The organism is Bradyrhizobium sp. JR4.1 (assembly GCF_040548605.1).
GTDB classification, from domain to species: domain Bacteria; phylum Pseudomonadota; class Alphaproteobacteria; order Rhizobiales; family Xanthobacteraceae; genus Bradyrhizobium; species Bradyrhizobium canariense.
On sequence record NZ_JBEPRY010000019.1, the window covers coordinates 1 to 109,410 of the forward strand.

General features: G+C 64.4%; 117 protein-coding genes, 1 tRNA gene and 3 pseudogenes (1 of these 121 only partly in view). 68 read left to right on the top strand and 53 right to left on the bottom strand.

Annotation, left to right across the window (positions count from 1 at the left end; genetic code table 11):
• Window positions 1-799: 799 nt before the first annotated feature.
• From ABIB90_RS29285 to ABIB90_RS29300, 4 genes are read right to left on the bottom strand one after another with little or no spacing between them, the layout of a single operon-like run.
• On the bottom strand, window positions 800-1,117 hold the full coding sequence (locus ABIB90_RS29285) for a response regulator transcription factor (protein ID WP_035994724.1): 318 nt from the start codon (window positions 1,115-1,117) through the stop codon (window positions 800-802).
• Window positions 1,118-1,165: 48 nt separating this feature from the next.
• On the bottom strand, window positions 1,166-2,389 hold the full coding sequence (locus ABIB90_RS29290) for an ABC transporter permease (RefSeq protein WP_106944263.1): 1,224 nt from the start codon (window positions 2,387-2,389) through the stop codon (window positions 1,166-1,168).
• On the bottom strand, window positions 2,386-3,111 hold the full coding sequence (locus ABIB90_RS29295; RefSeq protein ID WP_354201841.1) for an ABC transporter ATP-binding protein: 726 nt from the start codon (window positions 3,109-3,111) through the stop codon (window positions 2,386-2,388). The genes ABIB90_RS29290 and ABIB90_RS29295 overlap by 4 nt, the downstream gene beginning before the upstream one ends.
• On the bottom strand, window positions 3,108-4,535 hold the full coding sequence (locus ABIB90_RS29300; RefSeq protein WP_007603121.1) for an efflux RND transporter periplasmic adaptor subunit: 1,428 nt from the start codon (window positions 4,533-4,535) through the stop codon (window positions 3,108-3,110). Before ABIB90_RS29300 ends, ABIB90_RS29295 begins: the two co-directional genes overlap by 4 nt.
• Before the next feature lie 644 nt (window positions 4,536-5,179).
• On the opposite strand from ABIB90_RS29300, the gene ABIB90_RS29305 reads away from it, so the two are divergent.
• The 6 genes from ABIB90_RS29305 to ABIB90_RS29330 all read left to right on the top strand — a co-directional run bounded on the left by ABIB90_RS29305 (window position 5,180) and on the right by ABIB90_RS29330 (window position 8,127).
• The gene (locus ABIB90_RS29305; RefSeq protein ID WP_354201842.1) at window positions 5,180-5,839 is read left to right on the top strand and encodes a response regulator transcription factor; all 660 of its coding nucleotides are present in this window, start codon (window positions 5,180-5,182) and stop codon (window positions 5,837-5,839) included.
• 165 nt (window positions 5,840-6,004) lie between these two features.
• Window positions 6,005-6,406 (top strand): hypothetical protein, encoded by a 402-nt coding sequence (locus ABIB90_RS29310; protein ID WP_007603123.1) that lies wholly within the window; start codon window positions 6,005-6,007, stop codon window positions 6,404-6,406.
• A gap of 119 nt (window positions 6,407-6,525) precedes the next feature.
• Window positions 6,526-6,918, top strand: a complete 393-nt coding sequence (locus ABIB90_RS29315; protein WP_035994727.1) for a curlin — start codon at window positions 6,526-6,528, stop codon at window positions 6,916-6,918.
• A 31-nt stretch (window positions 6,919-6,949) separates the two neighbouring features.
• Window positions 6,950-7,327, top strand: a complete 378-nt coding sequence (locus ABIB90_RS29320) for a curlin (protein ID WP_354201843.1) — start codon at window positions 6,950-6,952, stop codon at window positions 7,325-7,327.
• Window positions 7,328-7,396: 69 nt separating this feature from the next.
• Entirely contained in the window at window positions 7,397-7,816 is a 420-nt protein-coding gene (locus tag ABIB90_RS29325; RefSeq protein WP_283843468.1) for a curlin, read from the top strand.
• Window positions 7,817-7,836: 20 nt separating this feature from the next.
• Window positions 7,837-8,127, top strand: a complete 291-nt coding sequence (locus ABIB90_RS29330; protein WP_007603124.1) for a hypothetical protein — start codon at window positions 7,837-7,839, stop codon at window positions 8,125-8,127.
• A gap of 53 nt (window positions 8,128-8,180) precedes the next feature.
• Here ABIB90_RS29330 and ABIB90_RS29335 read toward each other — a convergent pair whose 3' ends face one another.
• On the bottom strand, window positions 8,181-8,465 hold the full coding sequence (locus ABIB90_RS29335) for a hypothetical protein (RefSeq protein WP_007603125.1): 285 nt from the start codon (window positions 8,463-8,465) through the stop codon (window positions 8,181-8,183).
• A gap of 281 nt (window positions 8,466-8,746) precedes the next feature.
• On the opposite strand from ABIB90_RS29335, the gene ABIB90_RS29340 reads away from it, so the two are divergent.
• Entirely contained in the window at window positions 8,747-9,187 is a 441-nt protein-coding gene (locus ABIB90_RS29340) for a hypothetical protein (protein ID WP_007603127.1), read from the top strand.
• Window position 9,188: 1 nt separating this feature from the next.
• Here ABIB90_RS29340 and ABIB90_RS29345 read toward each other — a convergent pair whose 3' ends face one another.
• On the bottom strand, window positions 9,189-10,031 hold the full coding sequence (locus tag ABIB90_RS29345) for a GNAT family N-acetyltransferase (RefSeq protein WP_354201844.1): 843 nt from the start codon (window positions 10,029-10,031) through the stop codon (window positions 9,189-9,191).
• A 122-nt stretch (window positions 10,032-10,153) separates the two neighbouring features.
• Between ABIB90_RS29345 and ABIB90_RS29350 the strand changes: the two genes are divergently transcribed.
• On the top strand, window positions 10,154-10,858 hold the full coding sequence (locus tag ABIB90_RS29350; protein ID WP_354201892.1) for an SDR family oxidoreductase: 705 nt from the start codon (window positions 10,154-10,156) through the stop codon (window positions 10,856-10,858).
• 272 nt (window positions 10,859-11,130) lie between these two features.
• The gene (locus ABIB90_RS29355; protein ID WP_354201845.1) at window positions 11,131-11,952 is read left to right on the top strand and encodes an outer membrane protein; all 822 of its coding nucleotides are present in this window, start codon (window positions 11,131-11,133) and stop codon (window positions 11,950-11,952) included.
• A 67-nt stretch (window positions 11,953-12,019) separates the two neighbouring features.
• On the opposite strand, the gene ABIB90_RS29360 is transcribed toward ABIB90_RS29355, so the two are convergent.
• Window positions 12,020-13,075, bottom strand: a complete 1,056-nt coding sequence (locus ABIB90_RS29360) for a serine hydrolase (RefSeq protein WP_354201846.1) — start codon at window positions 13,073-13,075, stop codon at window positions 12,020-12,022.
• Window positions 13,076-13,448: 373 nt separating this feature from the next.
• Here ABIB90_RS29360 and ABIB90_RS29365 point away from each other — a divergent pair, with 373 nt between their 5' ends.
• From ABIB90_RS29365 to ABIB90_RS29375, 3 genes are all read left to right on the top strand, one after another.
• A complete protein-coding gene (locus ABIB90_RS29365; protein WP_007603136.1) occupies window positions 13,449-13,841 on the top strand; it encodes an ArsR/SmtB family transcription factor in 393 nt (130 codons plus the stop codon).
• Between the two features lie 2 nt (window positions 13,842-13,843).
• The gene (locus tag ABIB90_RS29370) at window positions 13,844-14,335 is read left to right on the top strand and encodes an SRPBCC family protein (protein ID WP_354201893.1); all 492 of its coding nucleotides are present in this window, start codon (window positions 13,844-13,846) and stop codon (window positions 14,333-14,335) included.
• A 177-nt stretch (window positions 14,336-14,512) separates the two neighbouring features.
• Window positions 14,513-15,355, top strand: coding sequence for a hypothetical protein (locus tag ABIB90_RS29375; RefSeq protein WP_354201847.1), 843 nt, complete (start codon window positions 14,513-14,515; stop codon window positions 15,353-15,355).
• A 4-nt stretch (window positions 15,356-15,359) separates the two neighbouring features.
• Here ABIB90_RS29375 and ABIB90_RS29380 read toward each other — a convergent pair whose 3' ends face one another.
• Window positions 15,360-16,022, bottom strand: coding sequence for a response regulator (locus ABIB90_RS29380; RefSeq protein WP_007603140.1), 663 nt, complete (start codon window positions 16,020-16,022; stop codon window positions 15,360-15,362).
• Entirely contained in the window at window positions 16,019-17,404 is a 1,386-nt protein-coding gene (locus ABIB90_RS29385) for a HAMP domain-containing sensor histidine kinase (protein WP_354128530.1), read from the bottom strand. The genes ABIB90_RS29380 and ABIB90_RS29385 overlap by 4 nt, the downstream gene beginning before the upstream one ends.
• A 192-nt stretch (window positions 17,405-17,596) precedes the next feature.
• On the opposite strand from ABIB90_RS29385, the gene ABIB90_RS29390 reads away from it, so the two are divergent.
• Complete coding sequence (locus tag ABIB90_RS29390; protein ID WP_354201848.1) at window positions 17,597-18,472, top strand: DUF3280 domain-containing protein; 876 nt, start codon at window positions 17,597-17,599, stop codon at window positions 18,470-18,472.
• A gap of 3 nt (window positions 18,473-18,475) precedes the next feature.
• Here ABIB90_RS29390 and ABIB90_RS29395 read toward each other — a convergent pair whose 3' ends face one another.
• Genes ABIB90_RS29395 through ABIB90_RS29405 form a run of 3 tightly spaced genes read right to left on the bottom strand, consistent with a single transcriptional unit; the run spans window position 18,476 to window position 21,514 of the window.
• On the bottom strand, window positions 18,476-19,507 hold the full coding sequence (locus ABIB90_RS29395; RefSeq protein ID WP_354201849.1) for an L-idonate 5-dehydrogenase: 1,032 nt from the start codon (window positions 19,505-19,507) through the stop codon (window positions 18,476-18,478).
• 27 nt (window positions 19,508-19,534) lie between these two features.
• Entirely contained in the window at window positions 19,535-20,302 is a 768-nt protein-coding gene (locus tag ABIB90_RS29400; RefSeq protein ID WP_354201850.1) for an SDR family oxidoreductase, read from the bottom strand.
• Window positions 20,303-20,314: 12 nt separating this feature from the next.
• Window positions 20,315-21,514 carry a mandelate racemase/muconate lactonizing enzyme family protein gene (locus tag ABIB90_RS29405; RefSeq protein ID WP_354201851.1) on the bottom strand — a complete coding sequence of 400 codons (1,200 nt, stop codon included), beginning with the start codon at window positions 21,512-21,514 and terminating at the stop codon, window positions 20,315-20,317.
• 178 nt (window positions 21,515-21,692) lie between these two features.
• Here ABIB90_RS29405 and ABIB90_RS29410 point away from each other — a divergent pair, with 178 nt between their 5' ends.
• Both ABIB90_RS29410 and ABIB90_RS29415 read left to right on the top strand, forming a co-directional pair.
• Window positions 21,693-22,457 (top strand): GntR family transcriptional regulator, encoded by a 765-nt coding sequence (locus ABIB90_RS29410; protein WP_219684005.1) that lies wholly within the window; start codon window positions 21,693-21,695, stop codon window positions 22,455-22,457.
• A 115-nt stretch (window positions 22,458-22,572) separates the two neighbouring features.
• The gene (locus ABIB90_RS29415) at window positions 22,573-23,937 is read left to right on the top strand and encodes an MFS transporter (RefSeq protein WP_354201852.1); all 1,365 of its coding nucleotides are present in this window, start codon (window positions 22,573-22,575) and stop codon (window positions 23,935-23,937) included.
• A gap of 9 nt (window positions 23,938-23,946) precedes the next feature.
• On the opposite strand, the gene ABIB90_RS29420 is transcribed toward ABIB90_RS29415, so the two are convergent.
• Both ABIB90_RS29420 and ABIB90_RS29425 read right to left on the bottom strand, forming a co-directional pair.
• The gene (locus ABIB90_RS29420; protein WP_354201853.1) at window positions 23,947-25,197 is read right to left on the bottom strand and encodes an arsenic transporter; all 1,251 of its coding nucleotides are present in this window, start codon (window positions 25,195-25,197) and stop codon (window positions 23,947-23,949) included.
• 289 nt (window positions 25,198-25,486) lie between these two features.
• Window positions 25,487-27,964, bottom strand: a complete 2,478-nt coding sequence (locus tag ABIB90_RS29425; protein ID WP_354201855.1) for a PAS domain-containing hybrid sensor histidine kinase/response regulator — start codon at window positions 27,962-27,964, stop codon at window positions 25,487-25,489.
• 33 nt (window positions 27,965-27,997) lie between these two features.
• On the opposite strand from ABIB90_RS29425, the gene ABIB90_RS29430 reads away from it, so the two are divergent.
• The 5 genes from ABIB90_RS29430 to ABIB90_RS29450 all read left to right on the top strand — a co-directional run bounded on the left by ABIB90_RS29430 (window position 27,998) and on the right by ABIB90_RS29450 (window position 32,771).
• Window positions 27,998-28,183 carry a hypothetical protein gene (locus ABIB90_RS29430; RefSeq protein WP_354201856.1) on the top strand — a complete coding sequence of 62 codons (186 nt, stop codon included), beginning with the start codon at window positions 27,998-28,000 and terminating at the stop codon, window positions 28,181-28,183.
• On the top strand, window positions 28,180-29,250 hold the full coding sequence (locus ABIB90_RS29435) for a zinc-binding metallopeptidase family protein (protein ID WP_354201857.1): 1,071 nt from the start codon (window positions 28,180-28,182) through the stop codon (window positions 29,248-29,250). Before ABIB90_RS29430 ends, ABIB90_RS29435 begins: the two co-directional genes overlap by 4 nt.
• 184 nt (window positions 29,251-29,434) lie before the next feature.
• A complete protein-coding gene (locus ABIB90_RS29440; RefSeq protein ID WP_354201858.1) occupies window positions 29,435-31,450 on the top strand; it encodes an acetyl-CoA carboxylase biotin carboxylase subunit in 2,016 nt (671 codons plus the stop codon).
• A gap of 158 nt (window positions 31,451-31,608) precedes the next feature.
• Window positions 31,609-32,475, top strand: a complete 867-nt coding sequence (locus ABIB90_RS29445; RefSeq protein ID WP_354201859.1) for an isocitrate lyase/PEP mutase family protein — start codon at window positions 31,609-31,611, stop codon at window positions 32,473-32,475.
• The gene (locus ABIB90_RS29450) at window positions 32,472-32,771 is read left to right on the top strand and encodes an acylphosphatase (protein WP_007603158.1); all 300 of its coding nucleotides are present in this window, start codon (window positions 32,472-32,474) and stop codon (window positions 32,769-32,771) included. The genes ABIB90_RS29445 and ABIB90_RS29450 overlap by 4 nt, the downstream gene beginning before the upstream one ends.
• 8 nt (window positions 32,772-32,779) lie before the next feature.
• Here ABIB90_RS29450 and ABIB90_RS29455 read toward each other — a convergent pair whose 3' ends face one another.
• Together ABIB90_RS29455 and ABIB90_RS29460 are read right to left on the bottom strand one after the other, a co-directional pair.
• Window positions 32,780-34,300 (bottom strand): PAS domain-containing hybrid sensor histidine kinase/response regulator family protein, encoded by a 1,521-nt coding sequence (locus ABIB90_RS29455; protein WP_354201860.1) that lies wholly within the window; start codon window positions 34,298-34,300, stop codon window positions 32,780-32,782.
• Between the two features lie 148 nt (window positions 34,301-34,448).
• Window positions 34,449-35,303 (bottom strand): LysR family transcriptional regulator, encoded by an 855-nt coding sequence (locus ABIB90_RS29460; RefSeq protein ID WP_354201861.1) that lies wholly within the window; start codon window positions 35,301-35,303, stop codon window positions 34,449-34,451.
• A gap of 112 nt (window positions 35,304-35,415) precedes the next feature.
• Here ABIB90_RS29460 and ABIB90_RS29465 point away from each other — a divergent pair, with 112 nt between their 5' ends.
• Window positions 35,416-35,838 (top strand): tautomerase family protein, encoded by a 423-nt coding sequence (locus tag ABIB90_RS29465; RefSeq protein WP_354201862.1) that lies wholly within the window; start codon window positions 35,416-35,418, stop codon window positions 35,836-35,838.
• A gap of 58 nt (window positions 35,839-35,896) precedes the next feature.
• Here ABIB90_RS29465 and ABIB90_RS29470 read toward each other — a convergent pair whose 3' ends face one another.
• Together ABIB90_RS29470 and lipB are read right to left on the bottom strand one after the other, a co-directional pair.
• The gene (locus ABIB90_RS29470) at window positions 35,897-36,610 is read right to left on the bottom strand and encodes a DNA helicase (protein ID WP_354201863.1); all 714 of its coding nucleotides are present in this window, start codon (window positions 36,608-36,610) and stop codon (window positions 35,897-35,899) included.
• A 197-nt stretch (window positions 36,611-36,807) separates the two neighbouring features.
• On the bottom strand, window positions 36,808-37,554 hold the full coding sequence (gene lipB / locus ABIB90_RS29475) for a lipoyl(octanoyl) transferase LipB (protein WP_354201864.1): 747 nt from the start codon (window positions 37,552-37,554) through the stop codon (window positions 36,808-36,810).
• An 80-nt stretch (window positions 37,555-37,634) separates the two neighbouring features.
• Between lipB and ABIB90_RS29480 the strand changes: the two genes are divergently transcribed.
• Window positions 37,635-37,877 (top strand): FliM/FliN family flagellar motor switch protein, encoded by a 243-nt coding sequence (locus ABIB90_RS29480; RefSeq protein WP_007603171.1) that lies wholly within the window; start codon window positions 37,635-37,637, stop codon window positions 37,875-37,877.
• A 185-nt stretch (window positions 37,878-38,062) separates the two neighbouring features.
• Window positions 38,063-38,147 (top strand) — tRNA-Leu (locus tag ABIB90_RS29485).
• Between the two features lie 153 nt (window positions 38,148-38,300).
• On the opposite strand, the gene ABIB90_RS29490 is transcribed toward ABIB90_RS29485, so the two are convergent.
• A complete protein-coding gene (locus tag ABIB90_RS29490; protein WP_035994739.1) occupies window positions 38,301-39,122 on the bottom strand; it encodes a DUF2182 domain-containing protein in 822 nt (273 codons plus the stop codon).
• A 64-nt stretch (window positions 39,123-39,186) separates the two neighbouring features.
• Window positions 39,187-39,816 carry a DUF1326 domain-containing protein gene (locus ABIB90_RS29495; protein ID WP_354201865.1) on the bottom strand — a complete coding sequence of 210 codons (630 nt, stop codon included), beginning with the start codon at window positions 39,814-39,816 and terminating at the stop codon, window positions 39,187-39,189.
• Between the two features lie 257 nt (window positions 39,817-40,073).
• Between ABIB90_RS29495 and ABIB90_RS29500 the strand changes: the two genes are divergently transcribed.
• A complete protein-coding gene (locus ABIB90_RS29500; protein WP_354201866.1) occupies window positions 40,074-40,682 on the top strand; it encodes a cysteine hydrolase family protein in 609 nt (202 codons plus the stop codon).
• Window positions 40,683-40,694: 12 nt separating this feature from the next.
• Here ABIB90_RS29500 and ABIB90_RS29505 read toward each other — a convergent pair whose 3' ends face one another.
• The 5 genes from ABIB90_RS29505 to ABIB90_RS29525 all read right to left on the bottom strand — a co-directional run bounded on the left by ABIB90_RS29505 (window position 40,695) and on the right by ABIB90_RS29525 (window position 45,539).
• Window positions 40,695-41,855 carry a DUF305 domain-containing protein gene (locus tag ABIB90_RS29505; RefSeq protein ID WP_354201867.1) on the bottom strand — a complete coding sequence of 387 codons (1,161 nt, stop codon included), beginning with the start codon at window positions 41,853-41,855 and terminating at the stop codon, window positions 40,695-40,697.
• A complete protein-coding gene (locus tag ABIB90_RS29510) occupies window positions 41,852-42,031 on the bottom strand; it encodes a CsbD family protein (protein ID WP_007603181.1) in 180 nt (59 codons plus the stop codon). The genes ABIB90_RS29505 and ABIB90_RS29510 overlap by 4 nt, the downstream gene beginning before the upstream one ends.
• Window positions 42,032-42,176: 145 nt before the next feature.
• A complete protein-coding gene (locus ABIB90_RS29515) occupies window positions 42,177-43,781 on the bottom strand; it encodes an alpha-amylase family glycosyl hydrolase (protein WP_354201868.1) in 1,605 nt (534 codons plus the stop codon).
• A 27-nt stretch (window positions 43,782-43,808) separates the two neighbouring features.
• Window positions 43,809-44,351, bottom strand: a complete 543-nt coding sequence (locus tag ABIB90_RS29520) for a hypothetical protein (RefSeq protein WP_354158466.1) — start codon at window positions 44,349-44,351, stop codon at window positions 43,809-43,811.
• Window positions 44,352-44,363: 12 nt separating this feature from the next.
• Entirely contained in the window at window positions 44,364-45,539 is a 1,176-nt protein-coding gene (locus tag ABIB90_RS29525) for a zinc-dependent alcohol dehydrogenase (RefSeq protein WP_219683989.1), read from the bottom strand.
• A gap of 201 nt (window positions 45,540-45,740) precedes the next feature.
• Here ABIB90_RS29525 and ABIB90_RS29530 point away from each other — a divergent pair, with 201 nt between their 5' ends.
• Entirely contained in the window at window positions 45,741-46,523 is a 783-nt protein-coding gene (locus tag ABIB90_RS29530) for an SDR family NAD(P)-dependent oxidoreductase (RefSeq protein WP_007603189.1), read from the top strand.
• A gap of 346 nt (window positions 46,524-46,869) precedes the next feature.
• On the opposite strand, the gene ABIB90_RS29535 is transcribed toward ABIB90_RS29530, so the two are convergent.
• Window positions 46,870-47,274, bottom strand: coding sequence for a response regulator (locus ABIB90_RS29535; protein WP_354159278.1), 405 nt, complete (start codon window positions 47,272-47,274; stop codon window positions 46,870-46,872).
• A gap of 82 nt (window positions 47,275-47,356) precedes the next feature.
• Here ABIB90_RS29535 and ABIB90_RS29540 point away from each other — a divergent pair, with 82 nt between their 5' ends.
• The 12 genes from ABIB90_RS29540 to ABIB90_RS29595 all read left to right on the top strand — a co-directional run bounded on the left by ABIB90_RS29540 (window position 47,357) and on the right by ABIB90_RS29595 (window position 57,491).
• Window positions 47,357-48,364 (top strand): chemotaxis protein CheB, encoded by a 1,008-nt coding sequence (locus ABIB90_RS29540; RefSeq protein ID WP_354201869.1) that lies wholly within the window; start codon window positions 47,357-47,359, stop codon window positions 48,362-48,364.
• Window positions 48,365-48,374: 10 nt separating this feature from the next.
• Window positions 48,375-48,641 (top strand): hypothetical protein, encoded by a 267-nt coding sequence (locus tag ABIB90_RS29545; protein ID WP_354201870.1) that lies wholly within the window; start codon window positions 48,375-48,377, stop codon window positions 48,639-48,641.
• A 169-nt stretch (window positions 48,642-48,810) separates the two neighbouring features.
• Window positions 48,811-51,978 carry a CheR family methyltransferase gene (locus ABIB90_RS29550; RefSeq protein ID WP_354201871.1) on the top strand — a complete coding sequence of 1,056 codons (3,168 nt, stop codon included), beginning with the start codon at window positions 48,811-48,813 and terminating at the stop codon, window positions 51,976-51,978.
• Window positions 51,978-52,724, top strand: a complete 747-nt coding sequence (locus ABIB90_RS29555; protein ID WP_007603201.1) for a Crp/Fnr family transcriptional regulator — start codon at window positions 51,978-51,980, stop codon at window positions 52,722-52,724. Before ABIB90_RS29550 ends, ABIB90_RS29555 begins: the two co-directional genes overlap by 1 nt.
• Window positions 52,725-52,820: 96 nt before the next feature.
• Complete coding sequence (locus tag ABIB90_RS29560; protein WP_354201872.1) at window positions 52,821-53,072, top strand: hypothetical protein; 252 nt, start codon at window positions 52,821-52,823, stop codon at window positions 53,070-53,072.
• 357 nt (window positions 53,073-53,429) lie between these two features.
• Entirely contained in the window at window positions 53,430-53,636 is a 207-nt protein-coding gene (locus tag ABIB90_RS29565) for a hypothetical protein (RefSeq protein ID WP_007603205.1), read from the top strand.
• Between the two features lie 2 nt (window positions 53,637-53,638).
• Complete coding sequence (locus ABIB90_RS29570; protein WP_007603207.1) at window positions 53,639-53,839, top strand: hypothetical protein; 201 nt, start codon at window positions 53,639-53,641, stop codon at window positions 53,837-53,839.
• A gap of 80 nt (window positions 53,840-53,919) precedes the next feature.
• The gene (locus ABIB90_RS29575; protein WP_354201873.1) at window positions 53,920-54,996 is read left to right on the top strand and encodes a flavodoxin family protein; all 1,077 of its coding nucleotides are present in this window, start codon (window positions 53,920-53,922) and stop codon (window positions 54,994-54,996) included.
• Complete coding sequence (locus tag ABIB90_RS29580) at window positions 54,993-55,898, top strand: NAD(P)/FAD-dependent oxidoreductase (protein WP_354201874.1); 906 nt, start codon at window positions 54,993-54,995, stop codon at window positions 55,896-55,898. The genes ABIB90_RS29575 and ABIB90_RS29580 overlap by 4 nt, the downstream gene beginning before the upstream one ends.
• Window positions 55,899-55,916: 18 nt before the next feature.
• On the top strand, window positions 55,917-56,861 hold the full coding sequence (locus tag ABIB90_RS29585) for a cation diffusion facilitator family transporter (RefSeq protein ID WP_219685667.1): 945 nt from the start codon (window positions 55,917-55,919) through the stop codon (window positions 56,859-56,861).
• 101 nt (window positions 56,862-56,962) lie between these two features.
• Window positions 56,963-57,292, top strand: coding sequence for a four-helix bundle copper-binding protein (locus ABIB90_RS29590; protein WP_007611368.1), 330 nt, complete (start codon window positions 56,963-56,965; stop codon window positions 57,290-57,292).
• Between the two features lie 10 nt (window positions 57,293-57,302).
• A complete protein-coding gene (locus ABIB90_RS29595) occupies window positions 57,303-57,491 on the top strand; it encodes a hypothetical protein (protein WP_219685666.1) in 189 nt (62 codons plus the stop codon).
• A gap of 20 nt (window positions 57,492-57,511) precedes the next feature.
• On the opposite strand, the gene ABIB90_RS29600 is transcribed toward ABIB90_RS29595, so the two are convergent.
• Window positions 57,512-57,769, bottom strand: coding sequence for a hypothetical protein (locus ABIB90_RS29600; RefSeq protein ID WP_007603214.1), 258 nt, complete (start codon window positions 57,767-57,769; stop codon window positions 57,512-57,514).
• Window positions 57,770-58,054: 285 nt separating this feature from the next.
• Here ABIB90_RS29600 and ABIB90_RS29605 point away from each other — a divergent pair, with 285 nt between their 5' ends.
• Window positions 58,055-58,429 (top strand): hypothetical protein, encoded by a 375-nt coding sequence (locus ABIB90_RS29605; RefSeq protein WP_007603215.1) that lies wholly within the window; start codon window positions 58,055-58,057, stop codon window positions 58,427-58,429.
• 3 nt (window positions 58,430-58,432) lie between these two features.
• Here the strand turns inward: ABIB90_RS29605 and ABIB90_RS29610 are convergent, their stop codons facing one another.
• Window positions 58,433-59,752: a polysaccharide deacetylase family protein gene (locus ABIB90_RS29610; RefSeq protein WP_354201876.1), complete on the bottom strand. Its 1,320-nt coding sequence runs from the start codon at window positions 59,750-59,752 to the stop codon at window positions 58,433-58,435.
• Window positions 59,753-59,943: 191 nt separating this feature from the next.
• A complete protein-coding gene (locus tag ABIB90_RS29615) occupies window positions 59,944-60,717 on the bottom strand; it encodes a polysaccharide deacetylase family protein (protein WP_354201877.1) in 774 nt (257 codons plus the stop codon).
• Between the two features lie 116 nt (window positions 60,718-60,833).
• Between ABIB90_RS29615 and mgtE the strand changes: the two genes are divergently transcribed.
• The 4 genes from mgtE to tolA all read left to right on the top strand — a co-directional run bounded on the left by mgtE (window position 60,834) and on the right by tolA (window position 64,799).
• A complete protein-coding gene (mgtE, locus tag ABIB90_RS29620) occupies window positions 60,834-62,255 on the top strand; it encodes a magnesium transporter (RefSeq protein WP_007603218.1) in 1,422 nt (473 codons plus the stop codon).
• Window positions 62,256-62,417: 162 nt separating this feature from the next.
• Window positions 62,418-62,735 carry a helix-turn-helix domain-containing protein gene (locus tag ABIB90_RS29625; RefSeq protein WP_354201878.1) on the top strand — a complete coding sequence of 106 codons (318 nt, stop codon included), beginning with the start codon at window positions 62,418-62,420 and terminating at the stop codon, window positions 62,733-62,735.
• Between the two features lie 185 nt (window positions 62,736-62,920).
• Window positions 62,921-63,739, top strand: coding sequence for an aldo/keto reductase (locus tag ABIB90_RS29630; protein WP_354201879.1), 819 nt, complete (start codon window positions 62,921-62,923; stop codon window positions 63,737-63,739).
• Window positions 63,740-63,788: 49 nt separating this feature from the next.
• Window positions 63,789-64,799 carry a cell envelope integrity protein TolA gene (tolA, locus tag ABIB90_RS29635; protein WP_007603222.1) on the top strand — a complete coding sequence of 337 codons (1,011 nt, stop codon included), beginning with the start codon at window positions 63,789-63,791 and terminating at the stop codon, window positions 64,797-64,799.
• A gap of 929 nt (window positions 64,800-65,728) precedes the next feature.
• Here tolA and ABIB90_RS29640 read toward each other — a convergent pair.
• Window positions 65,729-66,442, bottom strand: a complete 714-nt coding sequence (locus ABIB90_RS29640) for a DUF599 domain-containing protein (protein WP_007603224.1) — start codon at window positions 66,440-66,442, stop codon at window positions 65,729-65,731.
• A 124-nt stretch (window positions 66,443-66,566) separates the two neighbouring features.
• Between ABIB90_RS29640 and ABIB90_RS29645 the strand changes: the two genes are divergently transcribed.
• The 5 genes from ABIB90_RS29645 to ABIB90_RS29665 all read left to right on the top strand — a co-directional run bounded on the left by ABIB90_RS29645 (window position 66,567) and on the right by ABIB90_RS29665 (window position 69,675).
• Complete coding sequence (locus ABIB90_RS29645) at window positions 66,567-67,229, top strand: glutathione S-transferase family protein (protein ID WP_354201880.1); 663 nt, start codon at window positions 66,567-66,569, stop codon at window positions 67,227-67,229.
• Between the two features lie 87 nt (window positions 67,230-67,316).
• Complete coding sequence (locus tag ABIB90_RS29650; protein WP_354201881.1) at window positions 67,317-67,685, top strand: YidB family protein; 369 nt, start codon at window positions 67,317-67,319, stop codon at window positions 67,683-67,685.
• Window positions 67,686-67,863: 178 nt separating this feature from the next.
• Window positions 67,864-68,067, top strand: a complete 204-nt coding sequence (locus ABIB90_RS29655; protein ID WP_007603227.1) for a hypothetical protein — start codon at window positions 67,864-67,866, stop codon at window positions 68,065-68,067.
• Window positions 68,068-68,226: 159 nt separating this feature from the next.
• Window positions 68,227-69,192: a hypothetical protein gene (locus ABIB90_RS29660; protein ID WP_354201882.1), complete on the top strand. Its 966-nt coding sequence runs from the start codon at window positions 68,227-68,229 to the stop codon at window positions 69,190-69,192.
• A 42-nt stretch (window positions 69,193-69,234) separates the two neighbouring features.
• Entirely contained in the window at window positions 69,235-69,675 is a 441-nt protein-coding gene (locus ABIB90_RS29665; RefSeq protein WP_007603229.1) for a DUF1489 family protein, read from the top strand.
• On the opposite strand, the gene panC is transcribed toward ABIB90_RS29665, so the two are convergent.
• Window positions 69,672-70,523 (bottom strand): pantoate--beta-alanine ligase, encoded by an 852-nt coding sequence (gene panC / locus ABIB90_RS29670; RefSeq protein ID WP_354201883.1) that lies wholly within the window; start codon window positions 70,521-70,523, stop codon window positions 69,672-69,674. The two genes, ABIB90_RS29665 and panC, sit on opposite strands and share 4 nt — an antisense overlap.
• Before the next feature lie 282 nt (window positions 70,524-70,805).
• Between panC and ABIB90_RS29675 the strand changes: the two genes are divergently transcribed.
• From ABIB90_RS29675 to ABIB90_RS29690, 4 genes are all read left to right on the top strand, one after another.
• Complete coding sequence (locus tag ABIB90_RS29675; RefSeq protein WP_007603231.1) at window positions 70,806-71,729, top strand: division plane positioning ATPase MipZ; 924 nt, start codon at window positions 70,806-70,808, stop codon at window positions 71,727-71,729.
• 341 nt (window positions 71,730-72,070) lie between these two features.
• Complete coding sequence (locus ABIB90_RS29680) at window positions 72,071-72,931, top strand: alpha/beta fold hydrolase (protein WP_007603233.1); 861 nt, start codon at window positions 72,071-72,073, stop codon at window positions 72,929-72,931.
• Between the two features lie 120 nt (window positions 72,932-73,051).
• The gene (locus ABIB90_RS29685) at window positions 73,052-73,801 is read left to right on the top strand and encodes a vWA domain-containing protein (RefSeq protein WP_007603235.1); all 750 of its coding nucleotides are present in this window, start codon (window positions 73,052-73,054) and stop codon (window positions 73,799-73,801) included.
• Window positions 73,802-73,871: 70 nt separating this feature from the next.
• Window positions 73,872-74,597, top strand: coding sequence for a DnaJ domain-containing protein (locus tag ABIB90_RS29690; RefSeq protein ID WP_007603236.1), 726 nt, complete (start codon window positions 73,872-73,874; stop codon window positions 74,595-74,597).
• A 223-nt stretch (window positions 74,598-74,820) separates the two neighbouring features.
• On the opposite strand, the gene ABIB90_RS29695 is transcribed toward ABIB90_RS29690, so the two are convergent.
• Window positions 74,821-76,668, bottom strand: coding sequence for a serine hydrolase (locus ABIB90_RS29695; RefSeq protein WP_354201884.1), 1,848 nt, complete (start codon window positions 76,666-76,668; stop codon window positions 74,821-74,823).
• Between the two features lie 387 nt (window positions 76,669-77,055).
• Here ABIB90_RS29695 and ABIB90_RS29700 point away from each other — a divergent pair, with 387 nt between their 5' ends.
• Window positions 77,056-77,394, top strand: coding sequence for a phasin family protein (locus ABIB90_RS29700; protein ID WP_354201885.1), 339 nt, complete (start codon window positions 77,056-77,058; stop codon window positions 77,392-77,394).
• A gap of 73 nt (window positions 77,395-77,467) precedes the next feature.
• On the opposite strand, the pseudogene ABIB90_RS29705 reads toward ABIB90_RS29700, so the two are convergent.
• A pseudogene (locus ABIB90_RS29705) lies at window positions 77,468-78,768 on the bottom strand (vWA domain-containing protein).
• A 493-nt stretch (window positions 78,769-79,261) separates the two neighbouring features.
• Between ABIB90_RS29705 and clpS the strand changes: the two are divergent.
• Both clpS and clpA read left to right on the top strand, forming a co-directional pair.
• Window positions 79,262-79,594 carry an ATP-dependent Clp protease adapter ClpS gene (clpS, locus tag ABIB90_RS29710; protein WP_018455182.1) on the top strand — a complete coding sequence of 111 codons (333 nt, stop codon included), beginning with the start codon at window positions 79,262-79,264 and terminating at the stop codon, window positions 79,592-79,594.
• A 285-nt stretch (window positions 79,595-79,879) separates the two neighbouring features.
• Window positions 79,880-82,285, top strand: a complete 2,406-nt coding sequence (gene clpA / locus ABIB90_RS29715) for an ATP-dependent Clp protease ATP-binding subunit ClpA (protein WP_007603241.1) — start codon at window positions 79,880-79,882, stop codon at window positions 82,283-82,285.
• A gap of 123 nt (window positions 82,286-82,408) precedes the next feature.
• On the opposite strand, the pseudogene ABIB90_RS29720 reads toward clpA, so the two are convergent.
• From ABIB90_RS29720 to ABIB90_RS29735, 4 genes and pseudogenes are all read right to left on the bottom strand, one after another.
• A pseudogene (locus ABIB90_RS29720) lies at window positions 82,409-82,857 on the bottom strand (PEGA domain-containing protein).
• A 129-nt stretch (window positions 82,858-82,986) separates the two neighbouring features.
• Window positions 82,987-84,408, bottom strand: a complete 1,422-nt coding sequence (locus ABIB90_RS29725) for an MFS transporter (RefSeq protein WP_051058504.1) — start codon at window positions 84,406-84,408, stop codon at window positions 82,987-82,989.
• Between the two features lie 155 nt (window positions 84,409-84,563).
• Window positions 84,564-85,073: pseudogene (locus ABIB90_RS29730) on the bottom strand (aldo/keto reductase); the annotation flags it as partial.
• A 117-nt stretch (window positions 85,074-85,190) separates the two neighbouring features.
• On the bottom strand, window positions 85,191-86,096 hold the full coding sequence (locus ABIB90_RS29735) for a LysR substrate-binding domain-containing protein (RefSeq protein ID WP_354201886.1): 906 nt from the start codon (window positions 86,094-86,096) through the stop codon (window positions 85,191-85,193).
• A 221-nt stretch (window positions 86,097-86,317) separates the two neighbouring features.
• Here ABIB90_RS29735 and ABIB90_RS29740 point away from each other — a divergent pair, with 221 nt between their 5' ends.
• A complete protein-coding gene (locus ABIB90_RS29740) occupies window positions 86,318-87,640 on the top strand; it encodes an aspartate aminotransferase family protein (protein WP_354201887.1) in 1,323 nt (440 codons plus the stop codon).
• 19 nt (window positions 87,641-87,659) lie between these two features.
• Window positions 87,660-88,562: an amino acid ABC transporter substrate-binding protein gene (locus ABIB90_RS29745; RefSeq protein ID WP_354158417.1), complete on the top strand. Its 903-nt coding sequence runs from the start codon at window positions 87,660-87,662 to the stop codon at window positions 88,560-88,562.
• Window positions 88,563-88,586: 24 nt separating this feature from the next.
• Here ABIB90_RS29745 and ABIB90_RS29750 read toward each other — a convergent pair whose 3' ends face one another.
• Window positions 88,587-89,543, bottom strand: a complete 957-nt coding sequence (locus ABIB90_RS29750) for an AraC-like ligand-binding domain-containing protein (RefSeq protein WP_354158415.1) — start codon at window positions 89,541-89,543, stop codon at window positions 88,587-88,589.
• A 199-nt stretch (window positions 89,544-89,742) separates the two neighbouring features.
• Between ABIB90_RS29750 and ABIB90_RS29755 the strand changes: the two genes are divergently transcribed.
• Window positions 89,743-90,759, top strand: a complete 1,017-nt coding sequence (locus ABIB90_RS29755) for a carbon-nitrogen hydrolase family protein (RefSeq protein WP_354158413.1) — start codon at window positions 89,743-89,745, stop codon at window positions 90,757-90,759.
• 26 nt (window positions 90,760-90,785) lie between these two features.
• Window positions 90,786-91,826, top strand: coding sequence for a phenylacetaldoxime dehydratase family protein (locus ABIB90_RS29760; RefSeq protein WP_354158411.1), 1,041 nt, complete (start codon window positions 90,786-90,788; stop codon window positions 91,824-91,826).
• A gap of 5 nt (window positions 91,827-91,831) precedes the next feature.
• On the opposite strand, the gene ABIB90_RS29765 is transcribed toward ABIB90_RS29760, so the two are convergent.
• The gene (locus tag ABIB90_RS29765; RefSeq protein ID WP_354158409.1) at window positions 91,832-92,470 is read right to left on the bottom strand and encodes an HAD family hydrolase; all 639 of its coding nucleotides are present in this window, start codon (window positions 92,468-92,470) and stop codon (window positions 91,832-91,834) included.
• Between the two features lie 606 nt (window positions 92,471-93,076).
• On the opposite strand from ABIB90_RS29765, the gene ABIB90_RS29770 reads away from it, so the two are divergent.
• Window positions 93,077-93,277, top strand: a complete 201-nt coding sequence (locus tag ABIB90_RS29770) for a hypothetical protein (RefSeq protein WP_007603252.1) — start codon at window positions 93,077-93,079, stop codon at window positions 93,275-93,277.
• Window positions 93,278-93,332: 55 nt separating this feature from the next.
• Here the strand turns inward: ABIB90_RS29770 and ABIB90_RS29775 are convergent, their stop codons facing one another.
• Window positions 93,333-94,373 (bottom strand): TRAP transporter substrate-binding protein, encoded by a 1,041-nt coding sequence (locus ABIB90_RS29775; protein WP_354158406.1) that lies wholly within the window; start codon window positions 94,371-94,373, stop codon window positions 93,333-93,335.
• A 114-nt stretch (window positions 94,374-94,487) separates the two neighbouring features.
• On the opposite strand from ABIB90_RS29775, the gene ABIB90_RS29780 reads away from it, so the two are divergent.
• From ABIB90_RS29780 to tsaA, 4 genes are all read left to right on the top strand, one after another.
• The gene (locus ABIB90_RS29780) at window positions 94,488-95,435 is read left to right on the top strand and encodes a transglycosylase SLT domain-containing protein (protein WP_354159274.1); all 948 of its coding nucleotides are present in this window, start codon (window positions 94,488-94,490) and stop codon (window positions 95,433-95,435) included.
• 117 nt (window positions 95,436-95,552) lie between these two features.
• Entirely contained in the window at window positions 95,553-96,293 is a 741-nt protein-coding gene (locus ABIB90_RS29785; protein ID WP_035994751.1) for an AzlC family ABC transporter permease, read from the top strand.
• Window positions 96,290-96,640: an AzlD domain-containing protein gene (locus ABIB90_RS29790; RefSeq protein WP_354158404.1), complete on the top strand. Its 351-nt coding sequence runs from the start codon at window positions 96,290-96,292 to the stop codon at window positions 96,638-96,640. Before ABIB90_RS29785 ends, ABIB90_RS29790 begins: the two co-directional genes overlap by 4 nt.
• Before the next feature lie 31 nt (window positions 96,641-96,671).
• Window positions 96,672-97,163, top strand: coding sequence for a tRNA (N6-threonylcarbamoyladenosine(37)-N6)-methyltransferase TrmO (gene tsaA / locus ABIB90_RS29795; RefSeq protein WP_354158402.1), 492 nt, complete (start codon window positions 96,672-96,674; stop codon window positions 97,161-97,163).
• 92 nt (window positions 97,164-97,255) lie between these two features.
• On the opposite strand, the gene ABIB90_RS29800 is transcribed toward tsaA, so the two are convergent.
• The 4 genes from ABIB90_RS29800 to ABIB90_RS29815 are packed head-to-tail and all read right to left on the bottom strand — an operon-like array spanning window position 97,256 to window position 100,252.
• Window positions 97,256-97,684 (bottom strand): HIT family protein, encoded by a 429-nt coding sequence (locus ABIB90_RS29800; RefSeq protein WP_007603258.1) that lies wholly within the window; start codon window positions 97,682-97,684, stop codon window positions 97,256-97,258.
• Window positions 97,685-97,736: 52 nt separating this feature from the next.
• Window positions 97,737-98,978, bottom strand: coding sequence for a GNAT family N-acetyltransferase (locus tag ABIB90_RS29805; protein ID WP_354159272.1), 1,242 nt, complete (start codon window positions 98,976-98,978; stop codon window positions 97,737-97,739).
• Window positions 98,979-99,032: 54 nt separating this feature from the next.
• A complete protein-coding gene (locus ABIB90_RS29810) occupies window positions 99,033-99,779 on the bottom strand; it encodes a glycerophosphodiester phosphodiesterase (protein WP_354128549.1) in 747 nt (248 codons plus the stop codon).
• A 5-nt stretch (window positions 99,780-99,784) separates the two neighbouring features.
• Entirely contained in the window at window positions 99,785-100,252 is a 468-nt protein-coding gene (locus tag ABIB90_RS29815; protein WP_007603263.1) for a RidA family protein, read from the bottom strand.
• 232 nt (window positions 100,253-100,484) lie between these two features.
• Between ABIB90_RS29815 and ABIB90_RS29820 the strand changes: the two genes are divergently transcribed.
• Window positions 100,485-101,330 (top strand): cell envelope integrity EipB family protein, encoded by an 846-nt coding sequence (locus ABIB90_RS29820; protein ID WP_354158399.1) that lies wholly within the window; start codon window positions 100,485-100,487, stop codon window positions 101,328-101,330.
• 64 nt (window positions 101,331-101,394) lie between these two features.
• Complete coding sequence (locus tag ABIB90_RS29825; RefSeq protein ID WP_007603265.1) at window positions 101,395-101,796, top strand: RidA family protein; 402 nt, start codon at window positions 101,395-101,397, stop codon at window positions 101,794-101,796.
• Between the two features lie 41 nt (window positions 101,797-101,837).
• On the opposite strand, the gene ABIB90_RS29830 is transcribed toward ABIB90_RS29825, so the two are convergent.
• The 3 genes from ABIB90_RS29830 to ABIB90_RS29840 are packed head-to-tail and all read right to left on the bottom strand — an operon-like array spanning window position 101,838 to window position 103,842.
• On the bottom strand, window positions 101,838-102,245 hold the full coding sequence (locus ABIB90_RS29830) for an ACT domain-containing protein (RefSeq protein ID WP_354128551.1): 408 nt from the start codon (window positions 102,243-102,245) through the stop codon (window positions 101,838-101,840).
• Window positions 102,245-103,534, bottom strand: a complete 1,290-nt coding sequence (locus ABIB90_RS29835; RefSeq protein ID WP_007603267.1) for a DNA polymerase IV — start codon at window positions 103,532-103,534, stop codon at window positions 102,245-102,247. The genes ABIB90_RS29830 and ABIB90_RS29835 overlap by 1 nt, the downstream gene beginning before the upstream one ends.
• Entirely contained in the window at window positions 103,531-103,842 is a 312-nt protein-coding gene (locus ABIB90_RS29840; protein ID WP_247498652.1) for a DUF3572 domain-containing protein, read from the bottom strand. Before ABIB90_RS29840 ends, ABIB90_RS29835 begins: the two co-directional genes overlap by 4 nt.
• Before the next feature lie 241 nt (window positions 103,843-104,083).
• Between ABIB90_RS29840 and ABIB90_RS29845 the strand changes: the two genes are divergently transcribed.
• From ABIB90_RS29845 to ABIB90_RS29855, 3 genes are all read left to right on the top strand, one after another.
• On the top strand, window positions 104,084-104,449 hold the full coding sequence (locus ABIB90_RS29845) for a response regulator (RefSeq protein WP_007603272.1): 366 nt from the start codon (window positions 104,084-104,086) through the stop codon (window positions 104,447-104,449).
• 14 nt (window positions 104,450-104,463) lie between these two features.
• On the top strand, window positions 104,464-105,837 hold the full coding sequence (locus ABIB90_RS29850) for a PleD family two-component system response regulator (RefSeq protein WP_007603275.1): 1,374 nt from the start codon (window positions 104,464-104,466) through the stop codon (window positions 105,835-105,837).
• Between the two features lie 447 nt (window positions 105,838-106,284).
• The gene (locus tag ABIB90_RS29855) at window positions 106,285-106,431 is read left to right on the top strand and encodes a hypothetical protein (RefSeq protein WP_157158686.1); all 147 of its coding nucleotides are present in this window, start codon (window positions 106,285-106,287) and stop codon (window positions 106,429-106,431) included.
• Window positions 106,432-106,753: 322 nt separating this feature from the next.
• Here ABIB90_RS29855 and ABIB90_RS29860 read toward each other — a convergent pair whose 3' ends face one another.
• The 6 genes from ABIB90_RS29860 to ABIB90_RS29885 form a co-directional block, all read right to left on the bottom strand.
• Window positions 106,754-107,080: a hypothetical protein gene (locus ABIB90_RS29860; protein ID WP_354158394.1), complete on the bottom strand. Its 327-nt coding sequence runs from the start codon at window positions 107,078-107,080 to the stop codon at window positions 106,754-106,756.
• A gap of 124 nt (window positions 107,081-107,204) precedes the next feature.
• Window positions 107,205-107,411, bottom strand: a complete 207-nt coding sequence (locus tag ABIB90_RS29865; protein ID WP_007603282.1) for a GDCCVxC domain-containing (seleno)protein — start codon at window positions 107,409-107,411, stop codon at window positions 107,205-107,207.
• Complete coding sequence (locus tag ABIB90_RS29870; protein ID WP_354158391.1) at window positions 107,408-107,608, bottom strand: hypothetical protein; 201 nt, start codon at window positions 107,606-107,608, stop codon at window positions 107,408-107,410. Before ABIB90_RS29870 ends, ABIB90_RS29865 begins: the two co-directional genes overlap by 4 nt.
• A gap of 436 nt (window positions 107,609-108,044) precedes the next feature.
• The gene (locus ABIB90_RS29875; protein ID WP_354158389.1) at window positions 108,045-108,212 is read right to left on the bottom strand and encodes a hypothetical protein; all 168 of its coding nucleotides are present in this window, start codon (window positions 108,210-108,212) and stop codon (window positions 108,045-108,047) included.
• A 172-nt stretch (window positions 108,213-108,384) separates the two neighbouring features.
• Window positions 108,385-108,603, bottom strand: coding sequence for a hypothetical protein (locus ABIB90_RS29880; RefSeq protein ID WP_007603284.1), 219 nt, complete (start codon window positions 108,601-108,603; stop codon window positions 108,385-108,387).
• A 262-nt stretch (window positions 108,604-108,865) separates the two neighbouring features.
• Window positions 108,866-109,410 carry the 3' portion of a TetR/AcrR family transcriptional regulator gene (locus tag ABIB90_RS29885; protein ID WP_354158387.1) on the bottom strand. It continues 64 nt past the right edge of the window, so the window shows 545 of its 609 coding nt (coding positions 65-609); its start codon lies off the right edge, out of view; its stop codon occupies window positions 108,866-108,868.

A 109,410-nucleotide genomic window follows, 5' to 3' on the forward strand; every position in this document is an offset into this window, starting at 1 on the left:
TTGTACTCGTCCGAATAAGAACGTCGCTGCCGTTTCGTCATCTGACACCTCTTGCTGTCTAAGCTATAGGTGTCCACCGATTTAGGGGAGGCTCAGAATCTTTCCGCGGCGGCAGACTGGATTGCTTCGCTGCGCTCGCAATGACGGAGTGTAGGCAAGCGCGTCGCTCTTTAGATTCACATTTCACTCGCAGACGCACCTTCGCGTCCTCGCGGCTTGTTCGCCCGAGCTTTGCTTCGTCGCCTCACCCTCGATTGAAAGAGGGCGCAGGGAAGACCGGGTGCCGGCTGGCACCCGCGGTCCACTGTGCGAGATTGTCGTAAGAACAATGCACAGCGGCATACAGGTGAAGCCAAAACATCCGGCCTTCCCTGCGCAGTGGTTTTACGGCTTATGTCGCGCTCTCCCCGGGGAGCGATGCACTATTGCCCCCGTCGCCTTGCGGATGGCTGATCCGTGTGCCCGGTTGGGCACCCCACATCACCGCAACGCTTGGCGCACAGACCCCGGGCGCCAGGACCACACGATTTCGCCGTACGCCGATCACACCGGTCGTGTGCGCGAAGCCTTCACTCACGGTTGCCCGCCCTGCGAATCCTTCGCGCCGATGTGACCAACGTCCACCGCCGTCCGGCCCGCGTTCGTGACGATCGCGATACGCCCCTCTTCCTTGGGCCGGAGTGAGAAATTTCTAACAAAAATCCGAATTCTAATAAAGAGAAATATTTTGTCGCCGGTCCGTTGACCCCGGACTTGGGTGTTTCGTCTGAGACGACGCAAGGGATTGTGGCCGGAGCGGTCAATCCGGCGCGGTCGGCACCGGCGTATTCTGCGCGACCGCCTTAGCCGGCGCTGCCGCCGTGGAATTGCGGCCGCCATTGGCCAGGTTGCGGCGAAGCGATGGCGGCGCCGCCTGCAGGGCAAAGATGATCGCGATCTGGGTCCGGTTCTGCAGGCGGTATTTGCGCATGATGTTGCCGATATGCGCCCGCACCGTGTTCTCCGAGATCTTGAGCTCGTACGCAATGTTCTTGTTCTGCATTCCGCGTGCGATCAGCATCATCAGGTCCCGCTCGCGTGGCGTTGGTGTGATCGGATGTTTCGAATCCGGACTCATGACTGCTCCTCCGTGGCCTTTGGTCGACGCGAACACCCCAGCATGTTCTCACTCCGTCTTGAGTGCCTCGATCGGGCTGAGCTTGGATGCCTTGTGGGCGGGATAAAAGCCGAAGATCAGGCCGGTCGCGATCGAGAAGGCGAGGGCAAGGCCGATCGCCTGGCCGTCGATCGAGGTGATCCATCCTGCCATGCGCGCGACCGTCATCGAGAGCGTGACGCCGGCACCGACGCCGATCGCCCCGCCGAGCAGACAGAGCACGAGCGCCTCGCAGAGAAACTGAAGCCGGATGTCCCGCATCCGCCCGCCAAGCGCGCGGCGGATTCCGATTTCGCGCGTGCGCTCGGTGACCGACACGATCATGACATTCATGATGCTGATGCCGCCGACCAGCAGCGAGACCGAGGCGATGGCGACGAGCAGGAGCGCGACGGTACGGATCGCTCCCTGCTGCGCTTCCATGGCTGCAGCCGGATCCTGGACCTTGAAGTCGTCCTCCTGGCCGGCGGGAATACGGTGCCGCTGCCGCAGCAGGTTTTCGATCTCCGTTCGCGCCCCCGCCATCTGTCCGTCCGCAGCCACCTTGGCGATGATGTAGGCGACCGAATCCCGGTTGATGTTGCTTGCGCTGCCGAGGAAGCGCAGCTTGGCGGTGGTGAGCGGCACGAAGGCAACGTCGTCCTGCGCCGGTCCCTTGCGATCGAGGACGCCGACCACTTCGAGCGGCACCTTCATGATCCTGATCTGTGCGCCGATCGGGTCCTCGCCGGGCGCAAACAGCTCATGCGCTACCGTGCTGCCGAGGATCACGACCTTGCCGGCGCCTGCCTCCTCGCTGCCGGAAAAATAGCGCCCGGTCGCAAGCTGCCAGTCGCGGACCATGAAGTGCCCGGTCGTCGTCCCGTTGATGGTCGTGTTCCAATTCTTGCTCTCGTGAATGACCTGCGCCGTTCCTGCAATCGAACCGGCCGCTGCCTGGATCTCGGGGATCTGCTCGAGGATCGCCTGCACGTCGCTCTCGGTCATGGTCAGCTTGCTGCCATCCTTGAGACGCACGCCGCCCTGGTAGACCGCGCCGGGGTTGATCATCAGCACGTTGGCGCCGATCGAGCGGATCTGCTCCTGCAGGCGAAGCTGCGCGCCGGACCCGATCGCAAACACGGTCACGATGGAGGCGACGCCGATCACGATGCCGAGCATGGTGAGGATGCTGCGCAACGGATTGAGGCGCAAGGCGTGCAAAGCGATCTGAAAGCCCTGGAGCATCGTCATGGCGCAGCGCTCCGTTTCGGCAGGATCGGAGCCGGCGTCTCGTCAGCGACGAGTTCGCCGTCATGCAGGCGGATCGTGCGCCGGCACTGCGTCGCGATCCCAGGATCATGCGTGATCATCACGATGGTCTGGCCGGTCCGGTTGAGCGCGGCGAACAGGGCCAGTATCTCGGCGCCGGTACGGCTGTCGAGCGCGCCGGTCGGCTCGTCGGCGAGCACGATCAGTGGTGAGGCGATCAGAGCGCGCGCGATCGCGACGCGCTGCTGCTCACCGCCCGAGAGCTGCCGTGGGAAGTGGTGGGCCCGGTGCACCATGCCGACAGCCTCCAGGCTCTGCTCGGCGCGGGCCAGACGCTCCTTGCGGCTGATGCCGCAATAGACCAGCGGCAGCGCGACGTTCTCAATCGCATTGTGGCGAGCGAGCAGATTGTAGGACTGGAATACGAAGCCGATGCTGCGGGCGCGCAGGGACGACCGGTGGTCTTCCGAGAGATCGGCGACGTCGGCTCCCTCGAGATAGAGCGCACCCTCGCTCGGCAGGTCGAGCAGCCCGATCATGTTCATCAGCGTCGATTTTCCCGAGCCGGACGGTCCCATCACCGCGACGATCTCGCCTCGTTCGATGTCGAAGCTGACATTGCGCACCGCAGCCACCGCTACTCCGTCGGCGCGATAGGTCCTGGAGACCGACTGCAAGCTGATGAGGGGCTGGGGGGCCGTCATGATCCGAACCTGATGCCGAGAAACTCCATGCCGGCTGGCCGGATGGCCTGACCCACGGCGACCTGACTCCCCTCGACGAGGTCTCCGCTCCTGAGCGCGACCTGTTCGGTGCCGGCCGCGCCGACAGTCACGGGAATACGCCGGAGTGAGCCGCTTGCGGTGCGCGCCCACACCCCGCTGCGCGCCGCGGCATCCGGCTGCGTGCCGGAGGGCTGGAAGCGCAACGCGGCAAGCGGCACTTTCAGCACGTCATCCTGCCGCTCGATCACGATCTTCACCAGGGCCGTCATGCCGGGCAGCAACGCGCCGTCGAGATTGGAGGTCGCCAGGACGACGGTGTAGGTCACGACGTGCTGCTGGTTCTGCGGTGCCTTGCGCACCTGCCGCACCACCGCCTCGAAGCGGCGGTCCGGGTAGGCATCTACCGTGAAATGGGCGCGCTGGTCGGGGGCGATACGCCCGATATCGGCTTCGTCGACCTGCGCGTGAATTTCCATGTCCTCCAGTCGGTGCGCGACCACGAACGTGGTGCGCGATTCCAGTCCGACCGCGAGCGTCTGGCCCTCGTTGACGAACCTGCCAACGACGACGCCATCGATCGGCGAGCGGATCACGGTGCGGTCGAGATCGGCCTGGGCGGCAGCGAGAACGGCCGCCTTCTCCGGCACGGCCATGCGTGCCTGCTGCAATTCCGCCTCGATCCGGCGGATATCGGCCTGCGCGCCGTCGACTGAGTAGGCGTTCAGGGACATGAGGACTTCGGCTTCGCGCTCTTGGGCAAGCCTCGCGGTGAACTCCGTCTGGGCGTCATCCACCGCCGTTACCGCCACGACGTTTTGTGACTGTAGAGCCAGCTTGCGCTGCAAGGTCTTCTGCGCCGACGCCTTGACCGCCTGCGCGCTGTCGAGCTTGGCTACGAGGACGTCTCTGCTGCCCCTGGCGTTTTGCAGATCGATCCTGGCGCGGTCGAGCTTGGCCCGCTCGATGTCGACAAAGGAGTTCGCCACCGCCACCGCCGCCCTGGCTTCGTCGACCTTGGCCGCAAAGCTGCGCGGATCGATCAGGGCGAGCGGTTGATCCTTGGTGACGGTGTCGTTGAAATCGACATAGACCCGGGCGAGCTGCCCGGACAACTGGGAACCCACCTCGATCGTCTTGACCGGCTGCAGGGCGCCGGTGACGGTGATGGTCTGCTCGATGCTGCCGCGCTGGATCGAGGCATAGCGGAATACGGGGGCGTCCGATCCGAAGCTCCGTGCGTCCCGCCCGACGGGTTTGAGCAGCCGCTGGGTCGATTCATAGGCGCGGGCCGCCTTCTCCGCGGCGCTCCCGGCCGCGTCGCTGATCACGGCTGGCCGGGCGGCGTAGACCGCGGCGAGGCCACATGCAGTTCCGAGCAAGGCAATAACTGGCACAAATCGCATATCAAAAACCCGCCTCTTGAAATGGCATCGTTGGCGGCAAGGACAAATATCGCGCTATGGTTGTAAACGCGCTATGGTTGTAAATCTCAGAAAACGCAGTCGATCGTCAGTGTGTCGCCGCTGTAGGGGCGACGGTCGGGCGCGCTTGATGATCCAGAAGTAAAGTCCGCGGGGTGCTGTCTTTCGTGACTTGCCGGAAATGCATACGGAGCGTATCGATATGACGCGCGCGGTATCGAACTCGACAAGCTGACTGAACGTCCCGTCTGTTCTGGCCGAAGCGGCCAGCGCTGGGCGTTCAAGTCGGCACGTGGGTGGCGACGCCATGACGCAGTCGGCGATACCGAAGTTCCGACGCCAGATCGTCGCATTCCCGGTCGTTGCGCTCCCGATTGTCGCATTGTCGATATTGCGCCTCGCCATGATGCCGCAGGTCGCGAGGGCGAATCCCCCCAATCACGAAACCCGATGTGTGAACGCCTTCACTCGTCTTGAACGGGTGTTGGCTCTAAGACGTCGAAGCGGCGGATCGGAGCGACTCGCCCGATCCCCGCGAATTCATCCAAGCACCTTGATCTCGCTTGCAAGAAGAATGGATGGCTCGTTGCTTGTTCATCGAGCCCCAAGCCGGGGAGCCCGTTGCCATGAGTTCAGGTCAAGCTACAGTTTATATTATTGACGACGAAATTCAGATTCGAACTGCGATTGGAAATCTCTGCGAGGAGACCGGGCACCAGGTGAAATTGTTTGCGTCGACCGACGAGTTTCTCGGGGAGAGTATTTCCGGCGGACCTTCATGCCTCGTGCTCGACGTCCGCTTTCCCGGCACGGCGCCGACCGGCCTCGAGCTTCAGCGCCGGCTCGCCGAGACCGGCGTGCTCATCCCGATCGTCTTCATCAGCGGCCATTCCGACGTCCGCGTCTCGGTTGAGGCCATGAAGCGCGGCGCAGTCGAGTTTCTTCCAAAACCCTTTCGCGAGCAGGAGATCCTCGACGCGATCAGGCATGGCATCGAGCGCGACCGCAGGCGGCTCGAACGCGAAGATAGCGTGCGCGAAGCTCGCCAGCGCGTCGAGACGCTGACGGCGAGGGAGCGCGAGATCATGCTGTTGATGGCCGAAGGTCTCGTCGCCAAGCAGATCGCAGCGAGACTCGGGGTGAGCGAAGTGACGGCCAAGGTCCATCGCACCAGGATGATGCGAAAGCTGGAGCTTCGCTCGCCGATCGAGGTGGTGCGGTTGGTCGACAGCATGGGACGCGAAGACGAGACGGCACGAACCGGCACGGGACAACCTTACAGCTAGTGCCGCTGGCACCAAGCCGCCGTGCAACGTCTAGTCCGTACCGATTAGCATGAACTGCAGTCTGTCGCACGCAGCACGATCGGTTCAAAGTCTGTCCTGCGATGTCGGCCTCCTTCAAGACGGCATCCGAACCCAGTCAGAGATCTTAGCCAGAAAGGATATTCCATGCGCAAATTGTTTTTTGCTTCCGTTGCCGTGCTCGCCCTGTCCTCCGCCGCGCAGGCCGCCAACACCTCGACCACCGTGCAAGTGGGCGCCGTGAACGGTTCCAGCGTCTCGCAGCAGGGCCTCACCAACGACACCTCGTCGACCAGCCAGCTCGGCATCATCAACAGTGCGACCACGATGCAGGGCACCAGCGCGGTCTCGCTCAACAACGGCAGCACGGTGAACCAGATCGGCGTGCAGAACTCGGCGACGACGGGCCAGGTTGCGTTGGGCAACAACGGCAGCGCGATCACCCAGAACTCGTTCGGGCCTGCCGCGCTCCAGAACAACGCCGCCGCCGTCGGACAGCTCAGCGTGTTCGGCATCAACGGCAGCACCGTCTCGCAGACGGCGCACTAAGCCAGCCCCGTTTGGCCGGACGCGTCAACTGCGGCGCGTCCGTGCCATCCTTGAAAGCACCGCCTCGGGCGGGACGACTCGGTAAGAGCTTGTCCGCCGACTTTCGCGGAGGAAATGTCATGCATCAAAAATATCTCGTTGCCACGATCGTCGCGTTCAGCCTGCTGACCGCCGTCGATGCCCAGGCCGGCAACTCGGCCAGCGTGCTGCAATTCGGCACCACCAACAACTCCTTCATCTCGCAGAGTGGCGGCACCAACAACAGCGCCACCACGATGCAATTCGGCGCCACCAATACTGCGACCACGTTGCAGATGGGTTCGCTCCTGACCGTCAACACCTCGGTAATCGGGCAGGGCGGCACCACCGCGACGGCGTCCAACACCGCGTTACTCGGCCAGGCCGGTGGCTCCAATTCGAGCCTGATCGGCCAGATCGGCGCGAACAACGCGGCGGCCGTCGGACAGCTCGGAATTCTGAACGGCTCGACGATTTTGCAGCAGACTCCTTGATCGCAAATCTTTTTCGATAGCGAGGCACGTCATGAGGCATTTTTCAGGCGCCGCCTGTGGCGCATTTCTCACCTTGTGTTGCGTGGGCGCCGGCTCGGCCGGTGCCCAGACCGCCGACATCAAGACCATCGTGTCGCTCGGCGGCCCGCCGGTCGTGCTGAACCAGAACAGCCAGCTCAACATGGCCGGCGTGTTCATGATCGGCGGCAGCACCAGCGCGACCGTCACTCAAAACGGGACGAACAACGCGACCGGAATCCTGCAATTCGGCGGGACGGCATCGGCATCGGTCGGGCAGGCGGGCGTGAATAACATCGCGTTTGTCGGCCAGGCCGGCCAGTCCACCAGCAGTTTCCTGTCCCAGTTCGGTGCGTTCAACTCGGCGACTGTTGTCCAGAATAGCCATTGAGCCGGCGCGACCTCGTCGTCAGAAATGGAATGGGGGCAAGCGATGAAATGCGCTAGGCTACTCCTGGCATTGGCGGCATTGTTCGCCGTCAGCGTCGCGTCCGAGGCATCCGCCGGATCCGTCCAGCGCGGCGTGACAAACCGGAACGTCAGCATCGAAACGATCGTGCAATTCGGCAACGATGTCCAGCCGGTCACGATCGAAGAGAACAGCCGCATCAATATTGCGCGTGTCATCCAGATCGGTGGTACGGGAACAGTCGATGCGACGATCATCCAGAACGGCACGCGCAATTATGTCGATGTGATCCAGGTGGGTGGCACCACCAATGTGGCGATCGGTCAGTCGGGCGTGAGCAATATTGCCGACATCACTCAGGTCGGCAATTCCACCAACGCCCTCCTGCTCCAGATCGGAGATATGAACACGGGAACGGTGCGACAATTCGGGCGCTTCAACTGGCTGTCGATATTTCAGTTCAGCCGGTGATCGCGAAGGCGAGGTGCAACATGAGGTTCATCGTACTTGCAGCAGGAATGAGCATCATGACGGCGATGACAGCCGGGCCGGCCGGAGCTGGCGAGTCGGGTGACGGCCATACCACAATTGTTCAGGACGAGAATGGCACGTCCGTCATTACCCAGAGCGGCGATCCGGCGCAGGCCGAGGTCAAGATCGAGAAGGAGCCTGGGCGCACGACGGTCTATCGCCGCAGCGGCGGCAACACCGCCATCGTGTCGCAGGGCACCGGAAATCCGCAGGATATGCTGGACTGGCTGCGCAAGCAGCAGGGCCGCTGACGCACGAAGGCCCATCGTCCGTGATGGACGATGGGCCACGTCGTGAGCGAGCGCTACCAGCTGCGATAGACGCCGGTCACGGTGCCGTTGTTGTTGCCCTCCGGGCCGACATCGCCCTGCGTCGAGCTCGGCGCCGGATGGTTGGTGCCGTTGAGCGCACCGTAAGGTCCGGCGACATCCGGATAGTACGCGCGTGGCTGAACCGGTTGGTAAGCGGGAGCGGTGCGGTCCCATCCCGCGCGCGGTCCGTTCCAATCATAGCCCTGGGCCGAGGCGGCCGCCGTGCCCGCGACGAGTGAAGCCGTGATCAGACAGAGGAGTTTCGATTTGTTCTGCATTGGAGATGCTCCTTGCTGGTGTCGGGAGCCAACGACCGCAGTGCGGGAGCGTTCCGGGTGTCTTCGGCCGAAGCGATCAACTCCGATCAACTGGTTATGAAGTCCGTTTTCCCGGAACACGAGCGACATCCGCCGGAATCCGGGCGTCTTGCCGCAGTCTGTTCCCTGTTAATCCCGTGCCTTAACCAATAATTAATTATACGTTTGCGGGTGGGCGACAGCCCGGCCTAGCGTGTCGCGGGGAGCCGCTATCCGCGAAGCCAAACGAGTTGGTGCGTATCATGATGTCCAGATCATTTGGGGCGTTGCTCGCCTCGCTCAGCGCAGCCGCGCTGCTCCTCGCTCCCAGCGACAGTTTTGCCCGACCCGGCGGCGCCGTCGCACATGCCGCCACGCCTTCCGGTCCGGCGGTGCGTCCGCCGATTGCGCCGGGCGCCAGGTTCCGTGGCCGCAACACGCCCTGGGTCTACTGGCCGGGCGGCGGCGGGTTCTACTATGACAATGCAGGCTACGGTCAGCCTTTCGCCGAGACCGCCCAGCCCGTCTCCAGCGACGTTCGCTACACCTATACGTACGACGTTCCCTGGGATTGGACGCATCGCTTCCCGCCGAACGTGGTGCCGTCCGACCGGCCTTACGTGCCGAGCTGTCCGACGGAGCAGGTGACTGTGCCCGGCCGCGGCGGCGGCGAGCACACCGTCAACATCATGCGCTGCTACTGAGCTAGCCCAGCTCAAAACTGGTCACGCCGAAGACGCGGTCGATCCGCAGCCGCGCGATCGGTCCTGTGTACATCCGCGCCGTCTCGAACACCGGTTTCAGCCCGAGCTTTTCCGCGAGCGCAATCGCCTCGCGATTGACGGCGGGGACGTCGGGGAAGATCTCGCCGCCGTTTGTGCTCGCCAGCAGGGCCTGCACGATTGCGTCCGCCGCCGCGCGGTCGTCGGCGACGAGCGGGCCGATCTTACGGCCGGCCCGGCACGGCCGGATCACGCCCCATGCGGCGAGCTTGCCGTCGCGCAGCAACGCGCGACCGACATGTCCTGAGGTACCGATCCAGGCACGCAGGAAGGCGCCGCGCCGAGCCGGGAACACCGTGGCATCGTCGGCTTCAACGAACGCAAACGGGATCGTGTCGAGCGCAACGACATCGGCGGGCGGCCTCGGTGGCGCGGCGACGAAGCCGCCATAGCGGACATTGGCGTAAGCAAGCTGGAAGCCGGACTTTCTGTAATTGTCCTGCTGCGCCACGACGCCGTCGAGGCCGATCACGCGAGTGCCCGCATGCGCGATCGCCGCGTTCCAGACGCGCAGGCCGTGGCCTCTGTCGCGAAAACCCGATCGCACGATGTAGAATCCGAGAAATGCGAAGCGATCGTCGTAATTGACGCAGGAGACGGTCGCGACCGGCTCGCCGTCGATCTCGCCGACAAAGAAGCCCTTCGCGTCCGGGATCGTGAAACAGTTCGCGTCGGAGAGGCCCGGATTCCAGCCCTCCGCCGCGGCCCAGTCGACCGCGATGGCGATCTCCTCGGGGCGCAGATTGCGGATCTGCAAATCGCTCATCTTTCAGGTCGCTTTCGACGGTGGACCTTCCGGCTGGTCCGGCGGTAGAAGGCCTCATGATAGGCCGGGCCTGCGGCTCGCCTCCACGATATCATAGAGGATGATCGGTCATGGCAGCAGAGATGGCAGCAGAGAAGGTCGCACTCGTGACCGCCGGTGGCAGCGGCATGGGGGCAGGGGCCGCGCGCCGGCTCGCAGCCGACGGCTTTCGCGTCGCCATCCTGTCTTCTTCCGGCAAGGGCGAGGCGCTGGCAGCCGAGCTCGGCGGGTTAGGGATCACCGGCTCCAACAAATCGAACGACGATCTGAAGCGGCTGGTTGACGGGGCGATGACCAAATGGGGACGCATCGACGTGCTCGTCAACAGCGCGGGCCATGGGCCCCGGGCGGCGATCACGGAGATCACCGACGAGCAGTGGCACACCGGCCTCGATACCTATCTGCTCAACGTGATCCGTCCGACCCGGCTGGTGATGCCAATCATGCAGACGCAGAAGGCCGGCGCCATCATCAACATCTCGACCGCCTGGGCGTTCGAGCCGAGCGCGATGTTTCCGACCTCGGCGGTGTTCCGCGCCGGCCTCGCCGCCTTCACGAAGATCTTCACCGACACCCATGCCGCCGACAACATTCGCATGAACAACGTGCTGCCGGGCTGGATCGACAGCCTGCCGCAGGTAGATGCGCGCCGCGACAGCGTGCCGATGCGGCGCTACGGCAAGGTCGAGGAGATCGCCGCGACGATCTCGTTCCTGGCATCCGACGGCGCGGCCTACATCACCGGACAGAATATCCGCGTCGACGGCGGACTGACGCGTTCGGTCTGAGACGCTGGGATTCGAATCGCGTTTAGCGCTCTTGTCGCGATGCGACACGGCCGTGCGTCCTGCGTCGCGGATGAGGGATAACTCGTGGCCCCTCGGTCACACCCGTCGCGCGTTCGCGCGCCGCACGGCCCGCACTACGTCACAGTCCCTATGAACTTCGCCGCAGCCCAAGACGGCAAGCAGTCCACGCCCTATGCCCGATCTGCGCCGGACAACTTCCGCCCGCGCGCATTCGAAACCCGAGATCAATCGCGTGAGGCAAGGAGACTGGAATGAAGAAGTTTTTGCTGGCGGCTGCCGGGGTTGTCTTGGGCTCCGCATCCTTGCAGGCTGCCGACCTCGCGGCGCACTATACCAAAGCGCCGATGATGGCGACGGCCTATAACTGGACCGGCTTTTACGTCGGCGGCAATGTCGGCGGACAATGGGGCAGCGCCGATCCGGCCACCTCGACTGCGTTCGATCCCGCCGCCTATTTCGCGAGCTCCAGTGTTTCCGCGATTGCGGCAGTCGGCGCCCAGCGCGTCAACAGCTCCAGCGTCACGGGCGGCTTTACCGCCGGCTACAACTGGCAACTCAATAACGCCGTGCTCGGCCTCGAAGGCGACATCAACTATTTCGGCTTCAAGGGCAGCGCGACGGGTTCGGCGCTCTATCCCTGCTGCGCCCCGACCGGCTTCACCGTGTCCTCGCAGGTCTCGGCCGACTGGCTCGCCACGATCCGCGGCCGCATCGGCTTCCTCGCGGCTCCGACCTGGCTGCTTTATGCCACCGGCGGCGCGGCCATCGCCGAGGTGAAGGGCAATTTCAACTTCACCGACACGTTCGCCGCGGCAACGGAGTCGGCTGCTATCCGCGACACACGCCTCGGCTGGACCGCGGGCGTCGGCACCGAATACGCCGTCGGCGGTGGTTGGTCGCTCAAGGCCGAATATCTCTACGTCGATCTTGGACGCAGCACCGTGACCAGCACCAATCTGCTTGGCGGCGCATTTCCGACCAACGTCTTCACCCACTCGGTCGATCTCAAGTCGAACATCGTGCGCGTCGGCGTGAACTACAAGTTCGGCGGACCGGTCGTCGCTAGGTACTGAGCATCCCGTTCCATCCCTGGCGTGGAAAGCCCCGGCTCAGTCGGGGCTTTCTGTTTCCTAGGCGGGTTTAGTGCGATGCTACCAGATGCGCCAACGCCGGCAGGATCCTGTAGCGCGCGATCTCGTGGGGATATTCGCCCCGATTGGCGAGCAGCACGATCCCGATCCGCTGTGCCGGCACGAGGCCGATATAGCCGGAAGCGTTGTTGAGCCCACCCGGTTTGTCGACGACGGCGACCCCTGGAAGACGCACCGTCTCCCAGGCCATTCCCTGTCCAAACTTGTCGTCGACGCGGAAAATCTCGTGCTGCGTCATCCGCAATGCCTCGCGCAACTGCGGATCGATCGACCGCCCGTCAACGCAGGCAGCAACGAATGTTGCGAGGTCCCGCGGCGACGAAAACATCTGGCCGGTGCCGGGGAAATCAAAATAGCTCTGCTGGTTGCCGATCGGGCCGATCGCCATGCCCTGATCCGAGTAGCCCTGGACCGCCCGCTGCATCCAGGCCTCGTCGATGATGGCGCGACCGTCTTCGCCGCGTTCGGGCACGGAGGTCGCATTCATGCCGATTGGCTTGAGGATGCGTTGTTCGAACAGGGTTGCGATCGGAGCGCCGTAACAGCGCTCGAGCACGAGCTGGAGCAGCACGTAGCCGGCGTGGCTGTAGGCGCGCTGCTTGCCCGGCACTTCGCCGGCTTGCGGTCGCCAGCTGTTGAACATGTCGATGAGCTGCGCGCGCGAAAACGTGTCGCTCGGCCAGGGTGGATGGTCGGTCGGCAGCAGCATGCCTGAGGTGTGCGTGACGAGCTCGCCGACGGTGATGCGGCGGACATAGTCGCCGGTGAGCTCCGGGAGATATTTCGCCAGACCATCGTCGAGCCGCAGCTCGCCGCGGAGGGTGCCGAGCGCGACCAGCGTCGCCTCGAACGGCTTACGCAGGGAACCGAGGTTGAACAGCGTGTCCGGCGTGATTGGCCTTTGCGTGGCGTCGTCGGCAAAGCCGTAGTTGAAGAACTCGACTTGGCTGCCGGCATAAAGCGCAACGGCCAGACCGCCCGGCTGATCCGGCGTCGCGGTCGGCGCCAACTCGTTCGCGACGATGTCGCGCATCTGCGCGATCATGTCGGAATCCGCGGCGGCCCCGCGCGGCCAGGCAAGCGCGAGGGGAACGAGCGCAGCCCGGGCGAGCGCCCGTCGGGTGAGATACGATGAGGTGACAACAGACGGCACGGCTCTGGCGCAGGATTCGATGCGCCCCCGGTCTCTTGTAGCGGGAAGGACCGTGCCTCCCTATTCACGATTGCGCGTGGTGGGTTCCGCGCGAGTGGTTTGTAGCCCGGATGAAGCGAAGCGCAATCCGGGAAAGTGCCGCAGCCGAGCGAGCGGCCCTGGATTACGCTTCGCTTCATCCAGGCTACGAGTCGGCAAAAAAATAACTTAGCTAATTGGCTAACAATTATTGACGCCAGATGGCGGCAGCTCTATAGTTAGCTCCATGGCTAACCAATTATCCCGACTCGATCAGGTTTTCGCGGCCCTTGCCGATCCCACCCGGCGGGCGATCGTGATGCGGCTCTGCGCCGGCGAAGCATCGGTCGGCGAGCTAGCCGATCCCTTCGAGATGGCGCTGCCGAGCTTCATGAAACACATCCACGTGCTGGAGACGAGCGGGCTCGTCCTGTCGGAGAAATCCGGCCGCGTGCGCACCTGCCGCCTCAGTCCTGACGCACTCCTCACTGCGGAAGACTGGTTCCAGCACCAGCGTGCGATCTGGGAGGCGCGGCTCGATCGCTTCGAAGCCTATGTGATGAAGCTGAAGAAAGAGCGGACGGCTGCCAAGCGGCCGTCCAAGACAAGTAACAAGACGATCAAACGGAAAGGTTCCTGATGATGACGAATTCTGCCAATCCCGCCCTGTCGCAATGGTCGCTCGACCGCGAGATCGTGATGTCGCGCGTGATCGACGCACCGCGCGATCTGGTGTTCGAAGCGTGGTCCGACCCGAAGCACCTGCCGCAATGGTTCGGCCCAAAGGGTTTCAAGCTCGAGACCTTCGAAATCGACGTGCGCGTCGGCGGCGTCTGGCGCTTCAACATGATCGGTCCCGACGGCACCGTCTACCCGAACCGCATGCGATTCCGTCGCATCGAGCGACCGTCACTGATGGAGATGGACCATGGCACCGACCAGGACGAGGATCCCGGACTGTTCCGTTTCACCATCACCTTTGCCGAGCAGAGCAACGGCAAGACAGTTCTGATGATGCGCCAGCTGGCGTCGAGCACGGCGCAGCGCGATGGCATGATCAGCTTCGGTGCCGTCGAATACGGCTACCAGACGCTCGACAAGCTCGCGGCGTATGTGGATGGGATGAAGACCTAACGATCAATGCTCGTCCGGGGGCTCGACGAGGGCCCCCGGATATCGCCGCAACGACGAATATGACAGCGCGCGGGTCAATTATGACAGCGCGATAACGAAGTTTTTGTCGCTTGGAACGACGGATTTATGACAGAATTGCTACCTTGGATGTCATATTCGACTACAGCGGAGCGATTCATGTTGCAGTGGCAGGCGCGGACAAATCCCCTCGCGTGGTGGTGGGGGTCCCTGACGCTGGTCAGTGCTGCCAACATTCTCGTCTGGGTCATGCTGTACCGCGAGTTCTACCCGACCGTTGCGGGCAGTCTCGGCGGCGGCTCCGACATCGGGCTGATGTTCCTGCTCTGCGCCGGCTATGTCTTCGGCTGCGCCTTCCGCTCGTTCCTGCCGCGCGCCGACGTGCAGCGCATCTGCCTGTTCGACACCTGGCTCTCCAGCGTCTTCGTCGGCCGCACGGTCGCGACCGTGGCCGAACTGTGCTTCGCCGCGCAATGGGCGGTCATCCTGCATCAGCTCGGAACCATGACGGGCGCCGAGACGGTCGTGAACATCGCGTGGGTGATCGTGCCCATCATCATCGTCGCAGAGTGCTTCTCCTGGTATGCGGTGGTGACGACCAACTTCCTCTTCAACGCGATCGAGAACTCGCTGTGGGCGGTGACTTTCTTCCTCGCGGGCATCGCGCTGTGCCGGCTGATGCCGGAATTCCAGGGACCGGTGCGTTGGGCGCTGATTGCCGGCATCGTCGGCATCGCCTGTTTCCTGGCCTTCCTCGTCACCGTCGACGTGCCGATGTATCTCAGCCGCTGGCGGGCAGGGCATGAAGAGGGCAACAGGTTGCTCGGCTTCCTCGAAGGCCTGCATGACGTCTCGACGCGCTGGGTCGTGACCCACGACATCGCGCACTGGAAGGGCGAGCTGACCTGGATGTTCCTGTATTTCACGGCCGCGGTGTGGTCGAGCCTCGCGCTCTGTGCGCTCTACGCCATGGAAGGCTATCTCACGCGCTATCTGGCTTGAGCGATCAGGCCTCGCCGAGATCGACCTCCGTCAAGATGCCCTGGCGCAGCGCCAGCCTGACCAGCTCGATGTCGGAGCCGACGCCGAGCTTGTCCTTGATCAGGGAATGCAGGTTCGCCACCGTCTTCGGGCTGACATGGAGCGTCTCGGCGATCTCCTCCGTCGTGTTCTCGGCGAGCAGCAGCCGCAGCACCTCGAACTCGCGCGGCGTGAGGACGTCGGCGGCAGAGCTTTCCCCGGCGAGCCGGCTCAGCGCGAGCTCATGATCGATGTCGGGACTAATCGCGATCTTGCCGGCGAGCACGTCCATCACGGCGCGCACCAGCGTCTCCGGCGGACTGGTCTTGGTGACATAGCCCCTGGCACCGGCGCGGATCGCCTGCACGGCAAAGCCGGCATTTTCATGCATGGTGAAGACGAGGATTCTCGCGCTCTTGTCCCACTGCCTGATGCGCCTGACCGCCTCGATGCCGCCGATGCCGGGCATGCTCAGATCCATGATGACGAGGTCGGGCGCCTCCGATTTGTAGAGACGATAGGCCTCCGCGCCGTCGGCGGCTTCGGCGATGACGCGAAGTCCCGGCTGCTTCTGGAGCACGGAACGATAGCCTTCGCGGACGACGGAATGGTCGTCGACCAGCAGAATGGTGGCATCGGCCGCGCTCATGCGGCATGCTCCAGCGGCGGCCGATCGGCGGCTGCGAGCGGAATGACCACGCGCAGTGCGGAGCCGCCGTTCGGCGCGGCCTCGAAGCTCAATTGGCCGCGCAAGGCTGCGACGCGCTCGCGCATGCCGAGCAGGCCCATTCCGGATTTCGCGACGGGATCGCTCGCGCGTCCGTCATCGTCGATCGCCAGCGCGATTTCGCTGGCCCCCATCGTCAATTCCAGGCTGACCCGCGTGGCGACCGCATGCTTGGCGGCATTGGTGAGCGCCTCCTGCACGATCCGGTAGAGGCTGGCGCTGATCGTGGCCGGCAGGGTCTCGAATGCGCCGTCGAACCGGATCGAGAAGCGCGTCTCGCCGCGGCTGCGTCCGTTCCAGCCCGCGACGAGGCCTTCGAGGCTGGCGACGAGCCCGAGTTCCTCGACATCGGGCGGCCGCAGCCGGAACAGCGTGCCGCGCAACGTCTCCATCATGCCGGTTGCGGTCCGCGCGATGCCGTCGCATTCGCCAAGCAGGGAAGGGCAGTCCTGCGCGGCGGTCTGCCGGGCGGAGGAGGCGAGCGCGCGGATGGCCGCGAGCGACTGGCCGAACTCGTCATGCAGCTCGCGCGCGAGATGGCGGCGCTCTTCGTCCTGGAGCGCGATCAGCTTCCGCGTCAGCTCGCTGCGTTCGGCAAGCGCGGTCTCGAGGCTTTCGGCGAGATGGTTGAAGCCGTCGCGGATCGCGGAGAGTTCGGCAAGGTCGAACGGCGGCAACCGCGTGGTGAGGTCGTTGGCGGCAATCCGCTCGAGGCCGGTGCGGATCATGCGGGTGGGGCGCAGCGCGCGTGCCAATGCGGCGTAGACCAGCGCGCAGAGCAGCGGCAGCGCGATTGCCAGCGCCAGCATCAGGCGGCCGGCCTCGTGCCAGGCCTCCGCGGTCTGCACGGCCGGCTCGACCGAGACGACGGCGTCGCCGAGCTTCGCTCCGCGCACGATCACAGGCCGTGCGGCTTCGCGGCCAGGGTCGAACAAGCTGCGATAGAAGGCCGTGAAAGCTTGCGGGGGCGGGTTCGCCGGGGCGGGCGCGCCGCTGCAGAAACGCTGGAGGATGTCGCCGCTCGTGCCGCGGAACGCCAGGCACAGGCCGGGCGTCATCACATAAGCCGAAACGGGGTCGAGGTTGGGAAAGTCCGAGCGGGGGCTCGCCACCCACTGGATCTTGCCCTGCTGCAGCTCCAGCGTCTTGGCCACGATCGCGGCGATATCGTCGAGGCGCGCATGCGCCGCGCGGTCGGCCGTAATCAGGAAATAAGCGGAGATCGCGGCGAAGCAGGCGGCCGATATCGCGGCCACGCGCAACGTCAGACGGACTTTGAGATCGAACCTCGAGCGGTTCCACATCGGCGGGCACCTGGTGCGAACGGGTTTGTCGCGTCCGCATTAAACGGCAGAACGCATCCGGCGCAAAGCCGCCAGGCGTGAGTGCGGTGCACCGTCGTGAAATTTTCCCGGCCATCGCCGGGACCGGCGCCGCTGCATGGCTTGATTGCGCCGTCCAGATTGGCGCGCCGCACCGTCACACGAGGCACATTTATGCACCTGCGCCGGTTGATCCTCTCAGTCTGTCTCCTTCTCCTAATTCCGGCGTTTCATGCGCCGGCCGGCGCCGAAACCGCCATCGGCATCGCCATGGACGACTTCAGCTATACCGACACGTCGGCGGAGCCCGCCAACCAGACCGCCGCCCACGAGCGACGGCTGGCGGCCTTCATGGCCGCGCTCCGGCAAGACATCGGCGGAGACCGGCGCTACCGGCTCGTGCCCTCGGCCCAGGACGGCGCCGCGTTCAAGGTGATCGGCGGCATCCAGAAGACGAGCACGCTGGTGCAATGGGCCAAGGTCGCCGTGATCGACGTCAGTGCCAAAAAGATCGTGATGGACAAGCTCTACACCTTCCGCGGGGACAATGATGAATCCTGGGAGCGCGCCGAGATCTTCGTGTCCCGCGAGATCATGGCCGCGCTCGCCACGCCCGCGCCGATCGCACTGGCCGTGTTCGATTTCGAACTGGAGGATACGACCGCCGCTTCGGCGGGCGCGTCAGCCACGTCAGATGCGTCATATCTGGCCGAGGTCACCGGCAGCGTGCGCGAGGCGCTGGGTCAATCCGGCCGTTACCGCATCGTCGATATCGGCGGGGAGGCGGTGAAGGCGCGCGCGTTGCGCGACTGCAACGGCTGTGAGGCTGCCATTGCACAAGGGCTCGGTGCGGATCAGTCTCTCATTGGTGTGGTGCGGCGGGTCAGCCGCACCGAGTACACGCTCGGCTTTCAGGTGCGCGACGCCAGGACCGGCGCGGTGCTGGCACGCGGCGACAGCGGCCTGCGCCTCGGCGCGGACTATTCGTGGAAACGGGGCGCCGTGCGGTTGGTCAGCGATCGCATGATCGAGAACCAGCCGCAGCAATAGGCCTCAGAACGTCAGCTGCACCTTCATCGACTGCGAGCGGTCGCTGGCGAGCTCGAAGGCGGCGACCGCGTTCTCGAACGGCATGGTCGCCGTGATCAGCGGCTTGACGTCGATCAGACCTTCGCCCACTAGCCGCACCGCCAGCTCGAATTCGGGATCGAAGCGGAAGGTGCCGCGGAGCTGCAATTCCTTGGCGACGATGGAGTTGATCGGCAGCGTCATCTCGCCGCCGAGCCCGAGCTGCACGAGCGTGGCGCCGGGCCTGAGCACATCGAGCGCGGTCCGGAGCGCGGCCTGATTGCCGGAGGCTTCGAACAGCGTGTCGAACACGCCCTTGCCGGCGCGCCAGGGATCGAGCGCGGCGGCATCGGCCGCGACGTTGATGGCGTGAGTGGCGCCGAGCTTCCTGGCGACCGCAAGCGGCGCCTCCGCGACATCGGTGACCACGATCTCGGCCGCGCCGCCGAAGCGCGACACCAAAATCATCAGCGCACCGATCGGGCCGCAGCCGGTGATCAGCACGCGCTTGCCGAGCAGGGGCCCGGCCTGCTTGCCGGCATGCAGGCACACCGCGAGTGGCTCGGCGACCGCGGCTTCCGCCAGCGACAGCTTGTCGGCGATCGGAACGGCCTGCGCCGCATCGACCGTGATGAATTCGCGAAACCCGCCCTGCACATGGGGAAAGCGCATCGCGCTGCCGAGGAAGCGCATGTCGAGGCACTGGTTGCGCATGCCTTCCTGGCAATGCAGGCACTGGCCGCACGGCTTGCTCGGATTGACCGCGACGCGGGTGCCCGGCTTCACGTTCGTGACGCCGTCACCGACGGCTGCGACGACGCCCGCGATCTCGTGCCCGAGCGCCATCGGCTGCTGGATGCGCACGACGCCGAAGCCGCCGTGATGATAGTAGTGCAGATCGGACCCGCAGATGCCGCCGTTCGCGATCTTGACGCGGACTTCACCCGGACCGGGCGCTGCATCCGGATAGAGATCGATCCGCAGATCTTTCGGTGCGTGGATCACGACGGCGCGCATGGTTGGCTCCCTTCAGCGTTTCGCGGCTCACATCGCAGCGATCATGCCGCCATCGACATAGATGATCTGGCCGTTGACATAGGTCGAAGCATCCGACGCCAGGAAGATCGCGGCGCCCACCAGCTCGTCAGGTCGGCCCCAGCGCTTGGAGGGAACGCGGCCCATCAGCCAGTTGTTGAAGTCGGTGTTGTTGACCAGCGCCTCGTTCATGTCGGTCAGCATGTAGCCGGGGCCGATCGCGTTGGCCTGGATGCCGTGCTGGGCCCATTCCACCGCCATCGAGCGGGTCAGGTTCTTGATGCCGCCCTTGGCGGCGGTGTAGGGCGCAATCGTCGGACGCGCGAGCTCGCTGCCGAGCGAGCCGATATTGATGATCTTGCCGTGCTTGCGCGGGATCATGCGCTTGGCCGCCTCGCGGCCGATCACGAAGGCGCTGGTGAGGTTGGTCTCGATCACCTTGCGCCACTCGTCGGTGGTGAACTCTACCAGCGGCTTGCGGTGCTGGATGCCGGCGTTGTTGACGAGGATGTCGACCGCGATGCCCTTGTCGCCGAAGTCGTTGAAGGCGGCGACGATCGCAGGCTCGTCGGTGACGTTGAACGCGGCGCCTTCCGCGAGGTAGCCGGCGGCGCGAAACTCGGCGACGGCCTGCTCGACGCGCTTGGGATCGACGCCGTTGACGATGATCCTGGCGCCGGCCTTGGCCATGCCCTCGGCAATGGCGCGGCCGAGGCCGCGGGAGGAGCCGGTCACGAGCGCGGTGCGGCCGGAAAGGTCGAAGAGGGCGGTGCTCATCTCAAAAGATCCTCAGATGTTGGAACGGCGCACGGTCAAATCGGAGCGGTCGAAGACGGCGGGCAGAAGATCGACGCCGAGGCCGGGGCCTTCCATCGGATAGACAAAACCGTCCTTGATCGTGGGCATGGTGGTGACGAGCTCATTGTACCAGCCCTTGTAGAAGGCGCGCACCGATTCCTGGATGAGCGTGTTGGGCTGGCTGAACGACATGTGGATGGCGGCGATGAAGCCGATCGGTCCGATGCAGTCGTGCGGTGCGAAGGGCCGGTGATAGGTCTCGGCCATCGCCGCGATCTTGCGGCCCTCCGTGAGGCCGCCGGTCCAGCACAGATCCGCCATCACCACATGCATGGCGTCGCGGTCGAGCATGTCCTTGTAGGGGAAGCGCGAGCCCAGCGTCTCGCTGGCGCAGACCCAGACGTCGGTGGAGCGGGCGTATTCGGCCAGCGCCTGCGGCGAGTTCATCCGGATCGGGTCTTCGTACCAGGTCGGCTTGTAGGGCTCGAGCGCGCGCGCGATCTGTTTTGCGGTCGGCAGGTTCCACAGCGAATGGAGCTCGACCATGATCTCCATCTTGTCGCCGACGGCCTTGCGGATTTTTTCGAACGGCTCGATCGCGTGCTTCATCTGCGCGGCGGTGATGTACAGGCCCTTGTTCTCCTGCGCCGCCGGATCGAAGGGCCAGATCTTCATCGCCGAGATGCCGCTCTCCAGCAGGCTTTCGGCAAGCGCATCGGCGTGGTGCATGAAGCCGTCGAGATCCTCATAGGGACCTTTGGCAGCGCCAAGATTCCAGTTCGCGACCGGGCTGATATTGGTGGAGCGGACATATTGGGTGCCGGCGCACGTATTGTAGATGCGCTGCTTGTCGCGGCAGAGGCCGCCGAGCATCTGGTGCACCGGTTGATTGCAGACCTTGCCGAACAGGTCCCATAGCGCAATGTCGATTGCCGAGGCCGCGCGATACTCGACGCCGGTGGACGACTGCGCCATCGGCAGGTTCAGCATGTCGCGATGGATCGCCTCGATGTGCAGCGAATTGCGGCCGAGCAGGCGGCCGGCAAAGGTGTCGTGGATCTGGGCCTCGACCGCGCCGGCGCCGTAGAAGGTTTCGCCGAGGCCGATCATGCCCGTGTCGGTGTGGACGCGCACCCAGATGACGTTGGAGAATTCTTCGGTGCGCAGCGTCTCGATTGACGTGATCTTCACGGCAATACTCCTCCCATCGCAGGCGCGCAGCGCCGTCTTGTTGTCATTCTGCACCGCAGCATGGTGCGGGCACGGGCGGAGTCTTACGCCCGCTTGTAATATATCACAACATGTTTTAGGGATATCACCAACAAGGCACCGCCCTGCAACGACGGCGCGGGCTGAGGGGAGAGACGACATGGCAACGCGCAAGCGCGCGCTCGAGGTAGTGAGGAACGACGACGGCGAGGGCAAGCCCTCCCGGCGCAACCGTCTCAACTTCTTCGAGCTGGCCTATCAGAGGATCGAAGAGCTGCTCGTCCATTGCGAGCTCAAGCCCGGCCAGTTCATGACGATGCTGGAATTGCAGCACATCACCGGCTTCGGCCGTACGCCGGTTCATCACGCCGTCAATCGTCTCTCCGCCGATACATTGATCATCATCCGTCCGCGCCACGGTCTGCGCATTGCGCCGATCGATCTGGCACGCGAGCGCATGCTGCTGGCCTTGCGCCGCGACATGGAGCGCTTCGTGATCCGGCTTGCGGCCGACCGCGCCAGCCTCTCGCACCGCAATCAGGCGCTGCACATCGAGCGTCTTTTGCGCGAACGCCGCGCCAGTCTGACCCTCGACGAGTTCAATCATATCGACCGCCGCATCGACGCGCTGGTGCTGGAGGCGGCAGGCGAGCCCTTTCTGGTGCACACGCTGCGGCCGTTGCACACGCTGTACCGGCGCATCGGCTACATCCACCACCGGTTCATGCCGGGACAGGCCGAGCTGTCAGGCACGATCGATCATCACCTCGCCATTCTCGCCGCGGTCGCCAGCCGCCGCGTCGAGGACGCAGTGAAGGCGAGCGATGCACTGATCGACTACATGGGCGAGATGTTCACCGGCATGGAGGTCGGGATCGACCCGCGCCTGCTCGATTGCAGCATCGAGCCGCTGCTTGGCACATGATCCGGAAAAGTGTGCAGCGGCTTTCCGAAGAGATCATGCTCAAACAATTAGGCCAAAACGCGATGACGATCCTGATCTCATCGCGCTTTAGAAAGTTTTGAAGAGAGGACCAAAGATGTCGACGATGGCGATGCCACAACCGACCGCGAGCGAAGCCGCGGTCCGCTACCTCATCACGAACTACAGCCCCAAGGGCAACAAGGTCGGCTGGCTGATGATGGCCTCGATCCTGGTCGAGGCCTGGGATCTCTATTCGATCGCCTTCGTGCTGATCTTCATCAAGGAGCAGTACAATCCCGATCCGCTGATGCTGGGCCTGGCCGCGGCCGGTACGCAAGGCGGCGCCATGATCGGTGCGCTGCTCGGCGGCTGGCTCTCCGACAAGATCGGCCGCCGCGTCATGTTCCTGGTGACGATGGTGATGTTCATCGTGCTGGCGCTGGCGCAGGCCTTCGTGCCCAGCGTCGGCTGGCTCGTCGTGATCCGCTTCCTGCTCGGCGTTCCGCTCGGCTCGGATATTTCGACCGGCTACACCTACATCATGGAATCCATGGCCAAGGGCGAGCGCGAGGTCATGGGCAACCGCTGGCAGTTCATGTTCGCGGTCGGTGAAGTCCTCACCATCGGCGTCATCGTGATCTTCCTGCTGATCGACATGCAGCACGAGATGCTGTGGCGGGTGACGCTCGGCCTCGGCGCGCTGCCGGCGCTGATCATCCTGGTGATGCGCCACGACGTGCCTGAGACGGCGGTGTGGCTGGTGCAGAAGGGACGCTACCGCGAGGCCAAGCAGGTCGCGCGCGAGATGTTCAACGACGATCTCGCCATGCTGCCGGACCATGACGTGGAGGTGCCCAAGGTCTCCACCCGCGCGTTCCTCGCCGACCTTAAGAAGGATCCGATCCGCTGGCGCGCCACGATCTACGGCTGGATCGCCTGCTTCGCGCAGGCCAGCGAGTTCTCGACCTTCGCGTTCTACCTGCCGGTGCTCTTTGTGATGGTCGGCGTGTCGAGCGTGCTCGGCATCAATCTGGTGACGATGGCGCTGTTCTCGTTCGCTGCGCTGTCCGGCTGGGTCGGTCCGCTGCTGACGCCGAAGATCGGCCATCGCGGCATCTCCATTGCGGGCTTCTCGATCGTGCTGGCCTCCCTGCTGGTTGCCGCCTTCGCGCTCTACACCGACAACAAGATCCTGCTGCCGTTCGCGGCTGCTGCCATGCTGTGGGGCCATTATTGGGACGCGTCGAACTGCATGACGATCCCGACCATGGTCGCCAAGCCGAAATACCGCGGCACCGCCAGCGGCTTCGCCTACATGTTCGTGAAGTTGCCGTCGTTCCTCGCGATCTTCCTGTTCCCGACGGTGTTCGCTGCAATCGGGCAGGCGAATGCCACGCTGATGGTCGCGATCTTCCCGCTGATCGGATTGCTCGCCGCGATCTTCATCCTGCCGGAAGTCTACGGCTACGAGAACGATTAATCTCGCAAGCTACCTGATCGCGGCCGCCAAGGCCGCGATCAGGGCCGGTGGCGTCACCAGCAGTCCGAGCTTGAGGAACGGCCAGGCGCCGACCTCGATCTTCTCCCGCCGCAGCGCCACCAGCCACAGGATGGTCGCGAGCGAACCGGTCACCGTCAGATTGGGCCCGAGATCGACGCCGATCAGGATGGCGCTGACGACCGGCGCGGGTAAATGATCGCTGGCGGCGACCGAGCCCGCAACGAGGCCGACGGGAAGATTGTTGGCGATGTTGTCGGCGACTGCGGTGGCGATGCCGACGCTCCAGGCCGCCTTCGTCACGGATTGCCCGACGGCTTCATGCAGCAGCGCGCTGAGTTGCCCGATCACGCCGGTCTTGATCAGCGCTTCCACCATCACGAACAGCCCGCCGACCAGCGGCAGCACGCTCCAGGAGACGCCGCCCAGCACAGGTACCGGCGATTGCCGGCTGACGAGCAGCACGATTGCGGCCGTCACCACGCCGCAGACGAAGGTCGGCAGGCCCAATTGCTTGTCCAGCGCGGAGGCCGTGACCAGCACGATTCCGATCGCCACGATGCCGATGGCCGTCAGCTTGCCGCCACGGCCGAGCTTCGGATGTGGCACGCTGCGCGCGATCGTCTCTTCCTTCAGGGCGCGGTGCTGGCTCAGGCGCAGCACGACATAGGTCAGCAGGATCGAGGCCGCCGAGGGCAGGCCGAACAGGCGCAGCCATTCGGTGAGCGCAGGCATGTGGGCCCCGAACACGACGAGATTGGCCGGGTTGGAGATCGGCAGCACGAAGCTTGCGGCGTTGGCGATGAAGGCGCAGACGAAGAGATAAGGCAGCGGCTTGGCGCCGGCTGCGCGCGTCGCGGCATAGACGGCGGGCGTCAGCACGATCGCGGTGGCGTCGTTCGAGAGCAGGACGGTGACGAGCGTGCCGACGATGTAGATCAGCAGGAACAGCCGCTGCGGCGAGCCGCCGGCATATTCCACGGCGAGCGCTGCGAGATAGTCGAACAGGCCCTCGAGCCGCGCCAGTTCGGCGATCAGCATCATGCCGATCAGGAAGAGATAGACATCGACGCCTTTCTCGATGCCGGTGAGCGCATCCTGCCACGGCAGCAGGCCGAGCAGCAGCAGCGCGCCGGCGCCGATGACGGCCCAGATCGCCTCCGGCAGGCGAAAGGGCCGGATGATGACGCCCGCGGTCGCGGCGACGATGATGCTCCAGGCCAGGATGGCGTCAGACGGCACGGTCAGTCCTCGAAGTGGGAAGGCTTCATTCGGGAGCGATAGCGGAAGCCGATGCCGATGTCTTCCCCCGCGGGCGCGGACGGCTATCTGCGATTTGCCGCGTCTCGGCCCGAGCTTCAGTCCACAATGTTGCTCAAAAGCCTGTGGGGTTAGGGCGCCGCGATAGCGCCGTCGTTGCGAGCGGAGCGAAGCAATCCAGACTGTCTCCGCGGAGCGAGTTCTGGATTGCTTCGTCGCAAGAGCTCCTCGCAATGACGGAATCTGTGGAGGCGTCTCGCGATGTTCACTCTCACCGCGCCATCGACAGCTTTGCCGTGATCGCCTTGCGCAAGATGCGCGACAGCGCTTCGACCGAATACGGCTTCTGGATCAGCTCGAAACCGCGATCGGCGTTCTCGGCGAGAACGTTGCTGTAACCAGAGGTGAGCACGACGGGCAGGCCCGGATAGCGTTCGCGGATGATGCCGGCGAGCTCGACGCCGTTCATGCCGGGCATGATGACGTCGGAGAAGACGAGATCGACGGCGAACTCGTTCTCGCCGAGGATGGCGAGCGCCGCATTGGCGTTGGCGGCGCGGCGGACGACATAACCGAGGTCTTCCAGCAGCTCCGTGGAGAACCGGCCGACCTCGTCGTCGTCTTCCACTACGAGCACGCGATAGCCGCGCCCGGTGGACGCGGCCTCATAGGTCAGCGCCGCGGCTTCCTGATCCGTCGCGGGGCTTTGCGCCCGCGGCAGATAGATGGTGAAGGTCGCGCCTTCACCATGCTTGCTCGTCACGGCGATGTCGCCCTCGGACTGCTTTGCGAAGCCGAAGGCCTGGCTCAGGCCGAGGCCGGTGCCCTTGCCGACCTCCTTGGTGGTGAAGAACGGCTCAAAGATGGCTTCCATGTTTTCGGGCGCGATGCCGCTGCCGGTGTCGGCGACCGAGATCGCGACATAGTCGCCGCCGCGCGCCGATTGCGCGCGCAGGTTAGGGATGCCCTGAACCTTCCGGACCGCGATGGTGAGGCGGCCTTCGCCGTCCATGGCGTCGCGCGCGTTGATCGCGAGGTTGATCAGCGCGGTCTCGAATTGCGCGATATCGGCGACCGTGAAGCAGTCGCCATCGTGAACCTCCACCGCGATTTCGATGCGAGCACCGACCAGCGGCCGGACCAGTTGCGCGACGCCTTCAACCTGGCTGGCGACGTTGAAGATCTGCGGTTTGAGCGGCTGCCGGCGCGCAAACGCCAGCAACTGGGCGGTCAGCTTGGAGGCACGCTCGACCGTGTCGGAGATGGCATCGACATAGCGGCGGCGGCGTTCCTCCGGCAGCTCGCGGCGGCGCAGGAAATCGGTGGCCGAGCGGATGATGGTGAGCAGATTGTTGAAGTCGTGCGCGACGCCGCCGGTGAGCTGGCCGATCGCCTCCATCTTCTGCGATTGCCGCAACGCTTCCTCACCGCGGCGGCGCTCGGTGATGTCGACAGCCTCGGGCACCGCGCCGGTGATGTTGCCGTGGCGGTCGAGCACCGGGCGCATGCCGAACTCGAAATCGCGCTCGCCGATGGGAAGGCGCAGGCGCATCTCCAGCCGCACGGCTTCGCCCTTGAGCACGGTGTCGAAGGCCTCGTGCACCAGTGCGCTCATGCCCTCCGTCGTGCTGAACCAGGGCGTCTGCCACAACGGCTTTCCGATCACGTCCGCAGGGCTCGCTTTGATGGCGTCGAGCACGGTCGTGTTGGCGTAAAGCAGCTCGCCCCTGAGATTGACGAGGCCCTGATATTGGTTGCTGGTTTCCAGGATCGCGCGCAGCCGCGCCTCGTTGGATTCGAGCTCGGCGGTGCGCTCGACGATGCGTTCTTCCAGCGTCTCATTGAGCTGCCGGAGCTCGATCTCGGCTTGCTTGGCCACCGTGATGTCGTGGGCAACGCCGATGAAGCCGATATGCCTGCCGGTCGGGTCCCAGCGCGGCTGCGATTCCGAACGCAGCCAGCGCCACTCGCCGGCGGAATTCTTGTAGCGGGCTTCCAGCACGAACGGTTTGAGCGATGCTTCACCCTGGACGGATTGCTGCAGCACATGCGGCAGGTCGTCCGGATGCAGCACCTTGCGCCAGTCGAAGGAGATGGCCTGGTCGTAGGGCAGGCCGACGAAATCGACATAGGCCTGGTTGGCGAAGGACCGTGTGCGGTCGAGCTTGGTGACCCAGATCGGCACCGGCGCGCTGTCGGCGATCAGCCGGAAGCGCTCCTCGCTCTCGCGCAGGGTCTCGCGCACCAGCATCTGGTCGGTGACGTCGATATGGGCGCCCACGAGGCGGAGGGCACGGCCGTCACGATCGCGCTCGATCTTGGCGACGACTCGGATCCAGCGGGTCTCGCCGTCGCTGGGACGGATGATGCGGTATTCGGCGGTGTAGTCCTCGCTCGTGCCGGACAGCGCATCGATGAAGTGCTTTACCGCAGCGTCGCGGTCATCGGGATGAACGCGATTGATCCAATCCTCGTGCGACTCGCCGGCAGCTTCCGGCGGCAGGCCGTGGAGCATCAGATATTCCGGCGAACGGCGGTTCTTGAAGCCTTCGCGGAAGTCGACTTCGAGACCGCCGACCTTGCCGATGCGCTGGATGCGCGCAAGCTCGGCTTCGCGTTCCTGGAGCGCGCGATAGGCGTTGTCACGCTCGCGCGCGACATCTTCCAGGTGCTGGCGCAGCCTTTCGGCGGCGATGGTCTCGGGCAAAGGATCGTTCAAGGCGTTGGCCGTTGTGATGCGGGAGCGCACGTGGCCGACCGATATTCACACAGACGACGCGTGATGGCCATTGCTCAAAAGGAATATGGAAAGAAAGGCGTCGCCGAATGCAGTATGGTGGGCATCAACGAACGCCAAGTCTGGCTATTTGTTCCGAACCTTGGAACGATGAGCCCTCCGCGCGCGTATCCGCGAGGCGCCACAACTTTCATTCCCAAAAGCTCCCTTTCCGAAGAGGCTAAATCTTGAAGCTTTTTGTCTGCCAGGCCTGCGGCAACGTCCTCTATTTCGAGAACCGCGCCTGCGAACGCTGCGGCCATCGGGTCGCCTTCCTGCCGGAGAAGGAGACGATGTCGGCGATCGAGCCCGACGGAGAGGCCTGGAAGACGCTGGCGACCAAGGGCGAAAGTCGCATGCTGTGCAGCAATGCCGAGCACGATTCGTGCAACTGGCTGACGGATGCAGGTGATACCACCGGCTATTGCCGCGCCTGCCGCCATAACGGCGTCGTGCCGGACCTGTCGGATCCGGCGCAACTCGCCGGCTGGCGTGAGCTGGAGATGGCGAAGCACCGGCTGTTCTATTCCCTGATCCGCTGGAAGCTGCCGCTCCAGACCCGGCAGGACAATCCCGAACATGGCCTGATCTTCAATTTCCTCGCCGACGATCCGCAGAGCGGGCAGAAGGTCCTGACCGGCCACGACAACGGCCTGATCACGATCGCGCTGACCGAGGCCGACGACATCGAGCGCGAGCGGCGCAGGCTGGAGATGGGCGAGCCCTACCGGACGCTGCTCGGGCATTTCCGCCACGAGGTCGGGCACTATTTCTGGGACGTGCTGGTGCGCGACGGCGGCAAGCTGGACGAATGCCGCGCCGTGTTCGGCGACGATTCCGCCGATTACGGCCAGGCCTTGCAGCGCCACTATGCCGAAGGCGCCCCGCCGGACTGGCAGCAGAACTACGTCTCGGCCTACGCGACCACGCATCCGTGGGAAGATTTCGCCGAGACCTGGGCGCACTATCTTCACATCGTCGACACCCTGGAGATGGCTAGCGAGTTCGGCATGGAGGTGCGGCCCAAGGTGGATCGCGACGGGGAGTTGACGACGCGCATCCGCTTCAACCCTTACGAAGCGAGGGACGTCGAGGCGATCGTCAACGCATGGCTGCCCTTCACCTTCGCCATGAACAGCGTCAACCGCGCCCTGGGCATGCGCGACCTCTATCCGTTCATCCTCTCGCCGGTCGTCGTCGACAAGCTCGGCTTCATTCACGGCCTGGTCCGGAACGTGGGCAAGGCCGGGAAGCCGTAGGCCGTCCGGGAGCCTGCAAAGCCCGTTTCGGTCTTGCTTCGGTCTTGCGCTGGTACGCCAGAGGGGCCGGATTTTGACCGTTGCCTCCGGCCTATTTTGATGTACCACGGGAGCCACACGGCCCATCCCATAGGCTCCAACGGCGAGGGAAGGGTCCCGCCCAAGGTCGAGACTCAAGAAAAGCATGTTCAAACGCATTCTGATCGCCAATCGCGGCGAAATCGCCTGCCGGGTCATCAAGACCGCTCGCCGCATGGGAGTTCAGACGGTCGCGGTCTATTCTGAGGCCGACCGCGACGCTCTCCATGTCGAGATGGCCGACGAGGCCGTGCTGATCGGGCCGCCAGCTGCGGCCGAGAGTTATCTGGTGATCGAGAAGATCGTGGAGGCCTGCCGCAAGACGGGCGCCGAGGCGGTGCATCCCGGTTACGGCTTCCTGTCCGAGCGCGAGGCGTTTCCGCGCGCGCTGGAGGCGGCCGGCATCGTCTTCATCGGCCCTAACCCGGGCGCGATCGCGGCGATGGGCGACAAGATCGAATCCAAGAGGGCTGCCGCGAAGGCAAAAGTCTCGACCGTGCCCGGCTATCTCGGCGTCATCGAGGACGCCACGCACGCGGTCAAGATCGCCGACGAGATCGGCTATCCCGTGATGATCAAGGCCTCCGCCGGCGGCGGCGGCAAGGGCATGCGCATCGCGCATTCGACCTCCGAGGTCGCCGAGGGCTTCAACCTCGCCAAGGCCGAGGCCAAGGCCTCGTTCGGCGACGACCGGGTCTTCATCGAGAAGTTCATCGTCGACCCCCGCCATATCGAGATCCAGCTGCTCGGCGACAAGCACGGCAACGTGATCTATCTCGGCGAGCGCGAATGCTCGATCCAGCGCCGCAACCAGAAGGTCATCGAGGAAGCGCCGTCGCCGCTGCTCGATGAAGCCACCCGCCGCAAGATGGGCGAGCAGGCGGTCGCACTCGCCAAAGCGGTGAATTACGACTCCGCCGGCACCGTCGAATTCGTCGCGGGGCAGGACAAGAGCTTCTACTTCCTCGAGATGAACACGCGCCTCCAGGTCGAGCATCCCGTTACCGAGCTCGTCACCGGCGTCGACCTCGTCGAACAGATGCTCCGCGTCGCCGCCGGCGAGAAGCTCGCGATCACGCAGAAGGACGTCACGCTGACGGGCTGGGCAGTGGAGTCGCGTCTCTACGCCGAGGACCCGTTCCGCAACTTCCTGCCCTCGATCGGTCGTCTGGTGAAATACCGTCCGCCGGCGGAAGCGAGCCAGGACGGCATCACCGTGCGCAACGACACCGGCGTGCAGGAGGGCGGCGAGATCTCGATCCATTACGATCCGATGATCGCCAAGCTCGTCACCCACGCGCCGTCGCGCGCGGCCGCGATCGAGGCGCAGGCCACCGCGCTGGACTCGTTCTACGTGGACGGTATCCGTCACAACATCCCGTTCCTGTCGGCGCTGATGCATCATCCGCGCTGGCGCGAAGGCCGGCTCTCCACCGGCTTCATCGCCGAGGAATTCCCCAAGGGCTTTGCCGTGCGCGTGCCGGAAGGCGAGGTCGCACGGCGGCTTGCCGCGGTCGGCGCCGCCATCGATCACGTGCTCGGCGAGCGCAAGCGGCAGATCTCGGGTCAGATGGGCGGCCGCGTCGTGCAGCGCGAGCGTCGCCGTGCGGTCTGGCTCGACCGCCAGGAGATCCTGCTGGAGATCGCGCGCGAGGGCGAGTCGGTCGCGGTGCGTTTCCTCGATGCCGACGGCAGGGCCGGCAATGCGCATCTGTTGCAATCGCCGTGGAAGCCGGGCGATCCGGTCTGGCAGGGCACCATCGACGGGCACGTGGTCGCAGTGCAGGTGCGTCCGATCGCGAACGGCATCCGCCTCGCGCATCAGGGCGTCGAGGTGCCGGTCTATGTCTGGACCGAAGCGGAAGCAGCCTCGGCGCGACTGATGCCGGTGACCACGGCTGCCGACACCGGCAAGAAGCTGCTTTGTCCGATGCCCGGCCTCGTGGTCTCGATCGCGGTGACGGAAGGGCAGGAGGTCAAGGCCGGCGAGACGCTCGCGGTGGTCGAAGCCATGAAGATGCAGAACGTTCTGCGCGCCGAGCAGGACGGCACCGTAAAGAAGATCCACGCCAGCGCCGGCGCGACGCTCGCGGTGGATGCGCTGATTTTGGAGTTTGCGTAGGGTTTGGGGGGGGACTCTTGCGAGGGGTCCACTGACTTCGTCATTGCGAGCGCAGCGAAGCAATCCAGACTGCCTCCGCTGAAAGATTCTGGATTGCTTCGCTGCGCTCGCAATGACGGTGTATGTTGCGGCTGCGTCGCAACAGTTGAGAGGGCACCATGGCCTTTCGTTCCCGCCGCGAAAAACTGCGCTCCATCCTGTCGGGCGGGACTTGCGTCCACCCCGGCTCGGTCTACGACGCCATCTCGATCCGCATCGCCGAGGATCTCGGTTTCCCGCTCGGCATGTTCGGCGGCTCGGTGGCTTCGCTCGCGGTGCTCGGCGACCCCGACATCACGCTGATCACGCTCACCGAGCTTGCCGAGCAGATGCGGCGGATGTCGCGTGCGGCAGCACTTCCGGTGCTGGTCGATGCCGATCACGGCTATGGCAACGCGCTCAACGTGCGCCGCACGGTGCAGGAGCTGGAAACGGCGGGCGCCGCCGGCCTCACCATCGAGGACACGCTGCTGCCGGCTGGCTTCGGCGAAGCGAAGACGCAGCTGATCTCGCTGGAGGAGGGCGTCGGCAAGATGAAGGCGGCACTCGACGGCCGCGGCGATCCTTCGCTCGTCATCATGGGTCGCACCGGTGCGGCCTCGGTCACCTCGATCGAGGATGCGATCCTCCGCGCCAGGGCCTATGAGGCCACCGGCGTCGACGCGCTGTTCTTCACCGGCATCAAGTCGCGCGCCGAGCTCGAGGCCATCGCATCTGCGACGCGCCTGCCGATCGTGCTCGGCGGCGCGCCGGAGGAGTTGAACGTGCTCGAATACCTTGCTGGCCAGCGCGTGCGCATCGCGCTTCAGGGCCACGCGCCGATCGCGGCCGCAACGCAGGCCGTCTACGAGACGCAGAAGGCGCTGCGCGACGGCACTGCGCCGAAGAATCTCAAAGGCCTTCCGTCGTCGGACTTGACCAGCCGCGTCACGCGCGAGGCCGAGGTCAAGGCGCGCAGCGCCGATGTCCTCGGACTGAAACGATGAGCCGGGCGATCCTCCAGGTCATGATCCGCGGCCGCGTGCAGGGCGTCGGCTACCGGGCCTGGCTCGAATATCAGGCGACGACGTGCGGCCTCGAAGGCTGGGTCCGCAACCGCCGTGACGGCAGCGTCGAAGCGCTGTTCGCGGGGCCGCCGAAGCACGTCGCCGACATGGTGGCGCTGTGCCGCCACGGCCCGCCGTCCTCGCGCGTCGACAGTGTCACCAGCGAGACGGCCGATGTCGATGAGCTGAACTTGCGCCGGGCGGGGGAGGCGTTTTCGGTGTTGCCGACGGTGTAGCTGAAGAATTACCGCGGCAGCTTGGCGATCGCTTCGCTCAATTCGTGGATCTCGTAGGGCTTGCGCAGGATCGGGAAATCGCCGCGCACGCCGGCGGCGACTTCGCTGTAGCCGGTGGCGAGCAGGATCGGCAGGCCGGGGCGGATCTGGCGGAGGTGATGGGCGAGGCTGAGCCCGTCCATCTTGCCGGGCATGACGATATCCGAGAACACGAAGTCGACGCCGTTCTTCTCGATCTCGCTCAAAGCGGCTTCGGCGTCCGCGACCCGGCGCACCTGATAGCCGAGCTGCTCCAGAAGACCGATGCTGACGGCGGCGACGTCCGGATTGTCCTCGACCAGCAGCACCGTGCCGCTGCCTTGGAACGCCGGTTCTCCCGCCGCCTCGCGCGACGGTTCGTCTTCTCCGCGCGGCAGGAGAATGGTGAAGGTCGTGCCCTTGCCGAGCGCGCTCGCGACCCGCACCGTGCCGCCGGCCTGATGGGCGAAGCCGTGCACCTGCGAGAGACCGAGGCCGGTGCCCTTTCCGATCGGCTTGGTTGTGAAGAACGGCTCGAAGATCTTGTCGAGAACGTCGGAGGGAATGCCGAGGCCTGTATCGCTAACGTCGATCGCGATGAATTCGCCCACGAGGGGGTCTTCGTCGAGCACGAGATTGCGCGCTGCGATCGTCACCGTGCCTCCGTCGGGCATCGCGTCGCGGGCATTGATGACGAGGTTGAGCAGCGCGGTCTCGAGCTCGGAAACGTCGGTCCTGATCGGCCACACGTCGCCGCTGACGTCGAAGGCCAGGCGCACGGAGCTGCCGACGCCGGCATCGAGCACCTCGCGGATCGCCGCGATGCGGTCGGCGAAGTCGATTGCCTGCGGATTGACGCTCTGCCGCCGTGCGAAGGTGAGGAGCTGGTTGGTCAGCGCCGCGCCGCGCCTGGTGGCGGTCTCGATCGCCGAGATCGCGCGCTGCAGTTTGGCTTCGTCGTCGGCCCCTCGCTTCAGCATGTGCAGGCTGCCGCTGATGATCATCAGGAGGTTGTTGAAGTCGTGGGCGACCCCGCCGGTGAGCTGGCCGAGCGCATCGAATTTCTGGGATTCGGCGAGCTGCTTCTGCATCGCCTCGAGCTTGAGCTGGGTATTGCGGCGCTCGGTGATGTCGCGCGTGATCTTGGCGAAGCCGACCAACTCGCCGGCCTCGTAGATCGGATCGATCACGACGCTCGCCCAGAAGAAGGTGCCGTCCTTGCGGACGCGCCAGCCTTCCTCCTCATAGCGGCCCTTTTCCCGCGCGATGCCGAGCGCACGGGCGGGCTTGCCGTTGGCGCGGTCGGTCTCGGTGTAGAAACGGGAAAAGTGCTGGCCGAGGATCTCCCCGGGCGAATAGCCCTTGATGCGCTCGCCGCCGATGTTCCAGCTGGTGATCCTCCCGGTGGGATCCAGCATGTAGAGCGCGTAGTCCGCAACTCCTTCAACTAAGAGCCGGAAACTGCGTTCGCTTTCGAACAAGTCCCTCTGCTGACTAGACTTCTCGACCATTCCCGGACCCTGCCTCAACGGGGGCAAACGCAGCACGTGGCGGATTGTTCCCGGAGTTTGGAACATTTTTAGGCAACATTGCGAGCCCGTATGCAGGACGCAAACCAGCAGACGGTCGCAGCATTAGAGGCGATCTTGTAAAGCAGGGTCAGACCGCCGCCACGCTCCGAAACGTCGCCGCTACCGCGCGCAATGCCGCGAGCTTGGCGGGATCGCTGACCTTCGAATGGAGCATCACCTTCGAGCTGCCGAGTTTTGGCAGCGTGTTGGCGAGGCCGACATCGACCAGCCCGGGGGGCGCGATCCGTCGCGCCAGCGGCGCGATTGCAAGTCCGGCGAGCGCGGCTGCAACCACGGCGGTGACGCCGCCGCCGACGAAGCGCTCACGCCATTTCAGGCCGGCCTTGTCGAGCGCGCGCACGGCGATGGCGCGGACCCCGCAGGGCGGGGCGAGCGTCGCGAGCGGCAAAGGCTGCCCCTTTGGCACGGTGAAGCGTCTCGATGCGAACCAGCCGAATTCGTCCTCGGCCAGCTTCTCTCCGCCGCGTCGGCTGCCTTCCTGGCGCACGATCACCGCATCCAGTTGGCCAGCATCATAGGCCTCCTGCATCTCGCGCGAGAAGCCGATGGTGACGGCGAGCGTGAGGTTCGACGACATTGCATGCAGGCGTTCGAGCAGGGGTACCAGCTCCGGCCCCGCAGCATGGTCGGAGATGCCGAGCGAGAGCGACTGCGCGACTGAGGCCTCGCCCGATAGCGCGCGATCATGCGCCGCGATCAGCGCGCGGGCGCGATCGAGGAACGTCGCGCCGTCTGCCGTGAGCCGGACCGCGCGTGGCGAGCGCTCGACGAGACGTTTTCCCAGCAGCGTCTCTAGCCGTTGCAGCTTGAGGCTGACGGCCGCCTGAGTCGTGCCAAGCGCTTCGGCGGTGCGCGTAAAACTCTGGAGGTCGGCGACCAGCAGGAAGGCCTGGACGGTGGCGATGTCGAGCGTTGCTGTCATTACGATATCTTATCACTGGTATCAACAGAGATAAGATACCAAAATGTCGATGGCGGGTCTAGCTTCTCCCCAACGCCGCGCAACACCTGCGCGACATCCGAGGAGAACGACCATGCCGCTGATCACCGTGTCCTACACCACCTCCCGCCAGTCGCCCTCGCTGAAGGCCGACGTCGCGAGCGCCGCATCCGAGCTCACCGCAAAAATCCTGCACAAGGATCCTGAGGTCACCGCCATCATCGTGAAGTCGGTGGAGGCGGGCGACTGGTTCGCCGGCGGCAAGTCGCTCGCGGAGCAAAAGCTCGCGAGCTACTGGATCGACATCCACGTCAGCGAAGGCACCAACACCAAGGACGAGAAGGCCGCCTATCTCGCCGCGATGTTCCAGCGCATGGCCGGGATCCTGGGCCCGCTGCATCACGAGACCTATCTGCATGTCGACGAGGTCAAGGGCGACGCCTATGGCTTTGGCGGCCTGACCCAGGAGCGGCGCTACATCGCCGGCAAGCTCGAGGTCTCGCCGGAGAAGGCATGAGGAGCGAGGCCGCGGGTGAACAACCGCACCCGCGGCCTCAACCGGCTGCCAGGGATCGTCAGCTCGCTATGCGAAACTGAACTTCGTCCTTGTTCAGGAAACAGGTCTTGTCGAACAGCTTCAAATCGAGTGGGTTCGGCAGCCTGACATCGTCCAGGTCAGGGCAGGATTTGAGCGAGGGATCATAGGAACGGTCGATCTGCGAGATGAAGACGACGATCAATCCCTTGTCGCGCGCGAATGATTTCAACGCGCGCACCTGAACGGTGAGGTCGGGATTTTCCCGCCGCTGATCGAGCAGTTGCAGATAGTCGATCACCACGACCGTGCCGCGCGGTGCTGCGGCCATCTGCTTGACGACGTAATCGGCACTGATGACGTCGGAGCAATCGACCTCGAAGAGTTGTTCGAATTGCGCTGGATCCGCGCCGATCGCCCGAAAACGATCCAGAACGTCTTTCTCGGTGTATTCGAGCGAGAAGAACGCGGCGCGGTGGCCCGACCGCATCGCCTCCACGGCAAGCCCGAGGCTCATCAGGGTCTTGCCCTGGCCGGGGCGCGCGCCGACCAGCACCAGGTCACCCGGTTGGAATTGCGGGAAAAGCCTGTTGGCCGGCGTCGCTGCGGCAGCTTTCGCCGCGAGCATGCTCCAGGCGGAAAATCCTTCCGTCGCGGCGATACGGTCGAGCGCATCGTGCAGCGGAATGCCTTCCCCGCGGGACAGGCGCTTCGCTCTTCGCTTCAGATGATAGATGGGTGCAGACAGTCTCATCGCTAAACCTCCCATTGCGAGCTGAAACGCAACCCCTCCTTATGCCTGGCGCTCGAACAGTCGGTCCGATGATCAATTCGCCCGGTATGAAATGTACTTTCCCGGCGGAGGGGGGAGGCGTGGGCGACACCGGAATCGAGCGTAGCCGATTCCGCGTCGGCGGAAAACGAGAGAGGCGAGGCGCTCTACAGAAAGCGTTAGACGGCTTCCGGCATCAGCGCCCGGGTCGGCCCGAACAGCTCCTCGAAGGCCTGCCGGAGCGCGACGTCGACATCGGCCATCGTCACGAGCTGGCCGAGATCGACCAGCGAGGTGACGCCGTAGCGGGGGTCGGCGACGCCGCAGGGCACGATGCCGGCGAAATGCGACAGCTCCGGCTCGACATTGATCGCGATGCCATGAAACGAGACCCAGCGCTTCAGCCGGACGCCGATGGCCGCGATCTTGTCCTCGTGCTCGGGTCCCTTGTCGGGCCGCTTCACCCAGACGCCGACCCGGTCCTCGCGCCGCTCGCCACGGATGTTGAACGCGGCGAGCGTCCGCAGAATCAGCTCTTCCAGGCTCGCGACATAGGCCCGGACATCCGGCCGGCGGCGCTTCAGGTCGAGCATGACATAGGCCACGCGCTGGCCGGGCCCGTGATAGGTGAGCTGGCCGCCGCGCCCGGTGGCAAAGGTCGGGAATCGGGCATCGAGCAGGTCGGTGGCCTTGCCCGAGGTGCCGGAGGTGTAGAGCGGGGGGTGCTCCAGCAGCCAGACCAGCTCCGGGGCTTCACCGGCCGCGATCGCCGTGACGCGCGCCTCCATGTCAGCCACGGCCTCCGGATAGGGCACGGGCGCGTCCGAAATCCGCCACTCCACGGGCTCGCCCGAGGAGGCGGAAAACGGCGTCAAATCGAGCTCTTGACGCTGGTTTTGGCGGGGGTTTCGAGGTGAATTAACCATTGGCTAACCATAACCAGGTGATGATCGCAGGCGCAAATTCCAAGTCCCTAGTCCTAGTCCCAAGTTGCGGTGGTCCTGAAGTGCCTACTCTCGACAAAGTCACCGTGGATCTCATGGTCGTCCTCGGGACGACCACCATGCCGATCCATCAGGTATTACGTCTTTCCCGCGGCGCCATCATCGAGCTGGACGCAACCGAGGCCGACGAGGTCAAGGTTTTGGCCAATAATCTGCCGGTCGCCTCCGGCGTCGTGCTGGTCGACCGCAACCGCATCGCGGTCGAGGTCAAGCAGATGCTGCCACGTATCCCGGGCACGCGGTAGCGGCCTGGGCACGCGGTAGCGGTCTGGCAGGGCGGAAAAGGCCGATCCCGGCGCAACGAGCCGGAACTTTCCTGCAAAGCTTGTGGAATTCAGGGCCTTTGGAGGCTTGTACCCCTCTGGCGGATTTGTTAGATCGGCGCCGTTGATCCGGTTGGCCTTCAAGCCTCAAGCCGGCATCCCCAAAAGCGCTCGTGGCGGAATTGGTAGACGCGCTGCCTTGAGGTGGCAGTGAGTAAAATCGTGGGGGTTCGAGTCCCTCCGAGCGCACCAAGCAAACAGACACGCGAGGGATCTTTTCGCGATCTTCAGTGCCCGCCAGATTCGCACTACGAAGCCTGGAATGGGGTCTCCAGAAGTCTCCGATTTTTGATCTCCCGGCCGAGGGTTCGCTCCGTCGGCGCGGTCCTCGTTCGCGACCCGTCATCACTGCGGCAAGGTCAGCAGGAGCCACGTGCCCGCGGCCACACAGGCGATGCCGGCAGCGCGCGCGATCCAGCGTCCGACCGGCGTGACTTTCTCCAAAAGTACAAGCAACGATAAAAGCGCGATCCAGAGTACGTTCATCACGCCGCCCACGAACAACAGCGCCATCAAAACCCAGCAGCAGCCGACACAATAACCGCCATGCCGAAAGCCCAGCAGCACGCATCCTCGCAGCTCGCTGCGAAAGCCGCCGTGGCGCATCAGGAATAGAAACGGCGACTGGCATTGGGCGAGACAGACGTCTTTGAGCCGCGTCCATTGATAGATGCCCGCCGCGATCAGCACGATGGCTCCAAGCACGTTGCTCGCGATCGCCATCCGGGAATTCAGCAGGGCGGCCCGCTCGATCGCCCATTGGAGCAAGGTGGCTGCCAGCGAAAAGCCGCACCAGGCGAAAAGATAACCGGCGGCAAACCAGCCGGTCGCGGCGAATGGCTTGCCTTGCGCTTTGCCCTGTCGGCCTACGCGGGCGTACATCAGGATCATGGGCGCGGCCGAGGGAGCCATCATTCCGATCATCATCACCGCCCACATCAGGAACACATAGGCGAACTCGATCGTTCGCCACGGCGCGTTGGCCGGCAGCATGATTCCGGTCCCGGCCGGGATCATCCGGAACTCGGTCATGTCCATGCCGCCCATGTCCATGTCGTTGGCGAGCCAGAGCACATAGCTCCATGCCAGCGCGACAATGACGCCGATCGCGCCGCCGACGATCCAGCGATCGCGCCGCAGCACGGCTTCCATGGGGCTGTCCGTCATTTGCGATCGATGTTGTGCGATCGATGTCGCCGGCCGCCGATGCAGGCCGGTATCGGGAGTTACATCAAGCCTGGTTCGACCAGCGAATCGGCGCATAGAGGCCGTTTCTGCCGGAATTATCCCAGCGCATGCCATGATCGCTGAAGGTATTGCCGGCGGCGCCAACGGCCATCACCATTGCGTCGGGGCTGACCGGATGGCCGATGTTCGTCCACATCTCGCCGCTCGGATGCATGGTCGGTAGCGGATCGACCGACATGTGCAGGATGCCGGGGATTTCCGCGGACCGCGTCTTGCCGTCGATCCGGAACGTGATCGGGACCTTGCGCACCCCGAGGTTCTTGCTGATCAGCGGCGCGAACGCAGCCATGGGACCACCGGCGCCGCCGGTGAAGATTGCAGCCAAGGCCTCGGTCTGGTCATCGTTGGCGCGCTGATCGATATAGGCGGCGACCGACCAGTCTCCGTCCGCCATCACCCCAGGTGCGTGGAGGATGACGAGCACATTCAGCTCATCGAGCGCGATATCGCCATAGCGGCCGGTCTCGATGTGGAAGATCAGCGGTACTTTGCAGAAGCCCTCAGTCGGTCGCGCGGTCAACGGGGGCGCCGCCGACACCAGGCAGGGACACACGATGCTGCAACTGCAATTCTCGAAATAGTCACCGGAAAGGTGCCATGGGACATCCGCCATTGCTGTCTCCCGCTTGGCCGAACCCGATAGATGCTTTCGAATGAGCTACGTAGAGTTGAAAATTACGCTTGGTTGGGAAGCGGCGCAAGCCGATTCCACCGACGCCGGGCTTCTCTGGATTGGTCTGCGTCGGCAAGCACTTCCTCCGGAGCGGATGACCGGGGAACGATGGCCGTCGGAATCGCATTGCAGTCGGTGAGCTCGCTGCGGAAATGCCGGCTCCCGGCGCGCGGCCATGTTCCTGATGGTGAAAGACGATGAGAGACAGCGCGTCGGAAGTGACCGACATCAGCGACGCCGTTCACTTGTGCATCGACATGCAGAACATTTTCGCTCCTGGCGGTCTCTGGGAGACGCCATGGATGGCGAGGGTCTTGCCGACGATCGCCTCGATCGTTTCGCGCCATCAGGCCAGAACGATCTTCACGCGATTCATCACGCCCGAGGACCCGGAAGATCGGCCCGGACAGTGGCAGCGCTATTTTCGTCGCTGGCGCGAAGCGACCCGCAAACATCTGCCGCCATCCGGTCTCGAACTCGTGCCGGCCCTGAGCCGCTTCGTTCCGCCGGCTGTCGTCATCGACAAGCCGGCCTATTCGGCATTCAGCAGTCCCGGCCTCGCGAGTCTGCTGATCGAGAAGAATGTCGGCACGGTCGTCATCACCGGGGCGGAGACGGACGTCTGCGTGCTCTCGACGGTCTTGAGCGCCGTCGATCTCGGCTTTCGGGTCGTCATCATCGAGGATGCGCTGTGCAGCTCGTCCGACGTCGGCCATGATGCGCTCATGACGATGTACCGCACCCGCTTTCACGGCCAGGTCGACCTGATGACCGCCGAGGAATTGGCGGAGTTCTGGCGGGAGTAGGGGACGATCCGCTCAATTGACATTGTCGCCGAGCATATTGTGGAAGGCGGTGGCGACGGCGGCAATGCCGCTGGCGCCGTGCATCAGCGCGATCTCGCCCTGCTGCTCGTGGCGGATGGCGTGGGCCATCACACGCAGGCGCAGATCGCCGCCGCTATGCCACATCTGGTCGGCCATCCTGACCGCGCCGGCGTGATGCTTGCTCATGGTCTCGACGAACAGCGCGTCGAATCGGTCCGCCGGCGCGGCCTTGACCTGCCGCATCTCGGCCTGTGTCAGGAAGCCCGGCATGGCGGCACGTTCGTCCGAGCTGCAATCGGGCATCTCGGTGTCGAACCAGCTCAGCCACCACGTTTCGAAAATCCGGTTCTCGCCGGTCTGGCTTGCGACCATCAGCATCGCCAGCTTTCGCAGATGCGGGTCCTGTGCGCGCTCTGCGGCAATCCGCGCCAGCGCGATGCCCTGGGCGTGATGCGCGGTCATGTGACGGATGTAAGTCTGGTCGGCGTCCCTGTCGCGGCCCATCCACGGCGGCTCGTAACCATGGCTGCCGAACAACGCGGCCGCGCCGAGCAGTGCGATCAAAGCCAGCGCGCCGGTGATCCAGGCGTTGGTGAAGCGAACATCGCGCGCGGGTGCCGCGCCTCGTCTCCAGCGCAACCGGGCGAACAGGGGGTACATCACCGCCGAGGAGCTGTGGACGAGCAGGCCGATCCAGTAGGGCTGCTGCAGCGTGAACAGCGGCTGCCAGAACGGAAACAGCGGCACCAGCACGAACCATTCCATGCTTGACGAGAACACGGCCCAGGGCAGCGCGAGCAGCAGGATCGTGAGCGGCCGCAGGTCGGCGGTCCAGCGCCCGAGCACACCGAAGAACACCAGCGCCCAGGAGAAATCCGCCCATTGGTGGAAGGCGATCCCTGCAAGGATCGCGCTCCACGACGGCTCTGCGCTGATCGCCCAATCGCGTGCGGGGATGGCGGCCACCGTCAGCCAGTCGACGGCGGCATCGCGTCCGATGCGCGCGGCGAAGAGCTGGCTGACGATGGTCGAGAAGGTGCTGCTGATCAGGCCGAGTTCGGCAGCGGCGACCCAGCGCGAGCGTCGCCGTGAGGCGCCTTTATCACCGGTGCGAATTGAATTGGAAATGGTCGACGGCGCGGCGGCGTTCACGTCAGCTGATTGAGTTTCTTCAACGGATTGAGTTCGCTCGGCTTGCTCTGTTCGTCCCGGCCGCGCTCCGCTTGCTCCTTGCCTTCCTCATGGAGATCCTGATCGCCGACGATCTCGCCGACGGCCTGTTTCGCCTTGCCAGCGATCCGCTGACCGAGGCCCTTGGTCTTGCTCATGGTCTGCCTCCAGGCTCACGCCGCCACCCCGGCGCTTGAAGGGGGATGAGCGCCAGGGCCGCGGTTTCGTCTGTTCGGCCTCCGGCAGGGGGGACGTCGGAAGCGTTGAATGAGACTCTCTGACGCGCTGATGGTTCCTCGGCCGTCATCGTGCGTCGAGTGCAATGATCACGCCTTCATTGCCGCGGAGCAGGATGGAGGCGTCCGGCAACGGCTCGGACGGCAGGTCGAGATGCGTGGATATCAGCAGGCGGCCGCGACCTTGCCAGTGCCATTTCCGCGGCTCGGCGGCGATGTTGAGCGCGACCAGAATGTCGTTGCCGCCATCCGTCCGCCTGTAGGCCAGAACGTCGTTCTGCGAGCGTAGTGGCTCGTAGCCGCCGTGAAGCAGGCACGCGTGCTCGCGCCGCAGCGTCATCAGCGCGCGAAACAGCGCCAGGATCGAACGTGGGTCGCGCTGCTGCGTGGCCACGTTGGCCGCGCCGTCGGGCGGCTCGAGCGGCAGCCATGGATCGCCGGTTGTAAAGCCGCCGTTGCTGCTGTCATCCCATCGCATCGGCGCGCGTTCGGGATCGCGGCAAAGGCCATACCCCGGCACGAGCTTCTCGAAGGGATCGTGGACGCGGTCGGGCGGAATGGGAACGCGCTTGCGGCCGATCTCGTCGCCCATGAAGAAGAACGGCGTTCCCCGCAGTGTCATCAACAGCATCGCCAGCACGCGCATTTGCGCGTCGCCGATCGTGCTCGCGATTCGCTGCTTGTCGTGGCCACCGATCACCCAGACCGGCCATGCATGATCCGGGATAGCGTTGAAATACGCGTCGATCGTTGCTTGCAGGGACAGCGCGTCCCATTGCGAGTCCAGCAGCGCGAAATTGAGCGGTAGATGCAGGCGCGGTCGGTCGTTGCCGTAGAAGTGGCCGATGCGGTCGGTCTTGCCCTGGACTTCGCCGCACAACATTCGTCCCGGATACCCGTCGATCACCTCGCGGATGAATTCGATGCAATCCATCGTCTCCGGGCGATCGTCGGTAAAGACGGGCGTCTGGCGCTGCGGCGGCGGCTTGCCTTTCGCTCGCGGGTTATGCGGATTGTCGCGCAGCAGCGCGTCCTTGATCAGGACCGCGCTGGCGTCGACGCGGAAGCCGTCGACGCCGCGATCGAGCCAGAAGCGCATGACATCGGCGATCGCGGCGCGCAGCTGCGGGTTGCGCCAGTTCAGATCGGGCTGTTCGACCAGGAAGGAATGATAGTAATATTGCCGCCGCGCCTCGCACCATTCCCAGCCGCTGCCGCCGAAGCGGCTCAGCCAGTTGTTGGGCGGACCACCGTTCTCGGCCGCGTCGGCCCAGATGTACCAATCGGCCTTCGCGCTGTTCCGTGAGCTGCTGCTCTCGACGAACCAGGCGTGATCGTTCGCAGTATGGTTGGGCACGAGATCGAGAATCAGGCGGATCCCCGCCGCGTGCAGGGCCTTGAGCAGGCGGTCGAACGCGTCGAGGTTGCCGAACGCAGGCTCGATGGAGCAGTAGTCCGAGATGTCGTAGCCGAGGTCGCGGAACGGGCTCTTGGAGATCGGCGTCAGCCACACCGCGTCGACGCCGAGCCATTTCAGATAGTCGATGCGCGATGTCAGGCCGGCAAGGTCGCCCTTGCCGTCACCGTCCGAGTCCTGGAACGAGATCAGTGCGATTTCGTAGATGACGGCGGATTCCCACCACGCACCTTCGTTACGGGACGCCTCGCTCATTGCCTTACATCACCTCGTCGTGCGTCCTCAGGTCCGCCCCGCCGTGGCGTGCGCTGCGATCTGCTTGGCAGCGGTTCGGGCGCCCTCGATGCCCTTGGGATAGCCGCTGCGGTTCGGATACAGCTTGCGCCGCTCGTCGCGCGGCGGCCGCCGCGGCTTGGTGTCTTGCGCGGCGCGGTAGTCGAGCATCGCGATGCCGCCGACCATCAGCAGCGCCAGCGCGATATTGCCCTTTTTGGGATTGTCCGCGGTCAGCCCCGAGAGCAGCGCGGCGGCATCGAGGCCGTCACCGCCGACGCGGGCCCACAGGCCAGCGTTCTTGTCGACGGAGAGCGACATGATCCCGGCCAGGATCTCCCGCACGCCGAAGGCGCGGACCAGCGTCTCATGGCCTTCCATGCCCAGCGTTTCCGTGACGCGCCGCGGCGCGAAGAATTCGACGACGCCGAGGCCAATGCTGAACCAGCCGAGCGCACGCGCGAGCTGGTCTTCGGTCCGCTTCAGGCTCGGGCCGCCGGCGACGATCTTGGGGTCGCCCTTGGTGCGAACGATGTTGGAGAAATGAAACATGGATATTGCTCCTCAGGGCTTCAGCACGACCTTGACGCAGGAGTCGCGCTTGTCGCGAAACACCTGATACATCTCGGGGCCTTGGCTGAGCGGGACGGTGTGGGTAATGACGAAGGACGGATCGATCTGGCCTTCCTCGATGCGATGGAGCAAATCGTCGGTCCAGCGGTTGACGTGAGTCTGGCCGGTGCGCATGGTCAGGCCCTTGTTCATGAAGGCGCCCATCGGAAGCATGTCGGAGAATCCGCTGTACACGCCCGGCACCGAGATGATGCCGCCGGGCCGGCACACATAGATCATCTCGCGAAGAACATGCGGCCGGTCGCTCTCCACCATCACCATCTGCTTGGCGCGGTCGAGCAGCGTGTCGGGCAGGGAGGCCATCACATGCGACTCCATCCCGACGCAATCGATACACTTCTCAGGGCCTCTGCCGTCGGTGAGCTCCTCGAGCCGTTCCAGAACGCTCTCGTTTTCGAAGTTGATGGTGGTGGCGCCGCCGGCTTCGGCCATGCTGAGCCGCTCGGGCAGGCAGTCGATCGCGATCACCTGGTTGGCGCCGAGCAGGATGGCGCTGCGGATCGCCATCTGTCCCACGGGCCCGCAGCCCCAGATCGCGACCGTGTCGGTCGGCTCGATGTCGCATTGCACGGCTGCCTGCCAGCCGGTCGGGAAGATGTCGCTGAGAAACAGCAGCTGCTCGTCGGGAATGCCGGCGGGCACCTTGATATGGGTGGCATCGGCGAACGGCACGCGCAGATATTCGGCCTGACCGCCCGGATAGCCGCCGGTCAGATGCGTATAGCCGAACAGGCCGGCGCCCGAATGACCAAACGCCTTTTCCGCGAGATGACTCTTGCGATTGGTGGTTTCGCAGACCGAGAAATTGCCGCGCTTGCACTGGTCGCATTCGCCGCAAATGATGGTGAAGGGAACGACGACGCGGTCGCCCTTCTTCAGCTTGCCGTCGACGCCGGAGCCGACCTCGACCACTTCGCCCATGGTCTCGTGGCCCATGATGTCGCCGGGCAGCATGCCCGGAATGTAATTGTGAAAGAGGTGCAGGTCCGAGCCGCAGATGGCGCAGCTCGTGACTTTGATGATGGCATCACGCGGATCCTGAATCTCAGGATCGGTGACGGTGTCGCAGCGAATGTCTTCCTTGCCGTGCCAAACCAGCGCCTTCATCTCTGTCCTCCCGCGAGCTACGAGGCATCCAAGTCGAACAACGAACGATGGTTGCTATCGCACGTGGAAAATCTTCGCACCGCACAGTCTTCGGCGGGAGGTTTGCTTCGGCGGGAGGTTTGGCCTGGATAGGAACGAGAGGCGGTTGCAGCCATTGGAGCGTCATCAACGTCATCGCGAGAATACGAGAAGGATATGCTCATGCCCGCCAATCAACTTGCCGTCGTCACCGGCGCCTCCACCGGCATCGGCCTGGAACTCGCAAGATGCTGTGCCCAGGCAGGTTTCAACCTTGTCATCGCGGCGGATGAGCCCGAGATCGAGAGGGTGGCCGTCGATCTCCGCAGGCTCGGCGCCAGCGTCGAGCCAGTCGAGGCCGATCTCGCTACCACCGACGGCGTCGACAAGCTCTGCGCCGCGGTCGGCGACCGGCCGATCGACGCGCTGCTGGCCAATGCCGGCGTCGGCCTCGGCAAGGCATTCCTCGATCAGGATTTTGCCAGGATCAAGCACGTCGTCGACACCAACATCACCGGCACGCTGTATCTGATCCATCGCGCCGGCAACGAGATGCTCCGCCGCAATTCGGGCCGTATCCTGATCACCGGCTCGGTTGCCGGATTCACGCCGGGCAGTTTTCAGGCGGTCTACAACGCCAGCAAGGCGTTTCTCGATTCATTCTCTTTCGCGCTCCGCGAGGAGCTGCGCGACAGCGGCGTCACCGTTACCTGTCTGATGCCGGGCGCCACCGAAACGGAGTTCTTCCGCCGCGCCGACATGATGGACACAAAGGTCGGCACCGAGCAGAAGGATAGTGCCTACGACGTCGCGAAGGCCGGCTTCGACGCCATGTTGCGCGGCGAATCCGACATCGTGACGGGAATGAAGAACAAGATCCAGACCACAATCGCCAACGTCACGCCGAACGAGATGTTGGCCAAGCAACATCGCAAGATGGCGGAGCCGGGCACGGCGAAGTCGTAGAACGAGGCTCTCGCAATCTCTGCTGGGCGGTGCGGCCGATCCCGCAGACAGACACAAAGGAGCACGCCGATTCACATAGCCTAATGCGCAAAGCTCCCCGAGCCCTCAGACTGGTTCGGCTGGAAAAAGGGGGCTGCGATGCCGATGGATCGCGTCGAACAGGCCTTTGTCGCAACGGCAATCACGGGTTTTCTGGTGATGATGGCGGCGATCGTCTGGATGATGATGGGCTGATACCGGGGAGGGCTGCTGTTTGCGGATCGCATTGCCCTATGCTGCGGTGCTTTTGTGCCTGGCGGTGACCGCTTGGCTCGCTTTCGCGCATCTGTTCTGATCGCCGTCCGGCTCAACCGTTCGGATCGGAGATGAGCGCCGCCAGCCGCTGCGCCATCGCAGGCAGATCGATCGGTTTCTCCAGGATGGGCACGTCGTGGAATTCCGGACTGATCGTGACCTTGTCGTATCCGGTCGTAAAAATGAAAGGTATGTTCCGGGCCTTCAGTTCGCGCGCCACGGGAAAGATCATTTCACTGCGGATGTTCACGTCGAGCACCGCGGCATCCAGGATGCCGCCGTCACGCAGGATACTGAGCGCGTCATCGAGATCACCGACCGGCCCCGCGACCTCTGCACCGAGCGCCTGACATGCCTTGCCGATGTCATCGGCGAGAAAATATTCGTCCTCGACAATGAAGATGCGCCGCCCGCTGAGCGGCGACTGTGGACCTGACGATCCAGCCGAAATCGCCATGGTACCTTCCATCCCTTGCCTTCCATAGGAACATTGGGCGGTGACCCGCCTTGGTATAACGATACAACCGATAGTGGGTTCCATGAGCAACCGCGACATCATCGTCATAGGTGGCTCGGCCGGCGCGACCGCGCCGCTGAAGCAGATCCTCGGCCGTCTCCCGCCCGATCTGCCCGCGGCGGTGTTCATCGTGCTGCACATCCCGGCGCAGGGCATCGGCATTCTCTCGACGGTCGCCAGCAGCGCCGGCCCGCTCCCGGTCCGGCAGGCCGAAAACGGCATGAAGATCGAGCCCGGCCAGGTTTATCTGGCCGCACCGGACCATCATCTGCTGCTGTCCGAGGATCACGTGTTCCTCGGGCGCGGTCCGCGCGAGAACATGGTCCGGCCGGCCATCGACGCCCTGTTCCGCTCGGCCGCCATCAACTACGGCCCGCGCGTCATCGGTGTGCTCCTCAGCGGCCTGTTGTCCGACGGTGCGGCCGGTCTCAACGCCATCAAGCGTTGCGGCGGAATCTCGGTGGTTCAGGACCCCTCGGACGCGATCGCCGATGAAATGCCAAGAAGCGCCCTGGAGGCGACCATCATCGATCTTTGCGTCCCTGGCGCCGGCATGGGCGACGTTCTGTCCGATCTCGCCAGGGAGGTTGCGGGTGCCGCGCTGCCGATCCCGCCCGAGATCCGGCTCGAGGTCGAGATCGCGGCGGGCGAACGGATCGGCAGTGACAAGCTCCTCTCGGTGGCTGATCCGGTTGCACTGACCTGTCCGGCCTGCGGGGGCGTGTTGTCCGAGATCAAGGAGTCGCACCCGATGCGTTTCCGTTGCCAGGTCGGTCACGCCTACGCCGCCGACATCCTCGCAAAAGAGCAGGAGGGGCAAGTGGATGAAGCCCTGCGGGTCGCACTGCGCATCATCGAGGAGCGGGCTGAGTTGGTGCAGCGCATGGCCTCGGACGGACGGCGCAACGGCCGGCCTGCGGTTGCAGAGATGTACCAGGCGCGGGCTGCCGAATATCGCGAATATGCCGACATGATCCGGCGCGTGGTGCTAAAGTCGCTCGATCCTCCGGTTCGCAAGCGGGAGGCCTGAGGAGGTCGCCATGACCATTTCCCTCGCCGAATGGACCGAGCAGCTCGATACCGAGCGCCGCCATCTGATCAGAGCCGATCGGGATATCGAGGAAGGATCGCAGCGCATCCGCGATCAGGAGGATCGGATCCGTGAACTCAGTGCCGGTGGTCACGACGCGGGCCAGGCGGAACGGTTGGCCGAGGTGCTGAAGCAGACCTTGACGGAATGGCTCCGGCATCGCGTCCTGATCGAGCAGCGGATTGCCTATCTTCGGCAGCAAGTGGGTCCGGAGTGATCCGGGGGGCGTTGGCAGGCCACCTAAGCTCAATGCCGAACACCCAATGCTCGCTGTACGGAACAGAGCGTGACGTTTCCGCCTTGCATCTGTTGGGATAATATCAATTCTGCTATTTGCGGCGAGCGGGCGTCCTCTGGTTCCGTCACTGAATGAGGCTATCGAGACCATGCATGAAATCGGCGACCAGCCGGTCGAAAGAGAGCGCCAGACCAGGTCTCCGCTGATCATCGGGGTGGGCGCCGCGCCGACAGCTCTGGATAGCGTCGAGCGGTTCTTGTCCAAACTGACCGTGAGCGCCGACCAGGCCGTCGTGCTGGCGCTGCAACATCACGAGGCGCTCGACGAGCCGCGGCTGCGTCGGATCGTGCAGGATACCACCGGCGGCAAGATCGCCGACATCAGTGACGGCCAGACCATCGTGGGCGGCACGATTTATCTGTGCCCGCCCGCGATGATCACGACAATCCATGGCGGTCGCTTCGCGGTCCGCCCGGCCGAGCAGGCCCCCGGCGAGCGGGCCACGATCGACAGCTTCCTGGTGTCGCTGGCGGAAGAACGCGCCGAGCAATCGATCGGCGTGATCCTGTCCGGCGTCGGCGGCGATGGCACGCTGGGTACCGCGACTCTGAAGGATCACGGTGGCCTCGCCATCGCCGAGAAGGGCGCGAGCGACGAGGCTGATCATCTGAAAGAAGCCAACACGCCGGCGGCGATCGCCGACTACGTGCTCTCTCCGGAAGAGATTGCCGAGCACATCCAGGTCTATGCCCGTCACCTGCGGCGGCTGGAGGAGAAGCAGGGGTTCGACGAGGTGCTGGCCGCTGCGGCGACCTCGCTGTCGCGCATCGCCGACATCCTGCGCAGCAAGACCGGTAATGATTTTCACGGCTACAAGCAGAACACCTTCCTGCGTCGCGTGCAGCGACGGATGCAGGTGGTCCAGATCGCCGACATCGCCGCCTATGTCGATTTCCTGCGCAACGACCAGGACGAGGCGCAGCATCTGTTCAACGACCTCTTGATCGGCGTCACCGAATTCTTCCGCGACAAGCGCGAATTCGATGTGCTCGAGAGTCAGATCGTCCCGAAGCTCTTCGAAGGCAAGGACGTGCGCCAGCAGGTTCGCGTCTGGGTGCTCGGATGCGCCACCGGAGAGGAGGCCTATTCCATCGCTATCCTCCTGCGCGAGCACATGGCCAAGATGGACTCGCCACCGCAGGTTCAGATCTTCGCGACGGACATCGACGGACGGGCTCTGGCGACCGCACGCGTCGGCCGCTACCGCACCAATATCGAGGCGGACATGACCAGCGAGCGTCTGGCGCGCTGGTTCGTGCGGGAAGGCGATACCTATTGCGTGGTCAAGGAGCTGCGCGAGATGTGCATCTTCTCGCAGCATAACGTGATCAAGGACGCGCCGTTCTCGAAGCTCGATCTCGTCTCCTGCCGCAACCTGCTGATCTATCTCAATGCCGAATTGCAGAATCGGGTGATCCCGCTATTCCACTTCGCGCTTCTGCCGGATCGGTTTCTGTTTCTCGGCAATTCCGAGAACGTCACGCGGCATCCAATACTTTTCGTGCCGATCGACCGCCGCGCCCGCATCTTCAAGAAGCTGGAGACCGGAACACGGCTCCCACCGGAATTTCCAATCACGACCGCTGCCGGGAGGGCGCCCGCCGAGGTGCCGCCGCTGCGCTCGTTCCGCCCCGATATCGGCCTGGAGCGCCGCGCACAGCGGATCGCCGAGCGCTACGCGCCCGCCTATGTCATTACCGACAGTAATTTTCAGGTCCTGCACTTTTCCGGGCGCACCGGCCGCTACATCGAGCCGACGGCAGGCGCTGCAACGCTCGATCTGCTCCAGCTCGTCCACCGCGATCTCCGCCTGGACCTGCGCGCGGTGCTCAGCCGTGCGACGGAGACCAACGAGCCGGCCCATGCCGAGCAGGTACAGCTCGGCGCCAACGGCCAGCACATTTCCGTCGACATCATGGTGGAGCCGATCCAGGAGGGCGGCAGCGACAACCGCAATTTCGTCGTCCTGTTCAAGGACGGCCCGGTGCGCGCAGTAGATGCCGGCGAGGGCAAGCCCAATGCGCTGGTCCAGTCCGAGCATGTCGAGCGTATCGAAGGCGAGCTGCGGGCAACACGGGAGCGCCTTCAGGCAACCATCGAAGAGCTCGAAAGCACCAACGAGGAGCTGAAGTCCTCGAACGAGGAATACCAGTCGCTCAACGAAGAGCTTCAGTCCGCGAACGAAGAGCTGGAAACCTCACGCGAGGAATTACAATCGGTCAACGAAGAATTGACCACCGTGAACGGCGAGCTGGCTCACCGCGTCCAGGAATTGACGCGCGCCACCAGCGATCTTCAGAACTTCCTGGAGAGCACACAGATCGCGACCGTATTCCTCGACAACGATTTGCGCGTGATGAACTTCACGCCGGCGATCACGCAGGTTCTGCATCTCGTCGAAACCGACACCGGCCGCCCCATCGCGCACATCAAGGCGCGTATCCCGATCGAGGACCTCTACGACGACATTCGCGGCGTGCTGCGGACGCTTGCCAGCGCTGAGCGTGAGTTGAGAGACCCGGCCAGCGGCACGCGCTACATCGTGCGCATCCTGCCCTATCGCAGCATCGAAAACTTCATCGCCGGGGTCGTCATCACCTTCGTCGACATCACCGCCATTACCCGCGCCGAGGAGCGGCAGCGCCTGCTGCTGGCCGAGCTCCAGCATCGGGTCCGCAACACGCTGGGCGTGGTCCGCTCGATCGCCCGTCGCACGGCCGACAGCAGTTCGACGGTCGAGGAGTTTGCGTCCCATCTCGATGGCCGGCTCAACGCATTCGCCCGAACCCAGGCGTTGGTGACCCGCGATCCCGAGGGCGGCGTTGATCTCGAATACCTCGCGGTCGAGGAGCTGCTAGCCTATAATGCCAGGGAAGGTGAGCAGGTACGGGTCAGCGGCCCCACGGTGCGTTTTCAGTCGAAGGCCGCGGAAACCTTTGCCCTTGCCATTCACGAATTGGCGACCAACGCGCTCAAATACGGCGCCCTGAGCCGGCCGACCGGTCGCATCGAGATTTCCTGGCGCCTCGAGCAGGGCACCGACCCGGCGGAGCTGGTGTTCGAGTGGCGGGAGCGCGGTGGGCCGCCGGTTGCGCCGCCGCCGCACAAAGGATTTGGGGCCGAGCTTCTGGAGCGCACACTCGCGTTCGAGTTCAAGGGGCAGACCAGGTTGGCATTCAATCCGAGGGGACTGGAATGCACGATCACCATGCCCCTCAGCAAGCGGGCGTTTCATACGCCGGCGGTGGCCAACTGATGCCCTTGTCGACGCTAGATCGCAGCCAGGTGGACCCGGTCATTCGCCGGCTAAACGTGCTGAGGCCGTTGTCGATGGAGGCCCGCACCTCGCTCGAATACGCAATGCTCGAAGGAATCCAGCGTGCAGGGGCGGGCGAGGATCTGATCTCGGAGGGCGATCCGGTCGACAGCGTGCGCCTCGTGCTGTCGGGCTGGCTCTGCCGCTACAAGACGCTGGAGGACGGCCGGCGCCAGATCGTCAATTTTCTTTTCCCCGGCGAAAGTTGCGACGCGCACGCGTTCCTGTTGTCGGTGATGGATCATTCCATCGCGGCGATGACGCCGGTCGTCTACACCGAAATCAAGCGCGCGCGGTTCGAAGGTCTCGTGGCGGCCGACCGCGCGCTGGCGGAAGCATTCTGGTGCGAGACGCTCGTCAACAACGCGATCCAGCGCGAATGGGCCATCAATCTCGGCCGCCGGGTGGCCTTTGAACGCGTGGCCCATCTGTTCTGCGAGATCATCGAGCGGCTGCGTCCTGTCGGGATGGTCGAGGGCAATTCCTGCGTGATGCCGGTGACGCAGATGGATCTTGCGGACGCCACCGGCCTGTCGGTGGTCCATCTCAACCGCACGGTTCAGGAGCTGCGTGCCTCCGGCCTGATCGTGCTGCGCGATCGCACGCTGACCATCACCGATCTCGATGCGCTCAAGGACGCGGCGCTGTTCTCGCCGAGCTATTTGCAACTCTATCGACGGGCCTAAGCGTCTTCTCGGCTGTTCCGAGATACTTGATCCAGGTTAGCGTTCGCGGATGTTTTTTGAGCGGATGGCTGGTTTTGAGTAATTGACGTAACTTACGTGAAGGCGGTTTCATCCCGAATCTTCTATCGTCGTTCGATGAACGACGTCCTGCTTGCCCGCGCTGAGCGCGCGATCGAAGCGAGCCGCGCCCTCCGGGCGCAGCGCAGAGCGGTCGCGGATCAGCTTGATGACGCCGCGCGCGAGGTGCGCCGGGTGGTGATGGAAAGCGCGATGTTGCGCTCGGAGCTCAAGGCCCTTCGCGACAACCGGGAACAGCAGGATCTCAGACACCGCGTGCCGTCGGAATAGGAGCCGACGACATCGAACGCTAGCATGCGCCGGGATGGCGCCCCACTCAACGCCGCTTCGCTGCTTTGGATCGCCTGTTGTAAGGTGAGCGGTTGACGGGCTTGAGCGAAATGCCTTCGCGCTGCGCCTTGCTGCGAATGGCCGCGACCGGGTGATGCTTCGCCGTTTCGTTTCGCATCGGCAAAATCACGCACCGTTAACTTATTGAAATGCCGGAACCTGCGGTTGCGGCCGAAGCTGTGAACGCTGCCGGGCTGGGCCGCCCCGACCGGCACGAAACTCTGGCCCCGGCGCCGACCTCCCGCCGGGGCCAATTCCTCCCAATTCCTTCCATCTGAAGGGCTTTGTGAAAGTACAATGACCGCGAAACGCAACCGCAGGAAACAGACCCAATCGCTCCAGGAGCGGTTGGTGGCATTCGCCGAAGCCGCTCGCGAGCGCGCGCGCAGCCTGCCGCCCGGCAAGGAGCGTGACATGCTGCTTCGGCGCGCCAAGCAGAACGAGGTGACCTCCAACCTGACGGACTGGCTGAGCGAACCCGTATACCCGAGAAGGGGAGGGTGACGATGCGGAGCATCAAGCACTACCGCGCGTTCCAGATCGATCCGGACGGGCATGTGTTTGGATGCATCAACCTGGTCTGCGACAATGATGAGCAGGCCAAGCGCGAGGCCGCCTCGCTCGTGCTGGTGCACCGCATCGAACTGTGGCGGCTGGACCAGCGCATCGCACAGTTCGATGTGCCGCCGGAAGTTGTCCGCCAGTAGGGCGACGAGAGGAGAGCGAGAAGGAACCGCGCGCTGCGCCCCGGGTTGGTCGGACTGTACCGACCTCGCGAGGAGCCAGCATGACGGAAGCCGACATTCGCAAGGGGATGCCGCCCGTCAAGCTCTCGCGCGAGGCCTTCGAGCGCCGCTACCGGAGCCGGTTCGTCGATCCCGCCTTTGCACCGCTCCAGCGCGAGCTCGACGCCATCGTCGGCGCGGCCTGGGATGCCTACAGCAATTCACGCAAGGCCCCGCTGACGCGAAAGGCGGGCGCAGGATTCTCCGATCCCGATTACGACATCGCCGTCGACTGGCTCGATGCGCGCGCGAAGATCCTGGCGGCGCAGCGACGCCATGACGACGCGGACGAGACGCCGCGCATCCTCATCATCAACGGCTCGGCCCGTAGCGAGCACACCTGTCCCGGCGAGATGTCCAAGACCTGGCGTCTGGTCGAGCTCGCCAAGCCGGTCTTTGCCCAGCTTGGCTTTGCCGTCGACGTCCTCGATCTATCGCGCCTGGCTTCGGAGTTCGGCAAGACGATCCATCCCTGCAAATCCTGCGTCGGAACCGCGATGCCGCTCTGCCACTGGCCGTGCAGCTGTTATCCGAACTATTCGCTGGGGCAGACCGACGACTGGATGAACGATATCTATCCGCTCTGGGTCGCGGCCCACGGCATCCTGATCGTGACCCCGGTGAACTGGTATCACGTGCCCTCCGGACTGAAGGCGATGATGGATCGCATGGTCTGCGCCGACGGCGGCAATCCCGATCCGACCTCGACCCACGGCAAGAAGGCGGACGAAGCCAAGGCGCTGGAGCTGAAGGGCTGGTCTTATCCGCGCCATCTCGCCGGCCGTCATTTCGGTCTTGTCGTTCACGGCGATGCGGTCGGTGCCGAGGGCGTGCGCCGCGCTTTGTCGGATTGGTTGACCGACATGCAGCTGATCTCGGCGGGCCGCTTCGCCGAGCTCGATGGCTATGTCGGCTACATGGAGCCATACGCCACCTCGCACCGCGACCTCGATGACGACAGGGCATTCCAGACGGAGGTGAAGAACGTCGCGCGCGCGCTCGGCAATGCGGTCCGGCTGGCGCGGAGCGGACAGCTTCGCGCGCCCGGTGCGGGCCTGTCGGATCCAAACCCCAAATGACGGCGAATGATCAGCCGTATGATTGCCTGATCGTCGGCGGCGGCCCCGCCGGGCTGATGGCCGCGATCTATCTCGCGCGATTTCGGCGCCGCGTCTGTGTCGTGGACGCGGGCGCGAGCCGGGCGGCGCTGATCCCGCGCAGTCACAATGTGCCGGGCTTCGTCCACGGCCTGTCCGGCACCGACCTGCTCGCGCGCATGTCCGCGCAACTGGGCGAGCTCGCGGTCACGCGGGTGGCCGCCGAAGTCACCGCCTTGCGGCGAGACGACCAGGGTTTTCAGGCGATCTGGAACGGCGGCGCGGATACGGCTGCTACCGTCATCCTTGCCAGCGGCATCGTCGACGCCCATCCGCCGTTCGACGAATGGCGCGCCGCGGTCGCAGACGGGCTGTTGCGCTACTGCCCCGTTTGCGACGCCTACGAGGCGATCGGCCGTCGCATCGGCATCGTCGGTCCGCTTCACCGTGCCGCCGGCAAGGCGCTCTTCATGCGCGGCTACTCGCGCGACGTGACGTTGCTGGCAACGGGCGAGGATGACGGGAAGGCCGCGGCACCGGAGCTGAATGAATCGGGTGTCGAGATCGTCGTCGCGCCCGGCCTGCGCCTGAGGCGGAGAGACGTCGGCGTCGAAGCCGTCTTCGCCAACGGCCGGACGGCGCAATTCGAGATGGTCTACCCGGTGATGGGTGCGGAGGTGCGCTCGCATCTCGCGATGACCCTGGGGGCCGAACACACCGGGGAGGGTTACCTGAAAGTCGACGACCATCAGCGCAGCTCGGTCGACGGGCTCTACGGCATCGGCGACGTCGTCACCGACCTGCACCAGATCTCGGTCGCGTTCGGCCACGCCGCGGTCGCCGCCTGCACGATCCACCACAGCCTGCCGCGGCGGCTGGCATGAGGAGCGGGGTATCGGACATTGGCAACAGAATCATCCTCGAAGACCGCGGTCTATGCGGCGCTCTTCGGCAATGTCCTGGTCGCGGTCACGAAGATCGGCGCTGCCGCGTGGACGGGAAGTTCGGCCATGACGAGCGAAGCGGTGCATTCGCTCGTCGACACGACCAACGAGATCCTGCTGCTCTACGGCTATCGGCGCGCGAGCCGTTCGCCCGACGAATCCCATCCGCTCGGCTATGGGCGCGAGCTGTATTTCTGGAGCTTCATCGTTGCGCTGCTGATCTTCGCGCTGGGCGCCGGTGTCTCGCTGTATCAGGGCATTCTGCATGTCGCCGCACCCGAGCCGATCGAAAGTCCGATCGTCAGCTTCGTGGTGCTTGGGCTGTCGTTCCTGTTTGAAGGCGGCTCCTGGCTGGTTGCCCTGCGGCGCTTCAGCTCCGACGGCCAGCGGTTCGGATATTATCAGGCCTTCGTTCGCAGCAAGGATCCTCCGGCATTCATGGTGCTGCTCGAGGACAGCGCGGCGCTGGTCGGCATTGCCATTGCTGCGGCGGCCACTGCGGCCGCCGTAGTGCTGAGCCAGCCGGTCTGGGACGGGATCGGTTCGATCCTGATCGGGATATTGCTGGCGATCGTGTCGATTGGTCTCGCGCGCGAGAGCAAGAGCCTGCTGATCGGCGAGCCCGCCGATCCGGAGCTTGCGCGATCAGTCCTGGACATCGCAAGGCGTTCGCCCGGCGTGCTCAGGGCCAACGGCCTTCTGACGGTGCAGCTGTCGCCGGTCGAGGTCGTTGCGGCCCTCAGCATCGAATTTGCGGATGACAAGCGCGCCGACGACATCGAGCGATGCGTCGTCGCGATCGAGACCGAGATACGCAAACGCCATCCGAGCGTGGCGGCGCTGTTCATCAAGCCGCAGACCGACGCCCGCTACCGGGCGGTGCGCGCGAGGCGCTACGGGTAGCTGCGCGAAGTTCCCCCGACGTCACAATCGGCACGACGGCAGGAACGATCACAACATCCCCCTGGTTGACCGGGGCAGGGGGCGAGCATTGGAGAAACCGGATGGCTCAATCCGAAGACATGACGCGCTGCATCGCGCTCTGCATGAGCTGCTACCAGACCTGCCTCGGCACCGCGATGAACCATTGTCTCGAGACCGGCGGCAAGCACGTCGAGCCCAAGCATTTCCGCCTGATGATGGCGTGCGCCGAAATGTGCCGGACGGCGGCGCATTTCATGCTGATCAACACGCCGCATCACCGGCATACGTGCGGCGAATGCGCGGAAATCTGTAGCGAATGCGCCGAGGATTGCGAGCGGGTCGGCGGCATGGACGAGTGCGTCGCCATGTGCCGCTCCTGCGCGCAATCCTGCCGTGCGATGGCGGCCTGAGGACAAGCCCATGCTGGAAGAGAAACTCACGGAAGCCATCGTCGCGGAGCTGCAGCGGCAGGCGGCCAACCGGCCGCAATTGCTGAAGGTCGAACGCGCGGACGATGCGAAAGCCTCGGAGGAGCTGATCGTCAACGGCAAGATCGACTTGGCCGCGCTGGTCATGGTGATCGCGGGATCGGTCGCCGGCGGGCCTTAAGTCCGGCCGTCAACGCGCCCTCAGCCATATTCCTCGCCGATGCCGTATTCCCGGTAGATCTCCAGCGGATCGAGGTCGGGAAACAGCCGGCATTTGGCCTGGGCGAGATGCAGGCTCACCGCCGCCGGCTCCTTGCCGTTCGAGAGCATCTTGCGGATGTCGTCCATATGCGCGCTCGGCTGGTGCTTGGTGTCGAGCTGCTCCAGCGCGACCAGCGCGGTCGCCAGCGCCTCGGTCAGAACCCAGTCGTCGTGGCCGGTGATTCCCTTCTTCGGCATCGGCAGACCCCATATGTGGCGGCGCCAGTCTATCGGGACTTCCGCCAAATCTCCATGGAGCCGTTGCAGCCAGCAGGCGCGGAAGGGGCCGGCGGCCGTGCTCCGGCTTGCATTATGGCCGGGCGTGGCTAAAAGGCGGCATTGCCGGGGCAATAGTATCTTTGGTGAAACAAAGTTGGCGTAGACCGGCCTGCATGGCATTCGGGCCGGCTATTCCGGTCTTGCCCCCTGATCCCCGCATTCGCAACACGGTCCGGTTGCCCACCCTTCAAGGCTTGAGCCCGCATGGTCTTTCTAAGCTTCGTCTACCGCTTCGTGACCAACTTCGCATTCATGGCGATGGTCTATTTCAGCCTGAATTTAATGGAGAAATACCAGAACCGGGCGATCATCGCGATTCTGGTGCTGATCTATACCGGCATGCGCGCAGCTTCGACGCTGCGGGCCTTCTACTTCTACCAGAAGATCGAGCGGCTGGAGGCTGAGACCAAGCGGCTGCAGGGCCCGATCAATGACGGCGCGGGCGGAACGAACGCGCGCAGGCAGGTCGTGGTTGACGTCGCCCGGCTGCGGCGCGACGGCGAGGTCAAGTCCTATATGGACCTGTTCTTCCTGGCGCTGATCGTGTTGCTCTGCGTCGCCAACATCATGCGACAGTAGGCTCTACTGCGCGCGCTTCTTCAGGCTCGCCACACGGGTCGGGCGCGGCGCAGTGCTCTTTGGCGCGGCGCTCTTGGGCGCAGTGCTCTTGGGGGCAGTGCCCTCGGTCTCTGCGGCATGCTTCGGTGTGCCGTGAGCAGCGCGCGCGGTGCGGGCAGCGCGTGCCTTGCCGGCTTTGCCCTTGGCCGCACGGGGCGTCTCGGCCGCCATTGCCAGGCGTGTCGCGACGCGCCGCGACAACGTCGTCGACAGCAGCACCTCGACAGAGCCCTCGGGGATTGCAAAGAGATCGCGGGCGGGCACGGGCAGGGTGGCCGCGACATTGGCGAGCGCCATGGTCTTGCGCGGCAGCAGCGGTTGATGCGCGGTCTGCGCGTTGAGGTCGGCCAGCGAGGGCGCCGGAAGCGTCTTGGTCTGCGCGAACACGAAATTCGGCACGGCGGGCCAGCGCGCGATCGGTGTGGTCTCGGTCGGCGGATGCAGCAGCCATTCTACCGGCGTGGTCGGCGTCGCCGGCTGCTCGGCGGTCGCGGGCACCACGTGCACGATGCGATAGCCGCGCGCCTTGAGGTCGCGGATGATCTTCGGCAGCGCCGCCACCGTGCGGGCCTGGATGTCATGCAGCAGCAGGATGCCCTTGCCCTTGGCCTCGAGCCGCTGGATCGCGAGCTGATAGACGCGATCGGAGGACACATGGCGCCAGTCGTCGGCCGGGAAATCGGCGCTCCAGACCTGGATCCCGCGCGAGATCAGAAGGTTCTCGACGCCGTCGGCGCGCATCAGGCCGGGAATGCGGAAGAACGGCGCGAGCTTGGACGGATTGGTCATTGCGGCCGATGTCCACTCGATGCCGCCATTGATCTGCGCCTCGGCCTTGTCGAGCGGCATCCGGTCCATTGTGAGCGGGTGCGTCATGCTGTGGGTGCCGACGGTGTGACCCGCGGCGACCAGCTTGCGCACGCCGTCCGGGTTCGCCTTGGCCTGTTCGCCGATGATGAAGAAGGTCGCCTTGATGCACTCGTCGGCGAGGATCTGCAGCACCTGGTTGGAATATTTCGGCAACGGACCGTCGTCGAAGGTCAGGACGACCTCATGATCCTTCAGCGGCAGCGTCTCGCGGTACTGCATGGTGCCGATGCGGGGATGCTCGTGCGGATCGACCACGAGGGTGCGGGACGTGCCGAGTGCGTCCGGACGGCCGGGGCAGTCGGCCGCAATGGCCGGCGAGCCGATGGTCAGGACACCCAAAAATCCGCCTAGGAATCCGCCAAGGCAAAGGACGGTCCACGATCGCGTCCGAGCAACAACGCTACTTCCGATCATGAACCCGGTCTGCCCTCTTACGCGATTGCCGCCATAGTAGGTCGGAGACATCTGCAAACGGTTCAGGCGCAAGGAACCGCTACCCAGGACTCTGCCGCGACAAGTCCCCTTGATACTTGCATGGCGTAGCATGAACAGACTGTTAATAGGGCCAAAATCACCCCATTTTGCGCCGGCGTGACATTCCGGCATCAACGGGCGTCGGCGCTCTTCTGTGATGTGCCCGCCGGCACGATGTGAACCACCCGATACCCGTTCTCCCTCAGATACCGCAGGAAGGCCGGCATGATCGCGGCCGTGCGCGCCTTGGGATCGTGGAACAGGATGATACCCTTGCCGGCGGCGGCTAGGCGCTCGGTGACGAGCTTCAATTCCTGCTCCGGCGTCATCTCGTTCCAGTCGCTGGCCCACAGGTCAGCCCCGAACACCACGATGCCGCGGGACTGGAGCAGGTCGAGCTCGGCTTGCGTGGCTTCGAAATAGGGGAAGCGGAAGAACGGGGTCGCGGGCGTCGTTGTCGAGGTGCCGTGCAGAGCCAGCTCGACGGCGGCAATGCCGCGATCGATCTCGCTCTTCGCCTTGTCGAACGGGATCCGCGCCATGAACGGATGCGAGAAAGTGTGGTGACCGATGCTGTGGCCCTCGCGGGCGATGCGCTTGACCATGTCGGGGTGTTCGGAGACGTGCAGGCCGATCAGGAAGAAAGTCGCGCGCACGCATTCCTGCGCCAGTGCCGCCAATACCTTCGACGTCGTCGGCGGATGCGGTCCGTCGTCGAAGGTCAGCACGACCTCGTGATCGGCGAGCGGCAACGTCTGCGGAAAGCTCTTCAAGCCCACGCGCGGCGTGGTCTTGGCGTCGACGCTCAGAATGCGGGAGGTGCCGAGCGCGTCCTTGCGCGGGCACTCGGCGGCTTCAGTCGAGGCGGTGCCGGCGAGGGCGGCGAGCGCTGCGCCTGCCGACATCGAGGTCCACCTCAATCGAAGCATCTTTGTCATTGCGCTCAGAGTTGCCTTGTGGGTATTGCCTGAACCGTCAGCTCAGACCACTCGTTTCAACCTGTCGAACGGCGAGGCGCGCCATGGATGAACATCTGGACGGTGCCGCGTCTGCTGCGGAATCGGTACTCGACCACGTGCCGATGCGCAATGAAGACGGCGAGATTCGTCACGAATTCGTCGCGGAAATTGCCCATGCGATCGAGGCCGGCGACAGCGCCGCGCTGCGCGCCTGCGTTGCCGAACTGCACGAGGCCGATCTCGGCGATCTCATCGGGGCTCTCGAGCCTGACGATCGGGTCCGCCTGGTCGAACTGACGGGGCGCGATTTCGACTTCTCCGCGCTGAACGAGCTCGACGAGGGCGTGCGCGAGGAGATCCTCGAGGAACTGCCGCCGCAGACGGTCGCGGAAGGTGTGCTCGAGCTCGAATCCGACGACGCGGTCGAGCTGCTGGAAACGCTCGATCAGGCCGATCAGGAGGAGATCCTCGAGAAGCTGCCGCTCAAGGAGCGCGTCGTGCTCGAGCGCAGCCTGCTTTATCCGGAAAACTCCGCCGGCCGCCGGATGCAGACCGAGTTCATCGCCGTGCCCCAGGATTTTACCGTGGGGCAGGCGATCGACTACATGCGCGAGACGCCGGATTTGCCTGACCGCTTCTACGAGATCTACGTCGTCGACAAGGAGCAGCATTGGCAGGGCGCGGTCTCGCTCGACGTGCTGCTGCGCGCCCGCCGCCCGGTGGCGCTTGCCGAGCTGACCGACGAGGATCGCCGCCGCGTCTCCGTCCTGGAGGACCAGGAGGAGGTGGCGCGCATGTTCGGCAAGTACAATCTCGTCGCAGCCCCGGTGCTCGACACCCAGGACCGCCTCGTCGGCGTCATCACCGTCGACGACGTCGTCGACGTCATCGAGGAAGAGGCGGACGAGGACCTCAAGGCGCTCGGCGGCGTCAACAGCGACGAAGAGCTGTCCGACACCGTGTTCACCATTGCACGCGCACGGTTCAACTGGCTGCTGGTCAATCTCGCCACCGCCTTCTTGGCGTCCTCCGTGCTCGGCCTGTTCGAGGGGCAGCTCGAGAAGATGGTAGCGCTCGCCGTGCTGGCGCCGATCGTCGCGAGCCAGGGCGGCAATGCCGCGACCCAGACCATGACGGTTGCGGTGCGGGCGCTGGCGACGCGCGAGCTCGGCTCCTCCAATGCCTGGCGCGTGGTGGTGCGCGAGGGCCTGGTCGGCCTCGTCAACGGTCTCGCCTTTGCCGTGATCACGGGAATCGCGGCGGTGGCCTGGTTCAGGATCCCGGGCCTCGGCATGGTCATCGGGCTCGCCATCATCGTGAACCTCTTCGCCGGCGCGCTCGGAGGCATCCTGATCCCGATGGCGCTCGAACGTGTGCGAGCCGATCCGGCGGTGGCGTCAGGCACGTTCGTGACAACGGTCACCGACGTCGTCGGCTTCTTCTCCTTCCTCGGCATCGCGACGCTGTGGTTCGGGCTCAGGTAGGAGCTGTTGAATCCGTAGCCTGGCTGGAGCGAAGCGTAATCCAGGGCCGCTGCGTCGGCTCGAGAGATGCCCCGGATTGCGCTGCGCTCCATCCGGGCTACTGGCCATCATCTTTAATCCGAACTTAAGCGAGCTGCCGCATCATCGTTCCCGCTTGGGGGAATGAGCATGCGTGTGCGGCTGAAGGCGGACGGACGGATCGTCGAGTTGCGGGACGGGCAAGAGTTTCCTGTCCAGCCCTTTCCAATCCAGCCCGTACCTAACGCAGCGCCGGCCGAGGCCAGCTCGCTCGCCGTGCGCGATTTGCGTCGCCGCGCCTGCCTGACCCAGATGGAGTTCGCGGCTAAACTCGGCGTTCCCGTCGAGACCATCCGCAACTGGGAGCAGGGCAAGCGCGCCCCGCGGGGACCCGCCCGCGCGCTGCTCGCCGTGATCGCGCATGCGCCCGAGACCGTGTTCCAGGCGCTCGCCAAAGCCTGAGCTGAAGGCCTGTCGTCGAGGCTTGTCGTCGAGGCTTGGCGTCAAGGTCTGGCGCGAACCTCCCGTTAGCATTGCGCGCAAGATCCGGCCCGGCGGCCGGTGCCGCCCGTTGGCAGCGTTGCCAGCCGGGTTCATAATGACGCCTGGATCATGATTTGGGGCGACCGCGACAGAGAGGATTCCTCATGCTGTTCGTCGAGACCAATGGCGCAAGAATACCGGCCATCGGGCTGGGAACCTGGGAGCTGAGCGGGCGCATGTGCGCGCGTGTGGTCGAGCAGGCACTGCGGCTCGGCTATCGCCACATCGATACCGCACAGGTCTACGACAATGAGCGCGAGGTCGGCGACGGCTTGCGCGCCTCCGGCGTGCGCCGCGACGACATCTTCCTGACGACGAAGGTCTGGACCAACCATTTCGCGCCTCACGATCTCGAACGCTCGGTCAAGGAGAGTCTGGTGCGCATGCGGCTTCCCTCCGTCGATCTCTTGCTGTTGCACTGGCCCAATTCGCACGTGCCGCTGGAGGAGACGTTGGGCGCGCTGTCGCATGCCAAGCGCATGGGCCTGACCCGCCACATCGGCGTCTCCAATTTCACTGTTGCGCTGATCGAGCAGGCGGTGGCGTTGTCGCCGGAGCCGCTGGCCTGCAACCAGGTCGAATACCACCCTTATCTCGACCAGGCGAAGGTGAGGGCTGCCTGCGATCGGCACGGGCTCGCGCTGGTCGCCTACAGCCCGATCGCCAGGGGGCGGATCAAGACCGACCAGACGCTCGCCGAGATCGGGCGTCTGCATCACAAGACGCCGGCGCAGGTCTGCCTGCGCTGGCTGGTGCAACAGAATGTCGCTGCGATCCCGCGCACCTCGCGCGTCGAACGCCTGTCGGAAAACATCGAGATCTTCGATTTCGAGCTTTCGGATGACGAGATGGCCCAGATCGCTGCGCTGGCCAGTCCCAGGGGCCGCCTGACCGATTTCGGCTTCGCGCCAAAATGGGATTGAGAGGGGGCTGCCGTATGCTAGGACCAGCTTGGCAACCTGAAGTCAGGCGATGGAACTGCGGAAGATCATACGGACGGACATTGCAGCGTCGGCGATCGCCCATCTGACGCTGGTCGCGCTGATCATCGTGATCAGCGAAGTCCATCCGTTTCACGCCAACCCGCCCGAATCGGTTTCCGTCAGCATCGTGACGCCGGAGCAGGTGAAGCAGGAGGAGGCCAAGGCCGAGGAGAAGGCCGAAGAAAAACTCAAGGCGAAGCCGCCGGAGCCGATCCCTGACCTGAAACTACCGAAACTGGATTTCACCGACAAGGACAAGGCGGCAACCGCGCCAAAGCCCGAGGCGAAGCAGCAGGCCGCGGCACAATCCTCGAAGCAGCAAGCCTCAAAGCAGCAGGCCTCGCCTGAACCGCCGCAGCAGAAACAGCCGCAGCCACAGCCTTCACAGACGCCGCAGCAGCAGCGCGAGGCGAATGCGCAGACGCAACCGCAGCCTCAACAGCCACAGCCTCAGCCATCGCAGTCGCCGCCGCCTCAGGCGACTCCGCAGCCACCTCAGCCCCCGGCGCCACAGCTCCTGCCACAAGCGATGCAGCAGCCAGAGGCCGCGCCGCCCCCGGCCTATCAGGCGCCGGAGCCCGACGTCACCGTCAAGTACGGCGTCATGCTGGGCCTGCCGCCGGAATTGCCGACGGAGCTGTCGAAAGACGCCCCCAAGGACGATGGCGGCGATGCCAAGGATTCAATCGCGGCCAAGCTGCCGGCCGAAATCATCGCCGAGCTGCGTCGTCACTTGCGAAGCTGCGCCAAGCTGCCGGCTGGGGTCGCGCCGACCGACACCGTCAACATCAAGCTGCGCACCGTGCTCGCGACCGACGGCACGCTGGCGCGCGAGCCGATCCTGATCGAAGCCCCGCCATCCGCAAAGGGCGTGGCGCTCGTGAAGTCCGCCATGAGCGCGCTTCAGGCCTGCCAGCCCTACAAGATGCTGCCGGCCGACAAATACGGGGAATGGAAGGTGATGGACCTGCCGTTCAGCCCGCGGGATTTCGGCGGATAGCAGGTAGTCAAGTAGCCTGGATGGAGCCAACGGGTCGGCGCGAAGCGCCGCCCGATGACAGGCTCCGCGCAATCCAGGGCCGCTCGCGCTGCGTTTCGCACCTTCCCGGATTACGCTGCACTCCATCCGGGCTACGCGACCGCGCCTGTGTCGCTCCTCTGTCAATCCGCTCACGCAAATATATTCCGCTTTACCGAAATTCGGTTTTGGCGTATGTGTCGCGCATCCCGGCTCATCCTTGAGGGGCGATCTCGTTGTCGTCTTGATTGCGAGCCGGGCTTGCGGTGGACGCGGCAGCGTCGGCATGAGAGGTGCGGGCAGGGCGGGTAGTCCCTGTGAGCCCGTGGCCACGTGCGGACGAGCGGCGCTGTGAAGTTCGTCTCGTCGGTATTTCGCTGGCCACGTGCACGAGGCCGTCGAACCCTGCGGCGAAATGGCGAATGCGCGTACGGCAAAACCGTGTGGTCCTGGCCGTCGTTGCTACGGTCAAGCTGTCGCGGAGGTGTGTGCGAGCCCAACCGGGCAGACAGCATCATCCAATTCGCGAGGCGAGGGAGGCCAGAAGGAAAGTTCGGCTCCCGGGAGAGCACGGCATAAGCCGTCCAACCATCGCGCAGGGAAGGCCAAGTGATTGGCACCACCTGTATGCTGCTGTGCGGTTTTTCTGCGTGTGCTTTTCGCGCAGCGGACCGCGGGTGCGAGGTCAGCACCCGGCCTTCCCTGCGCCCTCTTGGACAAGAGGGTGGAGCGACCAAGCAACGCTCGGGCGAAACGCGCCGCGAGGATGCAAAGCTGTGTCTGGAAAGCGTAGGATGGGTAGAGCACTTGCGAAACCCATCATGCTTCCGCGAAGAAGAAGCGTGATGGGTTTCGCTTCGCTCTACCCATCCTACGCATGCGCATTCCGTCGCGTGCGGGACACGCGCGAGTCAACGACCGCGCTTCATCTCATCACCATCCGCCACCTCCGGCGCCATCGCCTCCCACGCGCTCGAGGCGAATTGCCGCCGCCAGGTCACGATCACCACGGCTGCCGTGGTGACGAACAACACCCAGGGGCTGACGAACCAGCCGAGATAGCCGAGTGCGAAGAAGAAGGCGCGCTGGCCGCGGTTGAAATGGCGGCCGGCGGATTCGAACAGGCGCGAGGTACGGATCACATGAGCTTCGGCCTCCGGCGTGTCACGCTGCGAGGCCGCCGGCATGCCGCCGAACAGGATCGCGACATAGTTGAACAGGCGGTACGACCAGGCGAATTTGAAGAAGGCATAGACGCAGATCAGGACAAGGCCGACGCATTTCAGCTCCCACATGGCGGGCGAGGTGCTGAGATCGATCGGCAGCTTGCTCAAGATCGTGATCGCGTCGTTGGTCGCGTGCAGCAGCGCCAGCGCGCCGCCGAGCGCGATCAGGCTGGTGGAGGCGAAGAAGGCGGTGCCGTTCTGCAGCGAGGCCATGATCTGCATGTCGACCATGCGCGCGTCGCGGTCGAGCAGCCGGCGCACCCACACCTCGCGGTAGCGGTTCATGCGCGCCGACAGGCTGTCGCGGCCGTAGGCCGAATGCTCCAGCGTCAGGGCGTAGACCAGCCATTCGATGATGAAGAAGCCGACGGCTGTGATGTCGACCCAATGCCTGCTCATGTCAGTCTCCTGGAGAGGATCGCAACGCTTGCCACGCATGGCGAGGTGCAGCAACGATTGATTGGCGGCAGGCGATGGCGTTAAAAGCGGCTCGCTTCAAGGCGTATCGGGAAGGACTGATGACATGGCTGCGCTGAAACTCGCAATCGGCAACAAGAATTACTCGTCATGGTCGATGCGGCCCTGGCTCGCGCTCCGCGCCAACGACATCCCGTTCGTGGAGACTCTTATCCCGCTCTACACCGACAATCCCGCGGACAAGGAGCAGATCATCTCGTTCAGCCGCGCCGGAAAGGTCCCGGTGCTGGTCGACGGCGACATCACGGTGTGGGATTCGCTCAGCATCATCGAATATATCGCCGAGCGCTATCCGGAAGTGAAGCTGTGGCCGGACGCCGCCGCCGCCCGCGCCCATGCCCGTTCGGTGTGCGCCGAGATGCATTCCGGCTTCATGGCCCTTCGCAACGAATGCGGCATGAACCTGCACCGCCCGGTGCGCCCCGTGACGCTGTCGGCGGACGCCGAGGCCAATATCGCGCGCGTGCAGGAGATCTGGCGCGAATGCCGGACCCGGTATGGCGCCAATGGACCGTTCCTGTTCGGGCGCTTCGGCGCGGCGGATGCGATGTATGCCCCGGTCGTGCACCGCTTCCGCACCTACGCGATCGAGGTCACGCCGGAGACCAAGGCCTACATGGACACGATGCTGGCGCTGCCGGCGTTGCAGGAATGGACCCGGGACGGGCTCGCCGAAACGCTTGTCATCGAAAAGTTCGAGAACGTGTAGTCGCGAATGTGATTGAGCGCGGCTTGACGGCACGGCGCGTGACGGCGCTCAATCGCGCCGGAGCTGCGGGCAAGGAGAGGGGTTATCATGGGAATCCTGGACTCGTTGGAGAACAACCCGGCGCTGCGGAGCGCGCTCGGCCAGCTCGGGGCAGCCGTGTTGCCGGCTGTGCTGAGCGAGGTGCTCGGCAGCAACAATCAGGGCGGCCTCGGCGCGATCGTCGCAAAGCTCCAGCAGGCCGGGTTCGGAGACCAGGTCAAATCCTGGCTCGGCAACGGCCAGAACCTGCCGATCTCGGCCGACCAGCTCCGCACCGTGCTCGGCAGCGATACCGTCCGCCAATTGGCTGCGCGCTACAACATCCCGGTGGACCAGCTGGGCCAGATTCTGGCCCTGGAACTGCCCAAAGCCGTGGATCACGCAAGCCCCGACGGCCATTTGCCCCATAGCGCCTGAGGAACCGGTTCCAGCGGTATCACGGGCTGGCGGCATCACTCTGAAATAACTGCAAAATTTGCACGTTTGCCATGTCGCATACTGCTGGCCAAAAAAGCCCGCCGCATGCTATATAGCGGCCGGGTTTCCGGCCGGCCGACGCAGTGGGACCACGGGCGTGGCAGGCGTTGTTTGAGTGATGGAGAGGGTGTTGAAGCACAAATTCCCTATTGGATCGCGCGTGTTGTTCACGGCCAGCAATGTCGCACGCCCTGCTGCCAGCGGCTCGTATGAGATCATCCGCTTGCTGCCGACGGATGGTGACGACTGCCAGTACCGGATCAAGAGCTCGACCGAGGCTTTTGAACGCGTCGCCAAGGAAAGCCAGCTCGCGCTGTCCTGAGGACCGACGCTACCCGCGCATTGGCGCGTCCCCGGGAATTTGTATTCTGCCGCCGTCAAAAGGCCCGCTTCACCCTCAAAAGGTGGGCCGGGGGCAGTTGCCGACTCTCGGTACTCGCTTTGACCATTCGCTCTCTGCTCGCGTGAGGGGACGTCGCGCATGAACTGGGCATGGGCCTCGTCGCTCGACCAAATCTGGCGCTCGCCGGCCTTCCCAATGTGGATGATGCTGGCGGCTGCCGGCTTCTTCGGACTGATCCTCCTGGTCACGCTGCAGCGCGCCGAGCGGTCGGTCGCCAACGGCGCGCTGACCGTTGTTACGCTGCTCGCCATCACCATCGCGATGGCTGCTGTTGTGCGCGTCGATGGACCGGCAGGGCAGACCACCCCGATCGAGGCGCGCGCGCAGGCCGCGATGACCGCGAGCCTGCCGGCGTTGTCCTGTCTCGACGATCTCGCCGGCGATGCCGTGGCCATCGGCTGCGAGAAGGCGCTGTTCGGCGCGCCGGACGTGGCCGCTGCGGCCGTCTCCACGACCGCGGCCAGGATCGACCGGCTGATGGCGCTCGGCGATGCCGCGACCGCCGAGAAGAGCCTGACGCCCGACATCAAGGTGCTGCGCAAATCGCTGGAACGTGATCGCTATGGCTTGGTCGCGCAGGTGCTGGTCGTGCGCGACGGTTGCACGCAGTTCGACTGTGCGGCCTTCCGCTCGCTGACCGACCAGCAGCAGGTCGCCGCCAACATGGATTCCCATCTCTACGACACGCTGGTCGCGCGCTACGCCCCGACCTGGAATGCGCCTGCAGCAGCGCAATCGTTGCCCGCCACTGCCGCCCTTGCCGGACTGCCGCCGTCGATGCCGACGGGCAAGCCGACCAGTGCGGAGTTCCCGAGTGCCTCGTCGACGCCGCCGGTCAGCATCATGAATCCGGAGCCGCCGACGCGTCAGGCGGCGCCCACCGCGAACGCGGCGGCTCCGCGCCCCCCGGCAGCGGCCTCGGCACAGGCCGCAGCTCCCGCCGCGAAGAAGCCGCCTGCGCCGAAGGCTGCGCGGGCACCAGCGGCAGCACCGGTTCCGCTCACGCCGCCGGCCGCGGCTCCCCCGGCTGCGGATAACGAGTAGATCGGCATTCCAAATGCGCGGCTGCCCGGCTAATGCTGGGGCATGCCACTACATCTGATCAAGCTCGCCGTCGGCTGCGAATCCGTCAAGGAATTGAAGGAGTGGACGGCCGAACGGATGCAGACCGCCAAGAAGAAGGGTCTGCCGCAACATCACATCCACATCACCCGCATGGTGCCCAAGCGCGACGCCGAGATCCTGTCGGGGGGCTCGCTCTATTGGGTGATCAAGGGCGAGGTCGCCGCGCGCGAAAAGATCATCGGCATCGAGCCGTTCCGCGACAAGGACGGCATCGGACGCTGCCGGATCGTGATGCAGCCGAAGGTGATTCCGGTGTCGCCGCGGCCGATGCGCCCGTTCCAGGGCTGGCGCTACCTTGCCGACGATTCCGTGCCGCCCGATCTCGGCAAGTCCGCCGCCGGCTCGATCGCGGCGATGCCGGAGCCGATGCGGCGCGAGCTGCGCGATCTCGGGCTGCTCTAAACCGCGATATTGTCGATCAGCCGGGTCGTGCCGAGCTTGGCCGCGACCAGGATGCGCAACGGCCCGTCCTTGCGCGAGGCGACAGGCGCCAAAGTCGCTGCATGGCGGACCTCGAAATAGTCGAGCTCAAAGCCGGCTGCCGTGATCATCGCGGCACCGCGGGCCATTGCGGCTGCGATCGCTTCGCCGGTGCGGATGCGCCCGGCGCTCTCCTTCATGGCGCGGTACAGCGTCGTTGCGGTCTGCCGCTCCCGTGGCGACAAATAGACGTTGCGCGAGGACATCGCGAGCCCGTCGCGCTCGCGCACGGTGCGGGAACCGATCACCTTGACGCCGAGGTCGAGGTCGCGGGCCATCTGCGCCACCACCCGCAACTGCTGAAAATCCTTCTCGCCGAAGATCGCGACATCCGGCCGGCACTGCGTGAACAGCTTGCCGACGACGGTGGCGACGCCGCCGAAGAAATGCGGGCGGAAGCGGTCCTCGAGGCCGGCCAGCGCCGGTCCCTCCGGTACGATGCGGGTGGCAAAGCCCTGCGGATACATGGCCTCGGCGCCGGGGTGCCAGACGATGTCGACGTCCTCGGCGGCGAGCTTGGCGATGTCGGATTTCCAGGTGCGCGGGTAGGCGCCAAAGTCCTCGGTCGGGGCGAACTGGGTCGGATTGACGAAGATCGACACCACGACGCGGCTCGCGCGCCGCTTGGCCAGGCGCACCAGCGACACATGACCGTCATGGAGCGCTCCCATGGTCGGGACCAGCGCGATCGTGGCCTTTCGCTTGCGAAGATTGTCGACGGCGCGTCGCAAGGTGGGGACCGTGCGGGCGATCAAGGGGCTGCGTGACATCAGAACTCGACGGGGTTGGGAATCGGCGAGCGCGTCCCGGCGCCCGGCAGGCTAACCTTAACAAGCGGCGACCATGGACGCCACGCATCCGGATGCGGCACAGCATCCCGCGCAAAGCCGCGCAAGAGGTCGCGACATTGTGGGCTGGATCACAGACGCGAAGCGGCGCGGCGATTCATGACGAAGGACGGCGCGCCGCGATTTGTATTGCCTGTCACGCATTTCACTTGACCGCAGACGCGGCCAACTCGAAGATATTCGTTAGGGGTGTTGAGGATCGCGATGCTTGTGCAAGCTAGCCAAGGCCAGTCCGGCTCGGCGCATGTGGTCGTGCTCGGCAACGAGAAGGGCGGCTCCGGCAAGTCGACCACCGCCCTGCACATCGCGGTCGCGCTTCTAAAAGCCGGCCAGCGCGTCGCCACCATCGACCTCGACTGCCGTCAGCAGAGCTTTACTCACTACATCAACAACCGTTCCGCCTGGGCGCGCCGCACCAAGCTCGACCTCGAACTGCCGCTGCATCGCTGCATCAAGCTCGGCGAGACCATGCAGGTCGCCGAGAATGAGAATTCGGAGTTCCTTCAGTTCATGGAGGCGGTCTCGGCGGTCGAGAGCAGTTTCGACTTCATCGTCATCGATACGCCCGGCACCGACAGCTATTTGATGCGGCTTGCGCACTCGATGGCCGACACGCTGGTGACCCCGATCAACGACAGCTTCCTCGATTTCGATGTGCTCGGCACCGTCGATCCCGCCAATTACGCGGTGACAGGCGAAAGCCACTACGCCGAGATGGTGCGGGATGTCAGGCGCAAGCGCCGCCAGCTCGACGGCGCGACCACCGACTGGATCGTGGTGCGCAACCGGCTGTCGATGCTCGGCTCCCGCAACAAGCAGCTCGTTGCCGAGGGGTTGAAGGATTTATCGCTACGGCTCGGCTTCCGCTACGTCGACGGCTTCGCCGAACGCGTCGTCTATCGCGAGTTCTTCCCGCGCGGCCTGACCGCGCTGGACGAGATCGACGAGGCGACGCTGGGCATGCGGCCCAATCTCGGCCATCTCACCGCACGGGAGGAGGTGACGAGCCTGCTCCGCCAGCTCAAGCTTCCGCTCGACGAGCGCGGACGCCGCCGCGCGGCCAACCGCGCTGAGTGGTTCAATCAGGTCGACAAGCCGCTCGAGGTCCACGACATCCTCGGCGCCTAGGCGTCGGTATATAGCTACTTCCAGTCGATCAGCGGCCGGTTCCCACGGGAACCGAGCCCGCACTCAACCGTTTTCACCCCGCGTTTACTGCAAAATTGAACCCGATCGAGACAGGTTGCGTCGGAAGGTGACGTGCACCCTGACGTAGCCGTATGAGAACCGGGTGCCCAAGAAACGTGTGCGCCGCACAATGAAAGGGCTGATGGTTCACAATATTTAGCCTTCCTGTCACGCGCCTGTGACATATATTAGGGAATAGGCGACTAGGGGCCGAAGAGCTCCGGAAGAACACGATTTTCAACAGGGATTCAGGCCGCAAGAGCCTGAGGCTGAGGACGAAAATGAAGCGTGGAATTGCCGTTCTGGTTTCGGTCAGTGCCCTCTGTGGCGTCGCCTATTTCACGGCGAGCAAGTGGGCAATCAGGCACGAGACCATCACCTTCTACGATGCCTCGCGCGACAACCGTGCGGTGCCCGTCGATATCGCGATCCGTCGTGACAAGGAAATGCAGGCCAATGCCGGCATGATCACGATGCCGGTCGCCGTGATCAACCACGGCAACACCGTCAAGAACACCGAGTACGGCTTCCTCGCCAACATTTTCGCCGCGCGCGGCTACCTCGTCGTCAGCCCGCAGCATGATTTGCCGACCGATCCACCGATGGTGACCAAACCCGGCGAGATCTATGTCGGCCGGCTGCCGCAGATCCTGCGCGGGGTCGCCAACATCCATCTCGCCATGCAGGAGATGAAGAAGGTTCAGCCCAACGCCGACTACGAAAAGGTGACGATGGTCGGCCACTCCATGGGCGGCGACATCACGATGTATTTCGCCAAGCAGTATCCGGATGAGGTCAAGAAGGTCGTCACGCTCGACAATCTTCGCGTGCCCTTCGTCACCGCCGGCAAGTTCAAGATCCTGTCGTTCCGCTCCACCGATCCGCAGTTCAAGGCCGATGCGGGCGTGATCCCGACCGACGAGGAATGCGAGAAGGCCGGCATCCAGGTCGTGAAGACCGAATTCCAGCACAACGACATGCGCGACACCGGTCCGGACGCGGCCAAGAACTCGATCCAGGGCATGCTCGACAAGTTCCTGAGCGCGACCGACAGCGAAGTGGCGCCGGTCGATACGCAATCGTCCCCGCCCAAGATTCTCGAGCCCGGGCCGGTCGCTTTGATGGCGCCTGCCAAGAGCTGACGCCTTCCTCGTCGTCGATAGCGATATTCAAAGCCTCCGCCGGCTGCCGCCTGCGGGGGCTTTGCACATTGACCTAGCTGCGTGCGCTGACCACATTAGCCGCTCACGAAAGGTCAAGGAATGTCCGGCGAACCCATCAAACCGCGCGGCCGCGATGCCGTCTCGGCACAACCAGATGGCGCTGTGCCGCAGGCGGGGACCTCGACCTCGGAGGACATCGCCGCCTTCGTCGCAAACGCGCGCGCGCTGTCACCGCATGCGCCCGGTGCGAAAGGGCGGCTGATCTTCGCGCTGGATGCGACGATGAGCCGGCAGCCGACCTGGGACATGGCCTGCGCGCTTCAGGCCGACATGTTCCGTGAGACCGCCGCGCTCGGCAGTCTCGACATCCGGCTCGTCTACTATCGCGGCTTCAACGAGTGCCGCGCCACGGGATGGATCTCCGACAGCGCCAGGCTTGCGACGCTGATGGGCAAGATCGATTGCCGTGGCGGCGACACCCAGATCGGCAAGGTGCTGAGCGAGTCGCGGCGCGAGGCGGTCGCATCCGGCGTGCGCGCCGTTGTCTTCGTCGGCGACGCCATGGAGGAGAACGTCGACGAGCTCTGCGCCAAGGCAGGCGAGCTCGGCATGCTCAAGGTGCCTGTGTTCGTATTTCAGGAAGGCCATGACTCAGTGGCCGAGCAGGCCTTTCGCGAGATCGCGCGTCTGACAGGCGGTGCCTGGTGCCGGTTCGATCCGGGCGCGGCGGCGCAGTTGCGCGAGCTGTTGCGCGCAGCCGCCGCCTACGCGGCCGGCGGACGCGAGGCGCTGTTGCAATTGGCGAAGACCGCAAGTGGCGCGGCCAGGCTGATCGGCCAGATGAAGTAGCGCTGGCGCGCGGTCGGCGGGGGCGCAAGGACACGATGCTTTTTGGCGATAGGCCGACTATATTCCGGCCATGACCCTGATTGCCGGCGCTATCGCTGTTATTACCCTTTATCTGCTGCTCCAGATGTTCCGTTCGGCCAACCCAGCGGTGCTGGCACGCGCGATCAGGTTCGGTGGCGGCGTGGTCGCGCTGGCTGTCGCAGCGTTCACTGGCTTGAAGGGCGAACTGGTGGTGGCGATCCCGCTCGGGATATTCGGTGCCGGGCTCCTGGGTTGGACACCGATGGCAAACGCCGGCTTCGGCAATATCGGCGGGCTGTTCGGCGGGGGCGCGACGCGCCCGGCCGGTCAGGCCTCGCGCGTGCGCTCGCAATTCCTGGATATGCGGCTCGATCACGATTCCGGCCAGCTCGGAGGCCGGATCGTCGCCGGGCCTCACGCCGGGCGCGATCTCGATGAGTTCGATCTCGCGGCCCTGCTGGCAATGGTCCCGGCGTTCGACGCCGAGAGCGTGGCCCTACTTGAAAGCTATCTGGACCGCCGGTTTCCCGCTTGGCGTCAGAACGCGCAGGGCGACGCGGCAGGGGGGCAGCGCCGCACGGTGGCGACCGGCAAAATGACGACGGAGGAGGCCTATCAGATCCTTGGCCTGCAGCCGGGGGCGGGGCGTGACGACATCAGCCGGGCTCACAAGTCCCTGATGAAGAAACTGCATCCCGACCAGGGGGGCTCGACGTATCTCGCTGCCCGTGTAAACGAGGCCAAGGATACTCTGCTTCGCACGCATAACGGCTAACTCCGGCACCACGCTACAAACGCTCGTCCCGTGTGAGCTCTGCTTGCTCTGTTTGCCGTCGCCCGATGCCCGCCATTGTCGGCGTGGTCGATCCCTTGCGTAAAGTTTTAACCGTAAATCCTTGACGAGAGGTTGTCGTGGAACAGCCTCGTCGGCCACCGCGTCCCGAAAATGAAAATGCCCGCGCTAGGCGCGGGCATTTTCATTGGAGCGGTGCGAAAGATTAGTTGCGGACGGTCATGCAGGAGATATCGGCGCGCTTCAGGGTGCGGCAGACGGCTTCGGCCTGGTCGCGGTCGAGCCCGGCGAAGCGGGCGCGGTAGAGCTTGCGATTGTCTTTCGCGACGACCGGCTCGGTGAACGGGTCGGCCTTGCTGAGCAGGCCACGAGCCGAGCTGCGCGCCGCGTCGATGCGCTGCTGGGCTTCGTTCTCGCTCTCGAGCGCGCCGACCTGGACGATCCAGCCGCTGTGGGTGACGACCGGCTTCGTGGTGGCGCTCATGATCGGCTGCAGCGCCGGGTCGGCTGACGCGAGCTTCGCAGCAGCCGGGGCAGGTGCGGCGGCGGTTGCGGCCGGTAAGACGCCGAGGACGCCGTTGCCGGTGCCGAAGCCCGCCGGCTGCCGCGGCAGCTCGGTACGGGCGATCTCGGCCCTCGGAGCTTCCGGTTGGCTGGCGACCTCAGGCTTGTTGATGAGGTCTGCCCGGGCGACGACGGCGCCGGAGGTTTCGGCGACGTCGGAACGGGACGCGATCGTGCTCGTGACCTGCGGTGCGATCTGAGCCGGGGCGGCGGAGGCGACCTTCACGGCGCCGGCCTTGACCTGGACGGTCTTGACCCGGACCGGCTTCATCGGCTCGGACGAGCCGGGGATGATCGAGAGCGGCTGGCTCGAGATCACGCCATTCGTGAGCGGCGCAGGCTCGATCCTGGATTCTGTCGGCCGAACTTCAGGCCTGTTGGCTTCAGATCTGGGCTGAGCCGGCGGCACCGCGGCAGTCGCAGCCGCAAGCGTCGAGAGGCGCGCGGCGAGACGCGACGGGGCTGCTTCGGGAGCAGGGGCAGCCGCAGCCTGGACCTGCGGAGCGGAGCGGGTCGGGGTATCCGACGCATCGGCGACTTCGGCAGCGGCATCGGAACCGTTGCGCTCGGTGACCGCGGCGACGGTGTGGGTGGTCGCGGCCTTATCGAGGTTCTCCGCGAGCAGGTTGCGCATGATGGCGTCGCGCGAGCCGCCGCTGCGGCCGCCCAGCACCACGCCGATCAGGTGGCGGTTGCCGCGGCGCATCGAGGTCACGAGATTGAAGCCGGAGGCGCGAGTATAGCCGGTCTTGATGCCGTCCACGCCCTCCACATTCCCGAGCAGATGATTGTGGTTCCGGATCGACTGTCCGCGCCAGTTGAAGGTCGAGGTCGCGAAATAGCGATAGTAGCGCGGAAAGCGCTCCTGGATGGCGCGGCCGAGCGTGGCCTGGTCGCGCGCGGTCGTGACCTGCTCGTCGTTGGGAAGGCCGTTGGCGTTGCGGTAAACCGTCCTGGACATGCCGAGCGAACGCGCCTTGCGCGTCATCATCTGGGCGAAGTCGTCCTCGTCGCCGCCAATCGCTTCCGCGATCACAACGGCTGCGTCGTTGGCGGAGCGGGTGACGAGACCCTTGATCGCGTCCTCGACGCGGATGGTCTGGCCGGCACGCAGGTTCAGCTTGGTCGGATCCTGATCGGCGGCGTGCTGTGAGACCGGCATCTCGGTGTCGAGCTTCATCTTCCCGGACTCGAGACGCTCGAACAGCAGATAGAGCGTCATGATCTTGGTCAGCGAGGCCGGATGGCGGATCCCGTCGGGGCTCGTTGCCTGAAGCACGGAGCCGGAATTGCCGTCGACGATGATCGATGCGAATTTCGGGCTGGAACTCTCGGACACATCGCGCTGCACGCGGTGTTGCGCATAGTGACGCCGGTGGCGCCGCGCCTCGGCAGCATCTGTGGTGAAGATGACCGCACTGGTAACCGCAAGAAGCCCAAAAACGCCAACCCGCGCCAAGCGCGAGGAAGACAAGTTTTTACGAAGCATGAAACCCCGTCCCCGTTTCTGACTTGATCACCGGCTCGTGAGGCGAAATTGTGCCCATGGGACCCTGGATCATTACCTGCTCAGGCTGTCCTCCGCAGGTGTTGGCCGCGGGTGACGTTGGGCCTGAGCCGCTGTTCTGGCTAAGGTGATGTTCTCCAACGGCTTTTGGCCGCTTGTGGAAGTAGAACACGTCCAGGGAATCAAGGTAGGGCGCTGCGGTTTCCAAAAGCTTAAGGAACCATTGCGGGAAACCCCGGGAATCGCGGCGAATTTTGTACGTAATTTGTGCGACGCACAAAATTCTTGACTTTTTTGTGCGTTGCACTAATTGTGAGCAGAGTCAGGGAGCCGGGGCTTCCCGACGAGAGCTAGGGAAAAGGATTCCGAATGTTCAAGGTTGAAGACTTTCAAGGCTACGGGAAAGAGCACTTCGAGCAGTACGTCGCCTCCGCGACCTCGATGCAGCACGGCCTTCAGGCGATCGCCAGCGCCTACGGCGACTACACCAAGAAGTCGTTCGAAGACACCAAGTCCTTCGTCGAGAAGCTTTTCGGCGTGAAGTCGCTGGACAAGGCCGTCGAAGCGCAGACCGAATTCGCCCGTTCCGCCTACGAGTCCTTCGTCGCGGAATCGCAGAAGATCGCAGGCCTTTACGGCGACCTCGCCAAGCAGGCGTTCAAGCCGGTCGAGACCATTGTGTCGAAGTTCACTCCGGCCGCCAGCTAACGTTTCCTGACGTCCTGGAATCAAAAGCCCGGCTGCAACAGCCGGGCTTTTTTTGTGTCGCGGCGTGTCGATCTCAGCGCGCCACGCGCAGCTTGGACAGCGACGTGCCGATGTCCTTGAACACCGAGACGGTCTGATCTGCCTTCGTCACCAGATAGAACTTGTCGGTGCCGCTCGCGCATATTGCAGTACGCTGGACGTCGGATCGCTCCCGGTGTTCACTTGCACCGTATAGATCGTGATGTTCGCCGCCTTGGCGTTGTCGCACAGTTTCTTCTGCCGCGCGTCGATTTGCCAAGCGTTGCCGTACCAGCGGTTCTGCGTGTTGAGACCGTCGGAGAGCAGCACGATCGCGTCCTTGTAGGTGTAGTTGGCGTCTTTGGCCGGCGCGTTCATGGGATCGCCGGTCGACAGCGTCATCCAGCCCCAGGCGAGGCCAATGCCCTGGTTGGTGTTACCGGTGGGCTTCATGGCGTCGATCCGGCTCTTGAGTGAACTCCAGTCGTAGCTCAGCGGCATGATTGGCTGCAGATAGGACGAACTGCCGGTGTCGCAGTAGGAGTACTGTTCAGCCGGGAACTGCGTTCCCGCGTTGCCGCCCGTGGGCGTCGTGCTCTTGGTGTCGTAGTCCTGGTCGCGGTCGACCACGCATCCCGTCCACCTGTTGTGGTTGGCGGACCTGGTACCGCGGGCCGCGTCCCAATCGGTGAAATCGACCCAGTACTTGTTGTAGTTGCTGGCACCGACGTTGACGTCCTTGGCAAACGGAACGATCGAGATGTAGACGTCGCCATCGGTCTTGGCGAGCGGGCTGAGCTGGTCGACGAGGCTCTTCGCGGCGGTCTGCATCGCCGCCATCTTGCCGTCGTCCGCCATCGACCCCGTGTTGTCGAGCACCAAGGCCACGCGCATGCGCACCAGACCCCAGGCGCTGGTGGAATCGGCGCCGACGTCGAGTGTCGGGAAACCTGCGACCTTCATGAAGGTGGTCGTGTAGGTGCCGGTGCCGGTGACCTGGATGGTGGAGCCCATGCTGGTGCTTGCGGTGTAAGTGGCCGCGATGCTGACCGACGGCAGGGCGTTGGTGGCGGTGAACAGGGCGTTGAAATAAGCCTGCGCTTTGGTGCTGATCTGCGACGCTGTGATGGTGCCGGACGACAGATCCTTGGAGACCATCAGCGAGGTCGAATCGAGGGCCGCCTGCATTGCGGAACGAGCCTGGGCCGCGCGACTGTAATCGATTGCAGCTCCGACGAAGCCTAGAACCGGGAGCAGCGCGATAGCGAAGATCACGGCGATATTGCCTTGTTCGGCCGCTGCAAACCGGGAGAGGTGTCGACCAACAATACCGCTGACAAGGGGCAGGCGAGACATGACGATTCCCGGAAATCTGTGACTTTGCCCGTTTTCGCGCCACGCCATTGAAGGCAGGGTAAATGGATCCGTAGAAAACCGGAGATAACCCGCGCGAAGCCGCCGCAGCCGCGTTACTGGCCGGGTTCCTGGTCAACATCTTCTAAACGGGCGGGGCGGAAGCTTTTGTCAAATCAGTCCGGATTGATTAACCTTGGTGAGGATCGCCCGGACCGGGAATCGGGACCGCCATGGCCGCATCGGCCGAGCTGTCGCACGCTTGCGGCGAGCCGGGGGCAGGCCCATATTCGGTGAAGCCGATCCGGCTTGGACCGGACCGGCTGGAAGCGGCGACCCAACAAGGCGGTGCGCCTGTGCGAAGCTCCGAAGGCCGGGGCTGCGCGGCGAACCGCCATACGCTTCTGTGGGGAATTTGAACGCCTGAGCCATGCCGCAACTGTCTTCCAGACCAGATCCGTCCGCGGCCGCCGCCGCCCACGCCCACGCTCCGCTGATGAGCAACGACGAGAACCGTTCGGGCGGTCCCTCCGCGCCAAACACGTCCGTCATCACCAAGGTCAAGCCGAAGACGAAGCGGCCGAACCTGTACCGTGTGCTGATCCTGAACGACGACTACACGCCGATGGAATTCGTCGTTCATGTGCTGGAGAAATTCTTCCAGAAGGACGCCGAGGCCGCAACCAAGATCATGCTGCACGTACATCATCACGGGATCGGGGAGTGTGGCGTGTTCACCTACGAGATCGCCGAGACCAAGGTGACGCAGGTGATGGATTTCGCTCGCAAGCACCAGCATCCGCTGCAATGCGTGATGGAAAAGAAGTAAGACACGGCGCGTTTGAAGGCGGTTCTTGTGCATGTCGCAGTGTGATTGCCGCGTGATGTCTGCGCGCGATGTTCGTTGCAGACGGCAAAACTACGGAATTTCGGACCGGTGCCGATCGTGCCCAAACCGGAACGGGTTTTGCATCGAAAAATACCGCAGCTGTGCAGCCGCCTGAGTCGCGGAACCGGTCTTTCGCCGCGATCTTGTATAACTATATGTGACAAAGGTTGTTGTTGCCTGACCGGGCGATGGCGATCATGATGGTGGGGGCCATAGAGGACGCGAATGCCGACTTTTTCCCAAAGCCTTGAACAATCCCTGCATCGTGCACTGGCGATCGCAAACGAGCGTCATCACCAATACGCGACGCTCGAGCATCTTTTGCTCTCCCTGATCGACGACTCCGATGCAGCCGCCGTCATGCGCGCCTGTAGTGTCGACCTCGACAAGCTCCGTACGAGCCTCGTCAATTATCTTGAGACCGAATTCGAGAACCTGGTGACGGACGGCGCCGACGACGCCAAGCCGACCGCAGGTTTCCAGCGCGTGATCCAGCGCGCGGTGATCCACGTTCAGTCGTCCGGTCGCGAAGAGGTGACCGGCGCCAACGTGCTGATCGCGATCTTTGCCGAGCGCGAGAGTCATGCCGCGTATTTCCTGCAAGAGCAGGACATGACGCGCTACGACGCCGTCAACTACATCAGCCACGGCATCGCGAAGCGACCGGGCGTCTCCGAGGCACGCCCCGTGCGCGGCGTCGACGAAGAGACCGAGACCAAGGGCAGCGACGACGCCAAGAAGAAGGGCGAGGCGCTCGAGACCTATTGCGTCAACCTCAACAAGAAGGCGCGCGACGGCAAGATCGATCCGGTGATCGGACGCAATTCCGAGATCAACCGCGCGATCCAGGTGCTGTGCCGCCGGCAGAAGAACAATCCGCTGTTCGTGGGCGAGGCCGGCGTCGGCAAGACCGCGATCGCGGAGGGCCTGGCCAAGCGCATCGTCGACAGCGAAGTGCCGGAGGTGCTGGCGGCTGCGACCGTGTTCTCGCTCGACATGGGCACGCTGCTCGCCGGTACGCGCTATCGCGGCGACTTCGAGGAACGCCTGAAGCAGGTGCTGAAGGAACTCGAGGCGCATCCCAACGCCATCCTGTTCATCGATGAGATCCACACCGTGATCGGTGCGGGCGCGACGTCGGGCGGGGCGATGGATGCCTCGAACCTGCTCAAGCCCGCGCTCGCTTCCGGCACCATCCGCTGCATGGGCTCGACCACTTACAAGGAATACCGCCAGCACTTCGAGAAGGACCGCGCGCTGGTGCGGCGCTTCCAGAAGATCGACGTCAACGAGCCGACGGTCGAGGACGCGATCGCAATCCTCAAGGGACTTAAGCCGTACTTCGAAGACTACCACCGGCTGAAATACACCAATGAGGCGATCGAGGCTGCGGTGCAGCTCTCTTCGCGCTACATCCACGACCGCAAGCTGCCGGACAAGGCGATCGACGTGATCGACGAATCCGGCGCGGCGCAGATGCTGGTCGCCGAGAACAAGCGCAAGAAGACCATCGGCATCAAGGAGATCGAGACCACGATCGCTTCGATGGCGCGGATCCCGCCGAAGAGCGTGTCGAAGGACGATGCCGAGGTGCTCAAGCATCTCGAGCAGACCCTGAAGCGCACCGTGTTCGGTCAGGACAAGGCGATCGAATCGCTCGCCGCTTCGATCAAGCTGGCGCGAGCCGGCCTGCGCGAGCCGGAGAAGCCGATCGGCTGCTATCTGTTCTCGGGTCCGACCGGCGTCGGCAAGACCGAGGTCGCAAAGCAACTCGCGGCGTCGCTCGGCGTCGAGCTGTTGCGCTTCGACATGTCCGAATACATGGAGCGGCACACCGTGTCGCGCCTGATCGGCGCGCCTCCCGGCTATGTCGGCTTCGATCAGGGCGGCCTGCTCACCGACGGCGTCGACCAGCATCCGCATTGCGTGGTGCTGCTCGACGAGATCGAGAAGGCGCATCCCGATCTCTATAACGTGCTGCTCCAGATCATGGATCACGGCCGGCTCACCGACCACAACGGCAAGCAGGTCAACTTCCGCAACGTGATCCTGATCATGACCACGAATGCGGGCGCGTCCGATCTCGCCAAGCAGGCGTTCGGCTTCACGCGTTCGAAGCGGGAAGGCGACGACCACGAGGCAATCAACCGGCAGTTTGCGCCGGAATTCCGCAACCGTCTCGATGCCGTCGTGTCGTTCGGCCATCTCAGCGTCGAGGTGATCGGTACGGTGGTCGAGAAGTTCGTGCTTCAGCTCGAAGCGCAACTCGGCGATCGCGACGTCACCATCGAGCTGTCCGAGCCCGCCAAGACCTGGCTGGTGAAGCATGGTTACGACGAGCAGATGGGCGCACGTCCCATGGCTCGCGTGATCCAGGAGCACATCAAGAAGCCGCTTGCCGACGAGGTGCTGTTCGGCAAGCTCAAGGGTGGCGGCCATGTCCGCGTCGTTCTGATCAAGGACGAGGCCGACGAGAGCAAGGACAAGATCGGCTTCGAGTTCGTCGAGGGTCCGGTCACGCCGAAGCAGGAGAAGCTCCCGGGTGCCCGCAAGCGCCCGCCGGGCAAGTCCAAGCCCGGTGGCCCCGGCGGCTCGAAGGGGCCGACCAAGAGCCCGCTGGTCAAGGTTTGATCTGCACGCGATGAATTGAAAAGGCCGGCTGCAGAGCCGGCCTTTTTGTTTAGCGCTGGATGTTGCCTCGTGGCGGGGCCGGGCAGGAACTAGGCTCAGGTAGCCGATCCCGTCGTGCCGACCTTACGTCCCAGCCTCCGGCGCGCGGGGCGGCTGCGGCTTTTTCGGAGCGCGCGGCGCTGCGTGCGGGACAGAGGGCTGCATGGTTACGATAACTGGATTCGGTTGTGATCGGTTGCCGCCCCGGTCGCTGCATCGACGCCCATGCCGACGACGCCGCCGAGCAACAGATTGCCCGCAAAGCCGGCGGCTCCGCCGGTCTGTATGTCTCGGCTGAGCGGAACGACCTGCGGTTCATAGCCTTCCTTCTGGAAGGCAATCGAGATGTCGGCGCTGCGTTTGACGACCACTGAGCAGGGTGTGGTGCAGGTGGTTGGAACTTCCATTCCGTTGACAATTGCTTCCACGCCTGACGGTGTTGATGAGATGCTGATATTTTCGGTCGTGCCGCGCGTGACAGACGCGCAGCCGCCCAGCATGACGCTGAGCGCCACAATTCCAAATGATCGCATGAAGTGCCCCTTATTCCCCGACGCCATTGAAGCGCAACCACAGCGGGAGGGCAATACGTCATTGGTTCAGATAGTTAAGCTACGCACCGGTTGTGTATAGGAAGGGTGGTAGCGTCCGCGTGGGCTCGGCTAGTCACCGCGCAGGCGCTGGTCGTCCTGCACACGAACATGCTCGGCGCCGCGCGCGCCCGCGGGCGACAGCCGCAACATGCTCAGCGCCGCGCCGCAGAGCGCGAAGCCGACGCCGGTCAGCAACGCGATCCTGGTTCCCTCGATCGGATAGCGGCCGAGGAACAGCGCGACCAGCGCTGCGCCGGTGGTCTGCCCAAGCAGCCGCGCCGTCCCCAGCATGCCGCTGGCGCCGCCGGCACGCTCGCGCGGGGCGGCCGCGATCATGGTGCGGTTGTTGGGGGTCTGGAACAGGCCGAAGCCGGCGCCGGCCAGCGCCATCCGCCAGATCACATCGAGCGGCGTGGGCGCCGCCGGCAGCAAGGCGAGCGCCGCGAGGCCGCAGGCGAACAGCGTGAGGCCGATGCCGCCGAGCAGGCCTGCCGGATAATGCTCGACCAGGCGACCGGCGAGGGGTGCTGCGAACGCGACCGCGATCGGCCAAGGCGTGATCAGGAGCCCCATATGCACCGCCGAATAGCCGAAGCGGCTTTGGAGGTAGAAGGGGATCGCGACGAAGGCCAGCATTTGCCCGCAGAACGAGGCGATCGAGGTTGCGATCGACAGCGCGAACACCGGGATGCGCAACAGGTCGATCGGCAGCAGCGGCGAGGCCATGTGGGTCTCGCGGTAGATCAGCAGTGCGCCGGCGACGAGCGCGATGGCGAACTGCACGAGGCAGGTGATCGCCGCTTCGCCATGACCGACGCTATCGACGGCCGCGATGCCGACGCCGAAAGTGATCGCGGACAGCCCCGCGCTCTGCCAGTCGAAGGAATGGCTCGCAGGCCTGGTGTGCGGCAGGCTGCGCAAGCCCAGCACCAGTGTCACCACGCCGAGCGGGACGTTGATGGCGAACAGCCAGGGCCAGCTGCCGAACGCCAGGATGCCGGCCGCGAGCGTCGGGCCGACCGCGGCCGAGAAGGCGACGACGAGGGCGTTGAGCCCGATGCCGCGGCCGAGCTGGCTGCGAGGGTAGGTGAAGCGCACCAGCGCCGCGTTGACGCTCATGATGCCGGCCGCGCCGAACCCCTGCACGATGCGTGCAATCGTGAGGAGCGGCAGCGTGTGCGCCAGCGCGCAGAATGCGGAGGCAAGCGTGAACAGCACCAGCCCGACCAGATAGACGCGGCGATAGCCGACGATCTCGCCGAGCGAAGCCAGCGGCAGCAGCGAGATCGTGATCGCGAGCTGGTAGCCGTTGACGATCCAGATCGAGAACGCCGGGCTTGCATCGAGGTCGGCCGCGATCGTCGGCAGCGCGACGTTGGCGATGGCGCTGTCGACCACTGCCATGATGATGCCGAGCGCAATCGTCAGGACCGCCTGGCCACGCTGCGGCTGCGGCAGGCCGTCGGCGTGCTCCATGGGGGCTGGCGACATGATGGCGGCGGGCTTGATTCGAGCCGTGGTTCGTCTCCGGACTAGGAAATTGCGAGATGCATCGCAACCCGGCAGGATACGGGCGGTTCCTGCGCCCGGCGCGGGTCTCCCGGCACCGCGGGCATGGGTCGGAACGGCCTTCGCGGGCTCACTAGCACGCCAAGCGATTTCATCAGGTGCCAGCCCGAAAAGTTCGACACGCCGACGTAGCGGATCTTGCCGGCGCGCACGAGCACGTCGAGCGTGCTAAGCACCTCCTCAGGAGGGGTGAAGGCGTCGAAGCCGTGAAGCTGGAACAGGTCGATGTAATCGGTGCCGAGCCGGCTCAGCGAAGCATCGATGGCTGTGAGCAGATGCTGCCGCGACGACCCGATGTCGTTGGGGCCGTCGCCGAAGCGGAACGTCGCCTTGGTCGAGACCAAAACCTTGTCGCGGCGGCCCTTGATGGCTTCGCCGAGAACGCGCTCGGATTCGCCGAGCGAATAGACGTTCGCGGTGTCGAACATCGACACGCCGGCATCGAGACAGATATCCAGAAGGCGCCGCGCTTCGGTCGCGTCAGTCGTGCCCCATGCAGCGAGGCGGCCAACGCCGCCGAAGGTACCGGTCCCAAGACTCAAGGCGGGTACCATCAGGCCCGAGCGGCCCAAGCGTCGGTATTCCATCGATTTGCTCCTCGGCTGGCCGCTGATTGATCCCCGCGGCCTGGTGCCGATGGTAGAGCAAGCACGCGCAGTGTCCTATTGCGTGCTCACATAGCGGCTCTGCTGGGGCCGCACGCGTTACGCCACGATTGTCTCCTTCAAATTCGCAGCCGTGATCTTCGCGCGCAGCCAGGCTTCGAACGCGTCGACATGGCTGCGGCCTTTGGCCTCGGAGGACCGCACCAGATAATAAGACACGGTCTCGACCTCGAATTGGGGCTGATGGAACGGCGCGACTAGGGTGCCCTTTTCCAGCTCGTCGGCGGCGAGAATCTCGCTCTCCAGGACGACGCCGAGACCTTCGACCGCGGCGTCGATGGCCATGGTGGATCGATCGAACCACAATTCGTGGCGTGCCTTGATCGTCGTGCCGACGACCTTTCGCAGATAGTCGGTCCAGGTCAGCGCGTTCGACGAATGAATCAAGGTGGCCCGGGCAAGATCGCCGGGCTCGTGAAGTCCGAGTTGCTCGATCAGAAGCGGGCTACAGAGCGGACGCAGACGCTCAGCCAGGAGCGGCTCGATCTGCCGGTCGTTGAGGACGGGCGGGCGTCCATAGGCGATGGCGAGATCGAAGCGAATGGTATCGAGCTCGCGCAAGTCGGCGATAGTTGACAGCCTGATCCCGATCTCCGGATGCTCGCCGATGAAATTCCCGATCCGCGGCTGAAGCCATTTGGCGGCAAAGCTCGGGCCGCTCGCGATGAACAGATGATTGCGCTGCGACTGCGGCGCGACCAGCCGCGTCGCGCCCATGATCATTCCAAATGCGCGCTCGATCTCGGCGGCATAGACGCGACCGGCATTGGTGAGCACCGCGCGGCCGGCGTGCCGCGAAAAAACACGAACGCCGAGGAAATCCTCCAACTTCTGGATGTGGTGGCTGATCGCGGAGGGCGTAACCCCGAGCTCCTCTGCGGCGCGGCTGAAGCTGCCGTGGCGCGAAGCGGCTTCGAATGCCGACAGCGCCTTGAGCGGCGGCATTCTCGACCGCGGTGTTGACCCCGCTTCATCGGCTGCTGAGTTTTTTGAACTGGCGCCCATCATGTCTGCCCGGTACGAATTTATCTGTTGCTCAGGCAATTCTTGTACCGCAAACGCCCTGAAGCAACAGCTTCGTGCCCCAAAAGACCGACCCGACAACGGCGAGTGCATCGCCACACCGCACGGCTGTGCGGCGGATGCCGCTTGCCCGAGGAGAACCCATGACTTCAGCGCTGAAACAGGCCGCCGACGAATTCCTCGTCCGCTATGGCGGAGACGTGTTTCCGAACCTCTTCACCTCGGCGAAGGGGACGATCGTGACCGACAGCGATGGGCGCGACTATCTCGATTTCACCTCGGGCCAGATGTGCGCCACCATCGGCCACAACCATCCAGCCATCGTCGCGGCGGTGGAGAAGGCGGGAAAGAAGGCCTTCCATCTCTTCAGCGGGATGATCCCCGAAGTGGTCGCCGAGCTCGCCCAGGTGCTGGCGAGGGATTGGCTGCCCGGCGATCTCAAACGCTCGATCTTCATCAATACCGGTTCGGAAGCAACCGAAGTCGCGCTCCGGATGGCCAAGATGTACACGGGCGGCTACGAGGTGCTCGTTCTCGGCGGCTCGTGGCACGGCATCACCGGCGGAGCGGCCTCGGTCTCGATGGCGAGCGACCGCAAGGGATATGGCGTGCCGCCGCCCGGCGTGTTCGTCATCCCGGAGCCGAACGCCTACCGGCCCTACATCTCGAAGGGCAGCGATGACGAGTCTGCGCTCGCCAATCTCGAACTCGCCCTGAAAATGTTCGACATGCAGTCGAGCGGGAGGGGTGCTGCGATCATCGCGGAGCCCGTGATCAGCGCCGGCGGCGTGCTGGTGCCGCCGAAGGCGTTCATGGAGGCCCTGCGAAAGGCGGCTGATGAGCGCGGCATGCTGCTGATCTTCGACGAGGCCCAGACTGCTTTCGGGCGTATCGGAAAGAAGACCGGATCCGAATATTTCGGGGTCGTTCCGGACATCATGACTATGTCGAAGACGCTCGGCGGTGGGCTTCCGCTTGCGGCGGTGTCGACCACCGAGGCGATCGAGAGCAAGCTCCACGAGGATCACTTTACCTATTACACCAGCCACGTGTCCGATCCCTTGCTTGCCGAGGTCGGGCTCGCGGTGCTGCGCGTGATCACTGAGGAGAAACTTGTCGCACGCGCCAACGAGATGGGAGCCTACCTGCGAGGCCGGTTCGAAGGGCTCCAGCAGAAATACGAGCAGATCGGCGACATCAGAGGCATGGGCCTTCTGCTTGGCGTCGAGCTGGTCAGCGATCGCAACAGCCGACGCCCAGCCCACCAGCTTGGCGGCCTCACCACGAAGAAGTGCTTCGAGTACGGGCTGAGCATGAACATCCGCCGCCGCCCCGAGCGCGGATCGGTGTGGCGTATCGCGCCGCCGTTGACCGTCTCGACCGAGGAGATCGACCGCGCTGTTGAGATCCTTGATCGGGCTTTGAGAGAAAGTCTCGACGAGCTGTCGCGAAATCCCACTGCTTAGCAACTGGTTGGAGGCTGACATGATCCGCGTACACGCGCCGAAGCTCGCCATTGCCGCCGCATCACTGGCGCTGCTCGAGATGGGGGCCGCGCAAGCGGCGAGTCAGACTTTGGAAAAGATCAGGGAGGTCGGCAAGATCAGCTTCGGCTACCGCGAGGCGTCGATTCCGTTCGCCTATCTCGGAGCAGATCAGAAACCGACCGGGCTCTCGCTCGACCTCTGTGCCGCAGTGGCCGACAAGGTCAAGGTCATGTTGCAGCGGCTTGAGCTGGAGGTCGAATACGTTCCGGTGAATGCGTCCAATCGCATCCCGCTGCTCCAGAACAGTACCATCGACGTCGAGTGCGGCAGCACGACCAATACGGCCGAACGGCAAAAGCAGGTGGCGTTCTCCGTTGCGACCTATGTGGCATCGCCGCGCTGGCTGGTGTCGGCCTCGTCGCAGCTGATGGAGCCGAAAGGACTTGACGGGCAGACGGTCGTCATCACGCAGGGCTCGCTGAATTTCGGCGTCGCCAAGAAGCTCCTCGATGACCAGAAGCTGAATGTGACGATCGTGCAGGCCAAGGACCACGCCGAGTCGCTCCTCATGCTGGGAACGGGTCGCGCCACGGCGTGGTTCGAGGACGATATCCTGGTTGCCGGTCTCGTCGCGAACGCCTTGGATCCCAGGGCTTTCCGGATGTTGGCGGCCACCTATGCGCCTTCTTACTATGGGCTAGTGACCCGCAGGGAAGATCCCGAGTTCAAGGCCGTCGTCGATGCCGCGATCAAGGAGAAGATGGCGTCCGGTGAATTCGGGAGGCTCTACGCGAAGTGGTTCGAGTCGCCGATTCCGCCGAAAGGGGAGAACCTCCAGCTTCCCATGAGCGAAGCGATGAAGGCCCGCGTCGCATCTCCCAGCGATGCGCTTGTGCCGTAGGCGACGCTCTCGGCAGACCTTGCGTCAATGCCGCGACTGGCTCTGCCGGTAGTCGCGCGGTGACATCCCGAAATGCTCGCGGAAGACGCGGCCGAAATGCGAGAGGTCGTTGAAGCCCCAGGCGAAGGCGATCTCGCTGATGTGGCGGTGAGCGAGCACGGGGGAGACGAGATCGCGTCTGCATTGAGCGAGGCGCTCACCGAGGACGTAGCGCTGGAACGAGGTTTCCTCGTCGGCGAGGAGATCGTTGACATAGCGGGACGAAATGCCGAGCGCCGCTGCGGTCTCGGACAGCGAGAGGTCGGGATCGGCAAGATGAGCCCGGATATTTGCCTTCAATCGGTAGAGCAGGGCGGAGCGATGGGTCGAGGACGGCAGCGGCGTCTTGCCTAGCCGCTCGCCCAGCGCCATCGCCAGGACATCGACGGCCTGTTCCGACAGCGCGGCGGCGTGGTGCGGATCGATCTGATCCGCGCTCTGGCAAAGCCGGTAGATGAAATCGTAGGCGATCCTCTGCAGTGCCGAGTCTGGTCCGAAAGCGCTGGCGGTTAGGGTTTCGGTCGCGCCGAGCCGGCGCTGCAGCATCTCGCGCGGCACCTTGAAGATGGTCTGCGTGAAGATGCCGTCGAATTTCAGCTCGTAGGGCCGGGTGGTGTCATAGAGCGCAAACTCTCCCGGGTGCACCACGGCCTCGCGGCCGTCCTGCACCACGCCGCCGGCGCCGCGATTGCCGAGCGCGATCAGGATGAAATCCTGATCCGAGCGAGCGATGCGCGAGGGCGTGCGCAAGACGTGCTGACGGTCGGAGCAGACCTCGGAGCATTCCACCTTGCCCAGTGGCGCCCGGGTGACGGAGCCGCGAAAGGCGCTGCCAAGATCGGACCTGCAGTCGAGCCCGACGAAGACGTCGCAGACGATATCCTGCCAGAGCGCAAGCCGACGGTGGCCGGGGCTGTCGTCCGTGGTGAACTGGATTGGCATCTGCAGAGCCTCCCTTTCACATCCCGCAACATCGCGCGTTGGCGCAGGTCCCGCCTGGCCGGAGGCAAATCCCGTACCGGGTCGGCGAATCCCGTCCGGTCGAGTTTTTGTTCCGCCGCGGTCGAGCGCCCGCCGCCCCGGCTTGGTCAAATAGACTGCATCGGACCTGGCTTCCGATCAACCGGCAAGGGAGGTGGGAATGGGCATCGAACATCCGAAATACAAGGTCGCGGTGGTGCAGGCGGCGCCTGCCTGGCTCGATCTCGACGCCTCGATCGACAAGTCGATCGCCCTGATCAGGGACGCCGCCGAGAAGGGCGCAAAGCTGATCGCCTTTCCGGAAGCCTTCATCCCCGGCTACCCCTGGCACATCTGGATGGATTCCCCGGCCTGGGCGATCGGCCGCGGCTTCGTGCAGCGCTATTTCGACAATTCGTTGTCTTATGACAGTCCGCAGGCCGAGCGGCTGCGCGACGCCGTGCACAAGGCCAAGCTCACTGCCGTGCTCGGCCTGTCCGAGCGCGACGGCGGCAGTCTTTATCTGGCGCAATGGCTGATCGGGCCGGATGGCGCGACCATCGCAAAGCGCCGCAAGCTGCGGCCGACCCATGCCGAGCGCACGGTCTATGGCGAGGGCGACGGCAGCGATCTCGCCGTGCACGCGCGGCCCGACATCGGCCGCATCGGCGCCCTGTGCTGCTGGGAGCATCTCCAGCCGCTGTCGAAATACGCGATGTATGCCCAGAACGAGCAGGTCCATGTCGCGGCCTGGCCGAGCTTTTCGCTCTACGATCCGTTCGCGCCGGCGCTCGGCGCCGAGGTGAATAACGCCGCCTCGCGCGTCTATGCCGTGGAGGGCTCCTGCTTCGTGCTTGCCCCTTGCGCGACGGTCTCGCAAGCGATGATCGACGAACTCTGTGATCGGCCGGACAAGCACGCGCTGTTGCATGCCGGTGGTGGCTTCGCTGCGATCTACGGTCCGGACGGCAGCCAGATCGGCGATAAGCTCGCGCCGGACCAGGAGGGCCTCTTGATCGCCGAGATCGATCTTGGCGCCATCGGTGTCGCCAAGAACGCCGCTGATCCAGCCGGGCATTATTCGCGCCCCGACGTGACGCGGCTCCTGCTCAACAAGAAGCGCTACCAGCGCGTCGAGCAGTTTGCGCTGCCGGTCGACACCGTCGAGCCCACGGACATCGCCGCGGCGGCGAGCTGATCGCCGGAATCGAGGGAGGCACGCTCATGGAATCCGCAATTCCTCTGCATCTCGAGACCCCGCGCACGCGCCACAAGCGCGTGCCGGACGATTACCAGCCGCCATACCCGTCCTTCGTGGCGCGCTATAAGCCTGCGGTGAACCGGGTCGTGATGGCCTATTTCGGCCTTCAATATCGCGGCACGGCGCCGGCGGCTGCGACCGACGCGCTCGCCGACATCGCGGAACGGTTTGCCGCGGAAGGCAGGCCCTCGCATTGGGACCGCGCGCAATACGTTGATCAGGCCGGTTACGAGAACGTCGTCTCGGTGGCCTATTGGGACGACATTGCGCGGTTCGACAAATGGTTTGCACCGGCGCGCGAGGCCTGGACCGGAACGCAGCGCGAGGGCATCGGCACTTTCATCGAGGTGCTGCGCCCCACGGTGGCGCGGCACGAGACGCTGTTTTCCTCGCTCGGCCGGCCGGAGGGCGTCGCCGCTATCGCCGGCGGCATGAGCGGCGAGGTGCAGGAGCACGCCTATTGGGGCGGCATGCGTGATCGCATCCCGCTGTCGCAGACTGATCCAATGTCGCCGGGCGGCAATCCCGAATTGATCCGCGACGGCGCGCGGCTGCGCGTGCAGGCGCACGACAATCTCTGCCTGATCCGATCAGGCCAGGATTGGAGCGATACCGAGACCTCGGAGCGAAAGCTCTATCTCGACGACGTCGAACCGGTGTTGCGCGAGGGCATGGATTTCCTGCGCGATGAGGGCCTCGGCATCGGCTGCTACGCCAACCGTTACATGGGCGTGCTGGCAGCCGACGGGAGCGCGAGTGAAAAGTCCTATGGTCAAAGCTGGTGGAAGAGCCTGGCGGCGCTGGAGCAGTGGGCGGAATCGCATCCGACCCACGTCAGGATATTCGGCGCCGCGATGAAGTACCTGTCGACGCTCGGCCCTTCAGCAAAACTGCGGCTCTATCACGAGGTCACTGTGGCGGCTGCAGACGAGCAGTTCTTCGAGTATCTGAACTGTCACACCAGGACCGGCATGCTGGCGGCGGTAGAGACCGTCAGCCCTTGATGGACCTAGACCACGCAGTGACCGAGCAGCTCCGAATGCGCGGCGCAGATGTGATGCGCGCCGGCGTCCCGCAGCTCGGCCTCGCTGCCGTAGCCATAGAGCACGCCGATCGCGGTCATGCCGTTGGTGCGGGCGCCGACCACGTCATGGCTGCGGTCGCCGATCATGATCGCGCTGGCGGGATCGACCCTGGCTTCGTCGAGCGCGTAGCGCAGCAGGTCGCGCTTGTCGACGCGCGTGCCGTCGAGCTCGGAACCGAACACGCGCTCGAAATACGGTTTCAGGCCAAAATGCTCGACGATACGGGTGGCGTAGACCGCGGGCTTGCTGGTCGCCACGAACATGCGCGGTGTTGTCGCGGCAAGCGTTGTCAGCGTGTCCACGATGCCGGCATAGGCTTCGTTCTCGAACAGGCCGACATCGCTGAAGCGCTCGCGATAGAGCAGCAGCGCCCGGTCGGCGAGTTCCGCGCTGCCCGTGAGCTTTTGCAGGCTGGCATGCAGCGGCGGGCCGATGCACCAGGTCAGCTCGTCCGCGCTCGGCACCGCGACGTTGAGCCGCTCCAGGGCGTACTGGATCGAGCGCGTGATCCCGGGCTTCGGGTCGGTCAGCGTGCCGTCGAGATCGAAATAGATTGTCACCATGTCGCCACGCCTGTGTTGATACCGCCGCCTATTGCTTGACCTAAACGAGGCCACGGACCAAGGCAAACGCGCAACCATTGTCAGGCCGAAAATCGCCTTCTTGATACCGCGTATCCCTTAAAGCTCGCTATTCGCGGGAGGGAAGCGTAAAGTCACGCCATCACCGCCTTCCATTGGCATCGACCGGTGACTGAGGGTCACCAGCGCTCCCGCCGACTAAGCAGGAGCGTGTATGACTCGATTTCGTCTGGTCGACTGGATCCGCCGGAGAGCGCTTCTCGTCGCATTGATGCTTGCCATATTGATACTTGGCACACTTTCGCAAGGCGCTGTCGCGGCAGGGCCGGACTGCCGGGCGATCGAAAGCACGAGCGGACGTCTCGCCTGCTACGATGCTGCGTTTCCTCCAAAGGAAAGAAAGCCCGCTGCTGCGGAGAACGATGGGTCCCGTGGTGCCTACAAGGACCCGTTCGTGGCGGAAGAGGCCAGAACCGCAGCGAAGCTGAAGAACATCTGCCGCGGCTGTTGAGGGTTGCTCGTTCGCCGCGTCTTGTTAATGGCGAATCCGGACGAGAGATCGGGACGATTTTTTTCAGGAGAGGCCGGATGAGCGAGCGACTTGAAACTCTGAAGAAGGCCCGTGATCGCATGATCGAGGACAGGGATGCGCATGCGAAAGTGCTGGCCGCTCCGTTTGTGCGCGACACGGCCGAGCGAGCGCGCAACAAGTTCATCGAGATCCAGGCGCTGATCGATGCCCTCGACCGCGCCATCCGGGGCGAAATCCCGGGTCCGGTCAAGAACTAGGGCGGTAGGCAGCGACACCGGCAGGACGTCGATCGTAGATGCCGCTAACGCTCCCTCATTGCTGTCTCGCCCATTCGACGATGGCGGTTGCCTCCGCGCCTGCGCGGGTTTCCCAGGCGGCGATCGCGTTCGTTGCTGCCTTCCGCAGCTCCGTGACAAGGGACGCAGGCGCCGGCTCGGCGATATGGACGCCATTGTCGCGCATCCGCGCATAGTTCTCGATGGTGCGGTGGGTCAGTAGCGCGAGCTGGCTCTGTTCTGTCTCGGCCGCCGCGGCCAGCACCTCGCGCTGCATCGGTTCGGACAGTTCGGCAAAGGCGTCGCTGCGGACGAAGGCGATCGAGATCGGCATCGCGTAGTTGATGGCCGTGAAATGCGGCAGAAAGTCCCACAATTTGCGCCCCGCACCGCCGTCGCCGGAGGTGAGGAAGGCATTCAGCCGGTGTTCCCTCAGTCCGGCGAGCGCCGCGTCCATCGGCAGGAATTGCGCGTTCGCGCCGGCCGCGCGCATGACCTCGGTGGAATTGGCATCATAGGTTCGCAAGTTCAGTTTCGGCAGGTCGTCGGCACCTTCGAGCGACCGCTCCGACCACAGGCCCGTGGCCGGCCAGATCGTCACATAGAGCAGCTTGAGGCCGCGCGCAGCGAGTGCTTTTTCGTAGAGCGGGCGCGCCCGCAGATTGGTGGCGCGGGCGATGTCGACCGATTGCACGAGAAAGGGCAGGGTGGACAATCCGAACACAGGGTCGAGGCCCGAGAGCGCGCCCGCGAAGGCATCGCCGCCCGCGATCCGGCCGTCCAGCGCCGCGCGCGGCATCTCGCCCGAGTTGATCTTGAGCTGGTTATCGAAGGCGTTCGTCACGGTCACGAAACCGTGGGTACGGTCGGAGACGCGGCTTGCGAAGGTCGCGAGTCCAATCCCGGAGATGTTATTCTCAGGGTATTCCGTGGTCATCCGCCAATTGACTTGAGAGGTGACTTGGGACGTCACCTGCGCGGCGGCTGGCGCGACGCCCAGGATGAATGCGGCGAGGACAAGAATCGCGCGGATCCGTTTGGCGGGGTAACGCATTGGGAGAAGCAGGTCAGGCAGCATATATTGGCAACTCGTCGAACCATGGCACGATGCCACAACATGGCAGATCAAACTGTCGCATGCCGCGCCGAGGCGCGCCACCGTCATGCCTGCACGCGATGGGTGCAGATTGCGATGTGCATCATCCCCGCGCTGCTTGTCTCGGCGACACAGGTTGTTGCGTGGGACAGTTCGCCCGCCGAAACCGACGTCGCCGTCCCCAGCGTCGAAGAACTCGCCGTGCAGCCGGCGAAGCCCGCGGATGCGCGCGAGAGCGACACGCGGGAATCGATCTGCCTGATCGTCGAGGCCGCAGCGCGCGATGCCAATCTGCCGCTGGAGTTCTTCGCCCGCGTGATCTGGCAGGAGAGCCGCTTCCAGGCCGATGCGGTGGGGCCCATGACGCGCAGCGGCGAACACGCGCAGGGGATCGCGCAATTCATGCCGGGCACCGCGAGCGAGCGCGGGCTGCTCAATCCCTTCAATCCCGTGCAGGCGCTGCCGAAGTCGGCGGAATTTCTGAACGAGCTGCGCAACCAGTTCGGCAATCTCGGCCTGGCGGCGGCCGCCTACAATGCCGGGCCGCGCCGGGTGCAGGAATGGCTCGCCGGCACCGGCAGCATGCCGGAGCAGACCCGCAATTACGTTCTTGCCATCACTGGCACCAGCATCGATGCCTGGGCCAAGGCAGGCGCAACGGGCAAGGGTCCGCCGAGCGCGCCACCGACGAGCTGCCGCGATCTGATGGCGCTTTTGAAGCGCGCGCCAAATGCTTTCGTCGCCGAGCTCGAACAGCATGTGGAGCTGGCGGCCGCAAAAATCTGGGGCGTGCAGCTCGCCGCGGGCTTTGACCGCAACCGGGCACTGGCTATGTATTCCCGCGCGGTCACGCGGCTGGGCGCCGTGATCGGCGAACGTGATCCGAGCCTGCTGAGCTCAGTGATGCGCAGCCGAGGCACGCGCGCCTTCTACCAAGTGCGCATCGGCGCCGATACGCGGAGCGAGGCGGATGAACTCTGCGGTCGCATCCGCAAGGCGGGCGGGGCATGCTTCGTGCTGAAGAACCGCGGTGTGAGCGGGTAGGGGACGCGCCCCGAATGGCAACCACGCGTGCATGCCAGCCCCGCCGCGCGCTTTCTTGACGCCCGCCGCCGTATTGCCCGTTATGCAGGCACGATTCCTCACCCGGCCAAGACTCCCGTGGCGCTTCCTCCGCTCGATTCACCTCAATGGCAAAGTCCCTGGCGCGCCTTTGCGTGGGGACTGCGCTCGATCACGCAGACGATCCTCACCCTCGTCCTGTTCGCGACCTATCTCGGCATTGGCGCGCTCGCCCACGACACCCATTTCAGCCTGCTCTGGGCGCTCTGCTCGACGCTGTTCGTCTGGGCAGGTCCGGCGCAGATCATCCTGATCACCACGCTCGGCTCCGGCGCGACGGTCATCCAGTCGGCGATCGCGGTCACCGTCAGCGCCATTCGCCTGTTTCCGATGGTGGTCTCGGTGCTGCCGCTGATGCGCACGCCGACGACGAAACGGCGCGAGCTGTTTTTCGCGGCGCATCTCACTGCAGTGACACTGTGGGTCGAATGCCATCGCTTCCTGCCGCAGGTGCCGCGTGAACGCCGGATCGCCTTCGTCAACGGACTTGGCTTCGGTCTTGTCTCGGTGTGTCTCACCGCCAACACGGTCGGCTATTTCCTTGCCGCGAATCTGACCCAGACGCTTGGGGCGGCGATCCTGTTGCTGACGCCGCTGTCCTTCCTGTTCTCGACCGCACGCAACAGCCGCGAGGTCGCCGATGTCGTCGCACTTGCGCTAGGGGTTCTGCTGTATCCGCTGGCCGCGAAAATGAACTCCGGACTCGACATCCTCGTCAGCGGCCTCGTGGCCGGCACCATCGCCTATGGCGTGCATTGGTGGCGGGAGGTGCGTGCATGAGCTTTGCGCAACTCATTGGCGACTGGCAAGCGCTGGCAGTGCTGTTCGTCGCCGGCGTTGTTCCCAACCAGATATGGCGCATGCTGGGCCTGTGGTTCGGCGGCGGCATCGACGAAGGCTCCGAGCTTCTGGTCTGGGTACGGGCGGTCGCCACCGCGATCCTGGCCGGCGTCATCGCCCAGATCGTGGTCGAGCCGCCCGGTGCGCTTGCGAGCGTGCCGGACGCCTTGCGCTACGGTGCGGTCGGCGCCGGCCTCGTCGTCTTCCTGCTGACCCGCCGCTCGATCTTCGCGGGCGTGGTCGCGGGCGAAGTCTTCATGCTGGCCGGCAAGTGGTGGTTGGGCTAAAACTGCCGGCGAACAGCAGGGAATTGGAAATATGGTTCGCGAAAACGAGCTCCGCGAGGGTGAAGTCTCCATCGAGCTGCCGCCGACGCAGGATGCCGGCCTCGTCTTTATCGGCCGCATCCGCACGCCCTGGAGCTCGCGGCTGGAGACCCCGCGGCAGGGCCGGCATGACGGCCCGATATGCCGGCTCGAGATCTTCGAGCCGTTCGTGCCGGCGATCAAGGGCGTCGATTTCTATAGCAATCTCGAAGTGCTCTACTGGCTCGACAAGTCGCGCCGCGACATCGTCCTGCAAAGCCCGAAGAACAACGAGAAGACCCGCGGCACGTTTTCGCTGCGCTCGCCGGTGCGCCCCAATCCGATCGGCACGTCGATCGTGAAGCTGGTCGGCATCGAGGGCAACGCGATTCTGGTGCGCGGGCTCGATTGCCTCGACAACACGCCGCTGATCGACATCAAGCCGGATCGTTGCGAGTTCACGCCGCTGGCCGCCCCGCAGCCGGGGGATTTCCAGACAGAGTAAGGGGCGGCGATCGTAGCCCGCATGGAGCGAAGCGGAATGCGGGAACGGTCCCGGATTGCGCTTCGCTCCATCCGGGCTACGGGAGCTGAGACTCAAACCGCCTTCAACGCCGCGATCAGCTTGGTCGCGTTCTCTTCCAGCACCTTGACGTCTTCCTTGCGGCTGGCGGGCGGAAGCATCGCCACGCCGTCGTGGCGCGGCATCACGTGCATGTGGAGATGAAACACCACCTGTCCGCCGGCCGCCTCGTTGAACTGCTGCACGGTGATGCCGTCGGCCTTGAACGCCGTCATCGCTGCGGCAGCGATCTTGTGCGCGCCGCGGGCGACATGGGCGTAGTCGTCCGGCTTGATGTCGAGGATGTTGCGGGCAGGTGCTTTTGGAATCACCAGCGTGTGGCCAGGTACCCGCGGCATGATGTCGAGGAACGCGAGCACGTGCTCATCCTCGTAAACCTTGTGGCAGGAGAATTCACCGCGCAGGATCTTTGCGAAAATGTTGTTGGGGTCGTAGGCGGTCATGGCGGCGGCTCCCTGGAATTTTGCGCTTACTGTCACCAGCCGCAACGAACCGTCAAGGCGCCTCGTCGGCGCCTTTGCGGAACGGGCCGAGCTCGGCTAGCTCACGTCCGGCTTCCGCGACATAGGCGCGCTCGCGCTTGAGGTAATCGTCGATGGCGCGGCGCAAGCCGGGATCGGCGATGAAGTGCGCGGAGTGGGTGGTCCGCGGCAGGTAGCCGCGTGCGATCTTGTGCTCGCCCTGCGCGCCGGCCTCGACATTCCCCAGGCCGCGTTTGATGGCGAAGTCGATCGCCTGATAATAGCAGACCTCGAAATGCAGGAAGGGATGATGCTCGACCGCACCCCAGTTGCGGCCGAACAGCGTGTCCGAACCGATGAAGTTGATCGCACCCGCGATCCAGCGATCGTTGCGACGGGCCATGACCAGCAGCACGTCATCGCTCATGGTCTCGCCGATCAGCGAGAAGAATTCCCGTGTCAGATAAGGCCGGCCCCATTTGCGCGAGCCAGTCTCCATGTAGAACATGAAAAACGCATCCCATGCGTCTTCCGTAATGTCTTTGCCCGTAAGGCAGTGGATGGTGATTCCGGCGGCGAGCGCATCGCGCCGCTCGCGCTTGATCGATTTGCGGTGGCGTGAGTTCAGCGTCGCCAGGAAATCGTCGAAACTCGCAAAACCCTCGTTGTGCCAATGGAACTGTTGGTCGGTGCGCTGGAGGAAGCCGTGCTTGGCGAGCAGCTTCCACTCCGCTTCGCGGGCGAAAGTGACGTGCACCGAGGAAGCCTTGCTGACGCCGCACAGCGCCACCAGCCCGCTCGCCAGTGCCTCCGTGATGCGCTCGTGGTCGACGCCTTCGCGAACCAGCAGCCGCGGTCCCGTGGCCGGCGTGAAGGGAACCGAAACCTGCAGCTTCGGATAGTACCGCCCGCCGGCGCGCTCATAGGCATCGGCCCAGCCGCGGTCGAAGACATATTCGCCTTGCGAGTGCGATTTCAGGTAGCAGGGCACGACGCCGGCGACGCGACCGTCGATCTTGGCCACGAGATGCCGCGGCCCCCAGCCGGTGCGGATCGTGGCCGAACCCGATTTCTCAACGGCCGATAAAAACGCGTGGGAGACGAAGGGGTTATAGGCAGGCTTTGAGAGGCCGAGAGAATCGCCTGGAAGCCCGGATGAGGTTCCCTTGCCATGCCCATTACAAGACTTGCCGGGACTAGCGCAGGCGTCCCAGTCGTCTGGCGATACTTCGCCAATGGAAGGTACGGCCTCAAGGGTGATTTCGGATGGTGCCATCATGCCCAAGATCGTGCATTGCAGCAGCGACTTCAAGAGTGGGAAACATCAAGCCTACGGTACGAAGCCCTCGAAGATCATCTGATCCGCATGTTGTGCGACCCGCGTCCGCTGCTCGGTCGTACGCACGGTCCAGCCGAGCAGGGCGCAGCCGAACACATTGCGGGCGATCCAGGGGGCGGGGGCGGGCAGGTCGTCGACCCTGAAGGCGACGAAATGCGGCTGGGTCTGGAAGCCGTGGCGCAGGTACAGCATGCTGTCGCGCTGCTCCCGGGTCAGGTAAGCCCAGTATTCGTCCTGATAGCTCCGCTGCGCGACGATGCCGCGGGGGCGGGAGGGCAACAGCTCGCGCAGCGCCAGCACCTGGTCCGGGTCGAAGGACATGCCGACGGCGGGGCCGTCATAGGATGCCAGCACCTCGGCCATCCGCTTCACCAGCTTGCGGTCGCCGTCAAAATGGCTCTTGACCTCGATCACCAGCGGCACGCGGCCGGCGACCAGGCCGCAGAGGTCGCTGAGCGACATCATCCGCTCGGCCGTGTCCTTGAACGTGAGCGCCTTCAGTTCAGTGGCGGTTTTCTCGACCAGCGGGCCGGTGGCCTCGGTAAGGCGGCCGAGCGCATGGTCGTGATGCACCATGGCCTCGCCGTCGGCGGAGAGCTGGATGTCGACCTCGATCGAGAAATTGCCCGCAATCGCAGCCTGCACCGCGCCCGGCATGTTCTCGACGATGCGGCGGGAAATGTCGTGCAGGCCGCGATGGGCGACCGGGCGGGCTGTCAACCAATCAGGAGCGCGCATTCGCCTCAGGCGACCTCGAACACGCCTTCGACCTCGACCGCCGCATCCGCGGGCAGGGAGGCGACGCCGACGGTGGTGCGGGCATGACGGCCCTTGTCACCGAAGGCGGCGACCATCAGATCGGAGGCGCCGTTGAGGACCTTCGGCCCGTCCAGGAAGTCCGGCGCCGAGTTGATGAAGCCGCCGAGGCGCACCACGCGAACGACCTTGTCGAGGTCGCCGAGCGCCGCCTTGACCTGGGCCAGCAGGTTGACGGCGCAGCCGCGGGCGGCCGCCGCGCCCTCTTCGATGGTCACGCCGGCGCCGAGCTTGCCCTTGGCGATCAGCTTGCCGGCGGGATCGAAGCAAACCTGGCCCGAGACGAACAGCAGATTACCGGTGCGCACGAACGGCACGTAATTGGCCACGGGGGTGGGAGCCTCGTGCAGCTTGATACCCTGTTCCGCCAGCTTCTGCTCGACCGTGCCCGCCATGTCCGACCTCGTTGTCCAAAAATCCATCCGCCGGGCAGATCCGTCGCAGCCCGGCGGGCCCTGTTTCGCCCATCGTGCCGCCACATGCAAGCAACCCTCGGGGGTGGCATTTTGTTGAGGCAGGGCAGGAGGTTCAACGCAAAGGCCGCAACTTTACGTGAAACGGCCTCAGTTGCGACGCAATGGAACGTTCATTAAAATGTCGAATCTGCGCTTTCCCCAAGGACCAGACATGCTGCACCTTTTCCGGACTTCGCTCGGTGTGACTGCGCTCGCGGCGGCCGCTCTCGGCTCCGGAGGCGGGGCGCTGGCCGCGAACGGTCCGTTCCTCGCGCATCAGGCGCTCTATGATTTGAGCCTGGTGAAATCGCGCTCCAATTCGATCAACAGCGCGCGCGGCCGCATCCTCTACAATTTCACCGGAAGTTCGTGCGAGGGCTACACCTCCGAATTCCGCCAGGTCTCCGAGCTCGACAGTGGCGAGGGCAAGGTCACGCTCAGCGACCTCCGCTCCAATTCCTGGGAGGACGCCGGCGGCAAAAGCTACCGCTTTAAGATCGAGACGCGGATGAACGAGGCGGATGCCGGCCGGGTCGACGGCTCGGCGGAGCGCGACGGCGACCACATCAACGTCAAGCTGAAGCTGCCGGCGCCGAAGAACTTTACGCTCGACGGCAAGATCGTGTTTCCGACCGAACAGATCCAGCGCATCATTGCCGCCGCAAAGGAGGGCAAGTCGCTGCTCGAGCTCTCCGTCTATGACGGCTCCGACGATGGCCAGAAGGTCTACAACACGCTGACCGTGATCGGCCAGCCGATCCCGGCCGAGCGCGAAGGTTCGCCCGATCCGTCGACGTCAGATGAGCACATGAAGTCGCTCAAGCGCTGGCCCGTCACCGTCAGCTATTTCGACCGCGAGGCCCAGCAGAAGGAAGGCGAGCAGACGCCGGTCTATGCGATGGCGTTCGAGCTCTACGAGAACGGCGTCTCGCGCCAGCTCGTGCTCGATTACAACGATTTTGTGATTTCGGGCGCGATGGGCAAGTTCGACGCGAAGGACAGCAAGCCCTGCAATTGAGGGCTGGCCTGCAACGCAGTCTCTGGCTAGGCTCCCTCCCAACCACAAACATCCGGGAGGCATCATGCCCAAGCTCGATCATCTCCGCCCCAGCGGCCTGCATCACAATCCCGCTTATTCGCATGTCGTCACTGCCACGGGGGCGCGGACGATCTACATCTCCGGCCAGGTATCGGTGGACGAGGAAGGGCGGATCGTCGGCGAGGGCGATCTCGCCGCGCAGACCACGCAGGTGATGCAGAATCTCGGACACGCGCTGAAAGCAGCCGGCGCGAGCTACGCCAACATCGTGAAGATCACGACCTTCGTCGTGAACTACAAGCCGGAGCTGCGCCCGATCATCGGCAAGGCTCGCTCGGCCTTCTTCGAAGGCATGGAGCCGCCGGCGAGCACGCTGGTCGGCGTCTCGGCGCTCGCCGCGCCGGAATGGATGATCGAGATCGAGGCGGTGGCGGTCGCGGATTGAGATCTTTCCCGTAGCCCGGATTGCGCTGCGCTTGATCCGGGCTACGAGTGCGTAGCCTTGGACATCTCTTGCAGAAGAACCATCGCGTCGTCCGCCCTGTCAGCCGGCACAAATAGATGATCGTGGTGAAACGCCGAAACGGCGTTCACGCTGATGCCGGCTGCGGCGAGGCGTGCCGTGATTGCCGCCAGGAAGCCCACCACATCGAGTGCGGAGTGAACCGTCAGGGTGATCAGGCACGATGCGAATGCGTACCGCAGTCCCGCCGCTTCGGCCTGTTCGCGTGGGATCACGAGCGTCGTTCCTTCCTGCTCGCGGAACGTCAGCAAAGGGCTGAGCGCTGCGGGAATCGACTGGCCTGTCGGGATCGTGCAGAACACGAAAATGCCTGGCCGCATCTCCGGCTTCACGTGTCTCAGCAGCGCGTCGAGGTCGCGTTCGCCTGTCATCACTCCTGCGCCTTTTCCGGCCCCTCATACGCGATGCCGCGGATCACTGCGGCGCTGCCGAATTTCTTGCGCAAGCTGTCCACCGCGCGCTCGGCGTGGGCGGCGCGGCGGTCGAGCATGTCGGTGTCGTCGGCGACTGAACCCTCGCGCAACGCGCTGACGCCGGCGCCCATCAGACGGAAGGCGGTGCCGTCGATCTCTTTCGCCAGCATCTCGCGGCAGATCGAAAAGATCTTCGCGGCAAGCTGCGTCGGGGCCGTGATCGACTGCGAGCGGGTCCGCTGGCGGAAATCCGCGGTCTTCAGCTTCAGCGTGACGGTCAGGCCGGCGAGCTCGCTGCTCTTGAGGCGAGACGACGTCTTCTCGCAGAGGCGCCACAGGATCTTCTCCAGCGTCGCGAAATCGCGGATGTCGGTCTCGAACGTCGTCTCGCTCGAAATCGTCTTGGCGCCCCGATCGGGCTCGACGCGGCGGTCGTCGATGCCGCGCGCGAGCCGCCACAGCCTGCGGCCGTCGCTCGGAAACTGCCGCATCATCTCGATCTCGTCGGCCTTCTGCAGGTCGGCGATGATGCGGAAGCCGCGTTGCACCAGACGCTCCTGCGTCGCGGGTCCAACGCCGAAGATGAAACCGACGGGCTTCTCCGCAAGCATCAAGCGCGCTTCCTCCTGGTCGAGCGCGGCAAACCCGCGCGGCTTGTCGAGGTCGGAGGCGATCTTGGCCAGGAACTTGTTGCAGGAGAGGCCGACCGAGACGCTGATGCCGATGTCGCGCTCGATGTTGCGTGCGAACCGCGCCAGCACCTTGGCGGGGATCATGCCGTGCACCCGCTCGGTGCCGGAGAGATCGAGGAACGCCTCGTCGATCGAGAGCGGCTCGACCAGCGGCGTCAGGGCCTGCATGGCCTGGCGCACCTCGCGCCCGACCCGGACATATTTCGCCATGTCCGGCGGGATCACGGCGGCATGCGGGCAGGCTTCCAACGCCTTGTACATCGGCATGGCCGAGCGCACGCCGTAGGTGCGCGCGATATAGCAGGCGGCCGACACCACGCCGCGCTTGCCCCCGCCGATGATGACGGGTCTGTCGGCGATGTCGGGGTTGTCGCGCTTCTCGACGGTCGCGTAGAAGGCGTCGCAGTCGATATGGGCGATGGTCAGGCTTGCGAGTGCGCGGTGGCGGGCGAGGCGGGGGGAACCGCAGGCGGAACAACGCCGAACGCCGATATCCAGATCGGCCGAACAATCCCGGCAGAAGCAGCGGGGCCCGGCCGTCTCCAGGGAGGTCACGGCACGTCGCGCTCCCAATTGCGGTCGCCGAGCGCGTCGCCGAGAACCTGCCGCGCTGCGGCAACGTTGGTCGGATGCAGTTCCGCAGCGCTGGCAAAGGCCTTCACGGTGGCGTCATCCCGCATCACGAAATCGAGCACGCTGAGCAGGAAATTGGGGTCCGAGGCGGCATTGCGCAGCGTCTCCGGGCCGACCCCTGTCTCGGCCAGGAACAGGCCCAGCCGCTCGGGTTCGCCCGCGACGAAAGACAGCGCCTGAAGCGCAACGATTTCAGCGACTTCGCGCGGGTTGTGAACAGGCTTTTTCACGTGGCCGGTTTGCCTTTCCGTTAACTTTCGGTGTCTACTTTGGGGTCACCATGCCCGAGTCTCGTTCCTGAGTCTTGTGACCCCCGACAAGCAACTGAAAACCACATCGCAGAAAGTCGGCCCTCGGGTTTAACTAAACTCAAGCGAATTCGAGGCTAGTTTGAATCCAGTTTTCGAAGCGCCGGCGACCGGCGCCTGAGGCGTCACATGCATCGGTCTGCGGACCAATCAGGAGGGCGGGATGGCTAAGACCGTCCTGATCGTGGAAGACAACGAGCTCAACATGAAGCTCTTCCGCGACCTGTTGGAGGCGCACGGCTACCAGACCACCGGTACCAGCAACGGCTACGAGGCGCTCGACCTCGTTCGCAAGATGCGGCCCGACCTCGTGCTGATGGATATCCAATTGCCGCAGGTCTCGGGCCTGGAGGTGACGCGCTGGATCAAGGACGATCCGGAGCTGCGCAGCATTCCCGTCGTCGCCGTCACGGCGTTCGCGATGAAGGGCGACGAAGAGCGCATCCGCGAGGGCGGCTGCGAAGCCTATTTGTCCAAGCCGATCTCGGTCGGCAAATTCATTGAGACGGTCCGACGTTTCATCGGATAGGAAGTGAGTTCACAGTGTCCGCGCGTATTCTCGTCGTCGATGACGTCCCTGCCAACGTCAAGCTGCTCGAAGCTCGCCTATCCGCCGAATATTTCGACGTCATGACCGCCGCGAACGGCACCGAGGCGCTGGCGATCTGCGCCCGCGCCGAATGCGACATCATCCTGCTCGACGTCATGATGCCGGACATGGACGGTTTCGAGGTCTGCCGCCGCCTCAAGACCGATCCGGCCACGCACCACATTCCCGTCGTGATGGTCACCGCGCTCGACAGCCCGGCCGACCGCAACCGCGGGCTGGAAGCCGGCGCCGACGATTTCCTGACAAAACCCGTCTCCGATGTCGTGCTGATCGCGCGCGTCCGTTCGCTGACCCGGCTGAAGATGATGACCGACGAGCTGCGCATGCGCGCCATCACTTCGCTCGAGATCGGCATGCAGGCGCCCGAGCGCAGTGCAATCTCCGACACCGGCAAGGGCGGCCGCATCCTGCTGGTCGACGATCGCCAGTCCTCCTATGAGCGGCTGGCGACGATCCTCGCCGCCGAGCACACCATCGACGTCGAGCCGAACCCGACGGAAGCGCTGTTCCACGCCGCCGAGGGCAATTACGATCTGCTGATCGTCTCGCTCGACCTCAACAATTTCGACGGCCTTCGGCTGTGCAGCCAGGCGCGCTCGCTGGAGCGCACGCGGCATGTGCCGATCCTGGCGATCGCCGACCCCGAGAACGCCACGCGGCTGCTGCGTGGGCTCGAGATCGGGGTCAACGACTATCTGCTGCGTCCGATCGACAAGATCGAGCTGCTGGCGCGTGCCCGCACCCAGATCCGCCGCCGCCGTTACACCGACCATCTGCGCGACAACGTGCAGAACTCGATCGAGATGGCGATCACCGATGCGCTCACCGGGCTGCACAATCGCCGCTACATGGAGAGCCATCTCGCGACGCTGGCCGAACAGGCCGCGACCCGCGGCAAGCCGCTGGCGCTGATGATCCTGGACATCGACTACTTCAAGTCGATCAACGACAATTACGGCCACGATGCAGGCGACGACGTGCTGCGCGAATTCGCCGTGCGGGTGCGCAAGTCGATCCGCGGCATCGACCTTGCCTGTCGCTACGGCGGCGAGGAATTCGTCATCGTGATGCCGGAGACCGATCTCCACGTCGCCGGCATGGTCGCCGAGCGCCTGCGCCGCTCGATCGCCGGCGAGCCCTTTGCGATCCACAAGGGCACCAAGCGCATCGAGGTCACGATCTCGATCGGCCTGACCACGCTGGAGCAGAAGGGCGAGGCGGTTGGCGACGTCCTCAAGCGCGCCGACACTGCGCTGTACCGCGCCAAGCACGACGGCCGCAATCGCGTGGTGTCGCACGCGGCGTGAGGCCGCTCGCACAGGCCGGCGCAAAAAAAAACGCGAAAACAACCCCATGCACAGTAGCCGACGCTAGTCGGATCAATGGCTTACGTCGGCCGCAAAACGGCTGATGCTGGACCGCAATGCCGTTTGACTCGTCGGGCAAAACAGGAGCATGCTGCTAGCATTCCGAAAATCCCACGAACTCTGCTGTCGTTCCCCGCGCAGGCGGGGAATCCAGTACGCCGCGGCGTCTCGGCTCAAGCGATGGAATCCATGTGGACCGAAAGTCCGGGTTACTTCTGATCGACGTTGCTGGTCCCCGAACCTGGCGTACCGATCGGCAAGCCGTTCGCCGCATGACCGACGCCAACGCCCGGCGCACTGACGGCTCCTGGAGTTTGATCTTGCGGAAGCGTCTTGATCCCCGTCCTTGCTTGCTCAGCGGGGCTCATCTGGTCCCTGTTATCGCTGTTGGCACCATTGGTCGCCGTGATGCCGGACCCGTCGCTCCCGTTTGGCGTGCCGGTCTGTGTCGATCCGGTCGCGGTGCTGCCCGCGCCCGAGCTGCCCGGTGCGGCCGGTGTGCTCGCGGTGTTGCCGTTCGGCGTCGGGGGCTGAACGTTCGGGTTGGTTGGAGAGTTATTGGTGTGAGCGCCGGTTGAGGTTGCGTTTGTGCCCATGCCGGATGGGGCCGAGGGACCTCCATTGGCGGCGCCAGACGTGCCAGTGCCTGCACCTGAGCTCGCGGATGATCCGGACGCGCCGCCGCTCGCGGCCGCGCCACCCGCGCCACCACCACCTCCGCCGCCTTGTGCGAGGACCGGTGCGGCAACAGCGAAGGACAGTGCGGCTGTAAGAAGAAGCGATTTTCGATTCATGACCTTCTCCGGTGTAAAGAAGGTCAACTACGCCGAAATGGCGATTGTTCCTTTCAGTTCGGTCATTCAGGTGACCGCTCCCGGATTTCCGAGAGAGGCTGTTTCATATGGCGCGTCAGGCAGCCTTTTCCTTGAGTTCGAAGTCCATGGTCCAAGTCGATTTTCCCGGCCGCGTGCGGAATATCCATATCGTCACGCTCGAACCGGGCGGGATGACGATGCTGTCCCCTTAGTGCATCGTGAACTGCCGGATGTTGCTTTCGGTCGGCCCAGATCGAATGAGAATAAACATCCTTGTCGCTGGTCTTTGTGCAGCTCAGAACTCCTCCGTTCATAACGGCGCGGGTGGCGGTCTGGCTGACGGACGAGTCCATGTGGATGGTAGTCATCGTGGCAATCTCCAAAAGAATGAAAAAAAAGCCAGATGCTCCCTTGGGTTGTCGTGACGTGTCAAGCATGCCGCAAAACGCTCGCACCACTCCTCTTGTGCTGCATCCACTCCCTTCAGGGCAGCTAGTTAGAGCAGCCCGTGCCGTTCTCTTGAACCGGCGGACAGGGAACGGTGCCGAAGGAACAGAACACGCAGCAGTCGCCGGGGAGCGGCTTCAGACGCTCGCCGCAGCGTTTGCAGTCATAAAAGAACTGGCAAGCGTCGGTCGGCATGACCTCGGCAGCAGCGTGACCGCACTTGGGACACGTGATCGTGGAGTTCAGGATCATTTACCAGGCGCGTGGCAGACACCGAGCAAGGATTGCCGGCGAGCCTTCTTCTGATCGGTCACCAGTTTTATCTTCTCTCTCAAAACGAGGATTTCGGAATATTCCTTTTGGATCTCTCGGGGGCTGCGAAGTGCTTCAAGCTGCTGGGCGGTCAGTTTTAATATCGCGGCAATATGCGTACTCTGGATGTGGTGCATAGGATCAAATCCCTTCGTCGGGTCAGCGCTTGGAGAGGCTTTAGGGGGAAGCCCACCATCCGTCGGGGAATGGCTCCAGCAAAGTCTGATCGACTTGGTTGTCGTTGTCAGGGTGGCTGATAGCTCCTGCATTCCAGCTTGGTGGCGCGAGGCGACGGCGGCGGACAGACAGGGCGCCTGGTTTACGACTTCGAAGGCGGCGCGAAGCAGGATGTGTCAAGCGTAATGGAGGCACAGCGTGGGCGCTTCGCTCTGCTTCTTCGACCAGACCTCGAAGATATTCCAATTCTGAGAGCTGAGAAGTGAGTTCGCTAAGTTGTTGGGCATAAAGGATTGCGCGAGAGCTTCGCATGGATGTTCTCCCCAGCACAAAAAGAATTATCGGGAAAAAATGGCAATCTACCATAGGTAAACATCGGATTTCAATACGTCAGGCTCACTGCTTCAGGATCGCGGCTTCGGCCAGCGCGTCCATGACGCGATGAAGAAGATGCGGCCAGGCGGGAGGCAATTGAGACAGCAAAAGGAACCCCAGCTTCAGGGCGGTGAAGCTGGGGCTGTTGAGCTGCCTTGGCGAAGCAGCTGCCCCCTTGGGGAGGGCCACGGGAAAACTTGGCAATCGGTAAGTCGTTCCTAGCCGAACAAAAATGAACCCCAGCTCCGGGGGCAATGGGAAGAGCTGGGGCCCGACTGGACTGCATTACCGATATAGGAATGGGCGTCGGAAAAATTGGTGACCGGCGAGCCGTTTCAACTGCGGTGCTGCCGAAAAATGTTTAGCGGCCTCTGTCGTCCTTGCCGTTGGGGCTGCCATCGCCGCCGCCGTTACCCCAGCCATTGTTGCCGTGGTGGTGATGGACCGCGCTCGCACCCGATTTAGCAATTGCATCGGACGTGAGGGAGGTGGAGAGCAGCAGCGTTATAGTTGGAGGTGTCACGGCTGCGAACTTTCCGCAGGTCTTTAGAAATTCGCGGCGGTCGTCCTGGTCAGGCATGGGTTCTCTCCGGGGCTGGCGGAAAGATTAAATACGTTAAATCAAATTAAATCAATTTAACTATGTTAATAGGCTCGGTCACGAAGTGCGGCCATAAGTTGCGGCACCAGCTGTTCGCTCTTCGCTACTCCCTCAGGGATACCGGCGCGCTCCCTTCAAGAGATCGAAATGAAGCTTGGCCAACGGGTTGGCCGCTGGAGTGCGTGCTGGCCTGCCCGGCCTTCTTGCGGCGGGCGGATCGGGTTCTGATCTCGTAGCTACTTCAGGGATGCCGGGCCGGCCGTTTGCCTCGCTTCACCGCAGTCTCATCTCCCACATCCACCCCCGCATTTCGCAATAACACCGTCGCCGCCTCCTTCGCGGCACGCGCCATTGCGGGGTCGTCGCGGACGAGGTCCTGCGCGATGGAGCCGTCGACCAGCAGCACGAGCTGCGTTGCAAGCGCCTCCGCGTTCGTCACGCCGAGCTCGTTGAGGCGGTCGCGAAACCAGACGCGGCGGCTTTCCTTGAAGGCGATTGCGATCTTCTTCACGGTGCGGTCCGCCGGGCCAAGCTCGGCGACCGCATTCACGAACGGGCAGCCGCGAAAGTCCTTTGCGGCGAAACGGCGCTCCAGCGAATCGAAGGTGGCGAGGATCTGCTCGGCCGGGGGCTTGTCCGAGGGGCGGGGCTGCACGAAGCGGCGCTCCAGATAGGCCGCGATCAGCGCGTCCTTGGAGGGGAAGTGGTTGTAGAGCGTGCGCTTGGAGATGCCGATCTCGGCCGCGATGGTGTCGACGCCGATGGCGCGAATGCCTTGCAGATAGA

Coding starts and splice junctions, on each gene's coding strand:
- ABIB90_RS29500 (WP_354201866.1), top strand. CDS start 40,074: ATGAGAGACAGCGCGTCGGAAGTGACCGACATCAGCGACGCCGTTCAC.
- ABIB90_RS29450 (WP_007603158.1), top strand. CDS start 32,472: ATGAGCCGGGCGATCCTCCAGGTCATGATCCGCGGCCGCGTGCAGGGC.
- ABIB90_RS29565 (WP_007603205.1), top strand. CDS start 53,430: ATGACCGCGAAACGCAACCGCAGGAAACAGACCCAATCGCTCCAGGAG.
- ABIB90_RS29575 (WP_354201873.1), top strand. CDS start 53,920: ATGACGGAAGCCGACATTCGCAAGGGGATGCCGCCCGTCAAGCTCTCG.
- ABIB90_RS29745 (WP_354158417.1), top strand. CDS start 87,660: ATGATCCGCGTACACGCGCCGAAGCTCGCCATTGCCGCCGCATCACTG.
- ABIB90_RS29400 (WP_354201850.1), bottom strand. CDS start 20,302: ATGAGCACCGCCCTCTTCGACCTTTCCGGCCGCACCGCGCTCGTGACC.
- ABIB90_RS29650 (WP_354201881.1), top strand. CDS start 67,317: ATGGGAATCCTGGACTCGTTGGAGAACAACCCGGCGCTGCGGAGCGCG.
- ABIB90_RS29590 (WP_007611368.1), top strand. CDS start 56,963: ATGGCTCAATCCGAAGACATGACGCGCTGCATCGCGCTCTGCATGAGC.
- ABIB90_RS29825 (WP_007603265.1), top strand. CDS start 101,395: ATGCCCAAGCTCGATCATCTCCGCCCCAGCGGCCTGCATCACAATCCC.
- ABIB90_RS29765 (WP_354158409.1), bottom strand. CDS start 92,470: ATGGTGACAATCTATTTCGATCTCGACGGCACGCTGACCGACCCGAAG.
- ABIB90_RS29350 (WP_354201892.1), top strand. CDS start 10,154: ATGGCAGCAGAGAAGGTCGCACTCGTGACCGCCGGTGGCAGCGGCATG.
- ABIB90_RS29645 (WP_354201880.1), top strand. CDS start 66,567: ATGGCTGCGCTGAAACTCGCAATCGGCAACAAGAATTACTCGTCATGG.
- ABIB90_RS29365 (WP_007603136.1), top strand. CDS start 13,449: ATGGCTAACCAATTATCCCGACTCGATCAGGTTTTCGCGGCCCTTGCC.
- ABIB90_RS29580 (WP_354201874.1), top strand. CDS start 54,993: ATGACGGCGAATGATCAGCCGTATGATTGCCTGATCGTCGGCGGCGGC.
- ABIB90_RS29725 (WP_051058504.1), bottom strand. CDS start 84,408: ATGTCGCCAGCCCCCATGGAGCACGCCGACGGCCTGCCGCAGCCGCAG.
- ABIB90_RS29570 (WP_007603207.1), top strand. CDS start 53,639: ATGCGGAGCATCAAGCACTACCGCGCGTTCCAGATCGATCCGGACGGG.
- ABIB90_RS29530 (WP_007603189.1), top strand. CDS start 45,741: ATGCCCGCCAATCAACTTGCCGTCGTCACCGGCGCCTCCACCGGCATC.
- ABIB90_RS29540 (WP_354201869.1), top strand. CDS start 47,357: ATGAGCAACCGCGACATCATCGTCATAGGTGGCTCGGCCGGCGCGACC.
- ABIB90_RS29395 (WP_354201849.1), bottom strand. CDS start 19,507: ATGCGCGCCGTCGTGATCCACGCACCGAAAGATCTGCGGATCGATCTC.
- clpS (WP_018455182.1), top strand. CDS start 79,262: ATGAGCAACGACGAGAACCGTTCGGGCGGTCCCTCCGCGCCAAACACG.
- ABIB90_RS29820 (WP_354158399.1), top strand. CDS start 100,485: ATGCTGCACCTTTTCCGGACTTCGCTCGGTGTGACTGCGCTCGCGGCG.
- ABIB90_RS29810 (WP_354128549.1), bottom strand. CDS start 99,779: ATGCGCGCTCCTGATTGGTTGACAGCCCGCCCGGTCGCCCATCGCGGC.
- ABIB90_RS29380 (WP_007603140.1), bottom strand. CDS start 16,022: ATGAGCGCGGCCGATGCCACCATTCTGCTGGTCGACGACCATTCCGTC.
- ABIB90_RS29860 (WP_354158394.1), bottom strand. CDS start 107,080: ATGACTACCATCCACATGGACTCGTCCGTCAGCCAGACCGCCACCCGC.
- ABIB90_RS29370 (WP_354201893.1), top strand. CDS start 13,844: ATGACGAATTCTGCCAATCCCGCCCTGTCGCAATGGTCGCTCGACCGC.
- ABIB90_RS29360 (WP_354201846.1), bottom strand. CDS start 13,075: ATGATCGCGCAGATGCGCGACATCGTCGCGAACGAGTTGGCGCCGACC.
- ABIB90_RS29700 (WP_354201885.1), top strand. CDS start 77,056: ATGTTCAAGGTTGAAGACTTTCAAGGCTACGGGAAAGAGCACTTCGAG.
- ABIB90_RS29345 (WP_354201844.1), bottom strand. CDS start 10,031: ATGAGCGATTTGCAGATCCGCAATCTGCGCCCCGAGGAGATCGCCATC.
- tolA (WP_007603222.1), top strand. CDS start 63,789: ATGGAACTGCGGAAGATCATACGGACGGACATTGCAGCGTCGGCGATC.
- tsaA (WP_354158402.1), top strand. CDS start 96,672: ATGGTTCGCGAAAACGAGCTCCGCGAGGGTGAAGTCTCCATCGAGCTG.
- ABIB90_RS29300 (WP_007603121.1), bottom strand. CDS start 4,535: ATGCGATTTGTGCCAGTTATTGCCTTGCTCGGAACTGCATGTGGCCTC.
- ABIB90_RS29490 (WP_035994739.1), bottom strand. CDS start 39,122: ATGACGGACAGCCCCATGGAAGCCGTGCTGCGGCGCGATCGCTGGATC.
- ABIB90_RS29550 (WP_354201871.1), top strand. CDS start 48,811: ATGCATGAAATCGGCGACCAGCCGGTCGAAAGAGAGCGCCAGACCAGG.
- ABIB90_RS29455 (WP_354201860.1), bottom strand. CDS start 34,300: ATGGTCGAGAAGTCTAGTCAGCAGAGGGACTTGTTCGAAAGCGAACGC.
- ABIB90_RS29845 (WP_007603272.1), top strand. CDS start 104,084: ATGGCTAAGACCGTCCTGATCGTGGAAGACAACGAGCTCAACATGAAG.
- ABIB90_RS29335 (WP_007603125.1), bottom strand. CDS start 8,465: ATGCAGAACAAATCGAAACTCCTCTGTCTGATCACGGCTTCACTCGTC.
- ABIB90_RS29780 (WP_354159274.1), top strand. CDS start 94,488: ATGTGCATCATCCCCGCGCTGCTTGTCTCGGCGACACAGGTTGTTGCG.
- ABIB90_RS29460 (WP_354201861.1), bottom strand. CDS start 35,303: ATGACAGCAACGCTCGACATCGCCACCGTCCAGGCCTTCCTGCTGGTC.
- ABIB90_RS29430 (WP_354201856.1), top strand. CDS start 27,998: ATGGCCATTGCTCAAAAGGAATATGGAAAGAAAGGCGTCGCCGAATGC.
- ABIB90_RS29525 (WP_219683989.1), bottom strand. CDS start 45,539: ATGAAGGCGCTGGTTTGGCACGGCAAGGAAGACATTCGCTGCGACACC.
- ABIB90_RS29660 (WP_354201882.1), top strand. CDS start 68,227: ATGAACTGGGCATGGGCCTCGTCGCTCGACCAAATCTGGCGCTCGCCG.
- ABIB90_RS29515 (WP_354201868.1), bottom strand. CDS start 43,781: ATGAGCGAGGCGTCCCGTAACGAAGGTGCGTGGTGGGAATCCGCCGTC.
- ABIB90_RS29315 (WP_035994727.1), top strand. CDS start 6,526: ATGCATCAAAAATATCTCGTTGCCACGATCGTCGCGTTCAGCCTGCTG.
- ABIB90_RS29355 (WP_354201845.1), top strand. CDS start 11,131: ATGAAGAAGTTTTTGCTGGCGGCTGCCGGGGTTGTCTTGGGCTCCGCA.
- ABIB90_RS29870 (WP_354158391.1), bottom strand. CDS start 107,608: ATGCACCACATCCAGAGTACGCATATTGCCGCGATATTAAAACTGACC.
- ABIB90_RS29690 (WP_007603236.1), top strand. CDS start 73,872: ATGACCCTGATTGCCGGCGCTATCGCTGTTATTACCCTTTATCTGCTG.
- ABIB90_RS29555 (WP_007603201.1), top strand. CDS start 51,978: ATGCCCTTGTCGACGCTAGATCGCAGCCAGGTGGACCCGGTCATTCGC.
- ABIB90_RS29305 (WP_354201842.1), top strand. CDS start 5,180: ATGAGTTCAGGTCAAGCTACAGTTTATATTATTGACGACGAAATTCAG.
- ABIB90_RS29340 (WP_007603127.1), top strand. CDS start 8,747: ATGATGTCCAGATCATTTGGGGCGTTGCTCGCCTCGCTCAGCGCAGCC.
- ABIB90_RS29680 (WP_007603233.1), top strand. CDS start 72,071: ATGAAGCGTGGAATTGCCGTTCTGGTTTCGGTCAGTGCCCTCTGTGGC.
- ABIB90_RS29535 (WP_354159278.1), bottom strand. CDS start 47,274: ATGGCGATTTCGGCTGGATCGTCAGGTCCACAGTCGCCGCTCAGCGGG.
- ABIB90_RS29290 (WP_106944263.1), bottom strand. CDS start 2,389: ATGACGATGCTCCAGGGCTTTCAGATCGCTTTGCACGCCTTGCGCCTC.
- ABIB90_RS29640 (WP_007603224.1), bottom strand. CDS start 66,442: ATGAGCAGGCATTGGGTCGACATCACAGCCGTCGGCTTCTTCATCATC.
- ABIB90_RS29600 (WP_007603214.1), bottom strand. CDS start 57,769: ATGCCGAAGAAGGGAATCACCGGCCACGACGACTGGGTTCTGACCGAG.
- ABIB90_RS29385 (WP_354128530.1), bottom strand. CDS start 17,404: ATGTGGAACCGCTCGAGGTTCGATCTCAAAGTCCGTCTGACGTTGCGC.
- ABIB90_RS29760 (WP_354158411.1), top strand. CDS start 90,786: ATGGAATCCGCAATTCCTCTGCATCTCGAGACCCCGCGCACGCGCCAC.
- ABIB90_RS29815 (WP_007603263.1), bottom strand. CDS start 100,252: ATGGCGGGCACGGTCGAGCAGAAGCTGGCGGAACAGGGTATCAAGCTG.
- ABIB90_RS29390 (WP_354201848.1), top strand. CDS start 17,597: ATGCACCTGCGCCGGTTGATCCTCTCAGTCTGTCTCCTTCTCCTAATT.
- ABIB90_RS29750 (WP_354158415.1), bottom strand. CDS start 89,543: ATGCCAATCCAGTTCACCACGGACGACAGCCCCGGCCACCGTCGGCTT.
- ABIB90_RS29285 (WP_035994724.1), bottom strand. CDS start 1,117: ATGAGTCCGGATTCGAAACATCCGATCACACCAACGCCACGCGAGCGG.
- ABIB90_RS29605 (WP_007603215.1), top strand. CDS start 58,055: ATGGTCTTTCTAAGCTTCGTCTACCGCTTCGTGACCAACTTCGCATTC.
- lipB (WP_354201864.1), bottom strand. CDS start 37,554: ATGGTTAATTCACCTCGAAACCCCCGCCAAAACCAGCGTCAAGAGCTC.
- ABIB90_RS29320 (WP_354201843.1), top strand. CDS start 6,950: ATGAGGCATTTTTCAGGCGCCGCCTGTGGCGCATTTCTCACCTTGTGT.
- ABIB90_RS29865 (WP_007603282.1), bottom strand. CDS start 107,411: ATGATCCTGAACTCCACGATCACGTGTCCCAAGTGCGGTCACGCTGCT.
- clpA (WP_007603241.1), top strand. CDS start 79,880: ATGCCGACTTTTTCCCAAAGCCTTGAACAATCCCTGCATCGTGCACTG.
- ABIB90_RS29695 (WP_354201884.1), bottom strand. CDS start 76,668: ATGCTTCGTAAAAACTTGTCTTCCTCGCGCTTGGCGCGGGTTGGCGTT.
- ABIB90_RS29775 (WP_354158406.1), bottom strand. CDS start 94,373: ATGCTGCCTGACCTGCTTCTCCCAATGCGTTACCCCGCCAAACGGATC.
- ABIB90_RS29665 (WP_007603229.1), top strand. CDS start 69,235: ATGCCACTACATCTGATCAAGCTCGCCGTCGGCTGCGAATCCGTCAAG.
- ABIB90_RS29415 (WP_354201852.1), top strand. CDS start 22,573: ATGTCGACGATGGCGATGCCACAACCGACCGCGAGCGAAGCCGCGGTC.
- ABIB90_RS29410 (WP_219684005.1), top strand. CDS start 21,693: ATGGCAACGCGCAAGCGCGCGCTCGAGGTAGTGAGGAACGACGACGGC.
- ABIB90_RS29465 (WP_354201862.1), top strand. CDS start 35,416: ATGCCGCTGATCACCGTGTCCTACACCACCTCCCGCCAGTCGCCCTCG.
- ABIB90_RS29685 (WP_007603235.1), top strand. CDS start 73,052: ATGTCCGGCGAACCCATCAAACCGCGCGGCCGCGATGCCGTCTCGGCA.
- ABIB90_RS29445 (WP_354201859.1), top strand. CDS start 31,609: ATGGCCTTTCGTTCCCGCCGCGAAAAACTGCGCTCCATCCTGTCGGGC.
- ABIB90_RS29375 (WP_354201847.1), top strand. CDS start 14,513: ATGTTGCAGTGGCAGGCGCGGACAAATCCCCTCGCGTGGTGGTGGGGG.
- ABIB90_RS29595 (WP_219685666.1), top strand. CDS start 57,303: ATGCTGGAAGAGAAACTCACGGAAGCCATCGTCGCGGAGCTGCAGCGG.
- ABIB90_RS29470 (WP_354201863.1), bottom strand. CDS start 36,610: ATGAGACTGTCTGCACCCATCTATCATCTGAAGCGAAGAGCGAAGCGC.
- ABIB90_RS29615 (WP_354201877.1), bottom strand. CDS start 60,717: ATGTCGGCAGGCGCAGCGCTCGCCGCCCTCGCCGGCACCGCCTCGACT.
- ABIB90_RS29655 (WP_007603227.1), top strand. CDS start 67,864: ATGGAGAGGGTGTTGAAGCACAAATTCCCTATTGGATCGCGCGTGTTG.
- ABIB90_RS29520 (WP_354158466.1), bottom strand. CDS start 44,351: ATGTTTCATTTCTCCAACATCGTTCGCACCAAGGGCGACCCCAAGATC.
- ABIB90_RS29295 (WP_354201841.1), bottom strand. CDS start 3,111: ATGACGGCCCCCCAGCCCCTCATCAGCTTGCAGTCGGTCTCCAGGACC.
- ABIB90_RS29790 (WP_354158404.1), top strand. CDS start 96,290: ATGAGCTTTGCGCAACTCATTGGCGACTGGCAAGCGCTGGCAGTGCTG.
- ABIB90_RS29625 (WP_354201878.1), top strand. CDS start 62,418: ATGAGCATGCGTGTGCGGCTGAAGGCGGACGGACGGATCGTCGAGTTG.
- ABIB90_RS29610 (WP_354201876.1), bottom strand. CDS start 59,752: ATGATCGGAAGTAGCGTTGTTGCTCGGACGCGATCGTGGACCGTCCTT.
- mgtE (WP_007603218.1), top strand. CDS start 60,834: ATGGATGAACATCTGGACGGTGCCGCGTCTGCTGCGGAATCGGTACTC.
- ABIB90_RS29440 (WP_354201858.1), top strand. CDS start 29,435: ATGTTCAAACGCATTCTGATCGCCAATCGCGGCGAAATCGCCTGCCGG.
- ABIB90_RS29770 (WP_007603252.1), top strand. CDS start 93,077: ATGAGCGAGCGACTTGAAACTCTGAAGAAGGCCCGTGATCGCATGATC.
- ABIB90_RS29735 (WP_354201886.1), bottom strand. CDS start 86,096: ATGCCGCCGCTCAAGGCGCTGTCGGCATTCGAAGCCGCTTCGCGCCAC.
- ABIB90_RS29805 (WP_354159272.1), bottom strand. CDS start 98,978: ATGGCACCATCCGAAATCACCCTTGAGGCCGTACCTTCCATTGGCGAA.
- ABIB90_RS29830 (WP_354128551.1), bottom strand. CDS start 102,245: ATGACAGGCGAACGCGACCTCGACGCGCTGCTGAGACACGTGAAGCCG.
- ABIB90_RS29495 (WP_354201865.1), bottom strand. CDS start 39,816: ATGGCGGATGTCCCATGGCACCTTTCCGGTGACTATTTCGAGAATTGC.
- ABIB90_RS29880 (WP_007603284.1), bottom strand. CDS start 108,603: ATGCCTGACCAGGACGACCGCCGCGAATTTCTAAAGACCTGCGGAAAG.
- ABIB90_RS29675 (WP_007603231.1), top strand. CDS start 70,806: ATGCTTGTGCAAGCTAGCCAAGGCCAGTCCGGCTCGGCGCATGTGGTC.
- ABIB90_RS29740 (WP_354201887.1), top strand. CDS start 86,318: ATGACTTCAGCGCTGAAACAGGCCGCCGACGAATTCCTCGTCCGCTAT.
- ABIB90_RS29510 (WP_007603181.1), bottom strand. CDS start 42,031: ATGAGCAAGACCAAGGGCCTCGGTCAGCGGATCGCTGGCAAGGCGAAA.
- panC (WP_354201883.1), bottom strand. CDS start 70,523: ATGTCACGCAGCCCCTTGATCGCCCGCACGGTCCCCACCTTGCGACGC.
- ABIB90_RS29800 (WP_007603258.1), bottom strand. CDS start 97,684: ATGACCGCCTACGACCCCAACAACATTTTCGCAAAGATCCTGCGCGGT.
- ABIB90_RS29545 (WP_354201870.1), top strand. CDS start 48,375: ATGACCATTTCCCTCGCCGAATGGACCGAGCAGCTCGATACCGAGCGC.
- ABIB90_RS29755 (WP_354158413.1), top strand. CDS start 89,743: ATGGGCATCGAACATCCGAAATACAAGGTCGCGGTGGTGCAGGCGGCG.
- ABIB90_RS29330 (WP_007603124.1), top strand. CDS start 7,837: ATGAGGTTCATCGTACTTGCAGCAGGAATGAGCATCATGACGGCGATG.
- ABIB90_RS29630 (WP_354201879.1), top strand. CDS start 62,921: ATGCTGTTCGTCGAGACCAATGGCGCAAGAATACCGGCCATCGGGCTG.
- ABIB90_RS29310 (WP_007603123.1), top strand. CDS start 6,005: ATGCGCAAATTGTTTTTTGCTTCCGTTGCCGTGCTCGCCCTGTCCTCC.